The 106,521-nt window shown below is 63.5% G+C and carries 95 protein-coding genes, 1 other RNA gene and 1 pseudogene (1 of these 97 cut by a window edge); 62 read left to right on the top strand and 35 right to left on the bottom strand.

The window, feature by feature from the left end; all coding sequences use genetic code 11:
• Positions 1-201: 201 nt before the first annotated feature.
• Complete coding sequence (locus tag AK81_RS11030) at positions 202-1,113, bottom strand: LysR substrate-binding domain-containing protein (RefSeq protein WP_043198997.1); 912 nt, start codon at positions 1,111-1,113, stop codon at positions 202-204.
• Positions 1,114-1,248: 135 nt separating this feature from the next.
• Here AK81_RS11030 and ycaC (AK81_RS11025) point away from each other — a divergent pair, with 135 nt between their 5' ends.
• Complete coding sequence (gene ycaC, locus AK81_RS11025) at positions 1,249-1,878, top strand: isochorismate family cysteine hydrolase YcaC (protein ID WP_012274792.1); 630 nt, start codon at positions 1,249-1,251, stop codon at positions 1,876-1,878.
• A 179-nt stretch (positions 1,879-2,057) separates the two neighbouring features.
• Here the strand turns inward: ycaC (AK81_RS11025) and AK81_RS11020 are convergent, their stop codons facing one another.
• From AK81_RS11020 to AK81_RS11010, 3 genes are all read right to left on the bottom strand, one after another.
• Positions 2,058-2,351: a hypothetical protein gene (locus tag AK81_RS11020; protein ID WP_043198996.1), complete on the bottom strand. Its 294-nt coding sequence runs from the start codon at positions 2,349-2,351 to the stop codon at positions 2,058-2,060.
• Between the two features lie 722 nt (positions 2,352-3,073).
• Positions 3,074-4,861 (bottom strand): monovalent cation:proton antiporter-2 (CPA2) family protein, encoded by a 1,788-nt coding sequence (locus AK81_RS11015; RefSeq protein ID WP_043198995.1) that lies wholly within the window; start codon positions 4,859-4,861, stop codon positions 3,074-3,076.
• Positions 4,862-5,098: 237 nt separating this feature from the next.
• The gene (locus tag AK81_RS11010; protein ID WP_043198993.1) at positions 5,099-6,073 is read right to left on the bottom strand and encodes a GlxA family transcriptional regulator; all 975 of its coding nucleotides are present in this window, start codon (positions 6,071-6,073) and stop codon (positions 5,099-5,101) included.
• Positions 6,074-6,210: 137 nt separating this feature from the next.
• Between AK81_RS11010 and AK81_RS11005 the strand changes: the two genes are divergently transcribed.
• A complete protein-coding gene (locus tag AK81_RS11005; protein ID WP_043198992.1) occupies positions 6,211-6,573 on the top strand; it encodes a helix-turn-helix domain-containing protein in 363 nt (120 codons plus the stop codon).
• 72 nt (positions 6,574-6,645) lie between these two features.
• A complete protein-coding gene (ycaC, locus tag AK81_RS11000) occupies positions 6,646-7,272 on the top strand; it encodes an isochorismate family cysteine hydrolase YcaC (protein ID WP_043198991.1) in 627 nt (208 codons plus the stop codon).
• A gap of 115 nt (positions 7,273-7,387) precedes the next feature.
• Here the strand turns inward: ycaC (AK81_RS11000) and AK81_RS10995 are convergent, their stop codons facing one another.
• Positions 7,388-12,445, bottom strand: coding sequence for a trifunctional serine/threonine-protein kinase/ATP-binding protein/sensor histidine kinase (locus AK81_RS10995; protein ID WP_043198990.1), 5,058 nt, complete (start codon positions 12,443-12,445; stop codon positions 7,388-7,390).
• Positions 12,446-12,684: 239 nt separating this feature from the next.
• Here AK81_RS10995 and AK81_RS10990 point away from each other — a divergent pair, with 239 nt between their 5' ends.
• From AK81_RS10990 to AK81_RS10980, 3 genes are all read left to right on the top strand, one after another.
• Complete coding sequence (locus AK81_RS10990) at positions 12,685-13,677, top strand: response regulator (protein ID WP_043198989.1); 993 nt, start codon at positions 12,685-12,687, stop codon at positions 13,675-13,677.
• Positions 13,674-14,042: a response regulator transcription factor gene (locus tag AK81_RS10985; RefSeq protein WP_193393755.1), complete on the top strand. Its 369-nt coding sequence runs from the start codon at positions 13,674-13,676 to the stop codon at positions 14,040-14,042. Before AK81_RS10990 ends, AK81_RS10985 begins: the two co-directional genes overlap by 4 nt.
• A 202-nt stretch (positions 14,043-14,244) precedes the next feature.
• Entirely contained in the window at positions 14,245-14,673 is a 429-nt protein-coding gene (locus AK81_RS10980) for a DoxX family protein (RefSeq protein ID WP_050491863.1), read from the top strand.
• 136 nt (positions 14,674-14,809) lie between these two features.
• Here AK81_RS10980 and AK81_RS10975 read toward each other — a convergent pair whose 3' ends face one another.
• The gene (locus AK81_RS10975) at positions 14,810-16,300 is read right to left on the bottom strand and encodes a YifB family Mg chelatase-like AAA ATPase (protein ID WP_043198985.1); all 1,491 of its coding nucleotides are present in this window, start codon (positions 16,298-16,300) and stop codon (positions 14,810-14,812) included.
• Between the two features lie 257 nt (positions 16,301-16,557).
• On the opposite strand from AK81_RS10975, the gene AK81_RS10970 reads away from it, so the two are divergent.
• Positions 16,558-18,552, top strand: coding sequence for a DUF4034 domain-containing protein (locus tag AK81_RS10970; protein ID WP_043198983.1), 1,995 nt, complete (start codon positions 16,558-16,560; stop codon positions 18,550-18,552).
• Positions 18,553-18,670: 118 nt separating this feature from the next.
• Here the strand turns inward: AK81_RS10970 and AK81_RS10965 are convergent, their stop codons facing one another.
• Both AK81_RS10965 and AK81_RS10960 read right to left on the bottom strand, forming a co-directional pair.
• Positions 18,671-19,099 (bottom strand): TOBE domain-containing protein, encoded by a 429-nt coding sequence (locus AK81_RS10965; RefSeq protein ID WP_043198981.1) that lies wholly within the window; start codon positions 19,097-19,099, stop codon positions 18,671-18,673.
• A 24-nt stretch (positions 19,100-19,123) separates the two neighbouring features.
• Positions 19,124-19,387 (bottom strand): accessory factor UbiK family protein, encoded by a 264-nt coding sequence (locus tag AK81_RS10960; protein WP_043198979.1) that lies wholly within the window; start codon positions 19,385-19,387, stop codon positions 19,124-19,126.
• A gap of 474 nt (positions 19,388-19,861) precedes the next feature.
• Between AK81_RS10960 and glnK the strand changes: the two genes are divergently transcribed.
• The 3 genes from glnK to sutA all read left to right on the top strand — a co-directional run bounded on the left by glnK (position 19,862) and on the right by sutA (position 22,337).
• The gene (glnK, locus tag AK81_RS10955; protein WP_002555808.1) at positions 19,862-20,200 is read left to right on the top strand and encodes a P-II family nitrogen regulator; all 339 of its coding nucleotides are present in this window, start codon (positions 19,862-19,864) and stop codon (positions 20,198-20,200) included.
• Positions 20,201-20,246: 46 nt separating this feature from the next.
• Entirely contained in the window at positions 20,247-21,578 is a 1,332-nt protein-coding gene (locus AK81_RS10950; protein WP_016712640.1) for an ammonium transporter, read from the top strand.
• 429 nt (positions 21,579-22,007) lie between these two features.
• Positions 22,008-22,337 carry a transcriptional regulator SutA gene (gene sutA / locus AK81_RS10945; protein WP_043198977.1) on the top strand — a complete coding sequence of 110 codons (330 nt, stop codon included), beginning with the start codon at positions 22,008-22,010 and terminating at the stop codon, positions 22,335-22,337.
• 181 nt (positions 22,338-22,518) lie between these two features.
• On the opposite strand, the gene AK81_RS10940 is transcribed toward sutA, so the two are convergent.
• From AK81_RS10940 to lptM, 6 genes are all read right to left on the bottom strand, one after another.
• Positions 22,519-23,214 (bottom strand): HAD family hydrolase, encoded by a 696-nt coding sequence (locus tag AK81_RS10940; RefSeq protein ID WP_043198975.1) that lies wholly within the window; start codon positions 23,212-23,214, stop codon positions 22,519-22,521.
• Entirely contained in the window at positions 23,211-24,110 is a 900-nt protein-coding gene (gene xerC / locus AK81_RS10935) for a tyrosine recombinase XerC (RefSeq protein WP_043198974.1), read from the bottom strand. The genes AK81_RS10940 and xerC overlap by 4 nt, the downstream gene beginning before the upstream one ends.
• Positions 24,110-24,820 (bottom strand): DUF484 family protein, encoded by a 711-nt coding sequence (locus AK81_RS10930; RefSeq protein WP_043198972.1) that lies wholly within the window; start codon positions 24,818-24,820, stop codon positions 24,110-24,112. Before AK81_RS10930 ends, xerC begins: the two co-directional genes overlap by 1 nt.
• 170 nt (positions 24,821-24,990) lie before the next feature.
• Entirely contained in the window at positions 24,991-25,821 is an 831-nt protein-coding gene (gene dapF, locus AK81_RS10925; protein WP_016502188.1) for a diaminopimelate epimerase, read from the bottom strand.
• Between the two features lie 4 nt (positions 25,822-25,825).
• On the bottom strand, positions 25,826-27,073 hold the full coding sequence (gene lysA, locus AK81_RS10920; protein ID WP_043198970.1) for a diaminopimelate decarboxylase: 1,248 nt from the start codon (positions 27,071-27,073) through the stop codon (positions 25,826-25,828).
• A gap of 9 nt (positions 27,074-27,082) precedes the next feature.
• Positions 27,083-27,295, bottom strand: coding sequence for an LPS translocon maturation chaperone LptM (gene lptM / locus AK81_RS10915; protein ID WP_050491862.1), 213 nt, complete (start codon positions 27,293-27,295; stop codon positions 27,083-27,085).
• A gap of 190 nt (positions 27,296-27,485) precedes the next feature.
• On the opposite strand from lptM, the gene cyaY reads away from it, so the two are divergent.
• The 3 genes from cyaY to rnk all read left to right on the top strand — a co-directional run bounded on the left by cyaY (position 27,486) and on the right by rnk (position 28,598).
• On the top strand, positions 27,486-27,818 hold the full coding sequence (gene cyaY / locus AK81_RS10910) for an iron donor protein CyaY (protein ID WP_043198968.1): 333 nt from the start codon (positions 27,486-27,488) through the stop codon (positions 27,816-27,818).
• Position 27,819: 1 nt separating this feature from the next.
• Positions 27,820-28,041, top strand: coding sequence for a DUF1289 domain-containing protein (locus AK81_RS10905; RefSeq protein WP_043198966.1), 222 nt, complete (start codon positions 27,820-27,822; stop codon positions 28,039-28,041).
• Positions 28,042-28,187: 146 nt separating this feature from the next.
• The gene (gene rnk, locus AK81_RS10900; RefSeq protein ID WP_016502183.1) at positions 28,188-28,598 is read left to right on the top strand and encodes a nucleoside diphosphate kinase regulator; all 411 of its coding nucleotides are present in this window, start codon (positions 28,188-28,190) and stop codon (positions 28,596-28,598) included.
• Positions 28,599-28,715: 117 nt separating this feature from the next.
• Here rnk and AK81_RS10895 read toward each other — a convergent pair whose 3' ends face one another.
• The gene (locus tag AK81_RS10895; RefSeq protein ID WP_043198963.1) at positions 28,716-31,571 is read right to left on the bottom strand and encodes a class I adenylate cyclase; all 2,856 of its coding nucleotides are present in this window, start codon (positions 31,569-31,571) and stop codon (positions 28,716-28,718) included.
• Positions 31,572-31,738: 167 nt separating this feature from the next.
• Here AK81_RS10895 and AK81_RS10890 point away from each other — a divergent pair, with 167 nt between their 5' ends.
• The gene (locus AK81_RS10890) at positions 31,739-32,191 is read left to right on the top strand and encodes a YaiI/YqxD family protein (RefSeq protein WP_043198961.1); all 453 of its coding nucleotides are present in this window, start codon (positions 31,739-31,741) and stop codon (positions 32,189-32,191) included.
• Positions 32,192-32,344: 153 nt separating this feature from the next.
• Here the strand turns inward: AK81_RS10890 and elbB are convergent, their stop codons facing one another.
• A complete protein-coding gene (gene elbB / locus AK81_RS10885) occupies positions 32,345-33,004 on the bottom strand; it encodes an isoprenoid biosynthesis glyoxalase ElbB (protein WP_043198959.1) in 660 nt (219 codons plus the stop codon).
• Between the two features lie 112 nt (positions 33,005-33,116).
• Here elbB and AK81_RS30395 point away from each other — a divergent pair.
• Positions 33,117-33,743 (top strand): annotated as a pseudogene (locus tag AK81_RS30395) (sterol desaturase family protein); the annotation flags it as partial.
• 501 nt (positions 33,744-34,244) lie between these two features.
• Here the strand turns inward: AK81_RS30395 and AK81_RS28125 are convergent.
• The gene (locus AK81_RS28125) at positions 34,245-34,889 is read right to left on the bottom strand and encodes a DedA family protein (protein WP_081042043.1); all 645 of its coding nucleotides are present in this window, start codon (positions 34,887-34,889) and stop codon (positions 34,245-34,247) included.
• A 213-nt stretch (positions 34,890-35,102) separates the two neighbouring features.
• Between AK81_RS28125 and ppk1 the strand changes: the two genes are divergently transcribed.
• A complete protein-coding gene (ppk1, locus tag AK81_RS10870) occupies positions 35,103-37,358 on the top strand; it encodes a polyphosphate kinase 1 (protein WP_043198954.1) in 2,256 nt (751 codons plus the stop codon).
• Here the strand turns inward: ppk1 and ppx are convergent.
• A complete protein-coding gene (gene ppx / locus AK81_RS10865) occupies positions 37,345-38,847 on the bottom strand; it encodes an exopolyphosphatase (protein ID WP_043198953.1) in 1,503 nt (500 codons plus the stop codon). The genes ppk1 and ppx overlap by 14 nt on opposite strands.
• 254 nt (positions 38,848-39,101) lie before the next feature.
• On the opposite strand from ppx, the gene trxA reads away from it, so the two are divergent.
• The 5 genes from trxA to AK81_RS10840 all read left to right on the top strand — a co-directional run bounded on the left by trxA (position 39,102) and on the right by AK81_RS10840 (position 44,456).
• On the top strand, positions 39,102-39,431 hold the full coding sequence (gene trxA, locus AK81_RS10860) for a thioredoxin TrxA (protein ID WP_043198952.1): 330 nt from the start codon (positions 39,102-39,104) through the stop codon (positions 39,429-39,431).
• 229 nt (positions 39,432-39,660) lie between these two features.
• On the top strand, positions 39,661-40,920 hold the full coding sequence (gene rho, locus AK81_RS10855) for a transcription termination factor Rho (RefSeq protein ID WP_003253661.1): 1,260 nt from the start codon (positions 39,661-39,663) through the stop codon (positions 40,918-40,920).
• A gap of 204 nt (positions 40,921-41,124) precedes the next feature.
• Entirely contained in the window at positions 41,125-42,591 is a 1,467-nt protein-coding gene (ubiD, locus tag AK81_RS10850; protein ID WP_043198951.1) for a 4-hydroxy-3-polyprenylbenzoate decarboxylase, read from the top strand.
• A complete protein-coding gene (locus AK81_RS10845; RefSeq protein ID WP_043198950.1) occupies positions 42,591-43,559 on the top strand; it encodes a CDP-6-deoxy-delta-3,4-glucoseen reductase in 969 nt (322 codons plus the stop codon). The genes ubiD and AK81_RS10845 overlap by 1 nt, the downstream gene beginning before the upstream one ends.
• Positions 43,560-43,805: 246 nt before the next feature.
• The gene (locus AK81_RS10840) at positions 43,806-44,456 is read left to right on the top strand and encodes a gamma-glutamylcyclotransferase (RefSeq protein ID WP_043198948.1); all 651 of its coding nucleotides are present in this window, start codon (positions 43,806-43,808) and stop codon (positions 44,454-44,456) included.
• Positions 44,457-44,571: 115 nt separating this feature from the next.
• Here AK81_RS10840 and AK81_RS10835 read toward each other — a convergent pair whose 3' ends face one another.
• Positions 44,572-45,549: an NADPH:quinone oxidoreductase family protein gene (locus AK81_RS10835; protein ID WP_043198947.1), complete on the bottom strand. Its 978-nt coding sequence runs from the start codon at positions 45,547-45,549 to the stop codon at positions 44,572-44,574.
• A 157-nt stretch (positions 45,550-45,706) separates the two neighbouring features.
• Between AK81_RS10835 and AK81_RS10830 the strand changes: the two genes are divergently transcribed.
• On the top strand, positions 45,707-46,111 hold the full coding sequence (locus AK81_RS10830) for a flagellar basal body-associated protein FliL (RefSeq protein WP_043198946.1): 405 nt from the start codon (positions 45,707-45,709) through the stop codon (positions 46,109-46,111).
• A gap of 242 nt (positions 46,112-46,353) precedes the next feature.
• Here the strand turns inward: AK81_RS10830 and AK81_RS10825 are convergent, their stop codons facing one another.
• The 4 genes from AK81_RS10825 to AK81_RS10810 all read right to left on the bottom strand — a co-directional run bounded on the left by AK81_RS10825 (position 46,354) and on the right by AK81_RS10810 (position 51,688).
• A complete protein-coding gene (locus AK81_RS10825) occupies positions 46,354-47,466 on the bottom strand; it encodes an ABC transporter permease (RefSeq protein WP_043198944.1) in 1,113 nt (370 codons plus the stop codon).
• Position 47,467: 1 nt separating this feature from the next.
• Entirely contained in the window at positions 47,468-50,188 is a 2,721-nt protein-coding gene (rbbA, locus tag AK81_RS10820) for a ribosome-associated ATPase/putative transporter RbbA (RefSeq protein ID WP_043198941.1), read from the bottom strand.
• Positions 50,185-51,144, bottom strand: coding sequence for an HlyD family secretion protein (locus AK81_RS10815; protein ID WP_043198940.1), 960 nt, complete (start codon positions 51,142-51,144; stop codon positions 50,185-50,187). The genes rbbA and AK81_RS10815 overlap by 4 nt, the downstream gene beginning before the upstream one ends.
• A gap of 94 nt (positions 51,145-51,238) precedes the next feature.
• Positions 51,239-51,688, bottom strand: a complete 450-nt coding sequence (locus AK81_RS10810; protein WP_043198937.1) for an EVE domain-containing protein — start codon at positions 51,686-51,688, stop codon at positions 51,239-51,241.
• Positions 51,689-51,867: 179 nt separating this feature from the next.
• Here AK81_RS10810 and AK81_RS30220 point away from each other — a divergent pair, with 179 nt between their 5' ends.
• Positions 51,868-52,020, top strand: a complete 153-nt coding sequence (locus tag AK81_RS30220) for a hypothetical protein (protein ID WP_019470968.1) — start codon at positions 51,868-51,870, stop codon at positions 52,018-52,020.
• Between the two features lie 18 nt (positions 52,021-52,038).
• Here AK81_RS30220 and AK81_RS10805 read toward each other — a convergent pair whose 3' ends face one another.
• The 4 genes from AK81_RS10805 to AK81_RS10790 form a co-directional block, all read right to left on the bottom strand.
• Complete coding sequence (locus AK81_RS10805; RefSeq protein ID WP_016502165.1) at positions 52,039-52,647, bottom strand: 5-formyltetrahydrofolate cyclo-ligase; 609 nt, start codon at positions 52,645-52,647, stop codon at positions 52,039-52,041.
• Positions 52,648-52,734: 87 nt separating this feature from the next.
• Positions 52,735-52,914: non-coding RNA, 6S RNA (gene ssrS, locus AK81_RS10800), on the bottom strand.
• 17 nt (positions 52,915-52,931) lie between these two features.
• Positions 52,932-53,252 carry a cell division protein ZapA gene (locus tag AK81_RS10795; RefSeq protein WP_043198936.1) on the bottom strand — a complete coding sequence of 107 codons (321 nt, stop codon included), beginning with the start codon at positions 53,250-53,252 and terminating at the stop codon, positions 52,932-52,934.
• The gene (locus AK81_RS10790; protein WP_029886233.1) at positions 53,249-53,431 is read right to left on the bottom strand and encodes a TIGR02449 family protein; all 183 of its coding nucleotides are present in this window, start codon (positions 53,429-53,431) and stop codon (positions 53,249-53,251) included. Before AK81_RS10790 ends, AK81_RS10795 begins: the two co-directional genes overlap by 4 nt.
• 181 nt (positions 53,432-53,612) lie before the next feature.
• On the opposite strand from AK81_RS10790, the gene AK81_RS10785 reads away from it, so the two are divergent.
• The 10 genes from AK81_RS10785 (at position 53,613) to gcvP (ending at position 66,092) form a co-directional block, all read left to right on the top strand.
• Positions 53,613-54,167, top strand: a complete 555-nt coding sequence (locus AK81_RS10785; protein WP_043198934.1) for a YecA family protein — start codon at positions 53,613-53,615, stop codon at positions 54,165-54,167.
• 21 nt (positions 54,168-54,188) lie between these two features.
• Positions 54,189-55,523 carry a Xaa-Pro aminopeptidase gene (gene pepP, locus AK81_RS10780; protein ID WP_043198933.1) on the top strand — a complete coding sequence of 445 codons (1,335 nt, stop codon included), beginning with the start codon at positions 54,189-54,191 and terminating at the stop codon, positions 55,521-55,523.
• Complete coding sequence (gene ubiH / locus AK81_RS10775) at positions 55,520-56,719, top strand: 2-octaprenyl-6-methoxyphenyl hydroxylase (protein WP_043198930.1); 1,200 nt, start codon at positions 55,520-55,522, stop codon at positions 56,717-56,719. The genes pepP and ubiH overlap by 4 nt, the downstream gene beginning before the upstream one ends.
• Positions 56,716-57,198 (top strand): DUF4442 domain-containing protein, encoded by a 483-nt coding sequence (locus AK81_RS10770; protein WP_016489741.1) that lies wholly within the window; start codon positions 56,716-56,718, stop codon positions 57,196-57,198. The genes ubiH and AK81_RS10770 overlap by 4 nt, the downstream gene beginning before the upstream one ends.
• A gap of 9 nt (positions 57,199-57,207) precedes the next feature.
• Positions 57,208-58,425, top strand: a complete 1,218-nt coding sequence (locus tag AK81_RS10765; protein ID WP_193393754.1) for a 2-octaprenyl-3-methyl-6-methoxy-1,4-benzoquinol hydroxylase — start codon at positions 57,208-57,210, stop codon at positions 58,423-58,425.
• Positions 58,426-58,588: 163 nt separating this feature from the next.
• Complete coding sequence (locus AK81_RS10760; RefSeq protein WP_043198927.1) at positions 58,589-59,590, top strand: extracellular solute-binding protein; 1,002 nt, start codon at positions 58,589-58,591, stop codon at positions 59,588-59,590.
• A gap of 162 nt (positions 59,591-59,752) precedes the next feature.
• The gene (locus AK81_RS10755) at positions 59,753-61,375 is read left to right on the top strand and encodes an ABC transporter permease (protein ID WP_043198926.1); all 1,623 of its coding nucleotides are present in this window, start codon (positions 59,753-59,755) and stop codon (positions 61,373-61,375) included.
• A 132-nt stretch (positions 61,376-61,507) separates the two neighbouring features.
• Positions 61,508-62,590 (top strand): glycine cleavage system aminomethyltransferase GcvT, encoded by a 1,083-nt coding sequence (gene gcvT, locus AK81_RS10750; RefSeq protein ID WP_043198925.1) that lies wholly within the window; start codon positions 61,508-61,510, stop codon positions 62,588-62,590.
• Positions 62,591-62,641: 51 nt separating this feature from the next.
• Positions 62,642-63,025, top strand: coding sequence for a glycine cleavage system protein GcvH (gene gcvH, locus AK81_RS10745; protein ID WP_043198924.1), 384 nt, complete (start codon positions 62,642-62,644; stop codon positions 63,023-63,025).
• A 193-nt stretch (positions 63,026-63,218) separates the two neighbouring features.
• Positions 63,219-66,092 carry an aminomethyl-transferring glycine dehydrogenase gene (gene gcvP / locus AK81_RS10740; protein ID WP_043198923.1) on the top strand — a complete coding sequence of 958 codons (2,874 nt, stop codon included), beginning with the start codon at positions 63,219-63,221 and terminating at the stop codon, positions 66,090-66,092.
• A gap of 110 nt (positions 66,093-66,202) precedes the next feature.
• Here the strand turns inward: gcvP and AK81_RS10735 are convergent, their stop codons facing one another.
• From AK81_RS10735 to AK81_RS10725, 3 genes are all read right to left on the bottom strand, one after another.
• The gene (locus tag AK81_RS10735; protein ID WP_043198921.1) at positions 66,203-66,517 is read right to left on the bottom strand and encodes a DUF2388 domain-containing protein; all 315 of its coding nucleotides are present in this window, start codon (positions 66,515-66,517) and stop codon (positions 66,203-66,205) included.
• An 88-nt stretch (positions 66,518-66,605) separates the two neighbouring features.
• On the bottom strand, positions 66,606-68,279 hold the full coding sequence (locus tag AK81_RS10730) for a GspE/PulE family protein (RefSeq protein WP_043198920.1): 1,674 nt from the start codon (positions 68,277-68,279) through the stop codon (positions 66,606-66,608).
• Positions 68,280-68,495: 216 nt separating this feature from the next.
• On the bottom strand, positions 68,496-68,801 hold the full coding sequence (locus AK81_RS10725; RefSeq protein WP_043198919.1) for a hypothetical protein: 306 nt from the start codon (positions 68,799-68,801) through the stop codon (positions 68,496-68,498).
• Positions 68,802-68,927: 126 nt separating this feature from the next.
• Between AK81_RS10725 and AK81_RS10720 the strand changes: the two genes are divergently transcribed.
• The gene (locus AK81_RS10720; protein WP_043198918.1) at positions 68,928-69,398 is read left to right on the top strand and encodes an Lrp/AsnC family transcriptional regulator; all 471 of its coding nucleotides are present in this window, start codon (positions 68,928-68,930) and stop codon (positions 69,396-69,398) included.
• A gap of 102 nt (positions 69,399-69,500) precedes the next feature.
• Here the strand turns inward: AK81_RS10720 and AK81_RS10715 are convergent, their stop codons facing one another.
• A complete protein-coding gene (locus tag AK81_RS10715; protein ID WP_043198917.1) occupies positions 69,501-70,868 on the bottom strand; it encodes an inorganic triphosphatase in 1,368 nt (455 codons plus the stop codon).
• Between the two features lie 115 nt (positions 70,869-70,983).
• Here AK81_RS10715 and argE point away from each other — a divergent pair, with 115 nt between their 5' ends.
• Both argE and argA read left to right on the top strand, forming a co-directional pair.
• On the top strand, positions 70,984-72,126 hold the full coding sequence (gene argE / locus AK81_RS10710) for an acetylornithine deacetylase (protein WP_043198914.1): 1,143 nt from the start codon (positions 70,984-70,986) through the stop codon (positions 72,124-72,126).
• A gap of 124 nt (positions 72,127-72,250) precedes the next feature.
• Positions 72,251-73,549, top strand: coding sequence for an amino-acid N-acetyltransferase (gene argA, locus AK81_RS10705; protein ID WP_043198913.1), 1,299 nt, complete (start codon positions 72,251-72,253; stop codon positions 73,547-73,549).
• A gap of 149 nt (positions 73,550-73,698) precedes the next feature.
• Here argA and AK81_RS10700 read toward each other — a convergent pair whose 3' ends face one another.
• Positions 73,699-75,075 carry a glutamine synthetase family protein gene (locus AK81_RS10700; RefSeq protein ID WP_043198911.1) on the bottom strand — a complete coding sequence of 459 codons (1,377 nt, stop codon included), beginning with the start codon at positions 75,073-75,075 and terminating at the stop codon, positions 73,699-73,701.
• Positions 75,076-75,649: 574 nt separating this feature from the next.
• On the opposite strand from AK81_RS10700, the gene AK81_RS10695 reads away from it, so the two are divergent.
• The 7 genes from AK81_RS10695 (at position 75,650) to AK81_RS10665 (ending at position 84,109) form a co-directional block, all read left to right on the top strand.
• The gene (locus AK81_RS10695) at positions 75,650-77,008 is read left to right on the top strand and encodes a glutamine synthetase family protein (RefSeq protein WP_043198908.1); all 1,359 of its coding nucleotides are present in this window, start codon (positions 75,650-75,652) and stop codon (positions 77,006-77,008) included.
• Between the two features lie 48 nt (positions 77,009-77,056).
• Positions 77,057-78,418 (top strand): aspartate aminotransferase family protein, encoded by a 1,362-nt coding sequence (locus AK81_RS10690; protein ID WP_043198906.1) that lies wholly within the window; start codon positions 77,057-77,059, stop codon positions 78,416-78,418.
• Between the two features lie 330 nt (positions 78,419-78,748).
• A complete protein-coding gene (locus tag AK81_RS10685) occupies positions 78,749-79,846 on the top strand; it encodes a polyamine ABC transporter substrate-binding protein (protein WP_043198904.1) in 1,098 nt (365 codons plus the stop codon).
• A gap of 158 nt (positions 79,847-80,004) precedes the next feature.
• Positions 80,005-81,099 carry a polyamine ABC transporter substrate-binding protein gene (locus tag AK81_RS10680; protein ID WP_043198901.1) on the top strand — a complete coding sequence of 365 codons (1,095 nt, stop codon included), beginning with the start codon at positions 80,005-80,007 and terminating at the stop codon, positions 81,097-81,099.
• 60 nt (positions 81,100-81,159) lie between these two features.
• Positions 81,160-82,302, top strand: a complete 1,143-nt coding sequence (gene potA, locus AK81_RS10675) for a polyamine ABC transporter ATP-binding protein (RefSeq protein WP_043198900.1) — start codon at positions 81,160-81,162, stop codon at positions 82,300-82,302.
• On the top strand, positions 82,299-83,219 hold the full coding sequence (locus AK81_RS10670; protein WP_043198898.1) for an ABC transporter permease subunit: 921 nt from the start codon (positions 82,299-82,301) through the stop codon (positions 83,217-83,219). Before potA ends, AK81_RS10670 begins: the two co-directional genes overlap by 4 nt.
• Entirely contained in the window at positions 83,216-84,109 is an 894-nt protein-coding gene (locus tag AK81_RS10665) for an ABC transporter permease subunit (protein WP_043198896.1), read from the top strand. The genes AK81_RS10670 and AK81_RS10665 overlap by 4 nt, the downstream gene beginning before the upstream one ends.
• 493 nt (positions 84,110-84,602) lie before the next feature.
• Here AK81_RS10665 and AK81_RS10660 read toward each other — a convergent pair whose 3' ends face one another.
• Positions 84,603-85,058, bottom strand: coding sequence for an REP-associated tyrosine transposase (locus AK81_RS10660; RefSeq protein ID WP_043198895.1), 456 nt, complete (start codon positions 85,056-85,058; stop codon positions 84,603-84,605).
• 304 nt (positions 85,059-85,362) lie between these two features.
• Between AK81_RS10660 and AK81_RS10655 the strand changes: the two genes are divergently transcribed.
• From AK81_RS10655 to AK81_RS10570, 18 genes are all read left to right on the top strand, one after another.
• Positions 85,363-86,451, top strand: coding sequence for an efflux RND transporter periplasmic adaptor subunit (locus AK81_RS10655; protein WP_043198893.1), 1,089 nt, complete (start codon positions 85,363-85,365; stop codon positions 86,449-86,451).
• Positions 86,448-87,515: an efflux RND transporter periplasmic adaptor subunit gene (locus AK81_RS10650; protein ID WP_043198892.1), complete on the top strand. Its 1,068-nt coding sequence runs from the start codon at positions 86,448-86,450 to the stop codon at positions 87,513-87,515. Before AK81_RS10655 ends, AK81_RS10650 begins: the two co-directional genes overlap by 4 nt.
• Positions 87,512-90,577: an efflux RND transporter permease subunit gene (locus AK81_RS10645; protein ID WP_043198889.1), complete on the top strand. Its 3,066-nt coding sequence runs from the start codon at positions 87,512-87,514 to the stop codon at positions 90,575-90,577. The genes AK81_RS10650 and AK81_RS10645 overlap by 4 nt, the downstream gene beginning before the upstream one ends.
• Positions 90,578-90,815: 238 nt before the next feature.
• Positions 90,816-90,998, top strand: a complete 183-nt coding sequence (oscA, locus tag AK81_RS10640; protein ID WP_003248957.1) for a sulfur starvation response protein OscA — start codon at positions 90,816-90,818, stop codon at positions 90,996-90,998.
• Positions 90,999-91,046: 48 nt separating this feature from the next.
• Positions 91,047-92,054, top strand: coding sequence for a sulfate ABC transporter substrate-binding protein (locus tag AK81_RS10635; protein WP_043198888.1), 1,008 nt, complete (start codon positions 91,047-91,049; stop codon positions 92,052-92,054).
• A 199-nt stretch (positions 92,055-92,253) separates the two neighbouring features.
• Complete coding sequence (gene cysT, locus AK81_RS10630) at positions 92,254-93,072, top strand: sulfate ABC transporter permease subunit CysT (RefSeq protein WP_043198886.1); 819 nt, start codon at positions 92,254-92,256, stop codon at positions 93,070-93,072.
• Between the two features lie 11 nt (positions 93,073-93,083).
• Positions 93,084-93,956 carry a sulfate ABC transporter permease subunit CysW gene (gene cysW / locus AK81_RS10625; RefSeq protein WP_043198884.1) on the top strand — a complete coding sequence of 291 codons (873 nt, stop codon included), beginning with the start codon at positions 93,084-93,086 and terminating at the stop codon, positions 93,954-93,956.
• Between the two features lie 3 nt (positions 93,957-93,959).
• Positions 93,960-94,949 carry a sulfate/molybdate ABC transporter ATP-binding protein gene (locus AK81_RS10620; protein ID WP_016502134.1) on the top strand — a complete coding sequence of 330 codons (990 nt, stop codon included), beginning with the start codon at positions 93,960-93,962 and terminating at the stop codon, positions 94,947-94,949.
• A 382-nt stretch (positions 94,950-95,331) separates the two neighbouring features.
• Positions 95,332-96,132: an energy transducer TonB gene (locus tag AK81_RS10615; RefSeq protein WP_043198883.1), complete on the top strand. Its 801-nt coding sequence runs from the start codon at positions 95,332-95,334 to the stop codon at positions 96,130-96,132.
• 30 nt (positions 96,133-96,162) lie between these two features.
• Complete coding sequence (locus AK81_RS10610; protein WP_043198882.1) at positions 96,163-96,882, top strand: MotA/TolQ/ExbB proton channel family protein; 720 nt, start codon at positions 96,163-96,165, stop codon at positions 96,880-96,882.
• A gap of 1 nt (position 96,883) precedes the next feature.
• A complete protein-coding gene (locus AK81_RS10605) occupies positions 96,884-97,285 on the top strand; it encodes an ExbD/TolR family protein (protein WP_043198881.1) in 402 nt (133 codons plus the stop codon).
• Between the two features lie 350 nt (positions 97,286-97,635).
• Positions 97,636-98,217, top strand: coding sequence for an alpha/beta hydrolase (locus AK81_RS10600; protein ID WP_043198880.1), 582 nt, complete (start codon positions 97,636-97,638; stop codon positions 98,215-98,217).
• A 64-nt stretch (positions 98,218-98,281) separates the two neighbouring features.
• The gene (locus AK81_RS10595) at positions 98,282-99,112 is read left to right on the top strand and encodes a sigma 54-interacting transcriptional regulator (protein WP_043198878.1); all 831 of its coding nucleotides are present in this window, start codon (positions 98,282-98,284) and stop codon (positions 99,110-99,112) included.
• 175 nt (positions 99,113-99,287) lie between these two features.
• A complete protein-coding gene (locus AK81_RS10590; protein WP_043198875.1) occupies positions 99,288-100,073 on the top strand; it encodes a MetQ/NlpA family ABC transporter substrate-binding protein in 786 nt (261 codons plus the stop codon).
• A gap of 271 nt (positions 100,074-100,344) precedes the next feature.
• Positions 100,345-101,010, top strand: a complete 666-nt coding sequence (locus AK81_RS10585; RefSeq protein ID WP_043198873.1) for an amino acid ABC transporter permease — start codon at positions 100,345-100,347, stop codon at positions 101,008-101,010.
• Positions 100,991-101,650 carry an amino acid ABC transporter permease gene (locus AK81_RS10580; protein WP_043198872.1) on the top strand — a complete coding sequence of 220 codons (660 nt, stop codon included), beginning with the start codon at positions 100,991-100,993 and terminating at the stop codon, positions 101,648-101,650. Before AK81_RS10585 ends, AK81_RS10580 begins: the two co-directional genes overlap by 20 nt.
• Complete coding sequence (locus AK81_RS10575) at positions 101,647-102,420, top strand: amino acid ABC transporter ATP-binding protein (RefSeq protein WP_043198871.1); 774 nt, start codon at positions 101,647-101,649, stop codon at positions 102,418-102,420. The genes AK81_RS10580 and AK81_RS10575 overlap by 4 nt, the downstream gene beginning before the upstream one ends.
• On the top strand, positions 102,417-103,289 hold the full coding sequence (locus tag AK81_RS10570; RefSeq protein ID WP_043198869.1) for a transporter substrate-binding domain-containing protein: 873 nt from the start codon (positions 102,417-102,419) through the stop codon (positions 103,287-103,289). The genes AK81_RS10575 and AK81_RS10570 overlap by 4 nt, the downstream gene beginning before the upstream one ends.
• A 126-nt stretch (positions 103,290-103,415) precedes the next feature.
• Here the strand turns inward: AK81_RS10570 and AK81_RS10565 are convergent, their stop codons facing one another.
• Positions 103,416-105,779, bottom strand: coding sequence for a penicillin acylase family protein (locus tag AK81_RS10565; protein ID WP_043198868.1), 2,364 nt, complete (start codon positions 105,777-105,779; stop codon positions 103,416-103,418).
• 86 nt (positions 105,780-105,865) lie between these two features.
• Here AK81_RS10565 and AK81_RS10560 point away from each other — a divergent pair, with 86 nt between their 5' ends.
• Positions 105,866-106,432: a sugar O-acetyltransferase gene (locus AK81_RS10560; RefSeq protein WP_043198867.1), complete on the top strand. Its 567-nt coding sequence runs from the start codon at positions 105,866-105,868 to the stop codon at positions 106,430-106,432.
• Here the strand turns inward: AK81_RS10560 and AK81_RS10555 are convergent.
• A protein-coding gene (locus AK81_RS10555) for a DUF6436 domain-containing protein (RefSeq protein WP_043198866.1) crosses the window boundary here: on the bottom strand, positions 106,411-106,521 show its end. 459 nt of this gene lie beyond the right edge of the window; only the last 111 of its 570 coding nucleotides appear in the window; the start codon falls outside the window, past its right edge; it ends in the stop codon at positions 106,411-106,413. The two genes, AK81_RS10560 and AK81_RS10555, sit on opposite strands and share 22 nt — an antisense overlap.

The raw sequence follows: 106,521 nt of genomic DNA, 5'->3' as shown, positions 1-106,521 counted from the left end.
CTCCGGGGGGGATGATCCGGGACTGTGGGGCAAGGATAGGTCAGGGGTCTTGTAAGGGTGTGCTGGGGGGAGCTGCTTTACCTGTGCCGGCCTCTTCGCGGGCGCGCCCGCTCCCACAGGGTCAGCACCCGCCCCGAGCCCTGTGCAATACCTGTGGGAGCGGGCATGCCCGCGAAGAGGCCGGTGCAGGCAACCCAGGCATCAAGCCATGTCGCTGATGGCAAACTCCTCAGCCAGATGATCAATCAATGCCCGCACCGAGGGCAGCAACCCGCGCCGCGACGGGAAGATCGCATGCACGATGCCGCAACGCGGGTGCCACTCAGGCAGCAATTCCACCAGGCGCCCCGAAGCCAGGTCCTCGCGCACCGCCACCCGCGGCAAGTGCGCAATCCCCACCCCGGCCACCACGAAATGGCGCAGGGCAAACAGGTCGTCAGTCACCATGCGCGGTGTATGCGGGATGACGATGCTGCGGCTGTTGTCCTCACCCTGGAACAGTTCCCACTGGTACTCACGCTGGGCACTGCCCCAATGCAGGCTCGGCAGCGTGCCGAGCAGCTGCGGGTCGAAGCCCTTGGGCAGTTGCTCCAGGTAGTGCGGCTGGCCGACCAGGCACTGGGTGCTGTTGCTCAGCACCTTCATCACCATGTCGGTGTTTTCCAGCGGCGGAAAGCGCACCCGCAGGGCAATGTCGAAGCCCTCGTGCAGCAGGTCGACGCGGCGGTTCGTGCTCTCGATGAACAGCTCCACCTGGGGGTACTTGAGCATGTAGCGGGTCAGCATCGGCCCGACCCAGGAGTTGAGCAGGGTGGTCGGGCAACTGATGCGCACCAGCCCGCGTGGCTCGCTGCGGTTGCGCTCGATGATTTCCGCCGCGCCCTCGGCCTCCACGCGCATGGCCAGGCAGCGGTTGTAGTAGGCCTGGCCGATTTCGGTCAGCGAGCAGTGCCGGCTGGTGCGGTGCAGCAGGCGCACGCCCAGGCGTTCTTCAAGGTCGGCGATGCGCCGGCTGAGTTTCGACTTGGGCATGTCCAGCGCCCGCCCGGCCGGGGCGAAGCCGCCGTGCTCCACAACTTGGGTGAAGTAGTAGAGGGAGTTGAGGTCTTCCAATGATCGTTCTCCAAACGGAACGCTAAGGACGGTTTTCGCAGTCTAGTGCAGCAAAGGTGATGATTTTAATCTGTGCCCATCAACGCGAAACACCCCGGTTTGCTGAAAAATTCATAACCCTTAGGAGCACAGACCATGAGCAAATTCACCTACAACCGCCTGAACAAAGACGACGCTGCCGTACTGCTGGTCGACCACCAGGCGGGCCTGCTGTCCCTGGTGCGCGACATCGAGCCGGACAAGTTCAAGAACAACGTACTGGCCCTGGCTGACCTGGCCAAGTTCTTCAACCTGCCAACCATCCTCACCACCAGCTTCGAGCAAGGCCCCAACGGCCCGCTGGTGCCGGAACTGAAAGCGCTGTTCCCGGATGCCCCGTACATCGCCCGCCCAGGCCAGATCAACGCCTGGGACAACGAAGACTTCGTCAAGGCGGTGAAGGCCACTGGCAAGAAGCAGCTGATCATTGCCGGTGTGGTGACTGAGGTCTGCGTAGCCTTCCCGGCACTGTCGGCGCTGGAAGAAGAGTTCGACGTGTTCGTGGTGACTGATGCGTCCGGCACCTTCAACGAAATGACCCGCGATGCCGCCCATGACCGCATGAGCCAGGCAGGTGCCCAGCTGATGACCTGGTTCGGCGTGGCCTGCGAGCTGCACCGCGACTGGCGCAACGATGTTGAAGGGCTGGCTGCGCTGTGCTCCAACCACATTCCGGATTATCGGAATTTGATGACCAGCTACAACGCGTTGACTGCGGGGAAGTAATCAACCAGTAGCAGTATGCAAAAAGGCCGGCTCCCTCTGTAGGGAGCCGGCCTTTTTTGTTTGCTGTTCCGGCCTCTTCGCGGGACAAGCCCGCTCCCACAAGTACATCACAGCGCTCAGGCATTGTGACGTACCTGTGGGAGCGGGCTTGTCCCGCGAAGAGGCCGGTACAGGCGGCATCAATTCATGGGCTGTGACTCAATCCCATCCAGCAGTGCCTCAACCAGCCCTTCTGCCATTTCGAGTGAGTTTAGGTTGCTCCAGAACAGGCTTTTGCCTGTCTCATCCAGATGCTCCAGGGCTTTGTAGCCACAGTCATAGGCACCGCGCAGGTACTGGGCGACATGTACCAAGGCGTCGTGGGCGGAGACGCCTGGGTTTACGGTGAACAATGGGGGATGGCCGGCATCGCAGCGGCTGAAAGGGCGTTGTGTGGTGTTGGGGAGGGGTGGATCGGGGACGATTCTTTTCATGGCAATTCCTTCTCTCTAGGATTGAACTGCAACCACCCGTTTCCACGCAGAAGGCGGCAGTTGTGCGCGGGGTGGAAAACCGGTGAGAAGGCAAGCCGGTAGGCCAAACGGCCTCACGCGCACAACTGCCATAACGGCAGCCCTTCATCACATCCGGGTTTCCACACCCGATCGCTGAACCGACAGCGACCCGGTTAGCCTAGAGAGCAGGCCTTCCCCGGACAATCAGACGGGCGTCGACACGGTGTGTAGGATAAATCCTTGGGGGCGGCGTTAACGTAGGAAATGGTTGGCCGGGAAGTAGGACCTTGCTGAGAATCGGACGATTCTGTGGTGGTTTTTTTGGGTGCGCGTAATGGCGGCGAGGTGATCGTCAGGAGGTTGCAGGATGGCCTCCAGGTGCCAGGCGATAGGTTTTTGGCGCCTGTGAGATCGAGCGCCGCCCGCGCGGCGCTTCGCGGGACAAGCCCGCTCCCACATCTGTTTCTGGCCAATCCCTCCTGTTGGTTCACCTCTGTCCGCCTTGTTTGTTCCATTCGATGTCGAAGGCGACGCAGTAGCTTTTTATCAATCTCCAGTCATGTTCCAAGGGGGCGCGCGCCTTTGGCACAGGAATAATTGGCCCGAAACAGATGTGGGAGCGGGCTTGTCCCGCGAAGCGCCGCGCGGGCGGCGCTCGATCTCATAGGCGCCACAACCCTCAAGGCGTACGCCAAAGCCCCTCAATCCGCATCCGAATCAAACAACCGCTCCAGCTCCACCCGTGCCTCCTTGGCCGTCTGCATCACCTTGGCCCGGTCATCGCGCACTTGCCCCTGGGCCACCAGCACTTCTTCGTCATGCTGGGTAAACCGCGCAATACGGTCCGCCGCCTGTTCATCGCTCAAGCCCAACCCCACCAGCGCCCTGCGGGTCATTTCCAGGCTGGAGTAGAACGTCTCGCGAATGGGCTCGGCGCCTGCGTCCACCAATTTGTGCACATGCTGGCGGTTACGCGCCCGGGCCAACACCTTCAGGTGTGGGTACAGGCGTTTCACCCGTTCGGCGGTATGAATGGCCGCTTCAGGGTCATCGATGGTGATGATGAAATACTCCGCCTCACCCACCTTGGCGGCGTGCAGCACCTCGGGGCGCAGCGGGTCGCCGTAGAACACCGGCACCTGTTCGAACATGCGGGTCATCTCGATGGTGTCCACCGAAGTTTCCAAGGCAATGAACGGGATCTTCTGTGCCCGCAGGATGCGCGCGACGATCTGGCCCATGCGGCCCATGCCGACGATCACCACCCGCGGCGTATCAGTCTGGATCTGCTTGTACTGCTCGGGCACTTCACGCGCCGGTTGCGGGCGTTTGAGGGCGCGGGCGCAACCCAGCATCAGCAGCGGGGTAATGGCCATCGACAGGGTAATGGTCAGCAGCAGCAGGTCGTAGGTCTGGGTGTCGAACAGCCCTTGGTCCTTGCCCAGCTTGAACACCACGAAGGCGAACTCGCCACCCGCCGCCAGCACCATGCCCAGGCGCAGGGCGCTGGCGCTGTTCAGGCCACCGACCAGGCGCCCGACGCCTATCAGCAGCGCTAGCTTTACCGCCACCAGCAGCAGGGTCAGGCCCAGCACCACCAGCGGCATGTCCAGCAGCAGGCGCAGGTTGGCGCCCATGCCCACGCTGATGAAGAACAGCCCCAGCAGCAGGCCTTTGAACGGTTCGATCTGCGATTCCAGCTCGTGGCGGTATTCCGAGTCGGCCAACAGCAGGCCGGCGAGGAAGGCGCCAAGGGCCATGGAGATGCCGGCTTCTTCCATCAGCCAGGCCGTACCGATTACCACCAGCAGCGCGGTGGCGGTGGACACTTCCGGCAGGCCGGTGCGGGCCACGGTGCGGAACACCGGGCGCAGCAGGTAGCGGCCGCCGACGATCACCACGGCGATGCTGGCGAATACCTTCAGGCCGTGTTGCAGGCTGTCGCCATGGCCGGTGTCCGGGCCACTGGCGGCCAATAGCGGCACCAAGGCGATCAGCGGGATGGCGGCGATGTCCTGGAACAGCAGAATGGCGAACGCCAGGCGGCCGTGCGGGGCGTTGAGCTGCTTGCTTTCGGCCAGACTCTGCAGGCCCAGGGCGGTGGAGGACAGCGCCAGGCCCAGGCCAAGCACGATGGCTGCTGGCAGTGTCTGGCTGAAGCCGAACAGGGCAATTGCGCCGATCAGCGCGCCGGTCAGCAGCACCTGGGCGGTACCCACACCGAACACCGACTTGCGCATCAGCCACAGGCGTTTGGGTGACAGTTCCAGGCCAATGATGAACAGCAGCAGGACCACGCCCAGCTCGGAAATATGCGCCACGCTTTCGGTGTCGCGGATCAGGCCAAGCGCTTGCGGGCCGATGGCTACACCGGCCAGCAGGTAGCCAAGCACAGCGCCCAGTTGCAGGCGCTTGGCCAGGGGGACTGCGACGACTGCGGCAAGCAGAAAGATCACCGCGGTTTGCAGAAGGCTGCCTTCGTGTGGCATTGGCTCTTACTCCATGAGCTGCCGGGGCAGCGTTTGAACAGTTTGGCCGACGATTCTGGGGAATGTGGGGTTGCTAGACAATCTGCTTTCGGGGAGAAAGATTGTCCCGGAAAATGAGACAACCTGTGCCGGCCTCTTCGCGGGCGCGCCCGCTCCCACAGGTACGGCACAGCCCGTCAGGCCTGTGTTATCTCTGTGGGAGCGGGCATGCCCGCGAAGAAGGCGGCGCCGATCTAACTATTCATCGCCACCAAACTGCGCCCGATACTGCGCCGGCGTCATGCCAATGCGCTCACAGAACACCTTGCGCAAATGCCGGTCGCTGCCAAAGCCGCACTGCGCCGCCACCACTTTCAACGGCAAGTCGCTGCCTTCCAGCAGCTTGCGCGCCCGGTCGATCCGCGCATTCTGCAAATACTGCAACGGCGTTATCCCCACCTCGCGCTGGAACGTGCGGGCGAAATTACGGCTGCTCATGGCCACCAGGTCGGCCATCTTCTGCACGGTGAGTGCCTGCTCGATATGATCGACGATGTGCGCCTGTACCCGGGCAATGGGCGAATCATCACGCGGGATCGCTGCCAGCAACGGCCCGTACGGCGTTTGCCCGCCCTGGCGATGGCGGGCGACCAACAGCACCTTGGCCACTTCCAGGGCCAGCGCCTTGCCGTGGTCCTCGGCCACCACCGCCAGCGCCAGGTCGATCCCTGCGGTGATCCCGCCCGAGGTGATCAGGCAGCGGTCGATCACGTAGATCTGCTCGGTCTCGACCTTGGCCTCGGGGAACGCCTGCGCCAGGCGCTCCACGTAGTTCCAGTGGGTGGTGCAGCGGTAGCCGTCCAGCAGCCCGGCCCGGCCCAGCAGGAATACCCCGGTGCAGATGGCACCAAAGCGCCTGGCACTGCGCACTGCCTGTGGCAACCAGCGTTCCAGCGCTGGCACGGCGATGTCATACGCCCCCGGGCCGCCGGGTACCAGCAACAGGTCGACGGCTTCTGGCAAGTCTTCCAGGCGCAGGTCTGCCACCACTTTCAGCCCGCATGACCCGCGCACCGCTGTTTGCCCTTCGGCCAGGGTGAGCAGCCGGTATTGCCGCTCTTCAGGCAAAAACCGGTTGGCGATGGCAAATGCATCCATCGGGCCGACGACGTCCAGCAACAGCACGTCGTTGAACAGCACCATGGCCACGGTGCGGTGAGCGGTTACCTGCATGCTTCTTCGCTCGGTAGCTGAGTACAGCGTGCATCTTACGGTATACCGCTGCGCACAATTAAGAACAATTCAGGTTTGGCTCAGGACTTTGTCATGTGCCGGGGGCGAGACTTTCCGTATTCAACAGGAGAGTCGCCATGCACCCCGGCACGCCCCAGGAGCCGCTGCAAACCACCGGCGCACTGACGCCCGCACGCTTGCGTCAGGCCAAGGAACTGATGCTGCGCAGTTCGCTGTCGATCATCGAGATCGCTGGCGTGTGCAACCTCACCCGCAGCCATTTCTCCCGTGCCTTCAAGGTCAACACTGGCCTCTCGCCCCAGGCCTGGCGCCTGTTGGCGCGCATGGAAAAAGCCAAGCGCCTGCTCGCCACCGAGGTACCGATCACCCATGTGAGCCTGGAGTGCGGCTTTTGCGACCAGGCCCATTTCACCCGCGCCTTCAGCCGCCTGGTTGGCCAGCCGCCCAAGGCCTGGCGCCAGGCGCAGGCCATTCCTTAAGCCGAATCTATCCACCGGTATAAGCCCTTGCGGACAGTGCCGGCCCGTATTCCCAACCCAAGGAGTCACCCCATGAGCCAACCCGATTACAAGCGCTTGAACAAAGACGACGCCGTGGTCCTGCTGGTGGATCACCAGACCGGCCTGATCTCGCTGGTGCAGGACTTCTCGCCCAACGAGTTCAAGAACAACGTGCTGGCCCTGGGTGACCTGGCCAAGTTCTTCGGCCTGCCGACCATTCTCACCACCAGCTTCGAACAAGGCCCGAACGGCCCGCTGGTGCCCGAGCTGAAAGAGATGTTCCCGGACGCGCCGTACATTGCCCGCCCAGGCCAGATCAACGCCTGGGACAACGAAGATTTCGTCAAGGCCATCAAGGCGACCGGCCGCAAGCAGCTGATCATCGCCGGTGTGGTGACCGATGTGTGCGTGGCTTTCCCGACCTTGTCGGCACTGGCTGAAGGCTTTGAAGTGTTCGTGGTGACCGATGCTTCGGGTACCTTCAACGAGACGGTGCAACAGGCGGCGTGGGTGCGCATGACCCAGGCGGGCGCGCAGATGATGAACTGGTTCTCGGTGGCCTGTGAGCTGCACCGCGACTGGCGCAATGACATCGAAGGGTTGGGTAACCTGCTGTCGCAGCGCATTCCTAACTACCGCAACTTGATGAACAGCTATTCGGCGTTGACCTCGCGTTGATGTAAACCTGTACCGGCCTCTTCGCGGGCACGCCCGCTCCCACAGGGATACCTCAGCCCCAAAGCCAATGAGGTCCCTGTGGGAGCGGGCGTGCCCGCGAAGAGGCCGGTACAGGCTAAGCAGGGTTCACAGGCAGAGTGAAGCGAATCCGACATCCACCCAACTCAGACACCAGCGCCTGCAACTGCCCGCCATGGGCCTGCACCACCGAACTGCAGATCGCCAGCCCCATCCCCATGCCACCGCTCTTGGTGGTGTAGAACGCCCCGAACACCTGCTCCCGTTCCTCGGGTGCGATCCCTGGCCCGTTATCGTCCACACAGATCTCCACCCCGTTCCCCACCACCGTCGACGCAATCCGCAGCACGCCATCACTGCGATACCCCGCCAGCGCCTCCAGGCCATTGGTGATCAGGTTGAACACCAACTGCTGCAACTGCACCGGGTCGGCCATTACGCTCACCCCCGCTTGCAAGCGTGTCTGCACGTCCACCGTGCCCTTGGCGGCATCGGCCGAAGTCAGACGCACCACCTCGCGGATCAGCTCGTCCAGCTTCACGGCCTTGAGCTGCATCGGCGACTGCTTGGCCAGCGAGCGCAGTGCACGCACGATGTTGGCGGCACGCTCGCTGTCGTTGCGGATGTCCTCCAGGCCGGCAATCGCCTCTTCCAGGTCGGGCTTGGCGCGCTTCAGCCAGCGCAGGCTGGCGGCGGCGTTGGAGGTGATGCCCAGCAGCGGCTGGCTGATCTCGTGGGCGATGGACGCCGACAGCTCGTTCATCACCTGCAGGTGCGCACTGCGCGCCAGTTCCGCCCGTGAGCGGCGCAGTTCGGCTTCCATCTGCGCGCGGCTCTGGTTGTCTTCGGCCAGGCGTGTGTAGAACTTGGCGGTCTGCAGCGAAACCGCCGCCTGCGAGGCGAGGATTTCCAGCATGGCCAGGCGCTGGCTGCCGAACAGGTTGGGTACCAGGCGGTTTTCCAGGTACACCAGGCCGATCAACACGCCCTGGATCACCAGCGGCAGGCACAGCACCGACCGTGCGTTGCGCGCTTGCAGCTCCTGGCGGAAGGCCTCGGGGCAATCGCTTCGGGCATCGTTGAGCACCAGCGGTTTGCGCGTGCGCATGGTGGTGTTGATGATCGACAGCGGTGCCTGGGTCATGAACTTCTGGCAGTTGTCCATGCTGACGTGCAACCCGGCATCGTCGATGTAGGCGAGGGCGGCCATCTGGAATTCGGCACCGCTGACGATCAGCAGCGCGCCGTGGTCGGCGCCGGAATGCTGGGTCAGGTGGCCCATCAGGGTTTCGATCAGGCCTTCGAGCAGCACTTCCTCGGACAGCGCGCGCGCGGCTTCGATACCGGCTTCCAGGTCGAGCTTGGCCTGGTGGGTGGCGCGGTAGGTTTCCTGGATGGGCTGGGTGCGCAGGAACGGGTGCAAGGTCTCCAGCTGGTGCACCTTGCCTGTTGCACCCCAGATATGAAAGCAGTCGCGGGCGATGCGCAGGTGCAGGTTGGCGCCGGAAATCAGGCCGCTGGGGATGCATACCTCGGCCAGCTGTTCATGGGCCAGGGCCTGCTCGTGGATGAAGCCGGCTGCGGTGGCGGCGATCTGCGCCTGGTCGAAGCAACGGATGGCGGCCAGGCCGTCACCTTCAAGCTTGGCAATGACGCCTTCAATCAGCAGCAGCTTGTTGCGGAAGGTCGCCGGGTTGAAGCCGGCCCAGCGACTGAAGCGCTCACGCAAGCCCCGCAGCTCGCTCAGCTTGTCGGCCAGGCTGGCGGGCGCCTCCGGGCTGCCCAGGGCCAGGCCGTGGAACAGGTGGTAGTCGGCGAGGTTGATATGCGCAGGCGCCGCCCAGGCGTTGTCACCGGCCTTGGCCAGGTGGCGCATGGCGTGTGGGATATTGCCAAGGTAGAAGGCGGACATGCCCGTGAACAGGTGCCGGAAGAACAGCGTGGTCGCTGAGTTGACCGGCGTGGTCGAGGCCACGCAGGCCACGCAGGCTGCGCCGCTCAGGTTCGCGACGAAGGCTTGCTGGGCCTGCAGGATCTGTTCGATATCGCTGTAGCCGCACCGGCGAACGGTGGCCAGGCCCTGTTGCACTTCCTGTGCTACGTCCGGCAGATAGCGGCCCATGAACAACGAGTCGGAGACCAGATGGTTGTGGGCATAGCAGCCCATCGCCAGGTCGCCGCTCAGGCGCGCCGAGTCGACCGCTTCCAGCGCGGTGCGGCGGGCGAACTCCATCGGCGAGGTCCAGGCGCTGACCTGGTCCAGGGCCAGCAGCGCGCTGGTCAGGTCAACCTCGAAACCGTGCCGCTCGACCAGCTTCAGCGCAGCCAGGCAATAGGCATGGCCGTCGTGGTAGGCGCCGAAACGCTCGGCGATCATCACCCCGAACCAGGCCAGGCCGTAAGTGCTGCCTGGGGCAACGCCATGCAGCAGCGACAACTCCATGAGCTTGGCCAGGTGCAGGAAACCGAGGTCGTCCTGCAGGAAGAACGATGACGACAGCGTGGCCAGCAGGCCGATCGCCACCGCCACTTGCTCCGAGTCGGTACGTGGCAGCGACTCCAGGCAGTGGCGGCCCTTTTGTTCGATCATGGCCAGCACACGGGCATGGCTGGCTTCTACCTGTTGCCGGTCGACGCCGCGTGCCAGGCGGATACCCAGCAGTTCCAGGCCTGACAAGGCGCTGTCGATGGCCGCCTGATAGTCGCTTTGCAAGGTGAACAGACGGGCCTGCAACTGGCACAGCCGCGCCCGATCCAGCGCCGAACGTGCGCGCTGGCGGCACTCGCTGAGCTGGGCCTCGGCCGCAGCCATGCGCGACAGTTGCATGTCGCACTCCGCTGCCATGCAGGCGATGGCAAAGCCATGCGTGGCGCGGCTTTCCAGCGTGCTGCCGTGGTGCAGCAGCTGTTCGGCCGTGTGCAGGTAACCCGCAGCCTGTGCAAAGGCGCCGCTGTCGCGCGCGCGCAATGCCGCTTCACGTAAAAGCTGCAGGAACACTTCGCAGTCATCCGCTGCAAACCCGCGTGGGCTGGCGCGTTGCAGTTGATGGGCAACCTCGAAAAGCACGTCGTGTAAATGCTCTGGCCAGGTTTGCAGCATGGCCTGGGCAATGCGCGCATGCAGCGATTCGCGCTCGCGCACGGGCGTCAGTTGATAAGCCGCTTCCATCACCCGGTCATGGGCAAAGCCCAGGCCTTTCTGGCTCGGCAGCAGGAAGCCCGCGCCAATCAAGGCCTGCAACGGTTCACCCGGCGCTTGTGCAAGGACCCGGTGGAGCAAGCTTTCATCGCATCGGCTGCCTGCTGCGCTGACGATGCGCAGTACGTCGCGCTGGGGCGCGGGCAGGCGCACCAGGCGGTGGACCATCAGGTCGGCGACATTGTCGGAATAGCGGTGCCGGGCCACGGCCTGCAGGCACCACGACCAGCGCATGGCCTGGGTGTCGAAGGTGAACAACTGGTCCTCGACCATGGCCCTGAGGATCTGGTTGATGAAAAACGGATTGCCGGCGGTCTTGTCGTGCACCAGTTCGGCCAGTTGCAAGGTCTGGTCGGGGCCGACGTGGTAGCGTTCGCTGATCAACTCGGCCACCGCGCCAACGGCCAGCGGGCGCAGGTTCAGGGTGGTGCTGCGCACGGCTGCGGACAGGGCGGGTGGTGCACTGCTGGCTTGTACGTCAGTGCGCCGGGCAAAGATCAGCAACAGGTTTTCGGGCGCCTGTGCGAGCAGCTGTCCCAGCAACTGCTGCGTGGCGTCGTCGGCCCACTGCATGTCATCGAGAAACAGCACCAGTGGCTGGCCTGGGCGGCTGAACACCTGCAGGAATTCAACGATCGCCCGTAACTCCTTCTGCAGCGCGAGGCGCGTGGGTTTTGCTGGCAGCGCGGGCAACGGGCCGAGGATCAATTGCAGGTCAGGCGCCAGCTTGCCCAGCAACCGGCCGTGGCCTTTGATGCGGCGCAAGATCTCGCGGCGTAGCGTGTCGAGGTCATGGCTGTTCTTTGCCAGCAGCTGGTTGGTCAACGCGCCGAGGATCTCCACCCAAGGCGCATAGGGTACGGCCTGGCCCAGGCTGTTGCACTTGCCGATGGCCCAGTAGCCGTGGGCATTGCTCTTCAGCGCTGCCTCGACCAGGCTCGACTTGCCCATGCCGGCGGCACCGTTGATGAACAGCGCATGGGGTGTGCTATCGCGGCGCAGGCCCTTGAGCATCAGGGCGATGGCCTTTTGCTCTGCGCTGCGGCCATACAGGCGCGTGCGGTTGGGCGCGACCGGGTCGGCGCAACCGGGGGTGAAAGCTGCCATGGTCTTGCTGCTGGCCCATTGCCGCTGGCAGTGGGCGAGGTCTACTGCCAGGGCGCGTGCGCTCTGGTATCGGGCGTCCGGTTCTTTGGCCAGGGCCTTGGCCAGGATCCGGCTCAGCGGTTGCGGCACGTTGCTGTCCACTTCGCAGGCTGCCCTTGGCTGCACGCCGGCATGCAGCTGGCGCCAGTGTTGGGTATCGCGCCCGGCCAGCGGCAGCTCGCCCAGCAGCAGTTGGTAAAGGATTGCGCCCAGGGCATAGATGTCGCTACGCCGGTCGCTGCTGCTGCCGTGCGGGCAAACCTGCTCCGGCGCCAGGTAGGACCAGTTGCCGAGCGGTGTGCCCTGTTCGCCGATCAGCTGTGCCGGGCCTGCGCGAAAGCAGCCCAGGCGCACCCGCTGGTTGCCTTGCAGGCACACATGCTCGGGCTGGAGGGCGCCATGCAGCACGTTGCGTTCGTGGGCCAGGGCCAGGGCCGTGGCGGCGTTCACCGCGATATCGAGAAATGGCGCCAGGGCCGCCGGGCCTTCGATCAGCAGGTCGGCGATGGAGTAGCCGGCCGGGTAAACCAGCAGCGGGCCTTCGGCTGAGCGCACGAACGCCGAGGGGACTACCGCCCACTGCGGGTCCAGCTGCAGTTGGTAGTCACGCTCCAGGCGCTGGCAGGCGGCGGGTGCTTCGAGGGGAGCGCGCGCAGCGATCCAGGACTGGCCGGTGACGGCGTCGCGCAGGCGGAAGTAGCTGAGCTCGCCTTCCTGGCCCAGCGGTGTGATATGGCACCGGTTCAGCCAGCCCTCGTCGATCGACTGGTCAAAATCGATGGGCCTGTGAGCGAGGCGTTCATCAAGCATCTGGCACCCCTGGCAGCGACATCCTGACGCGCGAGTATACGCAGCGAGCCCAGTACGGATGCGGCTTGCAGCCCGCTTGGCAGGAACGGGCACGCTGTTGTCCGTTATCGTACCCTGAGGGCCGACCGGCACTTGTATAGTGCTTGGGCCAACCTATCCCTCAGGATAATTGTCTCAATGTGTGCGTCGGCCTAGGCTGCCCGGGGCGGCGCAAACGCCCGTGCCCGTGCGAGGAAGCCATGATCCGATTAGGCAATGCCCAGGTTTCGCTGGAGCGGCGAGAAGTGTTTCTCGACGGTAAGCCGATGCTGCTGGGCGGGCGCGCATTCGAGGTGTTGGCCACGCTGATCAAGGCCAAGGGCCGGGTGGTCGGCAAGGACGAGCTGTTCAGCCAGGTGTGGGCCGGCACGGTGGTCGAGGACAACAACCTGCAGGTGCAGGTGTCGTTGCTGCGCAAGGCCTTTGGCGACCGCGGGCTGATCCAGACCGTGCCGCGCCGGGGCTACCGCCTGGCCGCCGAAATCAGCTTCGATGTCCCTTCCCATGGGCTGGGCCAATCGCCGCTGTGTGCCGGGGCCGACAACCTTGAACCGTTGGATGACAGCACTCACGTGCCGGTGCTGGTGGTGGACGACGACCCGTCGGTACGCACGGCGCTGGGCCGCCTGCTGCGCTCGCAGGATATCCCGCATCATCTGTTTGCCAGTGCCGAGGCGCTGTTCGACGCCCGCCTGGAAACCCCCTATGCCTGCCTCCTGTTGGACATGCACCTGTCCGATACCACCGGGCTTGAGGTGCAAGATGCGCTCCGCCGGCTGGCGCTCCCCTGGCCAATCGTGTTCATGACGGGCTTCGGCACAATCCCGATGACGGTGCAGGCCATGCGGGCCGGTGCTGTGGAGTTCCTGACCAAGCCTTTTGACGAAGACCAGTTGCTGACGCTGCTGCAGGCCGTGCGGCGCAGGGCCGTGGCCGATGGGCGTAAATGGCGCCACGCGCGGCAGGTCGAGGAAAAGTACCAGCGCCTGACCCCGCGTGAGCGCGAGGTTTTCTCGCTGGTGGTCGATGGCTTGTCGCACAAGCAGATCGCCAGGCAGATCGGCACCAGTGAAGTGACAACCAAGGTGCACAAGAAGAACATCATGAACAAGATGCAGTCCCGCTCGCTGGTCGAACTGGTGGCCATGCACACCGTTATCGGGGCACGACCTGAGGGCCTGGGCGGCGCATGAACAGATGGGTGTGCATCGTCGACGACGATGCTTCGGTGCGCAAGAGCCTGGCCAACCTGCTGCGTTCGGCCGGGTTCGAGACCTTGTCGTTTGCTGCGGGGGATGTGTTCCTGGGGTCGGAGCTGGCGCGGCAGGCCGGTTGTGTGTTGCTCGACCTGAAAATGCCGGGGATGAGCGGGCTGGACGTGCAGCGTGAGCTGGCGCGGCTGGAGTGGCGGTTGCCGGTGGTCTGCATGTCGGCGCATTGGGATGATGGCGCGGTGCACTCGGCGATGAGCCTTGGGGCGCTGGCCTGCCTGGGCAAGCCTTTTTCTGAAGAGGTGTTGCTGAGGGTGGTTGAAGAGGCATTGGCTGGCGGGCAGTGATGTGCTGCCTTTGCCGGCCCTTTCGCGGGCACGCCCGCTCCCACAGGTACGGCACTGGCCTCAAGAACTGTGCAATACCTGTGGGAGCGGGCGTGCCCGCGAAGAGGCCAGTAGCCTTAACCTCCATCTCAGCACACTTGCGCAATCAATCACCGGGGAATCGGGCAATGCTCCCGTGGTAATCGTTTAGCGAGCCCTTGCCATGCCCCGCCTGAAAACCTTCCTCGCCCCCCAATCCCTAACCCTGACCGCCACCGGCCTGCTGTTCATGCGGGTAATGGCCGCCTTGCTGCTGCTCTTCATCCACGGCCTGCCCAAGCTGCTGAACTGGAGCGGGGAGTTGCAGCGTATCGAAGACCCATTCGGCCTGGGCGCACCGCTGACCCTGGGTCTGGCGGTTTTTGCCGAGGTGGTTTGCCCGCTGTTGCTGCTGCTTGGGATCGCTGCACGCCTGGCTTGCCTGCCGGTGCTGGCGGTGTTGCTGGTGGCCCTGCTGGTAGTGCATCCGGACTGGACGCTGGAGCAGGGGCAATTTGCCTGGTTGCTGGTGGCGCTTTATGGCGGGTTGGCATTGACCGGGCCTGGGGCGTATTCGGTTTCCGGTATGTTCTGGCGAAATCGGGTTGCCTGATGGATTTTGGGGCCGCTTTGCGGCCCTTTCGCGACACAAGGCCGCTCCTACAGGTGATCGCAATGCTCTGTGGCATCGCGATTCGTTGTAGGAGCGGCCTTGTGTCGCGAAAGGGCTGCAAAGCAGCCCCGGCAATCTAACTGCTCCCCGGCCGGTACTGCAGGGCCTCGGCCAGATGCGGCCGGCCAATCGCCTCGCAACCCTCCAGGTCCGCCAGTGTGCGTGCCACTTTCAATAACCGGTGCGCCGCCCGCAACGACAAGGTCAACCGCTCGCAGGCCCCCTCCAGCCACGCCTGGTCCACCGCTGCCAGCCCGCAATGGCGACGCAGCCCTTCAAGGTCGAGAAACGCATTCACACACCCTTGGCGGCGCTGCTGTACCTCGCGCGCCTGCGCCACCCTGGCGGCCACATCGGCACTGGTCTCACCACAGGGCTGGTTGTTAAGCGTGGTGCTTTCGCGGGCCACGGTCAGGTGCAGGTCGATGCGGTCCAGCAGCGGCCCGGACAACTTGTTGCGGTAACGCGCGATCTGCTCGGTGCTGCAGCGGCAGCGGCCAGTCGGGTCGCCCAGATAGCCGCAAGGGCACGGGTTCATCGCCGCCACCAGCTGGAAGCGCGCCGGAAAACGCACCTTGTCGCGGGCCCGGGCAATCACGATTTCGCCCGACTCCAGCGGCTCGCGCAGCACTTCCAGCACGCGGCGCTCGAACTCTGGCAGCTCATCGAGAAACAGCACGCCATGGTGGGCGAGGGTGATTTCGCCCGGTTGCGGCCGGCTGCTGCCACCGACCAATGCCGGGCCGGATGCGGAGTGGTGGGGGTGGCGAAACGGTCGCTGCGGCCAGCTGTTAAGCGGTGCGTGCCCGCTGACCGACTGGATGGCCGCCACTTCCAGCGCCTCGTGCTCGTCCAGCGGTGGCAGCAGCCCGGGCAGGCGGCTGGCGAGCAAGGTCTTGCCGGTGCCGGGTGGCCCGGTGAACAACAGGTTGTGCGCCCCAGCCGCCGCCAGCATCAAGGCGCGCTTGGCCGCCAGCTGGCCCTGCACCTCGCTCAGGTCGGGGTAGGGGCGTTGCTGCAGGATCAAGCCGTTGGCCGCGTACGGCGGCAGCGGCACCTGGCCGTTCAGGTGGGCGACCAGCTCCAGCAGGTGTCCCACGGCATACACCACCAGCCCGCCGGCCAGGCTGGCTTCCTCGGCGTTCTCCCGCGGCACCACCAGCGCCCGGCCCGCCTCGCGTGCCGCCAGGGCCGCCGGCAGCACGCCTTGCACTGCACGCAATTTGCCAGACAACGCCAGTTCGCCCAGGCACTCGACCTCGGCGAGGCTGGCTGCTGGCACCTGGCCGTCGGCGGCAAGGATGCCCAGCGCAATGGCCAGGTCGTAGCGCCCGCCATCCTTGGGCAGGTCGGCGGGGGCCAGGCTCTGGGTAATGCGCCGCTGCGGGTAGTTCAGCCCGGAGTTGACGATGGCACTGCGTACCCGGTCCTTGCTTTCCTTGACTGTGGTTTCTGGCAGGCCGACCAGGGTGAGATGGGGCAGGCCGTTAGCCAGGTGGGTTTCTACACTGACCGCTGGTGCCTGCACACCTACCTGGGCGCGGCTGTGGACGAGGGCTAGGGACATGGACGCTCCGTTGTCGCTGGAAAAGGCCGCTTCATGCGGCTGGGCCAAGAATAGCCAGCGGGACCAAGGCGGGCGCAAGAAGTGTGCGTCGTGGTTTTTCAGGGCAGGGTTTTTCCCTGCGTTTTCATAAAATCTGGCAAAAAATGGATCCAATAATCTTTGCGCAGGTGACCGCCATGGCTTAGTGTTGTTGGGTAAATGCCGTTGCCATGGGATGGCACCGCGTCTTCTTTCAAATGGACTTGAGGTATTGCGCCGTGCAAACGCTCACCCGCACGCGCCAGATCATCCGCGAACTGGTGCAGGCCAATTCATTCATAGAACTCACCCGGTTTTTCGACAACCTCGAGGCGCAATGGCGCCAAGCCCCGCCCGGCGAGTGTCCGGCTTACCTGGCGGCCATCGAAGGGCACATGCTGGTTGATCTGGAAAACCAGGGTGACCGGGCCCTGAGCCAAGTGGTCAAGGCCTGGATTGACGCCTGCCCCAAGGCTTACCACCCACAGGTGGTAATGGGCATGCACTGCTTCCACCGGGCCTGCCAGGTGCAGGGTGCTGGCCAACGCAACGCTGCACGCTTGCTGGCCGTCGAGCAAATATGCGAAACCGCGACCGCGCACCTGCTGCGTGCAATGGACCGCTGCGCTCAACCTGTGGCAGCGGCCATTGGCATGCTGCGTATCAGTGCGCAGCTGCGCGAGCCTGGCTGGTTGATCGAACTGTTTCAGGGGCAGCCCGCGCGCTACAGGCCCAGTGCCCATGCCGATGTGGAGGTGCAGGAAGCCGCGGCGCCCTTGCTGGTCAAGCACGGGCTGCTGCCCCTGGTCGAGCTGCCCCAAGCGTTGCCGGCGTGCCTGAGCAGGCGGGTCGACCACGAAAACGAAGCACCACGCTATTACTGGTTGCGCCATGCGCTGGTGGCCCGCCCCGGTTGCTTCGAAGCGATCCAGGCCCTTGCCGTTTACCTGCTGCCCCGTTGGGGCGCCAGCTTCGACGCGCTAGAGCTGTTGGCCAGTGGACCGTTGTGCGAGACGTGGGACGAAGCGTTGCGCAATGCGTTGCGCTGGATGGCCGTGGAGGAACAGCTGAAGTTGCCGCATGCTGAACAGTTGCAGGCCGTCGCCGATTGGCAGCAGCTATTCGATGCCTGGTTGCAACGCCCGCTAAGGCCCAGGGAAAGTGCCGTCGTGCTGGCTTGGCGAGGCGCGCTGCGCAGCAGTGCCTTGCAAGACCATGCCGCCGGTATGCGCGATTTCGCCGCGAGCCTGGCGTGCAACGCCGATCACGGTGCCATCCCTGCCATGGGCGAGCCGTTTCGCTGCCTGGTCGGGCTGATACTGTGCGATGGCATGGCAGATGAGCAACAACTGTTGCGCAGCGCCATCGTGCGCCTGTGTGAAGGCCGCTCGCATGCTGGCGCCTGTGCAATGCGTGCTGCCGGGCATCGCTTCGGCCTGTGGGGGCTGCCACGTTCGGCCGAGCAGGCAAGGCTATGGTCGCAGGTGGCGGTGACGCGCCAGCGCGCGGGCCAGGCGCCAGGCTTTGAAGTGCTCGCTGTGGCGCGGCTGTTGTGGGCTGCCAACCGGCATGAGGTGGCCTGTTACCTGTATGAGCGCTGTGCCGAGCTGAGCCTGCCGGGTGCAGCCCTTGGTCTGTACGAGCTGCACAGCGGCGGCCTGGGCAACTCTCCGACGCACTATCTGGATGACGAGGCAGCTGAGTATTGGTTGCTGCGTGCGGTGGAGGCGGGCAGCAGGCAGGCTAAATACAACCTCGCCTGCCTGCGCATGGATGGCGATGAGGACCTGAATGAGCGAAGTGCCATGCTGGCTGTCAGGCGCCTGCTGGTCGATGCGTTGGGTAATCCGCAGACCAATGCCCGCGCGCGCTTGCACCTGGGAATGCTGTTGCGCCAGTTTGGCGAAGCGCAGGAGCGGGCCGAGGCGGTCGCCTACCTGTCGAGCCTGGTCGAGCACCCGGACGCCTGGATTGCCGGGCGCGCCAGCGCCGAACTGGGGTTGGCCTGGATGCAGGGGCGCGGCACCCGCAAGCAGAGCCGTTTTGCCGCCATCGAATGGGCCAACCGTGCGGCCGCCTTGCAGCCTGGGGATTCGGCCATCGAAGACATCCAGGCCGAGATCCTCAACTCGCACAACCGGGTGAAGACCCTGGTTACGCAGTGTGGTGCGACCCTGTTTCGCGGCACCTTGCATGCCAGCGAGTTGCCGCCGAAACAGCTCTGCGCGAGCTAGCAGGCTTGCTCGAATCCCTGTGGGAGCGGGCAAGCCCGCGAAGCAGGCAATGCGGTGGATGGCACCGGCTGCGCCGGTGTTCGCGGGCATGCCCGCTCCCACAGGTCTACCTTCAAGCTCAGGGCTTGGCGCCGAGGATGATGTGCGAAGCCTTGATCAGCGCAGTGGCCTTCACACCCGGTGCCAGGCCCAGCTCCTGCACGGCTTCGCGGGTCACGATGGCAAACACCTCGGTGCCGCCGGCCAGCTTCAGCACCACTTCGGCATTCACTGCACCATCACCCACCCGCACCACTTCACCTTCCAGTGCGTTACGGGCCGACAGCCTGTAGCCGGCGGCGTCAGTCAGCAGCACCACCCACGGCGCCTTGACCAGCGCCACGGCGTCTTTGCCGACGTTGATGCTGAGGTTATGCAGGCTGGCCATGGTGACCACCGCTACCAGTTTTTCGCCGCCAGCCAGGGTCAGCTCGACTTCGGCATTGACCGCACCGGGCTGAACGTTGGTGACTTTGCCTTCGAAAACATTGCGTGCGCTGACTTTCATGGGAAACGCTCCGTGTATGGGTTGTTATTCCTGCGCGTCGGGTGCCATGCGTGCTTCCAGTTCGGCTACTTGTTTTTCCAAGGCCTCAAGGCGTGCGCGGGTGCGCGCCAGCACGACCATCTGGCTGTCGAATTCGTCACGGCTGACCAGGTCCAGCTTGCTGAAAGCACCTTGCATCAGCACCTTGAACTGGCTTTCCAGTTCTGCACGGGGCTGGGCGGTATCGCTGCTGAACAGGCGCGAGGCCTGGTCGCTCAGGGCATCGAGAAGGGCTTTGGGCGCAAGCATGGGGCTGTCCACTGAAACTGAGAAATGGCCGGCAGTGTAGCACGCACAAACCTGACGCTTGGGTGCACATCGGCCCTTGTGGGAGCGGGCAGGCCCGCGAAGAACCCAGCGCGGTGGATGGCACCGGCTGTGCCGGTGTTCGCGGGCATGCCCGCTCCCACAGTTCTCGATCGGTTGCACGTTTTTCGCGCAATGCGCCCTGCCGGCGCGCACCGAAACTGTGCATGTTTTCCATGCTGGCGACTGGCCAATCCCGACTGTTTCACATAACTCGCTGTTTTCCGGTGATTTGCCGGAACTGGCAAGGTTTCTGCAAAGACCTGTACGAGCCATGCACTGATGCAGTTCTTTGTGACCAAGCAGTGCGCACGCGGAGCCGGATGCCGACGACGCGTTACAAAGCCAACCGCTGCGCTTAGACTTGAGACGGGTTTGTTTTCCTGGGGCAAGTCCACCAAATCGGGAGAGAGTTTCATGAAGCTAGTCACAGCCATCATCAAGCCGTTCAAGCTGGACGACGTGCGCGAGTCGCTGTCGGAAATCGGCGTGCAGGGCATCACTGTTACTGAAGTCAAAGGCTTCGGCCGGCAGAAGGGCCACACCGAGCTGTATCGCGGTGCTGAATATGTGGTCGATTTTCTGCCCAAGGTGAAGATCGATGTTGCCATCGATGACAAGGACCTTGATCGGGTAATCGAAGCCATCACCAAGGCAGCCAACACCGGCAAGATCGGTGACGGCAAGATTTTCGTGGTGAATCTGGAGCAGGCGATCCGCATCCGTACCGGCGAAACCGATACCGACGCGATCTAAGCAGCAAAAAAGCCTCACCAAACCCAACGCCCCAGGAGAAAACAACATGACTCTGCGTAAGATCGCAGGGCTAGGAGCCCTTTTGTCCCTCGTAATGCCCGGGCTCGCCCTGGCAGAGGAAGCTGCCCCAGCGCTGAACTCCGGCGACACCGCCTGGATGCTGACTGCAACGGCGCTGGTGCTGTTCATGACTATCCCGGGCCTGGCCCTGTTCTATGGCGGTATGGTGCGTTCCAAGAACGTGCTGTCGGTGATGATGCAGTGCTTTGCTATCACCGGCCTGATGAGCATTCTCTGGGTCGTCTACGGCTACAGCATGGCCTTCGATACCACCGGTATGGAAAAGGGCGTGCTCAACTTCAATTCCTTCGTCGGCGGCTTCTCCAAGGCCTTCCTCAGCGGCGTCACGCCCGAGAACCTGACGTCTGCCACCGCACTGTTCCCTGAAGCGGTATTCATCACCTTCCAGATGACCTTCGCCATCATCACCCCGGCACTGATCGTGGGTGCCTTCGCCGAGCGCATGAAGTTCTCTGCGATGCTGGTGTTCATGGGCATCTGGTTCACCCTGGTGTATGCGCCGATCGCGCACATGGTGTGGAGCGGTGACGGTGCACTGATGTGGGACTGGGGCGTACTAGACTTCGCTGGCGGCACTGTGGTGCACATCAACGCCGGTATCGCAGGCCTGGTCTGCTGCCTGGTACTGGGCAAGCGCAAGGGCTACCCGACCACCCCGATGGCCCCGCACAACCTGGGCTACACCCTGATGGGCGCCGCCATGCTGTGGATCGGCTGGTTCGGCTTCAACGCAGGCTCCGCCGCTGCCGCCAACGGCACCGCTGGCATGGCCATGCTGGTCACCCAGATCGCCACCGCAGCTGCTGCGCTGGGCTGGATGTTCGCCGAGTGGATCGGTCACGGCAAACCCAGCGCCCTGGGCATCGCGTCGGGTGTGGTTGCCGGCCTGGTTGCCATTACCCCGGCGGCAGGCACCGTGGGCCCGATGGGCGCCCTGGTGATCGGCCTGGCTTCGGGTGTGATCTGCTACTTCTGCGCCACCACCCTCAAGCGCAAGCTCGGCTATGACGATTCGCTGGATGCCTTCGGTGTGCACGGTATCGGCGGCATCATCGGTGCCATCCTCACCGGTGTGTTCGCAGCCCCGGCCCTGGGCGGCTTCGGCACCGTCACCGACATCGGCATGCAGGTCTGGATCCAGGCCAAAGGCGTGATTTTCACCGTGGTCTACACCGCCATCGTCACCTACGTGATCCTCAAGGTGCTGGATGTGGTGATGGGCCTGCGGGTCAACGAAGAAGAAGAGTCGGTCGGCCTCGACCTGGCTCAGCACAACGAACGCGGCTACAACCTGTAACTGCGACGCGGTAAAAACTTGCCCGGCTTGCCGGGCATTTTTTTGCCAGATTTTCAGTATTTCGCGCTCGGCAAACGGTTTATTCGACACGTTCGCGACGTAGGTAAAAAACTTACAAGTCGTAGGGCGTTTATGGAGCTTTGCTTTTTCCACGGGCGCGCTAGAATGCGCGCCGAGGGGTGTTTGACGCGTAGTCCACACACTTCCCCAGCCTTTGCTAGGCTTGCCAATAGCGTGTGGCCAGCAGGGGCTATTGGATTTGTCAGGCCCTGCCAGGAGCAGGGCCTGCTGGGTGCCGCCTCCCATCAGGAGCGCCGACCCAAGGGCAGTGGCCTAACCCACGGCCAGTTGAATTTTCACCGGTGGCTGCCGGTCTACGGCTGCACTGGTCTATAACTAACCTGCTTTTCGCAAGTCATGAGGTAGAACATGAGCGACGATGATCTGGAAAACGACGACCTCGAAGTAGGCGATGAAGACGAGGGCGATGAAGGCCTCGAAGCGGCGGCTGACGATGGCGCCGAAGACGCTGGCGATGACGACAGCAGCCCGGCACCCGCTGCCAAGGGCAAATCCAAGGCCGCCGTCTCGGTAGACGAGATGCCGAGCATGGAAGCCAAGCAGAAAGAGCGTGATGCACTGGCCAAGGCGATGGAAGACTTCCTTTCTCGCGGTGGCAAGGTGCAGGAAGTCGAGGCCAACGTGGTCGCCGACCCGCCCAAGAAGCCGGACAACAAGTACGGCAGCCGCCCTATCTGAGTGGCTGAACGCAAAAAAGCCCGCCGTCGCTGCGGGCTTTTTTGTGCCTGTCAGATTTGTGCTGCCTGTGCCGGCCTCTTCGCGGGTGAACCCGCTCCCACAGGATCTCTACAGGCCGCGGGGTGCGCGCGATCCCTGTGGGAGCGGGTTTACCCGCGAATGGGCCGCAACGCGGCCCCTGTCAGCGCCAGCGCGCGAGGATGTCGGGCAGCTGCGACAGGCGCTGGATCTCGGCATCCGGTGCCTGCTCACCCGTCCAGGCCTTGCCCTGGGGGTTGAACCACACCGCGCGTAGCCCGGCGCGCTGGGCGCCTGCGATGTCATCGCCGGGGTGATCGCCAATGTGCACCGCGGCGCTGGCGTGCGCCTCGCCGCGGCGCAGGGCTTCCAGGAACGGTGCCGGATCCGGCTTGCCGATGCCGAGGTCTTCGGCGCACAGGGCAAAGCGGAAGTAGTCTGCCAGCCCCAGCCGGCTCACATCGGCATTGCCGTTGGTGACCACGCCCAGGGTGTAGTGATGGCGCAAGATCTCCAGCACCGGCTGCACCTCGGGGAAGATCTCCACCTGGTGGCGAGCGTGCAGGAACACTTCAAAGCCTTCGTTGGCCAGCGCCTGCGCTTGCTTCTCGCTGTAGCCCACCTCTTCCAGGGCATGGAACAGCACCCGTCGGCGCAGGGCGCTGATGCGGTGTTTGAGGCCGGGCTCGGCCTGTACCAGGCGCTCGCGGATGGCAAACAGGTGCTCCACCGGCACGCCGCCCAGGATCGGGGCGTTGGCTTCGAGCCAGTCGCGCAGCACGACTTCTGCGCTGGCAATGACCGGTGCGGTGTCCCACAGGGTGTCGTCGAGGTCGAACGTGATCAGCTTGATGCTCATGAGTCTGTGCCTTTGCTGCGTTTGGCCCGAGGGTGGGCGCTGTCGTACACCGCGGCCAGGTGCTGGAAGTCCAGGTGGGTGTAGATCTGCGTGGTGCTGATGTCGGCATGGCCGAGCATCTCCTGCACCGCACGCAGGTCCTGGGACGATTCCAGCACATGGCTGGCGAAGGAATGGCGAAGCATGTGCGGGTGCAGGTGCTGGCCCAGCTCGCGCTCACCCGCCTTCTTCACCCGCTGCTGCACAGCCCGTGGTGTGATGCGGTTGCCCTGGCGGGTGATGAACACAGCGCGGTCACGCGGGTTGCCGATGCCGCGCAGGCGGTACCAGGCCTGTAGCGCCTCGCGGGCCTTGCGGCCAACCGGCAGAACGCGGGCCTTGCCACCCTTGCCCAGCACCTGCACCAGGCCGGCGGCGAGGTCGATGTGATCGAGGTCGAGGTTGGTCAGTTCTGACAGGCGCAGGCCCGAGGAGTAGAACAGTTCAAGGATTGCCTGGTCACGGCGGGCGATGAAGTCGTCGTCGACGCCGCCATCTAGCAGCTGCAGGGCGCGGTCGGTGTCCAGCACCTTGGGCAGCCGGCGCTCACCCTTGGGCGCGCTCAGGCCGGTGGCCGGGTCGTGCTGGCAAAGGCCTTCGCGGTTGAGGTAGCGGTACAAGCCGCGCACTGCCGAAAGCAGCCGGGCCAGGCTGCGCGAGGACTGGCCATGGTGGTGCAGGCGCGCGATCAGCTGGCGCAGCTGCTGGATCTGCAGCGCCTGCCAACCGTCAATACCGTGTTCCTTGCAGTAGGCGATGACCTTGTTCAGGTCGCGACGGTAGCCCACCAATGTGTGCTCCGACACCTGGCGCTCGTTGCGCAGGTGTGCGCAATAAGCCTCCAGCTGGCGTTCCATCAGCGTACCGAGCGCAGGGTCTGGGTTACGCGCGGTACAACGCGGCCGAGCACTTCGGCGATGTAGCCGAGGAACAGGGTACCGACGCTGCTCTTGTAGTGCTGCGGATCGCGACTGCCGATCGCCAGCACCCCGTGCAGCCCCTGGTATTCGAGGGTGGCCACGGCGCTGGAGCCTACTTCCCGGCGCTGTTCCTCACCGAACAGGAAGGCCAGCTCATGCTCACGCAGGTTGCCACTGACCGTCTTGCCGCTGCCCAGCAGGGCACCGATGGCCTGTTGCGCCTCGGCGTTGCTGACCCAGCGCCCGACCGGGGCGACGTTGTCGCCGAACAGGATGAGGCTGACGAAGGGCACCTGGAATTCCTGGCGCAGGCTGTCTTCGACCGCCATCACCACTTCTTCCAGGGTGCCGGCATCGAGCAGGTCGAGGATCAGCCGTCGGGTCTTGTCGAACAGCCGATCGTTGTCGCGGGCCACGTCCATCAATTGCGACAGGCGATGGCGCATCTCGATGTTGCGGTCGCGCAGCAGCTTGAGCTGGCGTTCCACCAGCGACACGCTGTCGCCTCGCTGATGCGGAATGCGCTGTTCGATCAGCAACTCGTCGTGCTCGGCGAAGAAGGTGGGGTGGGCGCGCAGGTAGGCGACCACCGCTTCGTCATCAAGCTCGGCGGACTGCTGGGGTACAACCTGGGGCTGATCTTTCATGGCGGTTACTCGCTTAGGCTCTGTACGAAAAGCCTTGATACTCGGTGATGCTGCGTTGAAAACAGCCTCGGAATGCTCATTTACAACCCGTAAAGTCGAGCGCGACTCCGACCGTTCCTCGGCTGTTTTCGCCTTGCCTGACCTTCGTCTCAAGACTTTTCATACAGACCCTAGAGACGAACCTGTCCTTCGTAGACGCGTACGGCCGGGCCGGTCATCAACACGGGCTTGCCGGGGCCGGCCCATTCGATGTGCAGGCGGCCACCGGGCAGGTCGAGGGACACCGGGGAATCCATCCAGCCTTGGCTGATCGCGGCCACGGCCGCGGCGCAAGCGCCGGTGCCGCAGGCCTGGGTTTCGCCCGCGCCGCGCTCCCACACGCGCAGGTTGGCGCGGTGGCGGTCGATGACCTGGAGGAAGCCGGCATTCACCCGCTGCGGGAAACGTGGGTGGTTTTCGATCTTCGGGCCCAGCTCATGCACGGGGGCAGTATGCACGTCGTCGACGCGCAGCACGGCATGCGGGTTACCCATGGACACGGCGGCAATCGAATGCAGCTGGCCGTCGACTTCCAGTGGGTAGTTCAGCGCCTGCTCGTCAGCGACGAAGGGGATTTCGGCAGGGATGAAGCGCGGTGGGCCCATGTCGACACTCACCTGGCCATCGTTCTGCACGTCCAGCACGATGATGCCGCTTTTGGTTTCGACGCGGATGCGCTTTTTCGCGGTCAGGCGCTTGTCCAGCACGAAGCGGGCGAAGCAGCGCGCACCGTTGCCGCACTGCTCCACTTCGGAGCCGTCGGCGTTGAAGATGCGGTAGCGGAAGTCCACTTCCGGGTTGTTCGGCGCCTCGACGATCAGCAACTGGTCGAAGCCGATGCCGGTATGGCGGTCACCCCATTGCTTGGCGTGCTTGGGCTGGATATGCGCGTGCTGGCTGACCAGGTCGAGGACCATGAAGTCGTTGCCCAGGCCATGCATCTTGGTAAAACGCAGCAGCATGGGCTTACTCCGGCAGCAGGCTTTCGCCAGCGTACAGTTCGGCGATGGTCTCGCGGCGGCGTACTTCGAACGCCTGGTCGCCGTCGACCAGGATTTCAGCGCAACGGCCACGGGTGTTGTAGTTGGAACTCATGACAAAACCATAGGCCCCCGCGGACTGCACGGCCAGCAGGTCGCCTTCGGCCAGGTTCAGCACACGGTCCTTGCCGAGGAAGTCGCCGGTCTCGCAGATCGGGCCGACCAGGTCGTAGGCACGGCCTTCGCCTTCGCGTGGGATGACCGCGCTGACACCCATCCAGGCCTGGTAAAGGGCCGGGCGAATCAGGTCGTTCATCGCCGCATCGATGATGGCGAAGTCCTTGTGTTCGGTGTGCTTGAGGTATTCCACGCGGGTCAGCAGCACCCCGGCGTTGGCCACGATGTAGCGGCCCGGCTCGAACACCAGGGCCAGGTCGCGCTTGCCTACGCGCTCGCGAATAGCCTTGATGTAGTCGGCCACCAGGGGTGGCTCTTCGTCGCGGTAGCGCACGCCAACGCCGCCACCCAGGTCCAGATGGCGCAGGTGGATGCCGCAGTCGGCGAGGCGATCGACCAGGTCCAGCAGGCGGTCGAGGGCATCGAGGAACGGCTCGACGGTGGTCAGCTGCGAGCCGATGTGGCAGTCGACGCCAACCACGTCCAGGTTCGGCAGCTGCGCGGCACGCACGTACATGGCCTCGGCGTCGGCGATGGCGATGCCGAACTTGTTTTCTTTCAGGCCCGTGGAGATGTACGGGTGGGTGCCGGCGTCAACGTCCGGGTTGACCCGCAGCGACACCGGGGCAACCTTGCCCATTTCGGCGGCCACGACTTGCAGGCGCTCCAGTTCGTCGGTGGATTCGACGTTGAAGCAGTGCACACCCACTTCCAGGGCGCGGCGCATGTCTTCGCGGGTTTTGCCAACGCCGGAGAACACCACGCGGTCGGCGCGCCCGCCAGCGGCCAGCACGCGCTCCAGCTCACCGCCGGAGACAATGTCGAAGCCTGCGCCCAGGCGCGCCAGCACGTTCAGCACGCCAAGGTTGGAGTTGGCCTTGACCGCGAAGCACACCAGGTGCTCGGTGCCTTGCAGGGCGTCGGCGTAGCTGCGGTACTGGGCCTCGATGTGGGCGCGCGAGTACACGTAGGTGGGGGTGCCGAAACGTTCGGCGACGGCCGACAGGGCCACCCCTTCCGCGAACAGCTCACCGTCGCGGTAGTTGAAAGCGTTCATCTGGTTTCCTTACTGCGCAGGCGACTGCTCGGGCTCGGACTGCAGCTCGGGCTGCTGTACTGGCGCGGGGGCCGGCTTGGCTTTTGGCTGGTGCTGGTGCGACTTGTGCGCTTTGCCGTTATCGCCGTCTTCAGGCAGATACAGCGGGCCTTTCTGGCCGCAGGCCGAAACGAGGCAGGCAACAGCGACCAGCGCCGCGAAGGAGGAAATCAGGCGCTTCATGGGTGAAATCCTTAGAAAAATGCAGTATTGCGCCCGAGTATACCGAGCGACCGGCGGCTTGCCTATGCAAGGGCCGGTCCGCCGGGCGGGCTATTCTTACCGCCTTCAATGGCTAATCTTTGCATTCGGCGCCAAGCGCCCGTATCTTGCCCGGCTTGCCTGTGACGCAGCTAATTTCGAGGTTCCTGCAATGAGTTTGAGTGAAGCGCGTTTCCATGATCTGGTCGACGCGACCCAACAGGCCCTGGAAGACCTGTTCGACGAGAGCGGCATGGACCTGGACATGGAGAACTCTGCCGGTGTCCTGACCATCAAGTTCGAAAACGGCAGCCAGCTGATCTTCAGCCGCCAGGAGCCGCTGCGCCAGTTGTGGCTGGCTGACAAGTCCGGCGGTTTCCACTTTGACTACGACGTAGAGAGCAAGAAGTGGATCTGCGAGAAGAGCGAAGAGCTGCTCGGCGAGATGCTTGAACGCATTGTCTGGGAGCGCGCTGGCGAGAAGCTGGACTTCGACGAGATCTGAGATGAGTGAGCAGCCGCGGCCGCCCAAGCCGCTTTACAGCAACGTCAGCCCCGCCGTGCCGTCGCCGTGCATCAGCGTTTGTCGGCTGGACGAACAGCGGGTGTGCACCGGCTGCCAGCGGCATGTGGAGCACATTCGCGAATGGCGTTCCGCCGATGACGAACGGCGTCGGCAGATCTGCCGCGAGGCCCAGGCCCTGCGCGACCAGGCTAAGGCACACTGAGAGCAGGGGCTTGAGTATTTGCCCGGCTGTGGTAGTGTCGAGTTCTGCGTCGGTGACGCCAAAGCATTCACAAACCCCGCCCTTGGGCGGGGTTTTGCTTTATCTGCCCGACGAAAATCGCCTGTTCAAAGGAGTCTGACTGGATCATGAGCACCAAGCCTTCCCTCATCCTCACCCGATTGGACGTACAGCGTCTGGAGCGTCTTATCGACAGCCTCGACGAGAGTACGCCGGGTGTGCTCGCCCTGCAGGACGAGCTGGACCGCGCCGAGCAGGTGGTCGGTCACGAGGACGTGCCAGCGGGCGTGGTGACCATGAACTCGCGCGTGCACTGCCGTGAGGAAGCCAGCGGCAAGGACTACCACCTGACGTTGGTGTATCCGAAGGATGCCGGGCCGGAAGGCAATGTCTCGGTCCTGGCGCCGATCGGCTGCGCCCTGCTGGGGCTGTCGGTGGGCGAGCAGATCGACTGGCCGGCACCGGGGGGCAAGACCCTCAAGCTGAAGCTGCTGGAAGTCGAGTACCAACCGGAAGCGGCGGGCGATTACGACCTGTAAGACCCAAGGGGGCCGCTTTGCGGCCCATCGCGACACAAGGCCGCTCCTACAAGGGATCGCATTCCCCTGTAGGAGCGGCCTTGTGTCGCGATGGGGTGCAAAGCACCCCCCGGCAATTCAGGCGCCTTCCGCCAAAACCTGGTCCAACCCCTCATTCAAAGCCTGCTCCAACACCCGCTTGTAGCTCAGGTACACCTGCGTCGCCCCCAGCCGGTCATCCAGCAACTCCGACAAATCCAGGTCGGTGATGTAGCACCGGTACTGTCCGGCACCGCGCCGTTGCCCGATGATCTGCCTGGCCACCACCGCATACAGGTGTTCACCATGTTCCAGCTCGGAAAACTCTAGCTGGTCGCAGTACAACGTCACATGCGCCGCACCCGCCACACCGGCCTGGATGATGGCCTGCACCTCATAGTAAGGCTGGTAGCTGCCTTCGACCGGGGCCAGGCGCGGCTCGATGCTACGCGCCTTGCCAGTGCCGGAAGGCAACAGTTGCGCGTAGTGGATATCCAGTGAGGCGGCGCGCTGGGTATCCAGCGGCAGCCGGGCATCACGGCGCATCACCACCGAACGCAGGAACCGCTGCAGCGGGAGCAGCAGGTGGGCTTCGTCATGCAGGGGCAGGCGCTGCTGCCACAGGGCATTGTATTCATCCAGCACATACAACTCGGCCCAGCCACCCTGCAGGCGGTAGAACACCTGGATGCAAGCCGGACGGCCCTGCTCCAGCACCAGGCGCAGGTCGTGGTCGAGCAGGGCGTTGCTATCCAGGTACAGCGGGCTGTAGGCGCTACGCTCCTCGCCCAGGTGGCCCAGCAGCGCCTCGTGCTCGGCCAGGGAGGCCAGGCCGACATGCCCGGCCAACAGCTCCAGCACATGGGTGTGTTGGGCCACCTGTAGCAGGTAGCGGTGGTTCAAGCCTTGGTCCAGCAGCAGCTGCACCGTGTCGAAAATTTCCTCCACGCGCTGGCTGATGGCCTGCGCGCGGCTCTGGCAAAAGCAGCGCACCCGCACCCGTGGCCGGTGGCCGCGCAGCACCGGGCTGTTAAGGAAGTCGCGCAGGCAGCGCACCAGCGCGTGCTCACCGTCGTAGCGTTGAACCAGCACTTCGTTCCAGCTGTTCAGGGTGACCTGGTCCAGGGTCAGCACCAGGTTTTCGCGCTTGCCTGCGTAGCTCAACGAGTCGGTACGCTCGGTGGTCATCAGGATGTTCAGGTCGCGGTGATGGCGCAGCGGGTCGATGGCGACATTGACCAGCAACAGCACCTCGTCGGCAACGCTGGGCTGCAGCAGGCGCACTTCGCTGACAATCGGCAAGGGCAGGGGAATGCTTTGCTGCAGGCACCCCATCAGGTTGAACAGCTCGAACTCACTGAGGTCGCTGGCGCCCGGGTGCAGCGCCAGGCGTGTGCTGCTGTCGATCACGCCATTGCGGTGGGCCCAGGTCAGCAGTTCAAGCAGCTCGCGGCAGCGCTTTATCGGGCTGAAGTGCTCCACCTCATGGGTGCTCAGGTTGCCGCTGTACAGCTCCCAGTGATGGCTGCCGGGCTCCTTGCGGTTGGGCGCCTGGACCAGGGTCAGGGTACCTTCGGCAAGGTCCGGGGCGATGCCGGGGTTGATCACCTCGACCTTGCCGGCGCGGCGCTCGAAGGCCGCATACAGGCGCCGGCCCAGCACATTGAGGTCGCGCTGGTCGGCGCGGCTGCTGGCGTTCTGGGTGCTGGCGAACTGGCTGAGGAAGCGGTAGCTATGGTTCAGCTCGGCCACCAGTTCGCGGCGCTCGACAGCGACTTGCTGCACTTTCCATTGGCTGCGGCTGTCCAGCAGGGCCAGCTGACGCTCATCCCAGCCCCACTCGTCTGCCAGGCGCTGCAACAGCCGGCGTTGCCAGCCATTGGCGCGGCCCTGGTCGCTGAGCTTCTTGTTCACCTTAAGGTACAGGCTGCGCCTTACCAGCTCCAGGCGTGCGGCCTCGCCACGTTGCAGCAGGTACCGTTCGATGCGTCGGTACACCATCACATACGGGTCCAGCTCGTCGAGGTCGAGCTGGTTGGCAAACACCGCCTGCTTGTAGTCCAGGCTCAGGCAGCGCACGGCGGGGTGTTCGCTGGCGTAGGCCTCGGTCAGCAGCAGCTTTAGTAGCGACTTGTAGGGCGAATCGATGCCCTTGAACAGTTGCCACAGGCCGGCACCGACGAACTCGCCGGGCGGAATGTGCGCCAGGTTGCCGAGGTCGAGGGCGTCCTGGCTGCGGATGAAGCGCTTGGTCAGCAGGGTCTGGGTGTAGGCGTGGTAATTGTGCTCCTGGTAGACGGGTACCAGCCACCACAGGGGTGTGCGCCCTGCCAGCCATAGCGTGGTGCGGTAGAACTCGTCCAGCAGCAGGTAATGCTGGGTGGTGCCGCAGTCGTCGGAGCCCAGTTGGCCGTCGCGCTGGCCCTGGGCAAAGCCTTGCGTGTCGATCAGGAAGAAGTGCGCCTCGGCGCCCAGGCTTGCCGCCCAGTCCTCCAGCAATTGGCACTTGCGGCGCAGCTCTTCCAGCTGTTGAGCGTGCAAGCCGGGCGCATGGCACACCCACAGGTCCATGTCGCTGTGCTCGGCCTGGGCCAGCGAGCCCAGGCTACCCATCAGGAACAGCCCGTGGATCGGGCGCGGTGGGTTGCCATGGCGGGCCTTGTAGCTGAACGAGCGGGCCAGGCGCTGGGCCTCGACCACCAGCTCGGCGCCTGGCTCGTAGCCCGATACGCCCGCAGGCGTGCTACCCGAGACGTAGCCCGGCAACAGCGGGTGGTTCACGTGAAACAGCAGCGGCAGCAGCGTCAGTACCTGTTGCTGGCGTGTCGACAGGCCTTCCATTGCCCGCTGCAGTCGCCCCTGGTTCAGCTGCAGGAAACGCGCACGCAATGTCGCCAGGACTTTGCGGTCGATGCCTTCGTCCAGGTCAGGGCGGATTTCGTGAGGGTGGTTCATTGCGCGCTCGGGCAGGCCAGTGAAGCTGTGGCGAGTTTAGCCTGAGTGGCAGGGTCGGATAAGCGCTAATTGGAATTTTTGGCGCCATTTTCCCAGCGCGCACCTGCTCCAGCTTTCGCTGCGCTTCAGGCATGATGGGTGCACTGATTTCATGTAGAGAATTTCTGATGCGTGTATGGATCGATGCCGACGCCTGCCCCAAGGCGGCCAAGGATCTGATCGTCAAGTTCGCCCTCAAGCGCAAGTTCGAAGTGGTGATGGTGGCGGGCCAGGCCGTGGCCAAACCGGCGTTCGCGATCGTGCGCCTGATCGTGGTGCCCAGCGGCATGGACGCAGCCGACGACTACCTGGTCGAGCACGCCGTGCCGGGCGAGCTGGTGATCTGCAGTGATGTGCCGCTGGCTGACCGCCTGGTGAAAAAGGGCGTGGCAGTGCTGGACCCGCGCGGGCGCGAATTCGACGAGCGCAACATGGGTGACCGACTGGCGGCGCGCAACCTGTTTACCGACCTGCGCGAGCAGGGCCAGGTGGGGGGAGGGCAGGGGGCGTATGGCGAGCGCGAAAAGCAGGCGTTTGCCAATGCGCTGGACCGGATCATTGCCCGGCTGTCCAAGCCCTGAAGGCTGACGCGGTCCCTGTAGGAGCGGCCTTGTGTCGCGATCGGGCCGCAAAGCGGCCCCAGGATTTCAGCTTCGCCGCATAAATTGCCGGGGCCGCTTCGCAGCCCGATCGCGACACAAGGCCGCTCCTACACAGAGCGCTCGTGACGTAACTTACTCGTGTGTAAGTTCCAGCACCCGGTCCACCAGCTTGTAGATCCCGCCCGCCGCCTCGCTGATCGACTTGGCCTCCATGTAGGCCGGGGTCGTCACCAGCTTGCGCTGGGTGTCTTCGACAATATCGTGCACGTCGCACGCTTCATGGGTGCCGCCCATCTTCTCGACAGCCGCCGCAGTACCGGCGTCGCTACCGATGGTGCAGACCACGCCCGGCCCGTAGATCTTCGCGGCCAGTGCCGGTGAGATGCAGATCAGGCCAACCGGCTTGCAGGCGTCGGCAAAGGCTTCGGCCAGGGCCAGCACGTCCGGGTTGACGGTGCAGTTGGCGCCTTCCACGGCGAAGTTGGACAGGTTTTTCGCCGCCCCGAAACCGCCCGGCACGATCAGCGCATCGAAGTCTTCTGCCTTGGCTTCGCGGATGTCCTTGACCTCGCCGCGGGCAATGCGCGCCGACTCCACCAGCACATTGCGCGACTCGGGCATTTCTTCGCCGGTCAGGTGGTTGATGACATGCATCTGCGCAATGTTCGGCGCGAAGCACTGCACCTGCGCACCGCGCTGGTCGAGGCGCAGCAGGGTGATCACGCTTTCGTGGATTTCGGCGCCGTCATACACGCCACAGCCGGAAAGAATCACCGCTACTTTTTTTGTCATGCTCATTACTCCAGTGTCGAGGCGCTAAATGTCCTCTAGTTTGGCAGATGTCGCCATAGGGGTTGCCGCAGGCGCGGCCTAATCTTGATGGATACCGCCTGAGGCCGTACCCATGGACCTGATACTGCTGGCCGTGCCGTTCTTCTTCGTGCTGATCGCCGTGGAGCTGGTGGCCGACCGTGTGCGTGGCCAGCGCAACTTTACCCTGGCCGACTCGATCAACAGCCTGAGCACCGGCGTGCTGTCGACCAGCACCGGCTTGCTGACCAAAGGCGCAGGGCTGCTGACCTATGCCCTGGCGTTCGAGCACCTGGCGCTGTTGCGCCTGCCGCCCGAGGCCTGGTGGGTATGGTTGCTGGCCTTCGTCCTTTACGACTTCTGCTACTACTGGCTGCACCGTCTGGGGCATGAACGCAATGTGCTGTGGGCCGCGCATTCGGTGCATCACCAAAGCGAGGAATACAACCTCACCACCGCGTTGCGCCAGACCAGTAGCGGGTTCATCTTCTCGTGGATCTTCTACCTGCCGCTGGCGCTGCTGGGCGTGCCGCCACTGGTATTCATCACCGTGGCTTCGCTCAACCTGCTGTACCAGTTCTGGGTGCATACCCGGCACATCCCCAAGCTTGGCTGGCTTGAGTGGGTGTTGATCACGCCATCCAACCATCGCGTCCACCATGCGCAAAACCCTGCTTACTTGGATCGCAATTATGGCGGCGTGTTCATTCTCTGGGACCGCCTGTTCGGCACCTTCAAAGAGGAAGACCCGGCCGAGCCGGTGGTGTTCGGGGTAACCACGCCGCTGGCCAGCTGGAACCCGCTGTGGGCCAACCTGCAGTTCTATGCCCAGCTCTGGCATGACGCCCGGCACACCGCCAGCCTGTGGGACAAGCTGCGCATCTGGTTCATGCCCACCGGCTGGCGCCCCGCCGATGTGGCTGCGCGCTACCCGCAGGCCAAGCAGGACCTGGCGCTGTTTCGCAAGTTCGAGATAGCCCTGGGCCGCCCGCAACAAGCCTACGTGGCGACGCAGTTCGTGGTTTATGTGGCCTTGGGCAGCTACCTGATGGACGTAGCCGAACGCGTGCCTGCCGCCGCGCTGGTGCTCGGCTGGTCGCTGATGGCGTTTGGGCTGTTCGTACTGGGCGGGTTGCTGGAGAACCGGCCCTGGGCTGCGCGCCTGGAACTGGCGCGGCTGGTGATGAATGCGCCGGCGCTGTACCTGGCCGGCGCACTGGGCCTAGCGGTGGTCGCGCCGCTGGCCTGGTTCCTGCTCGTGGTCTACAGCCTTCTCAGCTTCTGGGGCCTGGGCCTGGTTCGCCGCCTTGCGCTCCGCGCGCAAGGTGCGGAAGCGCCGGCGCAGCCACAACAGGACGCCCAGCCCCAGCAGGCCACCAAGTACCCATAGTTCGTAACGCTTCACGTTGCCCAGCAGGCCTTCGAGGATGGCGCCGAAGTGGTACGCGGCCGCGCCCAGGGCGATTGCCCAGATGGCCGCGCCAATACCATTGAGCAGCAGGTAGCGGCGCGGCGGGTAGCCCGACAGGCCAATGGCCACCGGCATGACCGTACGCAGGCCATAGACAAAGCGGAAGCTCAGCACCCAGATGTCGGGGTGGCGGCGGATGTGGTCCAGCGCCCGGTCACCCATTGCTTGCCAGCGCGGTTTGCGCGCCAGGATCCTGCGCCCGTGGCGGCGGCCCATGAAGTACCAAAGCTGGTCGCCGGCGTAGCTGCCCAAGAACGCCACCAGGCACACCAGCTTGATGTCCATGTACCCACGGAACGCAAGGAAACCCGCAAGTACCAGGATGGTCTCGCCTTCGAAGAAGGTGCCTAGAAAAAGGGCAAAGTAGCCGAAATCCTGCAGGAATTGTTGAAGCATTTTCTGAGGTGCTGGCGAAATGAACGCGCAGCCTACCCCTTCGCGCGCATTCGTGAAAGTGTCCAAATGTGTCTCGACGTGAACAATTCCTACACAGACAATGCCAGAGGCCACGCGCCATGGCTTGCCCTGGTGTGTAACACAGGCGTCATAATGGGCGCTTATCTTGCCGCTCAATTGATGATAGGGCGTTAACGTCCTCAGGAACGCCAGATGAATAATGAAGTGCTCACCCCTGTCGCGATCAAGGATGCCCAGGAGCTCCCGGAAGAGCTGGTGCAGACCCCGCCAGACCTGCCGCCGGCGCCCGAACCCGAGCCCGTAGAGGAGCAGGTGGCCGAGCCTGTGGCCGCGGCGCCCGCGCCTGCGCCGGCCCCGGCAATCGCCGTGCCTGGTCTGGACGACAGCAGCCTGTACATTCATCGCGAACTCTCGCAGCTGCAGTTCAACATCCGCGTGCTGGAACAGGCCCTGGACGAGAACTACCCACTGCTCGAACGCCTCAAATTCCTGTTGATCTTCTCCAGCAACCTGGACGAGTTCTTCGAGATCCGCGTCGCTGGCCTGAAGAAGCAGATCAACTTCGCCCGTGAACAGGCCGGTGCCGACGGCCTGCAGCCGCACCAGGCGCTGGCGCGCATCAGCGAGCTGGTGCACATCGAGGTAGAGCGCCAGTACGCGATCCTCAACGACGTGCTGCTGCCGGAGCTGGAAAAACACCAGATCCGCTTCATCCGCCGCCGTTACTGGACGCCCAAGCTCAAGACCTGGGTGCGCCGCTATTTCCGCGACGAAATCGCCCCGATCATCACCCCGATCGGCCTCGACCCGACTCACCCGTTCCCGCTGCTGGTGAACAAGAGCCTCAACTTCATCGTCGAGCTGGAGGGGGTCGACGCCTTCGGCCGCGACTCGGGCCTGGCGATCATCCCGGCCCCGCGCCTGCTGCCGCGGGTCATCCGCGTGCCTGAGGAGGTAGGCGGCCCGGGTGCCAACCACGTGTTCCTGTCGTCGATGATCCACGCGCACGCCGACGACCTGTTCCAGGGCATGAAGGTGAAGGGCTGCTACCAGTTCCGCCTGACCCGTAACGCCGACCTGGCGTTGGACTCCGAAGAAGTCGACGACCTCGCCCGCGCCCTGCGCGGCGAGCTGTTCTCGCGCCGTTACGGCGACGCCGTGCGCCTGGAAGTGGCCGACACCTGCCCGAAACACCTGTCGGACTACTTGTTGAAGCAGTTCAGCCTCAGCGAAAGCGAGCTGTACCAGGTCAATGGCCCGGTCAACCTCACCCGCCTGTTCAGCATTACCGGCCTGGACAGTCACCCGGAGCTTCAGTACACGCCGTTCACCCCGGCGATCCCCAAGCTGCTGGTGAACGCCGACAACATTTTCAGCGTGATCAGCAAGCAGGACATCCTGCTGATGCACCCGTTCGAGTCCTTCACCCCGGTGGTCGACTTGCTGCGACAGGCCGCCAAGGACCCGCACGTGCTTGCCGTGCGCCAGACGCTTTACCGTTCCGGGGCCAACTCGGAAATTGTCGATGCTCTGGTGGACGCGGCGCGTAACGGCAAGGAGGTCACCGCGGTGATCGAATTGCGCGCGCGCTTCGACGAAGAGTCCAACCTGCAGATGGCCAGCCGCCTGCAAGCGGCCGGTGCGGTGGTGATCTACGGTGTGGTCGGCTTCAAGACCCACGCCAAGATGATGTTGATCCTGCGCCGCGAGCAGGGCGAGATCGTGCGCTATGCGCACCTGGGTACCGGTAACTACCACGCCGGCAACGCCCGCCTGTACACCGACTACAGCCTGCTGACCTCTGACGACGCCCTCACCGAAGACGTCGGCAAGCTGTTCAGCCAGTTGATCGGCATGGGCAAGACGCTGCGCATGAAAAAGTTGCTGCACGCGCCGTTCACCCTGAAAAAGGGCATGCTCGACATGATCGCGCGCGAAACCCAGTTCGCCCTCGAAGGCAAGCCGGCGCACATCATTGCCAAGTTCAACTCGCTGACCGATGCCAAGGTCATCAAGGCGCTGTACAAGGCCAGCCAGTCGGGTGTGAAAATCGACCTGGTGGTGCGTGGCATGTGCTGTCTGCGCCCAGGCATCCCGGGGGTTTCACACAATATCCAGGTGCGCTCGATCATCGGCCGCTTCCTTGAGCACACGCGGGTGTTCTACTTCCTCAATGGCGGCGAAGAGCAGATCTACCTGTCCAGTGCCGACTGGATGGAGCGCAACCTCGACAAGCGCGTCGAGACTTGCTTCCCGGTGGAAGGCAAGAAGCTGTTGCTGCGGGTGAAGAAGGAGCTGGAAAGCTACCTGACCGACAACACCCACGCCTGGACCTTGCAGCCAGACGGGCGCTACGTGCGTATCACCCCGACCGGCAACCAGAACCCGCGCAGTGCCCAGGCGACCCTGCTGGAGCGCCTGAGCAACCCGGTCCTCAACGTACGCTGAGGACGAAGCCGACCCGGGCCAGCCACTCCGCCTCGTTGGCGAAGTCGGCCTGGGTCAGCTGGTTCTGTTCCAGCCAGCCTTCAGGGAAGGCCACATCCAGGCTGTTGTCCCCGGCTTTGAGGCTCACTTTTGGCATCTGCTGGGTGCCGCGAATGTGGTGGAACAAGATAGCGAAGCGCAGCAGTACGCACAGGCGGATCAGCTGTACGCCTTCATCGCCGAACTCGGCGAACTTGTCCTTGGGGATGTTGCGGCGATGGCCGCGCACCAGCAAGGCCATCATCTGCTGGTCCTCGCGGGAGAAGCCCGAGAGGTCGGAGTGCTCGATCAGGTAGGCGCCGTGCTTGTGATAATGATAGTGGGCGATATCCAGGCCTACTTCGTGCACTTTTGCCGCCCATCCCAGCAGATCGCGCCAGTTTCCATCTTTTAGCTGCCATGCGTCGGCCACCTGGTCGAACGCGTGCAGTGCCTTGCGCTCGACGCGCGCTGCCTGGCCCTGGTCCACGTGGTAACGCTCCATCAACGAGTTGAGGGTGCGTTCGCGCACGTCTTCGTGGTGGTGGCGGCCGAGCAGGTCGAACAGCACACCTTCGCGCAGCGCGCCGTCACAGTGGTCCATGCGCTGCAGTTCCAGCGCGTCGAAAATCGCTTCGAGAATGGCCATGCCCGCCGGGAAGATGGTGCGGCGGTCCGGCTTGATGCCGTCGAAGTCGATCTTGTCGACTTCACCCAGCTTGAACAACTTGCGCTTGACCCAGGCCAGGCCCTCGGCGTTGACCTCGCCATTGCCCAGGCCGCCGGCCTTGATGGCCGCGCCGATGGCGCGGATGGTGCCAGACGAGCCGATGGCCTCGTCCCAGGTCAGGCGATGCAGGGCATGCTCGATGCTCATCAGCTCCAGGCGCGCGGCCGTGTAGGCCTGGGCGTAGCGGGCCGGGGTGATCTTGCCGTCGCGGAAGTAGCGCTGGGTGAAGCTGACGCAGCCCATCTGCAGGCTTTCGCGCAGCAGCGGCTCGAAGCGCTGGCCGATGATGAACTCGGTACTGCCGCCGCCAATGTCGGCCACCAGGCGTTTGCCGGGGGTGTCGGCCAGGGTGTGCGAAACGCCCAGGTAGATCAGGCGCGCCTCTTCACGGCCGGAGATGACCTCCACCGGGTGGCCGAGGATGGCTTCGGCGCGCTGGATGAATTCGTTACGGTTGCGCGCTTCGCGCAAGGCGTTGGTACCGACGATACGCACGGAGCCTGCGGGCATGCCGTTGATCAGCTGAGAAAAGCGCTTGAGGCAATCCAGGCCTCGTTCCATTGCCTCTTCACTGAGTTTGCGGTCTTCGTCGATGCCGGCGGCAAGCTGAACCTTCTCGCCGAGCCGCTCGAGGATGCGGATTTCGGTATGGTGGGCCTTGGCCACGACCATGTGAAAACTGTTGGAGCCAAGGTCGATGGCGGCGATCAGGGACAGGTTCTTCGCGATGGTATGCGGCATGATCTGGTTGTTCTCGGTCGTTAACCCGGCAATCGTGCCACGATAGCAGGCTGGCGCCAACGCGTGACACGCAGCCGATGTGCTGGCCTTGATGCAAGGCAATGTGCCATTCGATTCTATGACGGCTGTATGACAGTTTCGATTCGCGGGGTCTTGCACAACTATAGTTACACTCAATCGTGCGTGGCTTCCTGTAGGCGGCGGGTGCGGCTATGATGGGCAACGTTTTTTTGCTTACGACCCTGGAGATATCCATGAGCAGCGATCTGATCAAACATGTCACCGACGCCACCTTCGAGGCCGAAGTCCTGAAAGCCCAAGGCCCGGTGCTGGTCGACTACTGGGCTGAATGGTGCGGCCCATGCAAGATGATCGCGCCAGTGCTGGACGACATCGCTTCCACCTACGATGGCAAGCTGACCGTCGCCAAGCTGAACATCGACGAAAACCAGGAAACCCCAGCCAAGCACGGCGTGCGTGGTATCCCGACGCTGATGCTGTTCAAGAACGGCAACGTCGAAGCCACCAAGGTTGGCGCTCTGTCCAAGTCGCAGCTGGCCGCGTTCCTCGACGCCCACCTGTGATGTGAAAAAAAGCCCCGCAAATGCGGGGTTTTTCTTTTTCAGAGCACTAGACGCAGAAAAAAGCAAGTGTTACATTCGGCCTCGCACTGCTTTTCCAGTGCCCTCTACGTGCCGTCGCCGAAGCATCCCTAATTCGAATCAGTACGCGATCCTGTCGCCATCTAGCGGCGCGGCCTCATTAAGCCAGAAGCTTAATTCTCCCTTCTTACATGATTACGTCACTCCCCTTATGAACCTGACTGAACTCAAGCAAAAGCCGATTACCGATCTTTTGGAAATGGCCGAACAGATGGGCATCGAGAACATGGCCCGTTCGCGCAAACAGGACGTGATCTTCGCCCTGCTGAAGAAGCACGCGAAGAGCGGCGAAGAGATTTCGGGTGACGGCGTGCTGGAGATTCTCCAGGATGGTTTCGGTTTCCTGCGCTCGGCTGATGCGTCCTACCTGGCCGGCCCGGACGATATCTACGTCTCGCCCAGCCAGATCCGCCGTTTCAACCTGCGTACCGGCGACACCATCGTCGGTAAGATCCGCCCGCCGAAGGAAGGAGAGCGTTACTTCGCCCTGCTGAAGGTTGATACCATCAACTTCGACCGTCCGGAAAACGCGAAGAACAAGATCCTGTTCGAAAACCTGACGCCGCTGTTCCCGAACAAGCGCCTGAAGATGGAAGCCGGTAACGGCTCCACCGAAGACCTGACCGGTCGCGTGATCGACCTGTGCGCCCCGATCGGCAAAGGCCAGCGTGGCCTGATCGTCGCCCCGCCAAAAGCGGGCAAGACCATCATGCTGCAGAACATCGCGGCCAACATCACCCGTAACAACCCCGAGTGCCACTTGATCGTCCTGCTGATCGACGAGCGCCCGGAAGAAGTGACCGAAATGCAGCGCACCGTGCGCGGCGAAGTAGTTGCTTCCACCTTCGACGAGCCGCCAACCCGCCACGTGCAGGTTGCCGAAATGGTGATCGAGAAGGCCAAGCGCCTGGTCGAGCACAAGAAGGACGTGGTCATCCTGCTGGACTCCATCACCCGTCTGGCGCGTGCCTACAACACCGTGATCCCGAGCTCCGGCAAGGTGCTGACCGGTGGTGTCGACGCCCACGCCCTGGAGAAGCCAAAGCGCTTCTTCGGCGCCGCGCGTAACATCGAAGAAGGCGGTTCGCTGACCATCATCGCCACCGCGCTGGTCGAAACCGGCTCGAAGATGGACGAAGTGATCTACGAAGAGTTCAAGGGCACCGGCAACATGGAGCTGCCGCTGGACCGCCGCATCGCTGAAAAGCGTGTGTTCCCGGCCATCAACATCAACCGTTCCGGTACCCGCCGCGAAGAGCTGCTGACCGCCGACGACGAACTGCAGCGCATGTGGATCCTGCGCAAGCTGCTGCACCCGATGGACGAAATCGCCGCCATCGAGTTCCTGGTCGACAAGCTCAAGCAGACCAAGACCAACGACGAGTTCTTCTTGTCGATGAAGCGCAAGTAAGCTTCCCGACCAGGCAGTAATTGGGGCCGCTTCGCGCCCCTTCGCGGGCACGCCCGCTCCCACAGGTTCAGTGCGATCCTTGTGGGAGCGGGCGTGCCCGCGAAGGGCTGCGAAGCGGCCCCAATGCATTTTTGCCCCCAAACAATGCCCGAACGGCGCTACACTCTGCACCCCCGACCGATACGGCCAACACGAGGCTCATGCATGCAGTATCGCGACTTGCGCGACTTCATCCGTGGCCTGGAGCAGCGCGGCGAACTCAAGCGCATCCAGGTTCCGATCTCCCCTGTCCTGGAAATGACCGAGGTGTGCGACCGCACCCTGCGTGCCAAAGGCCCGGCGTTGCTGTTCGAAAAGCCCACCGGCTTCGATATTCCGGTGCTTGGTAACCTGTTCGGCACGCCAGAGCGCGTGGCCATGGGCATGGGCGCCGAGTCGGTCGAAGAACTGCGCGAAATCGGCAAGCTGCTGGCCTTCCTCAAGGAGCCAGAGCCTCCGAAGGGCCTGAAGGACGCCTGGTCCAAGCTGCCGATCTTCAAGAAGGTCGTGTCGATGGCGCCGAAGGTGGTCAAGGACGCGGTGTGCCAGGAAGTGGTGGTCGAGGGTGACGATGTCGACCTCGGCGCACTGCCGATCCAGCACTGCTGGCCAGGCGACGTGGCGCCGCTGATCACCTGGGGCCTTACCGTTACCCGCGGCCCGAACAAGGACCGCCAGAACCTGGGCATCTACCGCCAGCAGGTCATCGGCCGCAACAAGGTCATCATGCGCTGGCTGAGCCACCGTGGCGGCGCCCTCGACTACCGTGAGTGGTGCGAGAAGCACCCCGGTCAGCCGTTCCCGGTCGCCGTGGCCCTGGGTGCGGACCCGGCGACCATCCTCGGCGCCGTGACCCCGGTGCCGGACACCCTTTCCGAATATGCCTTCGCCGGCCTGCTGCGCGGCAATCGCACCGAGCTGGTCAAGTGCCGTGGCAGCAACCTGCAGGTACCGGCCACCGCCGAGATCATCCTGGAAGGCGTGATCCACCCGGGCGAAATGGCTCCGGAAGGCCCGTATGGCGACCACACCGGCTACTACAACGAAGTGGACAGCTTCCCCGTGTTCACCGTCGAGCGCATCACCCACCGGCACAAGCCGATCTACCACAGTACCTACACCGGCCGCCCGCCAGATGAGCCGGCGATTCTCGGTGTGGCACTGAACGAAGTGTTCGTGCCGATCCTGCAGAAGCAGTTCCCGGAAATCACCGACTTCTACCTGCCGCCGGAAGGCTGCTCGTACCGCATGGCGGTGGTGACCATGAAAAAGCAGTACCCCGGCCATGCCAAGCGCGTGATGCTAGGTGTGTGGTCGTTTCTGCGACAGTTCATGTACACCAAGTTCGTTATTGTCACCGATGACGATATCAACGCCCGTGACTGGAACGATGTGATCTGGGCCATCACCACGCGCATGGACCCCAAGCGTGATACGGTAATGATCGACAACACGCCGATCGACTACCTGGACTTCGCGTCGCCGGTATCGGGGCTGGGGTCGAAGATGGGCCTGGACGCCACGCACAAGTGGCCGGGCGAGACTACACGCGAATGGGGACGGGTCATCGTCAAGGACGAAGCCGTCACCCGCCGTATCGATGAGCTGTGGGATCAGTTGGGAATAGATTGATGCAGGTAACGTTGCAGCCGTCCGGGGCGGTGCTGGCGCTCGAACCCGGGGAACGGATCCTGGATGGAGCGCGGCGGTTGGGCTATGACTGCCCGAATAGCTGCCGCAATGGCAATTGCCATGTCTGCGCCGCGTTGTTGGTCGAAGGCCGGGTACGCCAGGACGGCGAAGTCCGCGACCATGGCGAGCTGTTTACCTGCATTGCCGAACCGCTGGAGGACTGTGTGTTGCTCTGGGATGGTGTGCTCGCCTTGGGCGAGCTGCCGGTGCGCAAGCTGGCGTGCAGCGTCAGTGAATGCGTCGACGTTGGTGGCGACGTCTGGCGGGTGCGTTTGCGCGCGCCGGCCGGCAAGCTACCGCGCTATCACGCCGGGCAGTACCTGATGATCGAGCGTGAGGGCGGCAAACAGGCCGCGTTCTCGCTGGCCTCCGCACCCCACGCCGGGCGTGAGCTGGAGCTGCACGTACTGGCGCGTGAGCCCAGTGCATTGCAACTGATCGACCAACTGAAGCGTGATGGCTTGGCACGCATCGAAATGCCGTTTGGCGACACCCACCTGGCCGAGCTGCCTGACGGGCCGCTGGTGCTGATTGCCGCCGGCACCGGCATGGGCCAGATGCACAGCCTGCTCGAGCATTGCCGCGCCAACGGCTTCAAGCACCCGGTACACCTGTATTGGGGCGTGCGCCGGCCCGAAGACTTCTACCAGATCGAGCACTGGGACGAATGGCAGCAGCTGCCCAACCTGTTCCTGCACCAGGTCGTCAGCGACCTGTGCGGCTGGGAGGGCCGCTGCGGCATGCTGCATGAAGCGGTCTGCGAAGACATCGCCGACCTCAATACCGTGCATGTGTATGCCAGCGGTTCACCGAACATGATCTATGCCACCCTCGACGCCCTGGTCGAAGCCGGCATGGATGCACACCGCATGCGTGCGGATGTGTTTGCCTACGCGCCACGCGGTTAATAACCGAAGTTTGAACGAGTGGGTATAAGGCGGTAATTTTTACCGCCTTGGCTAATAACTTTCTGAGTTGCCGACACAGTACTTCCCAGTCGTCGGAACCGCGCATGAAACTCTGCCGCGAGGGCTTGAGTATTCCTGCAATTCTGGCCTATGGTTACTGCAAGGGCCCTTGCTACAGAGGCTTGTGGCCTTATCACAATCGAATCTCGCTACATCCGTAGTTCATAGGGATAATGGCGGCAGCTTATGTCGGCACTTGAAAGTATGTCTTGGGAAGTTTCATACCCTCCGGCACTCGACTTCGGTCAGCAACATACTCGCGACCAGTTGTTCAACTCCATGAAGACGACCATGTCTCGGCATCAGGGCGGGCCCGTGTGGCTGTTCGCTTATGGCTCCTTGATCTGGCGCCCGGAGTGCAGTTCGGTGGAGCGCCAGCGCGCGCGGGTGCATGGTTATCACCGGGGCTTGTACCTGTGGTCGCATGAACACCGTGGCACACCGGAAACCCCTGGGCTGGTGTTCGGCCTGGACCGTGGTGGCTCCTGCAGCGGCTTTGCCTATCGACTGGATGAAAGCAGCCTGGATGACTCGCTGATGGCCCTGTGGCAGCGGGAGATGCCGTACCCGGCCTACCGGCCGCACTGGCTTAGCTGCCGGCTGAGCGATGGCAGCAAGGTGCAGGCCTTGGGCTTTGTGCTGGAGCGCCATTTGCCGTGCTATGCCGGGAACCTGCCGGACACGCTGCTCAGCCAGATCCTGGCCAGTGCCAAGGGGCGCTATGGCACCACGCGGGACTATGTCGAGCAGACCTTGAATGCATTGCGCAGCCACCAGATGCCGGATCGCAACCTTGAGGCGCGGTTCAGGCGGTGCCACAACCTGCGTGAAGTCTGAGTTTTTGGGGCCGCTGTGCGGCCCATCGCGACACAAGGCCGCTCCTACAAGGGAACGCAAATCCCTGTAGGAGCGGCCTTGTGTCGCGATAGGGCTGCAAAGCAGCCCCGAATTATCAATGCATCTGCACGACCAACTTACCCACAGCCTGCCGCTGCCCCATCTTCTCGATGGCAGCCCCGGCCTCGGCCAGTGGATAAGTCTGCGACACCAGCGGTTTCACCTTGCCCTCGGCATGCCAGGCAAACAGCTGCTTGAAGTTTGCCGCATTGTCTTCCGGCTGGCGCTGGGCAAATGCTCCCCAGAACACCCCCAGCACCGCGGCGCCCTTGAGCAGCACCAGGTTGGTCGCCAGCTGTGGAATGCTGCCGCTGGCAAAGCCCACCACCAGCAGCCGGCCATTCCAGGCCAGCCCGCGCACGGCCTGTTCGAACAGCTCGCCACCCACTGGGTCGTAAATGACGTCCACGCCCTGGCCACCGGTCAGGCGCTTGATTTCTTCGCGCAGGCTGGCCTTGCTGTAGTCGATCAGCTCATCTGCCCCGGCCGCCTTGGCCACGGCCAGTTTCTCGGCACTGCTGGCCGCTGCGATCACCCGCGCGCCCATGGCCTTGCCAATCTCCACCGCCGCCAGCCCGACCCCACCGGAGGCGCCCAGCACCAGCAATGTCTCGCCTGCTTGCAACTGCCCGCGCTGACGCAAGGCGTGCATCGACGTGCCGTAGGTCATGCCAAACGCCGCAGCAGTGGTGAAGTCCATGCTCGCCGGGATCGGCAGCACGTTGTAGAACGGCACCGCCACCTGCTCGGCGAACGCACCCCAGCCGGTGAGTGCCATGACCCGGTCGCCGACCTTGAACGCGCCGGCTTTTTCCCCGACCGCGGCCACCACGCCCGCAGCTTCGCCGCCGGGTGAGAACGGCAGCGGTGGCTGGAACTGGTATTTGCCTTCGATGATCAGGGTGTCGGGGAAATTGACACCGGCGGCCTGCACATCCAGCAGGATCTCGTTTTTCTTGGGCTGCGGGCTGGCCACGTCTTCCAGTACCAGATCGCGCGCCGGACCCAGGGTCTTGCACAACACAGCTTTCATCGGGGCTATTCCTTTGCGGGTAGTGGCCGATAAGTGTAGGAGGGCCGCTTGCCGGGTCAACGAGCATGGCCCGCCCTGATGGGCCGGCATAAGCCCGGGCTTGGGTTTGAGCGGCGTGCTGGGTAAGCTGGCGCCAACTGTATTGAGGAGCGAATTCTTGAAAGCGTGGATCTTGATGGTACTGGCGCTGCTGCTGCCAGCTGCGGCCATGGCCGAGGAAGCCAAGGAAGGGGCGCCCAAGGTCGCCTACATCAGCCTGAGCCCGCCCTTTGTCGGCAACTATGCCCTCGACGGCGGCCCGCGGCTGCGTGTGTACAAGGCCGACGTGGCCCTGCGCGTGACCGGTGACGAAGCGGCCAAGGCGGTGAAGCACCACGAACCGCTGATCCGCAATCAGCTGGTGGCCCTGTTCACCCAGCAGACCGTGGACAGCATGAGCAACGTCGAAGCCAAGGAACACCTTCGCCAAGAGGCGCTGAAGCAGGTGCAGCAGGTGCTGGAGGCGGAAGAGGGCAAGCCGATCGTCGAGGACCTGCTGTTCAACAACCTGATCGTGCAGTGAGCTGAAACCTTATGAGGCCCATCTCTGCTGCAGTTGTCGGTGGTGTGCTCGATGCGCAATAATCGCTCTGTTCCCGTGAGGGACTTGCGAGACTCTGTGGATCCTGGGTCAACCAGCTATTACAGAGCCGGGCAGGTATATGGCGATGACAAGCCCACCTGTCTGTGATTAGGGCGCCGAAAGGCGCCCTTTGTCTTTGTGCCAGTTTTCCAATTGCCTGAGCAGAAAAATCTCGTACGCCCTCAAGACGCCAGGCTACGGCGAAACCGCGCCAGCGCAACGCTGAAGAACACCAGCCCGATCAGCGCCAGCGCCAGGATATCCGGCCACACCACCGCCCACCCGGCATCCCGGAACAGGATCGCGGTACCCAGGCTGACGAAGTGCGTCGACGGTGATCCCTGCATCACCCATTGCAACCACTGCGGCATGCTGTCCAGCGGTGTGCTGCCGCCTGACAACAGCAGCATCGGGATGATCACCGGGATGGCCAGCAGGCCGAACTGCGGTGTCGAGCGTGCCAGGGTGGCGAGGAAGATGCCCAGCGCGGTGCTGGCGAACAGGTACAGCGCAGTCACGGCCAGGAACAGCCCCATCGAGCCGGACAGTGGCACGCCCAGTGCGCCTTTCACCACCACCACCAGCGAAACCCAGGTGCAGACCACCACCACCAGCGCGTTGCTGCCGATCTTCGCCAGCATGATTTCCAGTGCGGTGAGCGGCAACACCAGCAGGTGGTCGAGGGTGCCATGCTCACGCTCGCGCAGCAGCGCGGTGCCGGTGAGGATGATCGCCAGGATGGTGATGTTGTTGACGATCTGGATCACCGCCAGGAACCAGCCCCCCTCAAGGTTCGGGTTGAACAGCGCCTTGGGGTTGATCAGCACCGGGCTTTGCACGTTGCCACGCTGGCTGTAGTCGAGCAATTCTCGCTCGAAGATGCGGCCGATGTAGCCGGCGCCCATGAACGCCTGGCTCATGGCCGTGGCGTCGACATTGATCTGCAACTCTGGCGAGCGCCCGGCCAGCAAGTCGCTCTGGAAGTTCACCGGCACATTGATCACAAACGTGTACTGGCCACTGTCCATGGCCTGGTCCAGGTGATCCGGGGCCAGCGCCACGGCGGGCTGGAACTCGGGCGGTTGCAGGGCTTCGGTCAGCTTGCGTGACAGCTGGCTGTGGTCTTCGTCCACCACCGCGACGCTGGCGTTGTGCACGCCAATCACCGAGCCGGCTGCCGGCATGTAGATCGCCACGCTGAAGGCATACAGCAGGAACAGCAGCAGCACGCTGTCATGGCGCAGGCTGGTCAGTTCTTTCAGGCCCAGGCGCAGGGTGTGGTTCAGGCGCGACATGTCAGGCCTCCTGCTTCTTCAGCATGGCCAGGCTCAGGCCGGTAAACGCAGCAAAGAAGCCCAGCAGGATCAGGCACTGCGGCCAAAGTTCGCGCAGCCCCAGCGCCTTGGTGAAGGTGCCGACCGCGATATCGAGGAAGTAGCCCGCCGGGAACAGTTGGCCCATCACCGCCGCTGCGCCGTCCAGCGACGAGCGTGGCACGATCAGCCCGGAAAACTGGATGGTCGGCAGGCTGGTGATGATCATGGTGCCCAGAATGGCCGCGATCTGGGTGCGGGTGAAGGCAGAGATCAGCAGGCCCAGGCTGGTGGTGGCCAGCAGGTAGGCCACACCACCGCAAGCCAGGGCCAGCACACTGCCCTTGAGCGGCACGGCGAACAGCCAGCGGTTCATTGCCACCAGCAGCGCCAGGTTGACCAGGCTCACGGCCAGGTAAGGCATCTGCTTGCCAAGCAGGAACTCCAGGCGGGTGAGGGGCGTGGCGTAGAAGTTGGTGATGGAGCCGAGTTCTTTCTCGCGGACAATGCCCAGCGCGGTGAGCATGGCGGGGATGAAGGCCAGGATCAGCGCCATCACGCCCGGGCCGATGGCATTCACGCTGACCACGTCCTGGTTGTAGCGAAAACGCGTTTCCAGGCGCACCAGGTCCTGGCGTGGCTGCGGCTGTGGGCTGGCCTTTGCCAGTTGCTCAAGGTTGGCCTGGTGCACGGCTTCCACGTAGTTGCGGCTGGTTTCTGCACGGAACGGCATGCCGCCGTCCAGCCAGGCTGCCACCACCGGTTGGCGCCCGGCGTACAGGTCGCGGCCAAAGCCGGGCGGAATCTCCAGCGCCAGTTTGATTTCCGAGCGCTGCAGGCGCTGGTGCATCTCGCGGCTGTCACCAATCGGCGCCTGTTCGGCAAAATAGCGTGATCCACGGAACGCTTCGAGGTAGGCCCGGCTTTGCGGGCTCTGGTCCTGGTCGTGCACGGCGAAGGCAAGGTTTTCCACATCCAGCGAAATGCCGTAGCCGAAGATCACCATCATGAACAGCGCGCCCAGCAGGGCGAAGGCCAGGCGCACCTTGTCGCGCAGCAGTTCTTTACCCTCACGGCTGGCCACCGCCAGCAGGCGACGCAGGCTGAAGCCTTGGCGCAGTGGTGGGGTGGCCGTGGCTGCTTGCTCCAGCACGGCGTTATCCGTGGCTTGCGGCGCGGGCTCCTGGGCTTGCTCCAGGCAGCGCACGAACGCGTCCTCCAGGGTGTCGCCCTGGTATTGGCGCTGCAAGGCATCCGGTGTGTCGCAAGCCAGCACCCGCCCGGCATGCATCAACGAGATGCGGTCGCAGCGCTGGGCTTCGTTCATGAAATGGGTGGAGAGGAAAATGGTCACGCCCTGTTCGCGTGACAATTCTACCAACAGGCGCCAGAAGTCATCGCGGGCGGCCGGGTCGACGCCGGAGGTTGGTTCATCGAGAATCAACACTTCCGGGCGATGAAGCACCGCTACCGCCAATGACAGGCGCTGGCGAAGGCCAAGGGGCAGGGCGCCGGAAGGTTGATCAGCGATAGCGGCGAGGTCGAAGCGCTCGATCAGCTCATCGATGCGCTGGGTGCTCTCGGCCTTGGGCAGGTCGAACAGGCGGGCATGCAAGGCCAGGTTCTGCCGGGTGCTGAGCTCGCCATACAGCGAGAAGCTTTGCGACATGAAACCCACCCGCTTGCGTGTGGCCAGGTCACTGGCGTCCACCGGGCGCCCCAGCAGGCTGGCGCTGCCCTCGCTGGCCGGCATCAGGCCGGTGAGCACTTTCATGGTGGTGGTCTTGCCGCAGCCGTTGGAACCGAGAAAACCGAAGATCTCGCCGCGACCAATGGCGAAGCTGACCTTGTTTACCGCCGTGAAGTCGCCAAAACGCAGGGTCAGGTCGTGGGCCTCGATGGCGACCGGGCCGTCCGTGGTCGGGCGCGGCGGGATGCGCAAAGGTTGATGCTGCGCCTTGCCCGCGCCCTGGTAGTGGGTGAAGGCGTCGTCCAGCTTGCCGCTGGGGGTGACTGCGGCCAGTTCGTGGCTGGGGCCTGCGGCCAGCAGGCGGCCGCCATCGAGCATCAGGCAATGCTCGAATTGTTCGGCCTCTTCCATGTAGGCGGTCGCCACCAGCAGGGTCAGTTGCGGGCGCTGTGCGCGAACCTGTTCGACCAGCTCCCAGAAGCGCCGCCGCGACAGCGGGTCGACGCCGGTGGTGGGTTCGTCGAGGATCAGCAGGTCCGGCTCGTGGATCAGCGCGCAGCACAGGCCCAGCTTCTGCTTCATGCCACCCGACAGCTTGCCGGCCGGGCGCTCGGCAAAGCGTTGCAGGTCGGTGGCCTGCAGCAGGTTGGCCATGCGCTGTTCGCACTCGCGGCGGCCCAGGCCGAACAGGGTGGCGAAAAAGCGGATGTTCTCGCTGATCGACAGTTCCGGGTACAGGTTGTTGCCCAGCCCCTGCGGCATGAACGCCACTTTCGGGTACAGCGCCGCGCGATGACGGCGCTGGCGGATCGAGCCACCCAGCACCTGCAGCTCGCCCTGTTGCAGGCGTTTGACGCCGGCGATCAACCCCAGCAGTGTCGATTTGCCGGCGCCGTCAGGGCCGATCAGCGCGCAGCGGGTGCCCGCAGGTAAGTTGAAGCCGAGGGTGTGCAGGGCCACCAGGTCGCCGTAGCGGTGGCTGATGCCCTCGGCCAGCAGTGCCGGGGCGTTCATTGCAGGTTGGCCGGCCAGTCGACCTCAGCCGTGCGCACATAGCCGGCGCCTGGCATGCCCGGTTTGGCCTGCGGCGCGGCGCCTGGGTCGGTCAGGCGCAGCTTGACCCGGAACACCAGCTTTTGCCGCTCGTCGCGGGTTTCTACCTGTTTGGGGGTGAACTGGGCCTTGGCTGCGACAAAGGCCACCTTGGCCGGCAAGGCGCGCTCGGGCAAGGCGTCGAGCACGATGCGCGCCTGGTCACCTACGGTCAGCTGGCCGCTGGTGGAGGCCGGCAGGTACAGGTTCATGTACTGGTCGCTGGGGTCGATCAGCATCAGCACGCGGCCGCCGGCACCCAGCACTTCACCGGGCTCGGCCAGGCGCAGCTGGATAATGCCGTTGATCGGCGCACGCAGGCTGCTGTCGTCGATTTCGCTGGTGAGCTGGGCCACCTGGGCTTCGGCTGCGCCGATAGCGGCCTTGATCGCTGCCAGCTGGGCGCGGGCGGCGACCACAGCGGCGTTGGCAGTGTCAAAGCGTGCCTGTTGCTGGTCGAGCAACTGCTGGCTGGCGTATTTGCGCTGGAAGATTTCGCGCACGCGCTTGAGATCCTGGCTGGCCAGCAGCAATTCACTTTGGCGCAGCTGCACGCTGGCCTGGGCAGCGGCGTAGTTTTCCCGGGCACGCAGCACTTCGGCCTCGGCCTGGCTGCGCTGGGCTTCCATGGTGCGGGTGTCGATACGCGCCAGCAACTGGCCGCGGGTGACCTTGTCACCTTCGTCGACCAGCACTTCGGCCAGGCGGCCGGGGACTTTACTGGCGATCTGTACTTCGGTGGCTTCGAGGCGGCCGTTGCCCATGCTCAGGCCTTCGGGCAACTGGTCGTGGAGCGACTTCCAGTACCCCAGCCCTCCGGCTGCAGCCAGCAGGGCGATCAGCGCGGTGGCGAAGATTCTGGGGGCGTATCGGTTCATCGTTCTGCATCCTTGCGCTCATGCACACCACATCATGGCGCGGGGCCATTCGTGGCGTGTTGATATCGGTCAAACCCTTGACCTTAGCCACTTTTCAACGCAGCGCGACAATCACCGCCCATTGTTCGGGTGTCACCGGCATCACCGACAGGCGGCTGCCCTTCTGCACCAGCGGCAGCTCGGCCAGGCCGGACTGCTGCTTCAGCCTGCCCAGTTCCAGCACCCGTGGCAGGGTTTGCACATGGGCCACATCTACCGCACTCCACGGGTTCTTGTCGGCCGTGGCCTTGGCATCGTAGTAGTGGCTTTGTGGGTCCAGCGCGGTAGGGTCTGGGTACGCCGCGCGGGTGATTCTGGCAATACCGGCGATGCCCGGTTGCGGGCAGCTGGAGTGATAGAAGAAAAATTCGTCACCCACATTCATGGCCCGCAGGAAATTACGCGCCTGGTAGTTGCGCACGCCGTCCCAGCGCGCTTCGCCCAGGCGGCCGAGGGCTTCGATGGAGAGCTCGTCGGGCTCGGATTTCATCAGCCAGTAGGCCATGGATGCTGCTCCTGAAAAGGTTTGAAATAACCTGTTGCACGAAACCGACAGCCGGTTGGCGTCAAGGTTTGCGTGCGGACGCAGGTTGTCGGAAAATGCGCCCCGTTTAAAGCGCGATGCGCTGGCGATACCCAAAAAATCGCCAAGCACTGAACAGTTTGCCTGGGGGGCAATCTTCAATGAATCAACGCAAAAAGCCGGATCTGCTGTGGATCCTGGTGTTCATTTTTGGCCTGGGTGTGGTCACTACCGGTTATGCGCAGGGTTTGTGGGAGCGCAAGCTGGACAACGCCTACCAGATGCCGGTCGACGCCAGCCAGCCACAACGTTGATGCCCCTGCTGGCGCCGCTCAACGCGGTGCCAGGTACCAGCCACGGTCCGAGACCGTCCCCTGCAGCGGTACATCCCAACTGGCCTGCGCCAGCCGCTCGACCTTCTGGCATTCGTGCGCCAGCCCCAACAGCAATGGTTTTTTCCAGGTTTGCCGACGCGCCTGGTAGGCCAGGCTGCGATCGTAGAAGCCGCCACCCATGCCCAGGCGCCCGCCCACTTCGTCAAAACCGACCAGCGGTAGCAGGATCAGGTCCAGCGCCCAGACCGGCCGCTGGCGCTTGCGATCAGTAACCGGCTCTGGGATACGGAAACGGTTGGGCTTTAGCTTTTCGCCCTGCTCGAACCGCTGGAACACCATGCGCGTGCGCGGCCAGGCGTGCAGCACCGGCAGGTAGGTGCGTTTGCCGCGACGCTGGGCTTCACGCAGTAGCAGGCAGGGGTCGATTTCGCCGTCGTTGGGCAAGTACAGGGCAATGTGCCGGGCGCGGCGGAACAATGGGTGTTGCGCCAGCTGGCGGTACAGGCCGAGGGTGGCCTTGCGTTGCTGGGCAGGGGTAAGGGCGCGGCGGGCATTGCGAAGCAGGCGACGGAGCTGGGGGCGGGTGAGCGGCGCGGTGTCGGTCATGGCACGGGCTATCTCAGATGTACTGGCCAACCTCTAGAGGGTTGGCCAAAACGAATTGCCCGCCGCAGTGGGCGGGCAAGAGAATTCAGGCTCCCCGATCAGACCGCTGTCGGTGTAGCCCTTGAACCCGAAAGTTCAAGGTGGAGATTGCAGGGGGCGTTAAGGCTTTCCGTCGGGCGGACATGCACACCGGCCCCAGCGTGCAACCCCCGTGGTTGTGCGTATCGGCTCAGGGACATAACCGACTGGCGCATCCACCAGGGAGTGGCGCCAGTATACCAATCTCAACCGATTTTGGTATCCGTGTCGTCGGACAAAGCCTTATCTACCCGATCCAGCAGGTCGCGCACCTGTTCGCGGTTGGTGCCGCTGGCCGGGGCATCGGTGCGGTCTTCCTGGCGATGCAGCATTTCGTGGGTAATGTTCAATGCCGCCATGACCGCGATGCGGTCGGCACCAATCACCTTGCCGCTGCTGCGGATCTCGCGCATCTTGCCGTCCAGGTAGCGCGCGGCGCTGACCAGGTTGCTGCGCTCTTCCGGCGGGCAGATGATCGAGTATTCCTTGTCGAGGATCTGCACGGTGACGCTATTGCTTGAACTCATGAGTCTTGCTCCAGAGCCTTGAGGCGTAAGATCATCGACTCGACCTTGCGCTTGGCGATCTCGTTCTTTTCGATGAGGTGGGCGCGCTCTTCGCGCCAGGATTTTTCCTGAGCTACTAGGAGTGCATTTTGCCGTTTTAGTTGCTCGACGCGTTCGATCAGCAACTCGAATCGGCTCATCAGTGCCTGAAGGTCGTTCTCTTGCGTGGGTTGCACTCGATTCGCTCCGTCGTTGAGTCACCTGACGATGATGCCTCTCCCTGAGCGGCGACGGCCAGTGCCGATGGTCTTGGCGCGCCTGCCGGTGCTAGGATACAAGGTCTCCATTCTAGTCATTGCGCCGTCTGGCGCCTAGCTGCCCATGCCCAATACTCAATCGCCTTATATCGCCTTCGCCATGCTGCTCTCGAGCAATGGTCATCCTGTCACCCCGGCCGAACTGCACGGCCTGCTGATCGGCCGCAGCTGCGCCGGCGCCGGCTTCGACGCCGATGCCTGGCTGGCCGATGCCGCCCAGTTGCTGGAAAACGAGCCCGGTGACACCGTGCGCAACGCCCTGATCGGCCTGCAGGAAATGGTCAAGGGTGAGCTCACCAGCGACGACATGGCCATCGTCCTGCTGCTGCCTTCCGACGACGCCGCCCTCAGCGACCGCGCCACCGCGCTGGGCCAGTGGTGCCAAGGCTTCATTACCGGTTTCGGCCTGAATGCCGGCGGTAAGGACCTGTCCGACGAAGCCAAGGATGTGCTGCAGGACCTGGTGGCCATTTCCCAGGTACAGGAAGCCCTCGAAGAGTCCGAAGACGGCGAGAGCGACTACATGGAAGTCATGGAATACCTGCGCGTGGCGCCTCTGCTGCTGTTCTCCGAGCTGGCCAAGCCGGCCGCACCCGCGCCCAAGCCATCGCTGCACTGATCAACCGGGGGTAGTCTGCCCATGAGCCACATTCCCAAGGGCGAGTATGCCCGTCGGCGCAAGGCGCTGATGGCGCAGATGGTCCCCAACAGCATCGCCATCCTGCCCGCCGCCGCCGTTGCCATCCGCAACCGCGACGTCGAGCACGTGTACCGCCAGGACAGCGACTTTCAGTACCTCAGCGGCTTTCCGGAGCCTGAGGCGGTCATTGCACTTATCCCGGGGCGTGAACATGGCGAGTACGTGCTGTTCTGCCGTGAACGCAACCCGGAGCGCGAGCTGTGGGACGGGCTGCGGGCCGGCCAGGAAGGCGCGGTGCGCGATTTTGGCGCCGACGATGCCTTCCCCATCACCGACATCGACGAAATCCTGCCGGGCCTGATCGAAGGCCGCGAGCGGGTGTACAGCGCAATGGGCAGCAACCCCGAGTTCGACCGGCGGCTGATGGACTGGATCAACGTGATCCGCTCCAAGGCCCGCCTGGGCGCGCAGCCGCCGAACGAGTTCGTTGCGCTGGATCATCTGTTGCACGACATGCGCCTGTATAAATCGGCAGCGGAAGTGAAGGTGATGCGTGCCGCCGCGGCCATCTCGGCGCGGGCGCACGTGCGGGCCATGCAGGCCTGCCGGGCCGGGCTGCACGAATACAGCCTGGAAGCCGAACTGGATTACGAGTTCCGCAAGGGCGGCGCGAAGATGCCGGCCTACGGCTCGATTGTCGCGGCCGGGCGCAATGGCTGCATCCTGCACTATCAGCAGAACGACGCCCCGCTCAAGGATGGCGACCTGGTGCTGATCGACGCCGGTTGCGAAATAGACTGCTACGCCAGCGACATCACCCGCACCTTCCCGGTCAGCGGGCGTTTTTCACCCGAGCAGAAGGCCATCTACGAGCTGGTGCTCAAGGCCCAGGCCGCGGCGTTTGCCGAAATCGCCCCGGGCAAGCACTGGAACCACGCCCATGAGGCGACCGTGAAGGTGATTACCGAAGGCCTGGTGGAACTGGGCCTGCTCACCGGCGAGGTGCAGGCGCTGATCGACAGCGAGGCCTACCGCGCTTTCTACATGCACCGTGCCGGGCATTGGCTGGGCATGGATGTGCACGACGTGGGCGAGTACAAAGTGGGTGGCGAATGGCGGGTGCTGGAGCCCGGGATGGCGCTGACCGTCGAGCCGGGCATCTACATAGGCGCCGACAATCAGGCCGTGGCCAAGAAATGGCGCGGCATTGGTGTAAGGATCGAGGACGACGTTGTGGTGACCAGGCAAGGTTGTGAAATCCTGACTTCGGGCGTGCCGCGCACGGTTGCCGAGATCGAGGCGCTGATGCAGGCCGCCCGCAAGGACGCGGCATGAACCGCGTGAACCTGGCGATTATTGGCGGTGGCCTGGTGGGCGCTAGCCTTGCGCTGACCCTGCAGGCCGGGGCCAAGGCACGCGGCTGGAAGATCCTGCTGATCGAGCCGTTCGCCCCCGGCGACAGCTTCCAGCCCAGCTACGATGCGCGCTCTTCGGCGTTGTCGTTCGGCACCCAGCAGATCTACCAGCAGCAGGGCCTGTGGCAGGCCATCGGCCGCCGTGCCGAGCCGATCCGGCAAATTCACGTGTCCGACCGTGGCCGTTTCGGCGCCACCCGCCTGGATGCCCAGGAAGAGGGCGTACCGGCGCTGGGCTACGTGGTGGAAAACGCCTGGCTGGGCCAATGCCTGTGGCAAGGGCTGGACAGCGATGTGGTGAGCTGGCGCTGCCCGGCGGAAGTCACCTCGATGCAGGCCATCGAAGGCGGTTACCGCCTGCGGTTGAATGACGACACCCAGCTGGAATGCGACCTGGCGGTACTGGCCGACGGTGGCCGGTCCGGCCTGCGCGAGCAGTTGGGCATTCACGTGCGCCACACGCCGTACCAGCAGAGCGCGTTGATCGCCAATATCACCCCGGGTGAGGCCCACGGCGGCCAGGCGTTCGAGCGCTTCACCGAAGAAGGCCCCATGGCCCTGCTGCCGTTGCCGGATAACCGCTGTGCGCTGGTGTGGACCCGCCAGGGCATGGATGCGCGGCGCCTGGCCGACATCGACGAGCGCAGCTTCCTGCGCGAGCTGCAAGGCGTGTTTGGTTATCGCCTGGGCGCGTTGCGCCAGGTCGGCGCACGGCACCTTTACCCCTTGTCGCTGATCGAGGCTCAGGAGCAGGTGCGCCCGCACCTGGTGGTGCTGGGCAATGCCGCGCACAGCCTGCACCCCATTGCCGGCCAAGGCTTCAACCTGTCGCTGCGCGATGTGCAGTCGTTGGCCGAGGCGTTGCTGGCCGGCCCGCAGCAGCCTGGCGACCTGGCGACGCTGCAGGCTTACGCCCAGCGCCAGCGTCTGGACCAGGCCATGACCATCGGCTTTTCCGACCAGGTCACCCGGTTGTTCGGCAGCAACCAGCCGTTGCTGGCTGCCGGGCGTAACCTCGGCCTGCTCGGGCTCGACCTGCTGCCGCCGGCCAAAAGCTGGTTCGCCCGCCAGGCCATGGGCCTGGGCACCCGCCCCGATCCGCGGGGGCAGGCATGAGCAACCCGCGTAAACTGGCACGTCGAGCGCGCATGTTGCGCTGGATGCTGAACCTCTACCCGCCGTACCTGGGGGCGGGCATCCGCGTGCAGTCCATCAGCCCCGACCTGCGCAGCGTCAAGGTGGCGATGAAGCTGACCCGCTGGAACCGCAACTATGTCGGTACCCAGTTCGGTGGCAGCCTCTATTCGATGGTCGACCCGTTCTACATGTTGCTGCTGATCGAGCAGTTGGGCCGCGACTATATCGTCTGGGACAAGGCCGCCAGCATCGATTTCATCTCGCCGGGCAAGGGCCCGGTGTACGCCGAATTCCACGTCGATGACGCGCTGCTGGACGACATCCGCCAGCAGACCGCCACCGGCAAGAAGTGCCTGCCGCGTTTGCAGGTCGATATCCGCGATGGCGCCGGCGAGCTGGTGGCGCGGGTCGATAAAACCCTATACGTGCGGCTCAAGCCGCAAGCGAGGCTGGCGTAAGGCATGGAAATGCGCGCAGATCTGTTGATTGTCGGTGCCGGTATGGTCGGCAGCGCACTGGCCCTGGCGTTGCGCCACAGTGGCTTGCAAATCCTCTTGCTCGATGGCGGCCCGCTGACGGTCAAGCCCTTCGACGCTCAGGCACCTTTCGAACCACGTGTGAGCGCGTTGTCGGCGGCCAGCCAGCGCATCCTCGAGCGCCTCGGCGCGTGGGACGGCATCGCCCAGCGGCGTGCCACGCCGTATTCCGACATGCATGTGTGGGATGGCAGCGGCACCGGGCAGATTCACTTCTCGGCCGCCAGCGTGCATGCCCAGGTACTTGGCCATATCGTCGAGAACCGGGTGGTGCAGGATGGCCTGCTGGAGCGCCTGCACGACAGCGACATCGGCCTGTTGCCCAACGCGCGGCTGGAGCAGTTGCGTCGCTCGGGTGACGAATGGTTGCTGACCCTGGCGGATGGCCGGCAACTGCGCGCACCGCTGGTGATCGCAGCCGATGGCGCCAACTCGGCGGTACGCCGCCTGGCTGGCTGCGAAACCCGCGAATGGGATTACCTGCACCACGCCATCGTCACCAGCGTGCGCTGCAGTGCCGGGCACCAGGGCACGGCCTGGCAGCGCTTCACCGATGAGGGGCCGCTGGCGTTTCTGCCGTTGACCCGCGATGGCCAGCAGGATTGGTGCTCGATTGTGTGGTCGACTACCCCGGAACACGCCGAGCAATTGATGGCGCTGGATGAAGCTGCCTTCCTGCAGGCCTTGGAGCGGGCCTTCGAGGGGCGCCTGGGTGACGTGCTGCAGGCTGACCCGCGGGTGTGCGTGCCGCTGCGCCAGCGCCACGCCAAGCGCTATGTGGACGAAGGCCTGGCCTTGATCGGCGATGCTGCACACACCATCCACCCGCTGGCGGGGCAGGGTGTGAACCTGGGCTTCCTCGATGCTGCGGTGCTGGCCGAGGTGTTGGTCAATGCCTGTGAACGTGGTGAGCGGCTGGCGGATGTGAAGGTGCTGAGCCGTTACGAGCGGCGGCGCATGCCGCACAACCTGGCGCTGATGGCGGCAATGGAGGGCTTTGAGCGGTTGTTCCAGGCCAACCCGCTGCCGTTGCGCTGGTTGCGTAACAGCGGGTTGAAACTGGTGGAGCAGATGCCGGAGGCCAAGGCGGTGTTTGTGCGCCAGGCTTTGGGTTTGAGTGGTGACCTGCCGGATCTGGCCAAGGCTTGAGCGTGTCGGGGCCGCTTTGCGGCCCATCGCGACACAAGGCCGCTCCTACAGGGACCGCGTTGGAATAGGGGCTCTGCAACATCCGGTAACTGCTAGGTAGATGAGCCAGAAAATGGGATTCACTACCATTTGCACCTCTCATACGATCCGAGGAGTGCTTCACATGTTGCCACGCAAGCCCCTACTGGCCGCTCTGGCCCTGACCCTGTTCGGCGGCACCGCCCAAGCGGCGGACGAAGTGGTGGTGTACTCCTCGCGCATCGACGAGCTGATCAAGCCGGTGTTCGATGCCTATACCGCCAAGACCGGGGTCAAGATCAAGTTCATCACCGACAAGGAAGCCCCGCTGATGCAACGCATCAAGGCCGAGGGCGACAACGGCGTAGCCGACCTGCTGCTGACCGTCGATGCCGGCAACCTGTGGCAAGCCGAGCAGATGGGCATCCTGCAGCCGATCAAGTCCGACATCATCGACCAGAACATCCCGCCGCAGTACCGCGCCTCGTCCCATGACTGGACCGGCCTGAGCCTGCGCGCCCGCACCATCATCTACTCCAACGAGCGGGTCAAACCCGAGGAGTTGAGCACCTACGAGGCCCTGGCCGACAAACAGTGGGAAGGCCGCCTGTGCCTGCGCACGGCGAAGAAGGTGTACAACCAGTCGCTCACCGCCACCCTGATCGAGAACCATGGCGAGGCGAAGACCGAGCAAATCGTCAAAGGCTGGGTCAACAACCTGTCCACCGACGTGTTCTCCGACGACAACGCGGTGATCCAGGCCATCGAGGCCGGCCAATGCGACGTGGGCGTGGTCAACACCTACTACTACGGCCGCCTGCACAAGCAGAACCCGAACCTGCCGGTGAAGATCTTCTGGCCCAACCAGGGGGATCGTGGCGTGCACGTGAACCTGTCGGGCATTGGCCTGACCAAGCATGCACCTCACCCGGAAGCGGCGAAAAAGCTGGTGGAATGGATGACCGGGGAAGAGGCGCAGAAGCTGTTCGCCGACATCAACCAGGAGTTCCCGGCCAACCCGAAGGTAAAACCTTCTGAGGAAGTGGCGGCGTGGGGCAGCTTCAAGGCTGACAGCATTCCGGTGGAAATTGCCGGCAAGCGCCAGGCTGAAGCCATCCGCTTGATGGATCGCGCTGGCTACAACTAAGCGCCAGGCCTTATCCTCCTTGGGCCTGCCAGGGCCCTTTCGCGGGCACGCCCGCTCCCACAGGATCTGCACTGCCCTTGAAGGTTGTGCGACCCCTGTGGGAGCGGGCATGCCCGCGAACGACCGCAAAGCGGTCGCTAATCAGCCACAGAGACATACAACTTGCCCCACACCCCCCAACGCCGCTGGTACCTCCCGGTCTCCCTGATCGCCGCCCTGGTGCTGCTGCCCCTGAGCGTCCTGCTGTTGTCCTGGCAGTCGATCGATATGCAGATCTGGTCGCACCTGCTCGACACCCAGATGAGCCGCCTGTTGGGCAATACCCTGACGCTGGTGGTGGGCGTAGGTATCGGCGTCACCGTACTGGGCGTCAGCCTCGCCTGGCTTACCAGCCTCTGCGAGTTCCCCGGCCGGCGCTGGCTGGACTGGGCGCTGATGCTGCCGTTCGCCATCCCGGCCTACGTGCTGGCGTTCGTCTTCGTCGGCCTGCTGGACTTCGCCGGCCCGGTGCAAAGCGCCCTGCGCGAAGTGTTCGGGCCGATGCGCCTGCCGCGGGTGCGCTCCACCGGCGGGGTGATCATCGTGCTGGTGCTGGTGTTCTACCCCTACGTCTACCTGCTGGCGCGCACGGCTTTCCTGGCCCAAGGCAAGGGCCTGATGGAAGCGGCGCGGGTGCTAGGGCTATCGCCCCTGCAAGCGTTCTGGCGCGTGGCCCTGCCCATGGCGCGGCCGGCCATCGGCGCCGGCATTGCCTTGGCCTTGATGGAAACCCTGGCCGACTTCGGTGCGGTGGCCGTGTTCAATTTCGACACCTTCACCACCGCCATCTACAAGACCTGGTACGGCTTCTTCAGCCTGTCCAGTGCGGCCCAGCTGGCCAGCCTGTTGTTGCTGGCCGTGATGCTGGTGCTGTACGGCGAGCGCCGAGCCCGGGGTGCCAGCCGCAGCGGCAACGAGCGGCCGCGGGCGCAGGCGTTGTACCACCTGCGTGGGGTGAAGGCGTTGCTGGCCAGTGGCTGGTGCCTGCTGGTGTTTGCCTGCGCCTTCGTCATCCCGTTGCTGCAGCTGCTGGTGTGGTTCTGGCAACGCGGCCGGCATGACCTTGACGAGCGCTATGTCGGCCTGGTGCTGCACACCCTTTACCTGGGCAGCATGGCGGCATTGGTCACGGTGAGCGTGGCACTGGTGCTGGCCTTTGCCCGGCGCCAGGCGCCGACGGGTGGTATCCGCGCCGGGGTCGGCCTGGCCAACCTGGGCTATGCCTTGCCCGGCTCGGTGCTGGCAGTGTCGATCATGCTGGCCTTCAGTTACCTCGATAACCACTTGGTCATCCCGCTGTCCAGCTGGCTGGGCGGGGCAGGCAAGCCGTTGCTGCTGGGCAGCCTTGCGGCCTTGCTGCTGGCCTACCTGGTGCGCTTCATCGCCGTGGCCTACGGGCCGCTGGAAAGCAGCCTGGAGCGTATACGCCCTTCATTGCCCGAGGCCTCCCGCAGCCTGGGCGTGGGTGGGCCAAGATTGTTTTTCAAGGTGTATCTGCCGCTGCTGGTGCCCGGCGCCCTCAGCGCTGCCCTGCTGGTGTTCGTCGACGTGCTCAAGGAGATGCCGGCCACCTTGCTGATGCGACCGTTCGGCTGGGACACCTTGGCGGTACGGGTGTTTGAGATGACCAGTGAGGGCGAATGGGCACGTGCCTCGCTGCCCGCATTGACGCTGGTGCTGGTGGGCCTGCTGCCGGTCATCGGCCTGATCCGCCGTTCGGCACATCGACCCGGTCACAGTCACTGAGGTCACTGAGGGTGCCAGCCCGCGCCCTTGCGGCTACAATGCGCGGCATTCGCGCGACGGGTCCTTACAACAAGAGCTGACGACCAACGTCATCGACCGCCGCCGCTTCGCCACGCCCGGAAGGAGAAACCCATGGGACAGCGCACGCTTTTGTATGACCTGCACCTGGCGCTTGGCGCCAAAACGGTCGATTTCGGCGGCTGGGACATGCCCCTGCACTATGGCTCGCAGGTCGAGGAGCACCACCAGGTGCGCAGCGATTGCGGGGTTTTCGATGTTTCCCACATGACCGTGGTCGATGTCGATGGCAGCGACGCCACCGCCTGGTTGCAACGCCTGCTGGCCAACGACGTGTCCCGCCTCGACGAAACCGGCAAGGCGCTGTACAGCCCGCTGCTCCAGGAGCAGGGCGGGGTGATTGACGACTTGATCGTCTACCGCACGGAAAACGGCTACCGCCTGGTTACCAACGCCGCCACACGGGCAAAAGTGCTCGATTGGCTGCAACAGCAGCGGGCCGGTTTTGCCGTGGACTTCCAGGTCCGCCCCGACCTGGCCATTCTCGCCATCCAGGGCCCGCGTGCCCGCGAAAAGGTGGCAGCCCTGCTCAGCCCCGCGCGCGCAGCGCTGATTCGCGAACTGCGCCCGTTCGAAGGCGTCGCCGAGGGTGACTGGTTCATTGCCCGCACCGGGTATACCGGTGAAGACGGCCTGGAAATCATCTTCCCGGGCGATCAGGCGGTGGCATTCTTCAACGACCTGGTCGGCGCCGGCATCGCCCCCAGTGGCCTTGGCGCCCGCGACACCCTGCGCCTGGAAGCCGGCATGAACCTGTACGGCCAGGACATCGACGAAGCCCACACCCCACTCACGTCCAACCTGGGCTGGAGCATCGCATGGGAGCCGGCCGAGCGCGACTTCATTGGCCGCGCCGGCCTGCTGGCAGAAATCGAACAGGGTGTGCAGGAAAAACTGGTCGGCCTGGTGCTGGAAGAGCGCGGCGTGCTGCGTGCCCATCAGGTGGTGCGCGTGGCCGGGATTGGCGAAGGGGAGATCACCAGTGGTAGTTTCTCTCCTACGCTGAGCAAGTCAATTGCCCTTGCGCGCGTACCCATGGCTACCGGTGACCGGGCCGAAGTGGAAATCCGCGGCAAATGGTACCCGGTGCGGGTGGTCAAGCCGACCTTCGTGCGCCACGGCAAAATCCTGATCTGAACATTTTTTAACCGGCGGGCGTACCGCTGAGCCAATCGAGGAATTCAAGACATGAGCAATATCCCCGCCGACCTGCGTTTTGCCGAAAGCCACGAGTGGGCTCGCCTGGAAGCCGACGGTAGCGTAACCGTGGGTATCAGCGACCACGCCCAGGAAGCTTTGGGTGACGTGGTGTTCGTCGAGCTGGCCGAAGTCGGCAAGGTATTCGCCGCTGGCGACGCTGCCGGTGTGGTCGAGTCGGTCAAGGCCGCTTCCGACATCTACGCCCCGATCGGTGGCGAAGTGATCGCGGTCAACGAAGAACTGGCCGACAGCCCGGAGCAGCTCAACGAAGAACCTTACGGTGCATGGATCTTCAAACTGAAGCCAAGCAACCCGGCCGAGCTGGACAAGCTGCTGGATGCTGCTGGCTACGCTGCCGCTATCGGCGAGTAAAACCGCGTCGTCTGCTTCGCGGGCACGCCCGCTCCCACAGGGATAGCGCGTGCCTCGGGCCTGTGATTATCTGTGGGAGCGGGCGTGCCCGCGAAGAGGCCGGTGCTGGTAAAGCAAGATTCCCCGCAGAATCGGCAATCCTTCCTAGACTTATAAGTCTCCATGAGACCTGGTCTAGGAAGAGAGCGTCGTCATGTCCCAGTCGCCATCCCTGCATCAACTGCAAGAGCTCAACCCTTTCCTGCGTCGCCACCTGGGCCCCGATGCCGCAGAGCAGCAGGCCATGCTCAACGTGTTGGGTGTTGCCAGCCGCAACGAGCTGATCGAGCAGACCGTACCGCCAGACATCCGCCTCAATCGCCCCCTCGACCTGCCCGCGGCGCTGGACGAGCAGGCCGCCCTGGCCAAACTCGCCGGTTACGCCGAGCAGAACCAGGTCTGGACCAGCCTCATCGGCATGGGCTACCACGGCACCATCACCCCCACGGTGATCCTGCGCAACGTGCTGGAAAACCCCGGCTGGTACACCGCCTATACGCCGTATCAACCTGAAATTGCCCAGGGCCGGCTGGAGGCGCTGCTGAACTTCCAGCAAATGGTCATCGACCTCACCGGGCTGGCGCTGGCCAATGCCTCGCTGCTCGATGAAGCCACCGCCGCCGCCGAGGCCATGGCGCTGGCCAAGCGGATGGCGCGCAACAAGAGCAACGCCTTCTTTGCCGACGAGCATTGCCACCCGCAGACCCTGTCGGTGTTGAAGACCCGCGCCGAGGGCTTTGGCTTCGAACTGATCGTCGACGCTGTGGATAACCTTGGCAAACACGCAGTGTTCGGCGCGTTGCTGCAATACCCCGACACCCACGGCGAGCTGCGCGACCTGCGCCCGCTGATCGACCATCTGCACAGCCAGCAGGCGCTGGCCTGCGTGGCTGCCGACCTGCTGAGCCTGGTGGTGCTCGCGCCCCCCGGCGAGCTGGGCGCCGATGTGGTACTGGGCTCGACCCAGCGTTTCGGCGTGCCGATGGGCTACGGTGGCCCTCACGCGGCTTACTTCGCCTGCCGCGACGACTACAAGCGTGCCATGCCGGGGCGCATCATTGGCGTGTCGCGCGATGCCCGTGGCAACACGGCGCTACGCATGGCCCTGCAAACCCGCGAGCAGCATATCCGCCGCGAGAAGGCTAACTCCAACATCTGCACGGCCCAGGTGCTGTTGGCCAACATTGCCGGCTTCTACGCGGTGTACCACGGCCCCGAAGGCCTGCAGCGCATCGCCCAGCGCGTGCACCGGCTGACCTTCATCCTGGCGGCTGGCCTGGAAGCCAAAGGCATCCAGCGGCTCAACCAGCATTTCTTCGACACCCTCACCCTGGATGTCGGCGGCGCCCAGGCGGCCATCATCGAAAGCGCCGAAGCCGCGCACATCAACTTGCGCATTCTTGGCCGCGGGCACCTGGGCGTGAGCCTGGACGAAACCTGTAACGAGCGCACGGTGTTGCGCCTGCTCGACATCTTCCTCGGTGTGGACCACGGCCTGGAGATCGCTGCCCTCGATCAGTTGGCCCTGCCCGAAGGCATTCCTGCCGGCCTGGTGAGGCGCACGCCGTTTCTCGCGCACCCGGTGTTCAACCTGCACCACAGCGAAACCGAGATGCTGCGCTACCTCAAGCAGCTGGAGAACAAGGACCTGGCCCTGAACCAGTCGATGATCCCGCTGGGTTCGTGCACCATGAAGCTCAACGCCACCAGTGAGATGATCCCCATCACCTGGCCCGGTTTTGCCCAGATGCACCCCTTTGCCCCGGCGGCCCAGGCCACGGGCTACAAGGCGATGATCGACGAACTGGAACGCTGGCTGTGCGCAATTACCGGCTTCGACGCCATCTGCATGCAGCCCAACTCCGGTGCCCAGGGCGAGTACGCAGGCCTGATGGCCATCACCCGCTACCATCGCAGCCGCCACCAGCCGCAGCGCACGCTGTGCCTGATTCCGTCGTCGGCCCACGGCACCAACCCGGCGTCGGCGCAAATGGCGGGCATGGAGGTGGTGATCGTCGATTGCGACGACCACGGCAACGTCGACCTGGCTGACCTCAAGGCCAAGGCCCACGCGGCCGGGGAGCGCTTGTCTTGCCTGATGGTCACGTACCCGTCCACCCACGGGGTGTACGAAGAGGGCATTCGCGAAATCTGCGAGGTGGTCCATCAGCACGGCGGCCAGGTGTACATGGATGGCGCCAACCTCAATGCCCAGGTGGGCCTGACGCGTCCGGCCGACATTGGTGCCGATGTCTCGCACATGAACCTGCACAAGACCTTCTGCATCCCCCACGGCGGTGGCGGCCCGGGCATGGGGCCGATCGGCATCCGCGCGCACCTCACGCCGTTCGTTGCCAGCCACCCGGTGGTGCCGGTGCCGGGCCTGGACCCGAACAACAGCGCGGTCAGCGCTGCGCCCTGGGGCAGCGCGAGCATCCTGCCGATCAGCTGGATGTACATTGCCATGATGGGGCCACAGTTGGCCGATGCCAGCGAGGTGGCGATCCTATCGGCCAACTACCTGGCCAGCCAGCTGGGCGGGGCCTTCCCGGTGCTCTATCGCGGGCGCAACCAGCGGGTGGCGCATGAGTGCATCCTCGACCTGCGGCCGCTGAAGGCACTGACTGGCATCAGCGAGGAGGACGTGGCCAAGCGCCTGATGGACTATGGCTTTCACGCCCCGACCATGTCTTTCCCGGTGCCGGGCACACTGATGGTGGAACCGACCGAAAGTGAGTCGAAGGCCGAGCTGGACCGGTTCGTCGAGGCGATGCTGGCGATTCGTGCAGAGATTGGCGAGGTGCAGGAGGGCAACTGGCCGGCGGAGAACAACCCGCTGAAGCATGCGCCGCATACCCTGGCTGATGTACTGGGGGTGTGGGACAGACCCTATAGCCTGGAGCAGGCGGTGGCGCCCAGCGCTCACGTGCGCCAGCACAAGTACTGGCCGGCGGTGAACCGGGTCGACAACGTGTATGGGGACAGGAACCTGTTCTGTTCGTGTGTGCCGGTGGAGGCGTATCGCTGAGGTCGGTGCTGGATGCTTCGCGGGCTTGCCCGCTCCCACAGAAATTGCACAAGATTCAGCGTTGTGCGGTCCCTGTGGGAGCGGGCAGGCCCGCGAAGCAGGCGACGCGGTTACTCGGCTACTGCATTCTTGGCCAGGATGGCATTGGCCAGCTCCATGTCGGAAGCCTGCATCCCTGGGTTCTCTGCCCGCGCCTGGCGCATGGCCGCTTCCAGGAACGGCCCGCGGATCGCGCCTTCGCTGGCGACGAAGCTGCTGGCGTCATCCTGCGCGGCCACAACCAGTTTGTGATCGTGCGAGGTCAGGTAGCTCGATGCCGTGGTAGCACCGGAAGTCATCACGTTACGCCAGAAGGTATCGGCCATGGCCGAGCCGATAGGCAGCGAAAGCAACGCAGCAGCGGCGATGGCGGTTTTGAGACGCATGTTGAAACACCTCGAAGGGTGAGGGTTGAAGATGCGCCGTTGGATCTTCCCGGGCAAGGCAAGTTCCTTGAATACAAAGCACTTTTCGTCAGCTGCAGACGCGCAGTACTTCTGCCGCACGGGTCTGCCCACGTGCCACTTTCGCCTCGCCACAACGGCGCAGGTCAATCAAGCCATCGGCCAGCGCCTGATGCCGTAAACGGGTCAGGTCGGCGTTCGGGCCAATCATTGCACGCAGGCTTTCGCTGGGCTGCAGCAGTTCGAACAAACCCGTGCGCCCATGAAAGCCGGTGCCACGGCAGGTTCGGCAGGTCGCTGATGCATTCGCCCCACAGTCCGAGCACACAGTGCGTACCAGGCGCTGGGCCATGACACCGACCAGTGTGGCCTTTATCAGATAGTCGGCCACACCCAGTTCTTGCAGGCGGGTGATCGCGGCGCAGGCGTCGTTGGTATGCAGGGTCGACAGTACCAGGTGCCCGGTCAGGGCTGCCTGCACCGCCACCAAGGCCGTTTCGCGGTCGCGGATTTCGCCGATCATGATGATGTCCGGGTCCTGGCGCAGCATGGCCCGCACGGCGCTGGCAAAACCCAGGTCCAGCGCGGGCTGGACTTGCAGCTGGTTGAAGGCGGGCTCCAGGCGCTCGATCGGGTCTTCGATGGTGCACAGGTTGACCTGCGGCGTGGCCAGCAGCTTGAGGCTGGCGTACAGCGTGCTGGTCTTGCCTGAACCGGTGGGGCCGGTGACCAGGATGATGCCCTGGCGCTGACGCAGCAGGCCTTGCCACTGGGCCAGCTGTGGCCCCTCCAGACCGAGGCGGTCGAAGCCTTCGTGCAGTTGACGTGGGTTGAACAGGCGCAGTACCAGCTTTTCGCCGAACGGGGTCGGCAGGGTCGACAGCCGTAGCTCCACTTCGCTGCCCCCTGGTAGCCGGCTTTGCAGGCGGCCGTCCTGCGGGCGGCGCTTTTCTGCAACGTCCATGCGGCCCAGGTGTTTCAGGCGGCTGATCAGCGCCAGGGTGACCCCGGCGGGGAAGGCATAGACGGTGTGCAGCAGGCCATCGATGCGGTAGCGCAACTGCCCCTGTTCGCGCCGGGGTTCCAAGTGGATATCGCTGGCGCGCTGATCAATGGCGTATTGCAGCAGCCAGTCGACGATATGCACGATGTGCGCGTCGTCGGCGCTGGCCTCGGCCTGGCGCTTGCCCAGTTCCAGCCACTGTTCAAGTTCGCCCAGGCTGGCCGATTGCTGATGCTGCGCGCCCTTTACCGACTGGGCCAGGCGGTGAAACGACTGCCCTGACTGGCGGATCTGCATTGGGCTGGCCAGCACGCGGCGGATAGGCCGGCCCAGGCTGCGGGCCAGGTCAGCCTGCCAGTCGTCCTGGTAGGGCTGGGCACTGGCGACGGTGATGCCAGAGGGGTCGTCGGCGACGATGAGGATGCCATGGCGCTGGGCGAAAGCGGGGGACACCAGGCCCGCGACCTGGGGCAGGTCGAGTTGCATGGGGTCGATACGCAGGTAGGGCTGGCCGACCTTGCCGGCCAGCCATTGGCAGAGGTGGTCCAGGTCCAGCAGTTGGCCGGGTTGCCGGCGGTCTTCCAGGTTGCAGGCGGCGATTTGTTCGAGCGGGTGGCCGGTGGCGTGGGCGGCGGCGTGTTCGAGTACTTGCAGGGTGTCGGTGGCGTGCAGGTGCCGGTCGGTGAGCAGGGCCTGGAGCACGCGCTTCAGGTCGAGTGCCGGGTTGTCGGAGGTGTGCATGGTTGGCGTCCGTGCCTGATGGGGGAGTGCTGATCAAGGCTAGCCGGGCGGTGGAAGGGCATCGGAGGTGAAGGGTTTCGGGATTTTGCTGTGCATGTGCCGGCCTCTTCGCGGGCTCGCCCGCTCCCACAGGAACACCACAGGATTTGAGGTCGGTGGAAATCCTGTGGGAGCGGGCGAGCCCGCGAAAAGGCCGGCACAGGTAAAGCAGAGGGCTCAGACCACCGCCAGAGCCACCCGCTGTGCATTGCTCAGGCTCACCTCACCCACACACACCAGGTTACGCAGTTTCTGCGCAATCACCTCGGCCCGGTGCCAGCTCAGGCCGCCGATACCGACTTCGATATCCAGCCAGTCATCCTGTTGGCTGACGTGCACGCTGTGCGGGGTCAGGAACTGCAGGGCAAACAGGTTGAGCACGCGGCACAGGCTGTCGGGCTCGGCTTCGGCCTGCAGGCGATAGTGCACGGTGCTGTGGGCGTTGCTGGCGGCCCAGGCGTCGGTACGGGGCTGTGCGTTCATGCTGGTCTCCGCGAATGTGGGAGAAATTCTTGCACGTTAGCGGCGGCATTTTTTCGCTATGATTTGATCATTTCGCTGTGTTGGCGAATTGATTGATTCAGATTTTGGCTTTCAGGAGATTGAATAATGCACAGCGAGCTGGACGCTTACGACCGCCGTATTCTTGAACTGCTGCAAGAGGACGCTTCGCTGTCCAGCGCGCAGATCGCCGAGCGCGTGGGGCTGTCGCAATCGCCGTGCTGGCGGCGCATTCAGCGCTTGAAGGAAGAGGGGGTGATTCGCGGGCAGGTGACTTTGCTGGACCGCAAGAAGGTCGGCCTGAACACGCAAATTTTCGCCGAGGTGAAGCTCAATGCTCACGGGCGCTCCAACTTTACCGAATTCACCGAGGCGATCCGCGGGTTTCCGGAGGTGCTGGAGTGTTATGTGCTGATGGGGTCGGTAGACTTTCTACTGCGCATCGTCACGTCGGACATCGAAGCTTACGAGCGCTTTTTCTTCGAAAAGCTGTCGAACGTGCCGGGCATCCAGGAAGTGAATTCGATTGTGGCGCTGTCGGAGATCAAGTCCACCACCAGCCTGCCACTTTCGCGCTGAGGCTATTCGCGGGCATGCCCGCTCCCACAGGTTGGGCGCCAAGCCTGAGGCCTGCGCTGTACCTGTGGGAGCGGGCGAGCCCGCGAAGAATGCAACGCGGTCTCAAGCCTTGAGCAGGTGCTTCCAGCCGCGGCTCTGGTCAACAGCCCGAGCCTGTTCGATACGGGCTTCCAGCACTTCATCGCTGATCGGCAGTTCGGCCAGTTCGTGCAGCTTCTTCAGGTCGCCATACAGGCGGTCCATCTGCGGCGCTTCCAGCACCTGGCGGGCATGGTGCAGCCAGGCCAGCAGCTGCTCGATACGTGGCAGCTGCTCGGCCAGGTCTTCCGGGCGCTGGGTGTACAGCGGCAGCTTCAGTGCACGGCCTTCTTCGCCCAGCAGGTGTGCCAGCCAGCTGGCCAGCTGCGCCTTGCCCTGGCGTTCGCCACGGCCTTTGCGCTCCACGGTCCAGGCACGGGCCAGCAGCCAGCGCGAGGTTTCCAGCGAGAACTGGCCCCAGCGCACGTCTTCCAGTTCTTCGGCGAACTGCTCGGGGGCGGCGCGGCGGATGTCTTCGTCATCGTTGCCGGCCTGCACCAGCGGGCGCCAGTCTTCCAGCAGGGCGTCGAGGCTGGTGCGCAGGTCACGGGTGCTGGCACGCGGCGCGGCCTGGCCCAGGCTGGCGGTGAGGGCGCGCAGTTCGCTCAGGCACTCGACCCAGTCCTGCAGCAGGCGCCAGTGGCCGTTGTGACGGTACTGCTCGGCCAGGCGCTGGCTGCTGCCCAGCAGTTGCCAGGCCAATGCGGCGTAGGCGTCGTCCAGGGCCATCTCGGCTTCCAGCTCGGTGTGCGGCAGGCCCAGCTCGTAGCTGTCCGGCTCCAGCAGGCGGTAGCCACGCTCGGCCTTGCTGATGTCGCAGGGCATCAGCGGCAGGCTGGCGGCCAGCTCGGCGGCCAGCTCCAGCAGTGCTTGCGGGTCACCTTCGCGCAGTTCCAGCTCCAGCTCGCAGATTTCTTCCTTGCGCTTGCCGGCGATCACGAAGCCTTGGTCCAGCGCGGCCTCGATAACCACTTTGCTCTTGCCGCGGCCCCAGGCGATTTCGGCGTATTCACGGCTGAAGTCGGTGGTGAACAGCGGCTTGATGGTTTTCTTGTCCAGGCCTGCCAGTTGCTCGGGCCAGCAGGTGGCGTCCAGCTTCTTCAGGTCGAGCTTGGCCTTGTCCAGGTTCCATTCGTACTCGTTGCGCTCGGACAGGCCGGCCACGCTGGTGCCGCGGCACTTGAGGGTCTGGATCACGGCGTCGCCATCGCGGCGCAGGCGCAGGGCGACACGGGCGGCGGACAGCTCACGCTCGGGGGTGTCGAAGTACTGGTTGAGCAGTTCACGGGTCTGCCAACCGGACTTGTTGCGCTTTTTCAGCAGAGGGTGCTCGCGCAGGGCGGCAAGGGTCTCGCGGCTGGCGCGGAGCTTCAGTTCGGTTTCTTTGTGCATCACAGACTCGAAAGAGGGGCGTGGTTGGCGGAGAGTCTACAGCAGTCAGCCGCCAACGGTTTATTCCAGACGGCGGATAGCCCTATGATGGGCAACGCTTCCGAGGAGTATGTGCATGCCGTTGCCGACGCTGAAAGACCAGTTTGCCGCCTTGATCGCCGCGCCTTCGGTCAGTTGCACCCAGCCTGCGCTGGACCAGTCCAACCGCCAGGTCATTGACCTGCTGGCGGGGTGGCTGGGCGACCTGGGGTTTGCATGCGACATCCAGCAGGTCACGCCGGGCAAGTTCAACCTGCTGGCCAGCCGTGGCAGCGGCCCGGGTGGCCTGGTGCTGGCCGGGCACAGCGACACCGTCCCTTATGACGAACAACTGTGGGCCAGCGACCCGCTGAAGCTGACCGAGGTCGATGGCCGCTGGGTCGGCCTGGGCAGTTGCGACATGAAGGGCTTTTTTGCCCTGGTCATCGAAGCGGTCATCCCGCTGTTGGAGCACGACTTCAAGCAGCCGCTGCTGATTCTCGCCACCTGCGACGAAGAAAGCTCCATGTCCGGTGCCCGCGCCCTGGCCGAGGCTGGCCAGCCGCTGGGCCGTGCGGCGGTAATCGGCGAGCCTACCGGGCTGCGGCCGATCCGCATGCACAAGGGCATTCTCATGGACCGCATCGACATCCTCGGGCGCAGCGGCCATTCGTCGGACCCAAGCCTGGGCCGCAGCGCCATGGAGGCCATGCATGCGGTAATGGGCGAGCTGATGGGCCTGCGCCAGCAATGGCAGCAGACCTACCGCAACCCACAGTTCACCGTGCCGACCCCGACCCTGAACTTTGGCTGCATCCATGGCGGTGACAACCCCAACCGCATTTGCGGCCAGTGTGCGCTTGAATTCGACCTGCGGCCGTTGCCGGGCATGGATGTAGAACAGCTGCGCGCAGCCATTCGCGAGAAGCTGGTGCCCGTGGCCGAGCGCCATGATGTGCGCATCGACTACGCACCCCTGTTCCCGGAGGTGCCGCCGTTCGAGCAGGCTGCCGATGCCGAACTGGTGCAAGTGGCGGAACGCCTGACCGGCCATCGCGCCGAAGCGGTGGCGTTCGGCACCGAAGCGCCTTATCTTCAGCAGCTGGGCTGCCAGACCATCGTGCTGGGCCCTGGCGACATCGCCTGTGCCCACCAGCCCGGCGAATACCTTGAAATGTCACGAATCGAGCCTACCGTGCGTCTATTGCGTGACCTGATCCGGCACTATTGCCTGCACTAAACGTCAATCGAGTTGATTCGTTCCTGCCTAGAGGAGACCGCGCGTGACCGCAAGCCTGTTCCGACGATGATCTTGAACGCCCCTTGTATCGCCGTTCTCCGTCCACTTATCCACAGGCCCTGTCATGCCCGACTACGTCAACTGGCTGCGTCATGCCTCCCCGTACATCAATGCCCATCGCGACTGCACCTTCGTGGTCATGCTCCCTGGCGATGGGGTGGAACACCCTAATTTCGGCAACATCGTCCACGACCTGGTGTTGCTGCACAGCCTTGGCGTGCGCCTGGTGCTGGTGCATGGCTCGCGCCCGCAGATCGAAAGCCGCCTGGCCGATCGCGGGCTGACCCCCCACTACCACCATGGCCTGCGTATCACCGATGCCGCCACCCTGGACTGCGTGATCGATGCCGTTGGCGCCTTGCGCCTGGCCATCGAGGCGCGCCTGTCGATGGACATTGCCGCTTCGCCGATGCAGGGCTCGCGCCTGCGCGTGGCGTCGGGCAACCTGGTCACCGCGCGGCCGATCGGCGTGCTCGAAGGGGTGGACTACCACCACACCGGTGAAGTGCGCCGGGTCGACCGCAAGGGCATCAGCCGCCTGCTCGACGAGCGTTCCATCGTGCTGTTGTCGCCGCTGGGTTACTCGCCCACCGGCGAAATCTTCAACCTGGCCTGCGAAGACGTGGCTACTCGTGCCGCCATCGAACTGGGGGCCGACAAGTTGCTGCTGTTCGGTGCCGAGCCGGGCCTGCTGGATGCGGACGGCAAGCTGGTGCGGGAACTGCGCCCGCAGCAGGTTGCCCCGCACCTGCAGCGCCTGGGCAGCGACTACCAGGGCGAGCTGCTGGACGCCGCTGCCGAGGCCTGCAAGGGCGGCGTGGCACGCAGCCACATTGTCAGTTATGCCGAAGACGGCGCGCTGCTGACCGAGCTGTTCACCCGTGGCGGTGGCGGTACGCTGGTGTCGCAGGAGCAGTTCGAAGTGGTGCGCGAAGCGACCATCGAGGACGTTGGCGGCTTGCTGGAGCTGATCAGCCCGCTGGAAGAGCAGGGCATCCTGGTGCGCCGCTCGCGTGAAGTGCTGGAGCGTGAGATCGAGCAGTTCAGCGTGGTCGAGCGCGAGGGCATGATCATCGCCTGTGCGGCGCTGTATCCGATTGCCGATTCCGAAGCCGGGGAGCTGGCGTGCCTGGCGGTGAACCCGGAGTATCGCCACGGTGGGCGTGGGGATGAATTGCTGGAGCGTATCGAGAGCCGGGCGCGGCAGATGGGGTTGAATACCCTGTTCGTGCTGACGACGCGTACGGCGCACTGGTTCCGCGAGCGCGGGTTTGCACCTAGCGGCGTGGAGCGGCTGCCATCGGCGCGGGCTTCGCTGTACAACTACCAGCGCAACTCCAAGATTTTCGAGAAGTCCTTGTAGGCCTGTACCGGCCTCTTCGCGGGCTCGCCCGCTCCCACAGGGTGATCTCCAGGCCTGAAGCCTGTGGTGTACCTGTGGGAGCGGGCATGCCCGCGAAGCAGGCGACACCGATCACAAACAAAAACGCCGCCCTTGAGGGCGGCGTTTTTTTACACGGTGTGCAGGTACCAGTTGTACTCGAGGTCGGAGATCGAATGCTCGAACTCCTCCAGCTCGCTTTCCTTGCACGCGACAAAGATGTCGATGTACTTCGGATCGATGTACTTGTTGAGGATCTCGCTGTCGTCCAGCTCGCGCAGGGCATCGCGCAGGTTGTTCGGCAGGCTTTGCTCCAGCTGTTCGTACGAGTTGCCTTCGATCGGTTTGCCCGGCTCGATCTTGTTGGTCAGGCCATGGTGCACGCCAGCCAGCACGGCCGCCATCATCAGGTACGGGTTGGCATCGGCGCCGGCTACCCGGTGCTCGAGGCGCACGGCATCGGCAGAGCCTGTTGGCACCCGCAGCGCTACGGTGCGGTTGTCCAGGCCCCAGCTTGGCGCGTTCGGTACATAGAACTGCGCGCCAAAGCGGCGGTACGAGTTGACGTTCGGGCAAAGGAACGCCATGGACGCGGGCAGGGTCTCGAGCACACCGCCGACAGCGTGACGTAGCGCGGCGTTCTGCTCGGGATCCTCGCTGGTGAAGATGTTGTTGCCATCTTTGTCCAGCACGGAAATGTGTACATGCAGGCCGTTGCCTGCCTGGCCCGGGTAGGGCTTGGCCATGAAGGTGGTGTCCATTTCATGGTCGTAGGCGATGTTCTTGATCAACCGCTTGAGCAGTACCGCGTAGTCGCAGGCCTTGAGCGGGTCGGGCACGTGGTGCAGGTTGACTTCGAACTGCGCCGGGGCGCTTTCCTTGACGATGGCGTCAGCCGGGATGCCTTGTTCTTTCGCGCCTTCAAGGATGTCCTGCAGGCAGTCGGCATATTCGTCGAGGTCGTCGATCAGGTACACCTGGGTCGACTGCGGGCGTTTGCCCGAAATTGGCGAGCGCGGCGGCTGTGGGCGGCCGTTCACGTTCTCCTGGTCGATCAGGTAGAACTCCAGCTCGAATGCAGCGCAGATGGTAAGGCCCAGTTCGTCGAACTTGCTCACTACCTGACGCAGTACTTCACGAGGGTCGGCGAAGAACGGCTCGCCTTCGATCTCGTGCATGGTCATCAGCAGTTGGGCAGTGGGGCGCTTTTGCCACGGCTCATTACAGAGCGTGTCGGGGATCGGGTAGCAGATGCGGTCAGCATCGCCGATGTCCAGGCCAAGCCCGGTGCTTTCGACGGTGGAACCGTTGATGTCCAGGGCGAAGAGGGAGGCCGGCAGGTTGATGCCTTTCTCGTAAACCTTGTGGAGGCTGGTGCGCTCAATGCGCTTGCCACGCACCACACCATTCATATCTGCAATCAGAAGGTCAACGTAGAGAACCTCAGGATGTTCCTTAAGGAACGCGTTCGCTTCGTTAAGCTGAACGGCACGCGGGGGTACCGACATGATGCAACACCTTTGTTGTTAAAAATATCAATCAAGGGGGGCTTGCAGGACCAGTCAATCGAAAAGCCATACTGATGTCAAGCCAACCCAATGATGCCCTGAAATGGCACATCTACGGCAGATTTGCTGCATATCGGGGCGTGCCATTATCCGCTATTTCACGTGTGAAGGGCTATCTCAAGCGTGCCGTCTTTTATTTTTTACGCGGGTGTTGTGTAAAAAAATGAACAAGGCTAAGCTCGGTCACAACCCAGAACACAATAATACGAGGGTCACATGGTCCGCTTGCCGCGACCTGAAAGCACTGCCTGCGCAGTGCCAACGGGTACCTCTGTCGTTTTTGCAAGCTTCGTCAATGGCGTGGTCGCCCTGGCCGCAATAATTGACGTTTGGCGCTTCCGGGCCCGCCCTCGTAGCGGCTTACCGCCCTTCGCTTCGTCTTCCTGCCCTTCGAACTCATTATGGACACACTCGTTTTCAGTGTATCCACTGCGGCGCTGCGCGGGGGTTTTTGCTTTAGCAATCTACTCCATCCAGAATCAATGCGCGGCCCACCTTACCTCCTGAGGTATTTATGAGTAACAACCTCGACCAGCTCACCGATTGGTTGAAAGAGCACAAGATCACCGAAGTCGAATGCATGATCAGTGACCTGACCGGCATTACGCGCGGCAAGATTTCGCCCACCAACAAATTCATCGCCGAAAAAGGCATGCGCCTGCCCGAGAGCGTGCTGCTGCAGACCGTGACCGGCGACTATGTCGATGACGACATCTATTACGAACTGCTCGACCCGGCCGACATCGACATGATCTGCCGGCCCGACGAGAATGCCGTGTTCCTTGTACCGTGGGCCATCGAGCCGACTGCACAGGTGATCCACGACACCTACGACAAGAAGGGCAACCCGGTCGAGCTGTCGCCACGCAACGTCTTGAAGAAAGTCCTCCAGCTTTACGCAGACAAGGGCTGGCAGCCGATTGTCGCGCCCGAGATGGAGTTCTACCTGACCAAGCGCAGCGAAGACCCGGACTTCCCGTTGCAGCCCCCCGTAGGCCGTTCGGGCCGCCCGGAAACCGGCCGCCAGTCGTTCTCGATCGAAGCCGCCAACGAATTCGACCCGCTGTTCGAAGACGTCTACGACTGGTGCGAACTGCAGCAGCTGGACCTGGACACGCTGATCCACGAAGACGGCACGGCGCAGATGGAAATCAACTTCCGTCACGGCGACGCCCTGCACCTGGCCGACCAGATCCTGGTGTTCAAGCGCACCATGCGCGAGGCGGCGCTCAAGCACAACGTGGCTGCCACCTTCATGGCCAAGCCGATGACCGGCGAGCCGGGCAGTGCCATGCACCTGCACCAGAGCGTGGTCGACGTGGCCACCGGCAAGAACATCTTCAGCAATGAAGACGGCAGCATGAGCGAGCTGTTCCTCCACCACATCGGTGGCCTGCAGAAGTTCATCCCCGAGGCGCTGCCGCTGTTCGCCCCCAACGTCAACTCGTTCCGCCGCTTCCTGCCCGACACGTCGGCGCCGGTGAACGTGGAGTGGGGCGAAGAAAACCGCACCGTCGGCCTGCGCGTACCGGATGCCGGCCCGCAAAGCCGCCGGGTCGAGAACCGCCTGCCGGGTGCCGACGCCAACCCGTACCTGGCCATTGCTGCCAGCCTGCTGTGTGGCTACATCGGCATGGTCGAAGGCATTCAGGCCAGCGCGCCGGTACAGGGCCGTGGCTACGAACGCCGCAACCTGCGCTTGCCGCTGACCATTGAAGACGCCCTGGAGCGCATGGAAAACAGCCGTGCGCTGGTGCAGTACCTGGGCAAGAAGTTCATCACCGGCTACGTCGCAACCAAGCGCGCCGAGCACGAAAACTTCAAGCGTGTCATCAGTTCCTGGGAGCGTGAGTTCCTGCTGTTCGCTGTCTGATAAACCCTGGGGCCGCTGGAGCGCGGCTGTCGAACAACGGAGAAGCACATGAGCACCAACAACCCGCAAACCCGTGAATGGCAAACCCTGAGCGGGGAGCACCATCTCGCACCTTTCAGTGACTACAAGCAACTGAAAGAGAAGGGGCCGCGCATCATCACCAAGGCCCAAGGGGTGCATTTGTGGGACAGCGAGGGGCACAAGATCCTCGACGGCATGGCGGGCCTGTGGTGCGTGGCGGTCGGTTACGGCCGTGAAGAGCTGGTGCAGGCGGCAGAAAAGCAGATGCGCGAGCTGCCGTACTACAACCTGTTCTTCCAGACGGCCCACCCGCCTGCACTGGAACTGGCCAAGGCCATTACCGATGTGGCGCCCGAGGGCATGACCCATGTGTTCTTCACCGGCTCCGGCTCCGAAGGCAACGACACCGTGCTGCGCATGGTGCGCCACTACTGGGCGCTGAAGGGCAAGCCGCACAAGCAGACCATCATCGGCCGTATCAACGGCTACCACGGCTCCACCTTCGCCGGTGCCTGCCTGGGCGGCATGAGCGGCATGCACGAGCAGGGCGGCCTGCCGATCCCGGGCATCGTGCATATCCCGCAGCCTTACTGGTTCGGCGAAGGCGGTGACATGACCCCGGATGCGTTCGGTGTATGGGCGGCCGAGCAGCTGGAGCAGAAAATTCTCGAAGTCGGCGAAGACAACGTCGCCGCCTTCATCGCCGAGCCTATCCAGGGCGCCGGCGGCGTGATCATCCCACCGGACACCTACTGGCCGAAGGTGAAGGAGATTCTCGCCAAGTACGACATCCTGTTCGTTGCCGACGAAGTCATCTGTGGTTTCGGCCGTACCGGGGAGTGGTTCGGCTCTGACTACTACGACCTCAAACCCGACCTGATGACCATCGCCAAAGGCCTGACCTCCGGTTACATCCCCATGGGCGGTGTGATCGTGCGTGACACAGTGGCCAAGGTGATCAGCGAAGGCGGTGACTTCAACCACGGCTTCACCTATTCGGGCCACCCGGTAGCGGCCGCGGTGGGCCTGGAAAACCTGCGCATCCTGCGCGACGAGAAAATTGTCGAGAAGGCGCGCACTGAAGCGGCACCGTATTTGCAAAAGCGTTTGCGTGAGCTGCAGGACCACCCGCTGGTGGGTGAAGTACGCGGCCTTGGCATGCTTGGCGCGATCGAGCTGGTCAAGGACAAGGCCACCCGCAGCCGTTACGAGGGCAAGGGCGTGGGCATGATCTGCCGCACCTTCTGCTTCGAAAACGGCCTGATCATGCGTGCGGTGGGGGACACCATGATCATCGCGCCGCCGCTGGTCATCAGCCACGCGGAGATCGACGAACTGGTGGAAAAGGCCCGCAAATGCCTCGACCTGACCTTGGAGGCGATCAACTGATCACCTGCTAGGCTGGAGAGGCCTGAATGACTGTTTTGAATACTCAATTTCGGCACAAGGTTTTACTGAGCGGCGTTGGCACTTCTCGCCGTAGCTGGCTACGACTCGTCGTGCCGCCTTGCCCAGTAAATCCTTGCACTCGAACTTGAATATTCAAAACAGCCACTCAGGCCTCTTTGATGTGACATTAAGTCGTTACAAGGCTCTGCTTACCTTGAAACAGAGCCTTGTAACTTGCCAGACTAGCGACTGTTTCAGTCGCCGCGCGCTCTGCACCGTAGGTCCTGGCTGCTGAACAGATGGCTAAATAAAAATTCTGGAGCATGACGCATGAATAAAATGGGCAAGACGTTGCTGGCCGCAGCCCTGATGGGTGCCATGGCTACTGCTGCACAGGCTGACGACAAGGTGTTGAACGTCTACAACTGGTCGGACTACATCGCGCCGGACACCATCGCCAAGTTCGAGAAGCAGACCGGTATCAAGGTCAAGTACGACGTATTCGACAGCAACGAAACCCTTGAAGCCAAGCTGCTGGCAGGCAAGTCGGGCTACGACATCGTGGTGCCGTCCAACAACTTCCTGGCCAAACAGATCAAGGCGGGTGTGTACCAGGAACTGGACCGTTCCAAGCTGCCGAACTGGAAAAACCTCGACCCGGACCTGCTCAAAGCCGTTGGCGATGCCAGCGACAAGGACAACCAGCACGCCTTCCCGTACATGTGGGGCTCGATCGGCATCGGCTACAACCCGGAGAAGGTCAAGGCCGCGCTGGGCGTGGACAAGATCGACTCGTGGGATGTCGTGTTCAAGCCTGAGAACATCGCCAAGCTCAAAAGCTGCGGTGTGAGCTTCCTCGATGCACCAACCGAAATGCTGCCGGCCGCGCTGCACTACCTGGGCCTGCCGAGCAACAGCACCAAGAAAGAAGACCTGAAAGCCGCCGAGGACCTGTTCCTCAAGATTCGTCCTTCGATCACCTACTTCCACTCGTCCAAGTACATCGGCGACATGGCCAACGGCAACATCTGCGTGGCTGTCGGTTACTCGGGTGACCTGGAGCAGTCCAAGGCCCGCGCCCACGAAGCCGGCGACAAGGTCAAAGTGGACTACGTCATTCCGAAAGAAGGCGCCGGTACTTTCTACGACATGGTCGCCATCCCGAAAGATGCCGAGCACAAGGATGAGGCCTACCAGTTCATGAACTTCCTGCTGCAGCCGGAAATCATGGCCGAGATCACCAACGCCGTGCGCTTCCCGAACGGCAACCAGGCTGCCACTGCGCTGGTGGACAAAGACATCAGCGGTGACCCGAGCATCTACCCGCCTGCCGAAGTGAAGAAGCAGCTGTACGCGATCGCTGCGCCTGACGCTTCTGTGCAGCGTGTGATCACCCGCAGCTGGACCAAGATCAAGTCGGGCAAATAAGCCCGATGCGACACCTCTGGGCCGGGCTTTTCCGGCCCGGAGCCAGTGAAAGGCAATTGATGATTGCGGCATCGAAGCTGCGAAGGTAAGTTGCGCGCCGGTTTTGCGTGTGCGGCAGCATTGTCGCTACCCAGGCACTGATTGTGAGGAGCACCCACTTGTCTATTTCTGTATTCCGCAAGGCCTTGATGGCCGGTGCGGGCCTGACGCTGGCATGCAGCGTCCAAGCGGCGCCTACGGTGCACTTTTACAACTGGTCCGACTATATCGGCCCGACCACACTCGCGGACTTCGAGAAAGCAACGGGCATCAAGCCCGTGCAGGACGTGTTCGACTCCAACGAAACCCTGGAAGGCAAGCTGCTGGCCGGTAACACCGGCTATGACGTGGTAGTGCCGTCCAACCATTTCCTCGGCAAGCAGATCAAGGCGGGCGCGTTCCAGAAGCTCGACAAGAACCTGCTGCCCAATTATGCCAACCTGGACCCGGCGTTGATGAAGCGCCTGGAAAAGAACGACCCGGGCAACCAGTACGCCGTGCCTTACCTCTGGGGCACCAACGGTATCGGTTACAACGTCGACAAGGTGAAGGCCGCGCTGGGCGTGGACACCATCGACTCCTGGGCCGTGCTGTTCGAACCCGAGAACATGAAGAAGCTCTCCAAGTGCGGCGTGGCCTTCCTCGACTCGGCGGACGAAATGCTGCCGGCGGTGCTCAACTACATGGGGCTCAACCCCAACAGCACCGACCCCAAGGATTATGCAAAAGCCGAGCAGAAGCTGCTGGCCGTGCGCCCGTACGTGACCTACTTCCATTCGTCCAAGTACATCACCGACCTGGCCAACGGCGACATCTGCGTCGCGGCAGGCTTCTCGGGCGATATCTTCCAGGCCAAGGCCCGCGCTGAAGAAGCGAAAAAGGGCGTGAACCTGGCCTACGCCATTCCCAAGGAAGGCGGCAACCTCTGGTTCGATGTGCTGGCGATCCCCGCGGACGCCAAGAACGTCAAAGAGGCGCATGCCTTCATCAACTATTTGCTGAAGCCTGAGGTTATCGCCCAGGTCAGTGATTACGTCGGTTACGCCAACCCGAACCCCAAGGCTGGCGACCTGATGGACCAGGCCGTGAGGACTGACGCTGCGGTTTACCCACCGCAGGAAGTGCTGGACAAGATGTTCGTGAATTCAGAGTTGCCACCCAAGGTGCAACGTTTGATGACCCGTAGCTGGACCAAGGTCAAGTCGGGCAAGTAACAATCCAGGCCCGCCGCCCAAGCAGGGGCGGGCACACAAATCTTGTTGGGAGTTTCACTCATGGCAGTTGCCTCCGGTGCCTATAAGAAAGCCCTCGAGGGTGGCCAGCAACCCAAGCAGGTGCTGGTCAAAATCGACCGGGTCACGAAGAAGTTCGACGAAACCATCGCCGTAGACGATGTGTCACTGGAAATCCGCAAGGGCGAGATCTTCGCCCTGCTGGGTGGCTCCGGTTCCGGCAAATCGACCCTGCTGCGCATGCTGGCCGGCTTCGAGCGCCCTACCGAAGGGCGGATCCTGCTCGACGGCGTCGACATCACCGACATGCCGCCCTACGAGCGGCCGATCAACATGATGTTCCAGTCCTACGCGCTGTTCCCGCACATGACCGTGGCGCAGAACATCGCCTTCGGCCTGCAGCAGGACAAGCTGCCAAAGGCTGACATCGACGCCCGCGTGGCCGAGATGCTCAAGCTGGTGCACATGACCCAGTACGCCAAGCGTAAACCGCACCAGCTGTCCGGTGGCCAGCGTCAGCGCGTGGCCCTGGCCCGCTCTCTGGCCAAGCGCCCCAAGCTGCTGCTGCTCGACGAGCCGATGGGTGCGCTGGACAAGAAACTGCGTTCGCAGATGCAGCTGGAGCTGGTGGAGATCATCGAGCGCGTGGGCGTGACCTGCGTGATGGTGACCCACGACCAGGAAGAGGCCATGACCATGGCCCAGCGTATCGCCATCATGCACCTGGGCTGGATCGCCCAGATCGGCTCGCCTGTGGATATCTACGAAACGCCGACCAGCCGCCTGGTGTGCGAGTTCATCGGCAACGTCAACCTGTTCGAAGGTGAAGTGGTCGACGACGCCGAAGGCCACGCGATCATTGCCAGCCCGGAGCTGGAGCGCAAGATCTACGTCGGCCACGGCATCACCACTTCGGTGGAAGACAAGCACATCACCTACGCCCTGCGCCCGGAGAAGATGCTGGTCACTACCCAGCAGCCGACCTGCGAGCACAACTGGTCGCGCGGCAAGGTCCACGACATCGCCTACCTGGGCGGCCACTCGGTGTTCTACGTCGAGCTGCCGAGCGGCAAGGTGGTGCAGTCGTTCGTCGCCAACGCCGAGCGCCAGGGCACCCGCCCGACCTGGGGCGATGAAGTGTACGTATGGTGGGAAGACGACAGCGGCGTGGTACTGCGGTCATGAAACTGCGCAAGCTCAAGCGAGCCTTCCAGCGCCTGACCCCGAAGGGGCGGCACGTGGTGATCGGCGTGCCGTTCATCTGGCTGTTCCTGTTCTTCATGCTGCCGTTCTTCATCGTGCTGAAGATCAGCTTCGCCGAAGCCGACGTGGCGATCCCGCCGTATACCGAGATCTACAGCTACGTCGAAGACAAGATCCAGCTGGTGCTGAACCTGGCCAACTATGGCTTGTTGACCGAGGATGAGCTGTACCTCTCGGCTTACCTGGGCTCGCTGAAGATGGCTTTCATCAGCACCCTGCTGTGCCTGCTGATCGGCTTCCCGATGGCCTACGCCATTGCCAACGCCAAGAAGGAGACCCAGACCGTCCTGCTGCTGCTGATCATGATGCCGACCTGGACCGCGATCCTGATTCGCGTCTACGCCTGGATGGGCATCCTCAGCAACAACGGGCTGCTCAACGGGTTCCTGCTGTGGACCGGGTTGATCGACCAGCCGCTGCAAATCCTCAACACCAACCTGGCGGTGTACATCGGCGTGGTCTATTCGTACCTGCCGTTCATGATCCTGCCGCTGTTCGCCAACCTGGTGAAGCATGACCAGAGCCTGCTGGAAGCGGCATCGGACCTGGGTTCGAGCACCTTCAACAGCTTCTGGAAAATCACCGTGCCGCTGTCGAAAAACGGCATCATCGCCGGCTGCATGCTGGTGTTCATCCCGGTGGTGGGCGAGTTCGTGATCCCTGAACTGCTCGGCGGCCCGGAAACCCTGATGATCGGCAAGGTGCTGTGGCAAGAGTTCTTCAACAACCGTGACTGGCCGGTGGCATCTGCGCTTGCCGTAGTGATGCTGGCGATCCTGATTGTGCCGATCCTGCTGTTCAACCGCAGCCAGGCCAAAGAAATGGAGGGTCGCGCATGAAACGCTTCAGTTTCTCCAAGCTGATGCTGGTGCTCGGCTTGCTGTTCATCTACCTGCCGATGCTGATCCTGGTGATCTACTCGTTCAACGCCTCCAAGCTGGTGACGGTGTGGGGTGGCTGGTCGATCAAGTGGTACGTCGGCCTGCTCGACAACACCCAGCTGATGGGTTCGGTGATGCGCTCGCTGGAAATCGCCTGCTACACGGCGGTGGCAGCGGTGGCGCTGGGTACCCTGGCGGCCTTCGTGCTGACCCGGGTTACCCGCTTCAAGGGCCGCACGCTGTTCGGTGGCCTGGTCACCGCGCCGCTGGTAATGCCTGAAGTGATTACCGGTCTGTCGCTGTTGCTGCTGTTCGTGGCCATGGCGCAGATGATCGGCTGGCCGCAGGAGCGCGGCATCGTCACCATCTGGATCGCCCACACCACGTTCTGTGCGGCGTATGTGGCGGTGGTTGTATCGGCGCGGCTGCGTGAGCTGGACCTGTCGATCGAGGAAGCGGCGATGGACCTGGGTGCCAAGCCGTGGAAGGTGTTCTTCCTGATCACCATCCCGATGATCGCGCCGTCGCTGGCGGCGGGCGCCATGATGTCGTTCGCGCTGTCGCTGGACGACCTGGTGCTGGCAAGCTTCGTGTCCGGCCCGGGCTCGACCACCTTGCCGATGGAAGTGTTCTCGGCAGTGCGTCTGGGCGTGAAGCCAGAGATCAACGCCGTGGCCAGCCTGATCCTGCTGTCGGTGTCGCTGGTGACCTTCTTCGTCTGGTACTTCAGCCGCCGCAGCGAAGAGCGTCGTCGCAAGGCGATTCAGCAGGCCATCGAGGAAGGCGCAGCGGCCAACGCTTCGCAGCCGCAGGTCAAGCGCCCGGCTCAGGTAGCGGCGTCCGCCTGACCCGGCCTATTCGCGGGCTTGCCCGCTCCCACAGGGACATCACAGCCTTCAGGCTTGTGGTGAGCCTTGTGGGACAGGGGCATCACAGCTTTCAGATTTGTGTTGAGCCCTGTGGGACAGGGACATCACAGCCTTCAAGCTTGTGTTGAGCCCTGTGGGACAGGGACATCACAGCCTTCAAGCTTGTGGTGAGCCTTGTGGGACAGGGGCATCACAGCTTTCAAGCTTGTGGTGGGCCCTGTGGAACATCGGCATCACAGCCTTCAGGTTTGTGTTGGGCCCTGTGGGACAGGGACATCACAGCCTTTTAGCTTGTGGTGAGCCCTGTGGGACAGGGGCATCACAGCTTTCAAGCTTGTGGTGGGCCTTGTGGGGCAGGGACATCACACCTTTCAAGCTTTTGGTGGGTCCTGTGGGACAGGGACATTACAGTCTTCAGGCTTGTGATGATCCCTGTGGGAGCGGGCAAGCCCGCGAAGGCCCCAGCACCGATTCAAAGCCATACTGCATCCCAGTGTGGATAGTCCCGGACACTTCTGACCAATCCAGCCCTCAACGGATTGGCAACAATGTACCGGGCTACATGCACCACATTCTCCTCCCTTCGCAGCGCATGGTCCTGGTAACCCGGTTGCCATATCCGTTTGTGCCTGACACCTGCCTTGCGCAACGCGATGGCTGTGCGTGATTTGAACTTGCGCATCAGTGTTCCCAATGTCACTCCCTTCAGCTCGATCAGCCAATGCAAGTGGTCCGGCATTACTACCCAGGCCAGGGAATGGCAGTCTTGAATGTCATTTGAGATCCGTAGGTGCTTGATCACCAGGCGAGCAAGGTGGAAGTCACAGAAAAGCGGCTGTCGTTGATGCGTGATAGTGGTCAGCATGTAGAGCCTGCCTGGCTCCGAAAGGCGCCCACGGCGCAGTCGGTGGGATTCAGCTAATGGCATTGTGATCTTCCTTGAAATTGATCGGCCATCTGAAAGGTAGTGGCTGAAACGGGATTTCCGGGTGGCTGATGGTTTCTGGATATGAATGAAGCATTTAGGTGGCTGTACCGGCCCTTTCGCGGGCACGCCCGCTCCCACAGGAGAAGCGTCGGCCTTGAGACCTGTTGGAGCGGGCATGCCCGCGAAAGGGCCCGCGCAGGCGCTGAAAATGCCTGAGTGATCTCCATCAGTGATGTTTACCGAACCCTGAACTACGCTGACAGTCGCATCTCACAAATCATTTGTGCGCAAGCTAGGAGCCTGCATGAGGGTGACGCGTCCACTGTTGCTGGCAAGCCTGGGCTTGCTGTCCATGCTCACCGGCTGTAGCAAGGAAGAGGTCCCCGAGACGCTGCCTCGGGTGGGTGTGCAACAGGTCCAGTCCACCGATTTCGCTGCCAGGGTCACCCTGACCGGCGATGTGCAGGCGCGGGTGCAGACCGATCTGTCGTTCCGTGTTGGCGGCAAGATCATTTCGCGCAGTGTGGACGTGGGCGATCACGTCAAGGCCAACCAGGTGCTGGCCCGGCTGGACCCGAAAGACCTGCAGAACAACGTCGACTCGGCAAAGGCCGAGGTGTTCGCCGCGCAGGCGCGGGTTACCCAGACCAGCGCCGCCTTCGTGCGCCAGCAAAAACTGTTGCCCAAGGGCTACACCAGCCAGAGCGAATACGATTCCGCCGAAGCCGCGCTGCGCAGCAACCAGAGCGCGCTCAAGGCCGCCCAGGCGCAACTGGCAAACGCCAAAGAACAACTCAGCTACACCGCACTGGTCTCCGAGGCCGCCGGAGTGATCACCGAGCGCCAGGCCGAAGTCGGCCAGGTGGTGCAGGCGACCATGCCGATTTTCAGCCTGGCCACTGACGGCGACCGTGATGCGGTGTTCAACGTCTACGAATCACTGCTGGTGGCGCCACCCAGCGATGCAGGGGTGATCGTCAGCCTGCTGGACGACCCCAAAGTCCAGGCGCAGGGTTTCGTGCGCGAAATCACCCCCACGGTGTCGGCGCAAAGCGGCACGGTGCAGGTCAAGGTAGGCCTGAAAGACGTGCCAGCGGGTATGCAACTGGGCGCACCGGTGACCGCCACCACCAATGCCCAGGGCCGGCCCAGCATCGAGCTGCCGTGGTCGGCGCTGACCAAGGCCCTGCATGACCCTGCCGTTTGGGTGGTGGGCGAGGGCGACAAGGTGGAATTGCGCAAAGTCGAAGTCAGCCGTTACCTCACCGGCAAGATCGTGGTTGCCAGCGGCTTGAAGGGCGGCGAAACCGTGGTGGTCAATGGCGGCCAGCTGCTGCACCCCGGCATGCAGGTGCAGAAGGTCGATGCCAAGGCCCAAGGGGGTGAGCTATGAAGCGCCTGCTGCTGATGCTTTCGGCCGGCGTACTGCTGGCCGGCTGCAGTAGCGAAGAAGAAGCACCAGAGCCGATTCGGCCGGTGCTGTCGGTCAAGGTCGAACCCCAGGTGGAGTCGCAACTGGGCCGCTTCGCCGGCAGTATCCAGGCGCGTTTCGAAAGCACCCTGGGTTTTCGGGTTTCCGGGCGCATTGCCCGACGCTGGCTGGACGTGGGCGCCCAGGTGAAGGCGGGTGACACCCTGGCCACCCTCGACCCAACCGACCAGCAGAACCAGCTGCGCGCCGCCGAAGGCGATCTTGCCAAGGTGCAGGCACAGTGGATCAACGCCCAGGCCGATGCCCGTCGCCAGCAACAGCTGTATGACCGCGGCGTTGGCGCCCAGGCCCAGCTGGATATCGCCCAGACCAACCTGAAAACCACCAGTGCGGCGCTGGAGCAGGCGCGCTCTGCGCTCAGCCAGGCCCGCGACCAGCTCGACTACAGCACCCTGCGCACCGACCACGCCGCCGTGATTACCGCCTGGCAGGCCGAAGCCGGGCAAACCGTCACGGCCGGCCAGGCCGTGGTGACGCTGGCCCGTCCGGATGTGAAGGAAGCAGTGATCGACCTGCCGATCAACCTGGCCGAACAACTGAACAATGGCCTGACCTTCACCGTCGCCTCACAGCTCGACCCCACCATCAACACCACCGCCACGCTACGCGAACTGGAACCTCAGGCCGACGCCACCACCCGCACCCGCCGTGCACGCCTGACCTTGGCCGGCACGCCTGCGGCCTTTCACCTGGGCACCGCCATCAGCGTGACCTTGAGTTCGCAAGTCACGCCCCGCAGCGAACTGCCCCGCAGTGCCTTGCTCGAACGCGACGGCAAGACCCAGGTGTGGGTGATCGATACGCAGCAGAAGACCGTGGCAACCCGGGACGTGGCGCTCATCGAACGTACCGCTGACAGCATCGTGCTGACGTCGGGCGTGCAGCCCGGTGAGCGCGTCGTTACCGCAGGTGTGAACAGCCTGAAGCCTGGCCAGAAGGTCACCTTCGACGAGGATGCGCAATGAAAGGAAGCTTCAACCTCTCCGAATGGGCGCTCAAGCACCAGTCATTCGTGTGGTATCTGATGTTCGTTGGCCTGCTGATGGGGATTTTTTCGTACTTCAACCTCGGGCGTGAGGAAGACCCGTCATTCACCATCAAAACAATGGTCATCCAGACCCGCTGGCCAGGTGCGACCCAGGACGAAACCCTGTACCAGGTCACCGACCGGATCGAGAAGAAGCTCGAGGAGCTGGACTCCCTCGACTACACCAAAAGCTACACCCGCCCCGGTGAATCCACGGTCTACGTGTACCTGCGCGACACCACCAAGGCCAAGGACATCCCGGACATCTGGTATCAGGTACGCAAGAAGATCCAGGATATTCGCGGCCAGTTCCCCTCGGGCATCCAGGGGCCGGCCTTCAACGACGAGTTCGGCGACGTGTTCGGCTCGATCTATGCGTTTACCGCAGACGGCCTGACCCTTCGCCAGCTGCGCGACTATGTGGAGCAGGCGCGTGCCGAAGTGCGCGAAGTGCCCAACATCGGCAAGATCGAGCTGGTCGGCACCCAGGACGAAGTGCTGTACCTGAACTTCTCCACCCGCAAGCTGGCCGCCCTGGGTATCGACCAGCGTCAGGTAATGCAGGCCCTGCAATCGCAGAACGCGGTGACCCCGGCCGGGGTGATCGAGGCCGGCCCGGAGCGCATCTCGGTGCGTACCACCGGGCAGTTCGCTTCGGAAAAAGACCTGCAAACCGTCAACCTGAAAATCAACGACCGCTTCTTCCGCCTGGCCGATATCGCCGATATCGAGCGCGGTTACGTCGATCCACCCTCACCGATGTTCCGCTACAACGGCCAGACCGCACTGGGCCTGGCCATCGGCATGAAGGCGGGTGGCAATATCCAGGTGTTCGGCGCGGCGCTGAAGAAGCGTATGGACCAGGTGGTCGCCGACCTGCCGGTGGGGGTCGGGGTGCATACCGTTTCGGACCAGTCCGTGGTGGTCAAGCAAGCGGTCGGCGGCTTTACCAGTGCGCTGTTCGAGGCCGTGGTGATCGTGTTGGCGGTAAGTTTCGTCAGCCTTGGCGTGCGCGCCGGCCTGGTGGTGGCTTGCTCGATCCCGCTGGTGCTGGCCATGGTGTTTGTGTTCATGGAGTACAGCGGCATCACCATGCAGCGGATTTCGCTGGGAGCGCTGATTATTGCGCTCGGCCTGCTGGTGGACGATGCAATGATTACCGTGGAGGTGATGGTCACACGGCTGGAAATGGGCGAGAGCAAGGAGCAGGCGGCCACCTTTGCCTACACCTCTACGGCGTTCCCGATGCTGACCGGCACCCTGGTAACGGTGGCCGGTTTCGTGCCCATCGGCCTGAACGCAAGTTCTGCGGGCGAGTACACCTATACCCTGTTCGCGGTAATCGCCGTGGCACTGATCGTGTCCTGGGTGGTGGCGGTGTTCTTCGCCCCGGTGCTGGGTGTACACATCCTCAAGGCCGACAAGCTCAAGGCACACGAGGCCGAGCCCGGACGGGTCGGGCGGGCATTCGAGGGCGGGTTGCTGTGGTGCATGCGCAACCGCTGGTTGACCATCATCGGCACCGTGCTGCTGTTCGCCCTGGCGATTTTCTGCATGCGCTTCGTGCAGAACCAGTTCTTCCCGTCTTCGGACCGCCCGGAAATTCTCGTCGACCTCAACCTGCCGCAAAACGCCTCGATCGAGGAAACGCGCAAGGTAGTCGACCGCCTGGAGGCGAAGATCAAGGACGACCCGGACCTGGTGCGCTGGAGCACCTACATCGGCCAGGGTGCTATCCGCTTCTACCTGCCTTTGGACCAGCAACTGCAGAACCCGTACTACGCCCAGTTGGTGATCGTCAGCAAAGGCTTCGAAGAGCGTCAGGGCATGATCGATCGGCTGCAGAAGCTGCTGCATGAAGAGTTCGTCGGCATCGGTACCAACGTGCAATCGCTGGAGATGGGCCCGCCGGTGGGCCGGCCGATCCAGTACCGGGTCAGTGGCGCCAATATCGACCAGGTGCGCAAGCACGCCATCGAGCTGGCGACCTTGCTGGACCAGAACGAGCACATTGGCGAGATGATCTACGACTGGAACGAGCCGGGCAAAGTGTTGCGCGTGGAAATTGCCCAGGACAAGGCACGCCAGCTGGGGCTGTCGTCCGAAGATGTGGCCAATGTGATGAACAGCATCGTCAGCGGTGTGCAGATCACCCAGGTCAATGACAACATTTACCTGGTCAATGTGGTTGCGCGGGCTGAGGACAGCGAGCGGGGTTCGCCTGATACCCTGCAGAACCTGCAGATACTCACCCCGAGCGGCACTTCGATCCCGCTGTTGTCGTTCGCCACCGTGCGCTACGAGCTGGAGCAACCGCTGGTATGGCGCCGTGACCGCAAGCCGACCATCACCATCAAGGCGTCGGTCAATGGCGAGATCCAGCCCACCGACCTGGTGGCGCAGCTCAAGCCGAAGATCGACGAATTCGCCAGCCAGTTGCCGGTCGGTTACGAAGTGGCCACGGGCGGTACGGTGGAGGAGAGCAGCAAGGCCCAAGGCCCGATTGCCAAGGTCATTCCGCTGATGCTGTTCCTCATGGCGACCTTCCTGATGATCCAGCTGCACAGCGTGCAGAAGCTGTTCCTGGTGGTCAGCGTGGCGCCGCTGGGGCTGATTGGCGTGGTGCTGGCGCTGGTGCCGACGGGCACGCCGATGGGCTTCGTGGCGATTCTTGGTATCCTGGCGCTGGCGGGCATCATCATTCGTAACTCGGTGATCCTGGTGACCCAGATCGACGAGTTCGAGGCGCAGGGCTTCACGCCATGGGATGCGGTGCTGGAGGCCACCAACCATCGGCGGCGGCCGATCCTGCTGACTGCGGCGGCGGCCAGCCTGGGCATGATCCCGATTGCCCGCGAGGTGTTCTGGGGGCCGATGGCTTACGCCATGATTGGCGGGATCATCGTTGCGACCCTGCTGACGCTGCTGTTCCTGCCGGCGCTGTATGTGGCCTGGTACAAAATCCGCGAGCCTGAAAACACTACCAAAACCCAGCACTGATCCCTGTGGGAGCGGGCATGCCCGCGAATGCGATGGTGGATTCACCGCCGTATTCGCGGGCACGCCCGCTCCCACAGAGGCATTTTGTCGCCTGCAAAACCACTGTTTATTTTTGGTTATATAAACATTCTTAAACAGTATTTTTAAGAATAACTCCGCCTCACTACTATTGCCCTCAAGCCAGGCGCAAATCCCCTTCAAACCTCTGCCCGGCACCCTCACTCCAAGGAGAACGAGCATGAGTGCATCTCTGCGTAGCATCGACGGTCAGGACGAAGCCACCATTCTGCGTGAAATCCAGAGCGCCTTGCGCGACCTGCGGTTTGGTGCGGTGGAGATCACTGTGCACAACGCTCAGGTCGTACAGATCGAGCGCAAGGAGAAGTTCCGCCTGCAACAGCCCGGCAACAAGCCCGGCTGATCGCGCCTCACATCCAAAATTAGAAAAATGCCAATCGGGAGCTTCACCATGTCCATTCGCCGTTATGCGCTTGCCGCTCTGGCCAGTGCTGTTTTTGCCGGTTCCGCCATCGCCAAGGACTACGAACTGCTGAACGTGTCCTACGACCCGACCCGCGAGCTGTACCAGCAGTACAACGCCGAGTTCATCAAGCACTGGCAGCAGGCCCACCCGGGCGACAAGGTGAAGATCCAGCAATCCCATGGTGGCTCGGGCAAGCAGGCCCGTGCGGTGATCGACGGCCTGCGCGCCGACGTGGTGACCCTGGCCCTGGCCGGCGACATCGACGAAGTGGCCAAGCTCGGCAAGACTCTGCCGGACAACTGGCAGACCCGCCTGCCGGACGCCAGCACCCCGTACACCTCGACCATCGTGTTCCTGGTGCGCAAGGGCAACCCGAAAGGCATCAAGGACTGGGGCGACCTGGTCAAGAATGACGTGTCGGTCATTACCCCCAACCCGAAAACCTCTGGCGGTGCGCGCTGGAACTTCCTGGCGGCCTGGGCCTATGGCCTGAAGACCGGTGGTAGCGAGGACAAGGCCAAGGCCTACGTGCAGGAGCTGTTCAAGCACGTACCAGTGCTGGATACCGGCGCCCGTGGCTCGACCATCACCTTCGTCAACAACGGCCAGGGCGACGTGTTGCTGGCCTGGGAAAACGAAGCCTTCCTGGCGCTGAAAGAAGACGGGGGTGCCGACAAGTTCGACATCGTCGTGCCGTCGCTGTCGATTTTGGCCGAACCGCCAGTGGCGGTGGTGGACAAGAACGCCGAGAAGAAGGGCAATACCGACATTGCCACCGAATACCTCAAGCACCTGTACAGCCCGGCCGGGCAGAAAATTGCCGCCGAGAACTTCTACCGCCCGCGTGACGAGAAGGTCGCTGCCGAATTCGGCAAGCAATTCCCGAAACTGGACCTGGTAACCATCGACAAGGACTTCGGTGGCTGGAAAACTGCACAACCCAAATTCTTCAATGATGGCGGTGTGTTCGACCAGATCTATCAGGCACAGTAAGGGCCAAGGAAAAGCGGGGCCGCTTTGCGGCCCATCGCAGGCAAGCCAGCTCCCACAGGATTACCACAGGCCCCAGGGTCACGCGATCCCTGTGGGAGCTGGCTTGCCTGCGATGGGCTGCATGGCAGCCCCAGGATTTCAGAAGCTAGCACCAGCCCGGGATTGATTCCGGGCTTCGTGCGTTCAACCAGGGATACTTATGTCGCGTCGTATTTCCCCCGTCATACCCGGCTTCGGGCTGACGCTGGGCTACACCTTGGTGTACCTCAGCCTGATCGTGCTGATACCGCTGGCAGCCATGTTCATTCATGCCTCGCAGCTGACCTGGGAGCAGTTCTGGAACATCATCAGTGCGCCGCGGGTGATCGCCGCGCTCAAGCTGAGTTTCGGCACCGCCCTGTTCGCCGCCATCATCAATGGGGTGATCGGCACCCTGCTGGCCTGGGTGCTGGTGCGCTACACCTTCCCGGGGCGCAAGATCATCGACGCGATGATCGACCTGCCGTTCGCCCTGCCTACCGCCGTTGCCGGTATCGCCCTGACTGCCCTGTACGCGCCTGCGGGCTGGGTCGGCCAGTTCGCCGCCGACCTGGGCTTCAAGATCGCCTACACCCCGTTGGGCATCACCCTGGCGCTGACCTTCGTCACCCTGCCGTTTGTGGTGCGCACGGTGCAGCCGGTACTGGCCGACATCCCGCGTGAAGTGGAAGAGGCCGCCGCCTGCCTGGGCGCCAAGCCGCTGCAGGTGTTCCGCCATGTGCTGGCGCCGGCCCTGCTGCCGGCCTGGCTCACCGGTTTTGCCCTGGCCTTCGCCCGCGGCGTAGGCGAGTATGGATCGGTGATCTTCATCGCCGGCAACATGCCGATGAAGACCGAGATCCTGCCGCTGCTGATCATGGTCAAGCTCGACCAGTACGACTACACCGGCGCGACTGCCATCGGCGTGCTGATGCTGGTGGTTTCCTTCATCCTGCTGCTGCTGATCAACCTGCTGCAGCGCCGCATCGAAACCCCTTGAAGGAGGCCGGCATGTCCAGTTCATCCCTGAGTGCAAGCGCCGCCGCCAACGCAGCCCGCCGTAGCAGTGCTACCTCGCGGCGCATTCTGATCGGCCTTGGCTGGCTGGTGTTCGCCCTGTTCCTGTTGCTGCCGCTGGTGATCGTGGTGTCGCAGGCGCTGAAGAACGGTTTTGGCACCTTCTTCGAGGCGATCTTCGAGCCTGATGCCTTGTCGGCGCTGAGGCTGACCCTGCTCGCCGTGGCCATTTCGGTACCGCTGAACCTGGTGTTTGGTGTCAGCGCCGCCTGGTGCGTGAGCAAGTACAACTTCCGTGGCAAAAGTATCCTGGTCACCCTGATCGACCTGCCGTTCTCGGTTTCGCCGGTCATCGCCGGCCTGGTCTACGTGCTTATGTTCGGCGCGCAGGGCCTGTTCGGGCCTTGGCTGCAGGACCATGACATCCAGATCGTCTTCGCCCTGCCGGGCATTGTCCTGGCGACCATCTTCGTCACCGTGCCGTTCGTGGCCCGCGAGCTGATCCCGCTGATGCAGGAGCAGGGCACGCAAGAAGAGGAGGCCGCGCGCCTGCTCGGTGCCAATGGCTGGCAGATGTTCTGGCACGTGACCTTGCCCAACATCAAATGGGGCCTGATCTATGGCGTGGTGCTGTGTACTGCACGGGCCATGGGCGAGTTTGGTGCGGTGTCGGTGGTGTCGGGCCACATTCGTGGCGTGACCAACACCTTGCCGCTGCACGTAGAGATCCTCTACAACGAGTACAACCACGTCGCGGCCTTCAGCGTGGCCAGCCTGTTGCTGATCCTGGCGCTCTTCATCCTGCTGCTCAAGCAGTGGAGCGAGAACCGTATTAACCGCCTGCGCCACAGCGCCGCGGAGGAATGATTCATGTCGATCGAAGTTCGTAATGTCAGCAAGCGCTTCAACAGCTTCCAGGCCCTGAACAACATCAACCTGGACATCAACAGCGGCGAGCTGGTGGCGCTGCTGGGCCCGTCCGGCTGCGGCAAGACCACCCTGCTGCGCATCATCGCCGGCCTGGAAACCCCGGACCAGGGCAACATCGTGTTCCATGGCGAGGATGTGTCCGGCCACGACGTGCGTGATCGCAACGTCGGTTTTGTGTTCCAGCACTACGCGTTGTTCCGCCACATGAGCGTGTTCGACAACGTCGCCTTCGGCCTGCGCATGAAGCCCAAGGGCGAGCGCCCGAGCGAGAGCAAGATTGCCGAGAAAGTGCACGAGCTGCTGAACATGGTGCAGCTGGACTGGTTGTCCGACCGCTACCCGGAGCAGCTGTCTGGCGGCCAGCGTCAGCGTATCGCCCTGGCCCGCGCCCTGGCCGTGGAGCCCAAGGTGCTGCTGCTGGACGAGCCGTTCGGTGCGCTGGATGCCAAGGTGCGCAAGGAGCTGCGCCGCTGGCTGGCGCGGCTGCACGAGGACATCAACCTGACGTCGGTGTTCGTTACCCACGACCAGGAAGAGGCCATGGAAGTGGCTGACCGCATCGTGGTGATGAACAAGGGCGTGATCGAGCAGATCGGCTCGCCGGGCGAGGTGTACGAAAAGCCGGCCAACGATTTCGTCTACCACTTCCTGGGCGATTCCAACCGCCTGGCGGTGAGCGAAGGGCACCATGTGCTGTTCCGCCCGCACGAAGTGTCGCTGTCGCGGCATGAGACCGAAGGGCACCATGCTGCCGAGGTGCGGGATATCCGGCCGTTGGGCGCTACCACGCGGGTGACCTTGAAGGTGGAAGGGCAGAGCGAGCTGATCGAGGCCGAGGTGGTCAAGGACCATGACAGCCTGACCGGGTTGGCGCGGGGGGAGACGTTGTTCTTCCGGCCGAAGGTTTGGCAGAAGGTGGCGGATATCTGATCTGCCCTTGATGATGAGAAGCCCGGGCTTGGTCCCGGGCTTTTTTATGCTGTCGGATTGCCGGGGCTGCTCTGCAGCCCATCGCGACGCAAGGCCGCTCCCACAATGGCCTGCAATCTCCTGTGGGAGCGGCCTTGCGTCGCGATCGAGGGCGCAGCCCTCGCGGCAATCTCATGCCTTACGCGAATATTTTGCATGCCCACAATGCATAGCCTTTAGCCATGAAAGCCACAGCCCTCGCAATCCGTGGCTTTCACGCTACCCCTCAAAAACATTATTCAATTAAGTTCTAACCATAATTTTAAACATTACTTTAAGAGATAAGCCTCTGGCCCCGATGATTCAGCCACACACCTGAATCGAGACCCCAGGAGTTTGATCAATGGGTAATGTCCAGTCGGCCGTCAGGGCCTACGACCAGCCATGGCGCCCGGCCCCGGGTGACCTGGTCGAGCTTGGACGCACGCTTCGCCTCCCGCTTGGCCAGCTGCGCCTGCAACGCACGCCCGTCAGCGGGCTCAAGCGCCGCGACAAGCTGGTGTTGGGCCTGCTGGTGCTGGTGCTGCATGGCGCTGCGGCGTACTGGGTCAGCCAGGCGCCAACACCTGAACTGCCAGTAGTGCCGCCACAGGTGCCGCCCATGACCATCGAGTTCGCAGCGCCAGCGCCGCCCGTGGTCGAGCCACCGCCACCCGCGCCCGCACCGCCTGTGGTCGAGCCACCACCGCCGCCACCGGTAGTCGACGAGCTGGCTGCCAAGCCGAAACCCAAGCCAAAGCCCGTGCCTAAGCCTGTGGTCAAGCAAGCGCCCAAGCCACAGCCCAAGCCGGTCGAAGCACCACCGCCAGCGCCGGTGGCCGCCCCCGCACCGCCTGCGCCAGCGCCACCCGCACCGGCTCCGATAACTCCGGCATCGGCCAACGCCGCGTACCTGAAGAACCCGGCACCGGAATACCCGCAAATGGCCCAGCGCCGTGGCTGGGAAGGCTCCGTGCTGCTGCGCGTAGAGGTGCTGCCAAGCGGCAAGCCCGGGCAGATCCAGGTACAGAAAAGCAGCGGCCGTGATGCCCTTGACGCCGCCGCGCTGGCCGCGGTCAAGCGCTGGAGCTTCGTGCCCGCCAAGCAGGGCGATGTGGCCCAGACCGGCTGGGTCAGCGTGCCGATCGATTTCAAGCTTCGCTAACTATTTCGCAGAACACAGGAAGACACCATCATGAGCCTGCTGGCATCCCCCCTTGAATCCGTTGAAAGCGCAGTCATCTGGCTGCTGGTCGGTTTCTCTGTCGTCACCTGGGGCTTGGCCCTGGTCAAGGTTGCGCAGTTCGTGCGCCTGAAAAACCAGGACAAACGCTTCCACAAGCAGTTCTGGGCTGCCTCCAGCCTGGACTCGGCTGCCGAACTCAGCCATGAGCTGCCCGGCCCGGCGGCCCGCGTTGCCCAGTCCGGCTATGCCGCGATTGCCGTTGGCGATACCCAGGCCAATGACCTGAGCCACGCCATCAACCACCAGGACCGCCTGGAGCGTGCCCTGCGTCAGCAGATCGTGCGTGAGCGCCGCTCGCTGGAAACCGGCCTGGCGGTGGTTGCCAGTATCGGCAGCACCTCGCCCTTCATCGGCCTGTTCGGCACCGTGTGGGGCATCATGGAAGCGCTCAAGGGCATCAGTGCGGCCGGCTCCGCCAGCCTGGAAACCGTCGCCGGGCCCATCGGTGCGGCACTGGTGGCCACCGGTGTGGGTATCGCCGTCGCGGTGCCTGCGGTGCTGGTCTACAACTACTTCCTGCGTCGCCTCAAGCTGACCGCTGCCGACCTCGACGACTTCGCCCACGACTTCTACAGCCTGGCGCAGAAGAGTGCCTTCCGTGTGCTGGTGCACCCTGCTGTGCAAAAAGCCCAGCCTGGTTTCACCCAACCCGTGAAGGAGGCGTCCTGATATGGCCTTTTCGACCCAGGACAGCGACGAAGTCCTCAGTGAAATCAACGTCACGCCTTTGGTAGACGTCATGCTGGTGCTGTTGGTGGTGTTCATCGTTACCGCGCCGCTGCTGACCAACGCCATCCCCATCAACCTGCCCAAGACCGAGGCCGTGGCCCCGGTGGAGCAGAAGGACCCGCTGGTGGTCAGCATCGACGGTGAAGGCAAGCTGTTCATCAACAAGGACCAGATCCAGCCCGACCTGCTGGAAACCAACCTCAAGGCTGCCAAGGACAAGGACAAGGACGTGCGCGTGCAGCTGCAGGCCGATGACGGCGTGAACTACGGCGAAGTGGCGCGGGCCATGGCAGCCATCGAACGTGCGGGGATCAGCAAGCTGGCGGTGATAACCGCGCGCTGACTTTTCCAAACCTCTTCAGGCAAGTGACTCTCGCAAGTGCGTTGGGGCCATATCTCTTGGCAGGGGTTGGCCCTCTTTTTTTTGGGCTATTCGCAGTCCTCTGTAGGAGCGGCCTTGTGTCGCGATGGGCCGCAAAGCGGCCCCAAAACCTGCACCCCGGATATTCCTGACAGACCGCATTCGCTGGCTTTGGGGCTGCTTCGCGGCCCATCGCGACACAAGGCCGCTCCTACAGGGATCGCGCATAGCCAAATATTTTGGTTATTAATAAATAGCTTCTTATTCCTTTACGAATATAACTCCCTCCCTATACTGGTCTCCAAGCACGCAAACTTACTGGAGGCGTCCCCATGCGCAATGAGTCGATTCGTTACCTGATTGTGCCGGGCTGGCAAGGATCGCCAGACAACCATTGGCAAAGTCACTGGCAGCGCACCCTGCCCAACAGTGCGCGGGTCGAGCAGCACGACTGGCTTACCCCGCAACGCCAGGACTGGGTGCAGGCGCTGGAGCAGGCGATTGCCGCCGAGCGCTCGCCGGTGATCCTGATTGCCCACAGCCTTGGCTGCGTCACCGTCGCCCATTGGGCCGCACAGGCCAGCCCCGCATTGCGGCGGCGGGTGCGTGGTGCACTGCTGGTGGCGCCGGCAGACGTCGAACGGCCGACCTGCGCGCCGGCCCTGCGCAACTTTGCGCCGATTCCGACCGAAGCCTTGCCGTTCCCCAGCCAGGTCGTCAGCTCGGACAACGACCCGGCCGTGAGCGTGCCGCGGGCGCTGTACCTGGCCCAGGCCTGGGGTGCCGAAGCGGGGTTGCTGAGCAATGCCGGGCACATCAACGTCAAGTCCGGCCATGAGCGCTGGGAACAAGGCTTCGCCTACTTGTATCGCTTGCAGAGCCGGGTCGAGCAGCGCGCACTGCGTCGCGCCTGATAGCCCATACCGTTTTCCGTTTACCTGACGCCCGGCCAATGAAGGCCTGGGGCGGGAGTTCGTCATGACGTTTCAAAACCCGTTTGGCCAGCCACTGCTGACCTTCCCCGAGCTGGACAAGAGCCCGCTGAGCATCCGTGCCAAGGCCCTGGTGTTCATCGACCCGCGTTCGCAGCAGTTGCGCGAAGACCTCGAGCGCCTGGCGCCGCAACCTTTGCCGGTGCTGATCCGTGGCGAAACCGGCACCGGCAAGGAGCTGCTGGCTAGGCAGATCCACCGTGCCAGCGACCGTGGAGGGCTGTTCGTGTCGGTCAACTGCGCGGCCATCAGCCCCACTTACGCCGATGCCGAGCTGTTCGGCTATAGCGCCGGCAGCCATGGCGGTACGGCCAGTAGCCGCGCCGGCTGGTTCGGTTCGGCCAACGGCGGCACGCTGTACCTGGACGAAATTGCCGACTTGCCGCTGGCCATCCAGGGCAAGCTGCTGGCGGCCCTGGAAAACCGCGAGGTCACCCGGGTGGGCGCACAGCAGCCACAGCCGGTGGATGTGCGCCTGGTCGCCGCCACCAGCATCGACCTGGCGCGGGTGGTACGTGCGGGGCGCTTCAACGAGCGCCTGTACCAGTACTTGCGCGAGGGCGCGCTGGAACTGCCGCCGCTGCGCGAGCGCCCGGGCGATATCCTGCCGCTGGCGGAGTACTTCGTGGGCATCTACAGCGTGCGCCTGCAGCGGCCTGTGCCGTTGGTAAGCGAGGCGGCGCAGCAGGTGCTGGAAGCGCATTTCTGGCCTGGCAATACCCGCGAACTGGAGAACGTCATCCACTTTGCCTTGCTGGTGAATGACGGCGAAGAGATCCAGCCAGAAGACCTCGACTTGCTCAACACCGCACGCTAGACATCGCTCATAAGCAAAGTGGCTGGTGGCAGTTTGTTTTTGGAATAAGCAGCTAAGTAAAAGATATTGTTACGGAATAAAAAATCTAGGTATTGTCCGCCTCATGCCCGCTGGTGAACCGGTTGGGCAACCGATTCGCCATCGCCGATGGCCCAGATTCAGAACAAGGACCACCATGAAGAAGACCCTGCTGACCACCGCCCTGGCCGCCGCCCTGTCGTTCTCTGGCCTGGCCGCCGCCGCCGAAAAACTGGTGGTTGCCGCTACCCCGGTACCGCACGCCGAAATCCTTGAGCTGATCAAGCCGACCTTGGCCAAAGAGGGCGTGGACCTGCAGATCAAGGTCTTCACCGACTACGTGCAGCCGAACGTGCAGGTGGACCAGAAGCGTCTGGACGCCAACTACTTCCAGACCCTGCCCTACCTGAAGAGCTTCAACGAAGGTAAAGGCACCCACCTGGAAACGGTCATTGGCGTACACGTCGAACCCTTCGGTGGCTACTCCAAGAAGATCAAGAACCTGTCGGAGCTGAAGGACGGCGCCACGGTTGCCATCCCTAACGAAGGCAGCAACAGCGGCCGCGCCCTGATCCTGCTGCAGAATGCTGGCCTGATTAAGCTGAAAGACCCGAAGAATGCCCTGGCCACCCCGAAGGACATCGCCGAGAACCCGAAGAACCTGAAGTTCAAGGAGCTTGAGTCGGCCATGCTGGCGCGTGTACTGGACCAGGTCGACCTGGACATGATCAACACCAACTACGCCCTGGAAGCCGGCCTGAACCCGGCCAAGGATGCACTGGTGATCGAAGGCGCCGACTCGCCATATGTGAACTTCCTGGTTGCCCGCCCGGACAACAAGAACAGCGAAGCCATCCAGAAACTGGCCAAGGCCCTGACCAGCCCGGAAGTGAAAGAATTCATCGCCAAGAAGTACCAAGGTGCTGTGCTGCCGGCGTTCTGATGCGCTTGCAGTGACAGGAAAAACGCCGGCGCATTTGTGCCGGCGTTTTTGTATCTGGCCGCAGGTACCTGTGGGAGCGGGCGTGCCCGCGAACACCGGCAGAGCCGGTGCCATCCACCGCGGCGCCTGCTTCGCGGGCACGCCCGCTCCCACAGGGTCCTACTCGCCAACCGGTGATATGTATATTCATTAATGTTATTTATTAAAAAGTTTTTAGATCATTAGAGTCTAGTTATTGTGCCCCCGCGCACCCTGCAGACTTGCTCTACCCATGACCCTCGACATCGCATTCATCCTCAGCACGCTACCCGCCTTTCTCAAGGCCGTGGGCGTGACCTTGCAGGTAGGCCTGATCGCCATCGCCACCTCGCTGCTGGTCGCCTTGGTCAATGCCACCCTGCTGGTACTACGCACGCCCTACCTGTGGCGCCTGGTCAAAGCGTACGTGGAGCTGGCCCGCAACACGCCGCTGCTTATCCAGCTGTTCTTCGTCTACTTCGCCTTGCCCAGCCTGGGCCTGAAGATTTCCGGTTTTTCCGCCGCGATCATCACCATGACCTTTATGGGCGGTGCCTACCTCACCGAAGTGTTGCGGGCCGGCATCGAGGCCGTGCCGCGTGCCCAGCTTGAGTCCGGGCGTTCCATCGGCCTGTCCGAGGGGCAACTGCTGCGCCATGTGGTGCTGCCCCAGGCCGGTATCCTCAGCCTGCCGGCACTGTTCGCCAATTTCATCTTCCTGCTCAAGGAAACCACCGTGGTGTCGGCGGTGGCCGTGCCGGAAATCCTCTACACCACCAAGAACTACATCGCGCTGTACTACAAAACCTACGAAATGCTCACCGTGCTGACCCTGCTCTGCGTGCTGCTGTTCCTGCCGCTGTCGTTGCTGCTGCGCTATGTGGAAAGGAGACTGCAACATGGCCAGTTCGGGATTTGACCTGTTGCTGCAGGCGTTGCCGCAGCTGGCCGGCGGCGCCGCGCAGACCTTGGCCATCTCGGCGCTGGGCATCCTGTTCGCGACGCTGGGTGGCGTGCTGTACGGCGTGCTGGCAACCCTGGGCAACCGTGCCTTGAACATCGCCTTGCAGGTGTACCTGGAGCTGTTCCGCGCCATCCCGGTGCTGGTCTGGCTGTACCTGGTGTTCTTTGGCCTGCCGATCTTCTTTGCGCTGAGCATCCCCAGCTTCTGGTGCGCGGTGCTGGTACTGGCCCTGTGGGGCGCCAGCGAGGTGGGCGAGGTGGTCCGCGGTGCACTGGCTTCGCTGCCGCGGGGCCAGCGCGAGGCCGGGTTGTCGATCGGCCTGGCCGGCTGGCAGCTGTATGGCTACGTGCTGCTGCCACAGGCACTCAAGCGCATGACCCCACCGACCATCAATATCTACACGCGGATCATCAAGACCAGCTCGCTGTCAGTGCTGATCGGCGTGGTCGAGGTGATCAAGGCCGGCCAGCAAATCATCGAACGCACCTATGAATCGGTGCTGATCTACGGCGCCTTGTTCCTGTTCTTCTTCATCGTCTGTTATCCGCTGTCCGCCGCTTCGCGCGTGCTGGAACGCCGCTGGGCACACTCATGAGCGCATTGATCGAATTCCAGGGTTTCAACAAGTTTTTTGGCGAGCACCAGGTGCTCAAGGACGTCGACCTCAAGGTGACGGCCGGCGAAGTGGTGGTCATCCTCGGCCCCAGCGGTTGCGGCAAGAGCACGCTGCTGCGCTGTCTCAACGGCCTGGAGCAGGCCCACAGCGGCCACCTGCGCCTGGCCGGGCAAGAGCTGCTGGCCCCGCGCACCGACTGGCGCGACGTTCGTCAGCGGGTGGGCATGGTGTTTCAGAGCTATCACCTGTTCGGCCACATGAGCGTGATCGACAACCTGCTGCTCGGCCCGCTCAAGGTGCAAAAACGCGAACGTGCCGAAGCGCAGGCCCAGGCCGAGGCGCTGCTGGCGCGGGTCGGCCTGCTGGACAAGCGCGACGCCTTCCCCCGGCAATTGTCCGGGGGCCAGCAACAGCGCATCGCCATCGTGCGCTCGCTGTGCATGAACCCCGAGGTGATGCTGTTCGACGAGGTTACCGCCGCCCTCGACCCGGAAATGGTCAAGGAGGTGCTGCAGGTGATCCAGGGCCTGGCCCGCGACGGCATGACTTTGCTCATCGTTACCCACGAAATGGCCTTCGCTCGCGCGGTGGCCGACCGCATCGTGTTCATGGAGGCCGGCAGGATCCTTGAACAGGGCGACCCCGAGAGCTTCTTCACCCGACCGCAGACCGCACGCGCGCAGCAGTTCCTGGAGAAATTCTCCTTCGTAGAAAGCCTGCCTAAGAAACTGCACAAGGAACTGTCATGAAAACTGCCAACCTCACCAAACTGCTGGCGCCGTTGTTCGGCCTGGCCCTGCTGGCCGGCTGCAACAAGGCTGAAGAGCCACCCAAGCCGGCAGCGGCATCGCCAGCCACCAGCTACCTGGAAACCATCAAGGCCCGCGACAAGCTGATTGTCGGGGTGTTCACCGACAAGCCGCCGTTCGGCTTCGTCGATGAGAAGGGCCGCTATGTGGGCTTTGACACCGACATTGGCCGGCGCCTGGCCAAGGACCTGCTGGGTGATGAAAACAAGGTCGAGTTCGTTGCCGTGGAACCGGCCAGCCGTATTCCGTTCCTGCAGAGCGACAAGGTAGACCTGATCCTCGCCAACATGACCGTAACCCCGGAGCGCAAGGAAGCGGTGGACTTCACCAACCCCAACCTGCGCGTTGCCGTGCAGGCCATCGTGGCGGACGGCAGCCCGGTGCAGAAGCTCGACGACCTGGCCGACAAGACCATCATCGTCACCACCGGCACCACGGCCGATATCTGGCTGACCAAAAATCACCCAGACTGGAAACTGCTCAAGTTCGAGAAGAACAGCGAATCGCTGCAAGCCCTGGCCACCGGCCGTGGCGATGCCTATGCCCAGGACAACCTGATCCTGTTCAGCTGGGCCAAGCAGAACCCGGGCTTCCGCGTGCTGCCTGAGTTGCTGGGTGAAGAAGCACCGATTGCGCCAGCGGTGAAGAAGGGCAATACCGAACTGCGTGACTGGGTGAACGCCGAGCTGGCCAAGCTTGGGGAAGAGAAGTTCTTGCTGAAGCTGTATGACCAGTATGTGCGCAAGGAACTGAGCGATGACACCAAGCCGGAAAGCGTGATCGTCGAAGGGGGCAAGTGGCAGGGCTGACCATGTAAACGGGGCCGCTTTGCGGCCCAATCGCGACACAAGGCCGCTCCCACAAGGTCCTGCATACACCGGCCAATGTGGGAGCGGCCTTGTGTCGCGATTGGGCTGCAAAGCAGCCCCCCTCGGTTATCTGGCGGGCACTAATCTCAGCGTACTCCGCGCCGGAATCACCCCCATCTGTGCCCGCTGGTACTGCCCCTGCACATACCCCTCGGCCTGGTCCGCATAATGTCTGTCGAACGGCACGCCACTCTGCCCGACCGGGTTGATGGTCAGTGCCTGCCCGGCATCGGCAAAGTCGATCAGGCGCCGCGTCGACGGCCCATAGGTCACCGGCCAGGGCGCCGGGCCGATCTTCGCCGAGAGGTTGTTCGGCACTTCATGGGTCCCTGGTGCAGCGAACGGCCCGACGTTGAACAGCAGGTTAAGCGGCTTTTTCACCCCCAGCGGGTGGTTGTGGGTGAGGGTATGCGCCTTGCCCCATTGCCAGCTGGCCGGGTCGCTGCCCAGGGTGTCGCGCAGGTGCTTCAAGCTGTGCTGCCAGGCCTGGCGCACGATGGCCGTACGGTCGGTACGCAGGTTGCCGCCGCGGGTGTTCCACCAGGGTGAGTCGGCGTCCGCCGCCAGGCGCGGCAAGGCGGCATCGATGGCGCGGGTGTTGATCAGCACCGGGAACCACGTGTCGCCCAGTTCGTCATGCAGGGCAGAAAATGCCAGTTCGTAGAGGAACTGGTTGAACAGCGTGGCGCTGGTCGAGTCCAGCGGGTAGTCGCCGCGCCAGGCAGCCAGTTGCTCGACCAGTTCCTTCTCTTCGTCACCTTCGGCCACGCTGCGCAGCGTTGCCAGCAGCGGGGCAAGGGTGCGCGGGCCATGGTCGCTGGCGGTGTCCAGCTGCAGTGCCTGGCTGTTCTGCGTGTCCCATTTCACCTCAGGGTTGGCCAGCTGGCGGTCGAGCTGGCGGCCACGGTCGGGCAGGTTGTAGTAGCCCGGTACCGGCACCACTGCCGGGGGCTGATAGTTGGCCGAGACGATATAGCCGCGCGCCGGGTTCTCCTGCTGCGGGTTGACGTTGAAGGGGTAGAAACCGAGCTTGTCGGCCTGCACGCTGGCGCCGTCGAGGATGAACGCGGGGTCGACGCCGTCGGGGCGGATCGGCAGCTTTGCCGCCGCCCACCAGCCGATATCGCCACGGGCATTGGCCCAGACAAAATTCAGCCCCGGCGCGTGAACCTTGGCAGCGGCTTCGCGCATCTTGCCCAGGGTGTCGGCACGGTTGAGCTGGTAGAAACCTTCGAGGATCGGGTTTTCGGTTTCCAGAAACGCCCACCACATGGCGATTGGCGTAGGCCCGGCCGTGGCGCCCAGCACGTCGTTGACGATCGGGCCATGGGGCGAGCGGCGCAGGCTGAGGGTGACCGGCGTTTCGCCTTTCACCGCGATCTGCTGTTCGGTCTTTTCCAGCGCCTGCCATTTGCCATCGACCATGACCTGGTTGGCGTCGGCCGGGTTGGTGCGTTCGGCGATCAGGTCGACGTCGTCGTTCTGGAACATGGTCAGGCTCCAGCCGAAGTCGCGGTTGTGGCCCAGCAAGGCGAACGGGTTGAGCGCCTGGAAGTAGCCATACAGGTTGAAGCCGGGCGCCGACAGTTCGGCCTCGTACCACACTGCCGGCACCGCGAAGCCGATATGCGGGTCGCCGGCCAGCAGCGGCTTGCCGCTGCGGGTATGGCTGCCGGCCACCGCCCAGGCGTTACTGCCTTCGAACTGCGGAATACCAGCGTCACCCAGTGCTTCATGGCTGAGCCGGGCGAGGGCTTCCAGGTTTTTCCAGTCGGCAGCGGCCAGCGGCGTGCCCAGCGCGCCTTCGGGCTGCCAGCCGAGGTCGAAGATGCGCAGGTATTCGGGGCCCAGCTGGTCGCGGATGTAGGTGAGTGCGGGCTCGGTACGAAACGCTGCGGCGAAGCTGTAGGCCAGGTAGCCTGCGATGCTGAGGGTGTCCTCGGCGGTGAACGGGCGCGGGGTGATGCCGAGCAGGTCGAACTCCATGGGCTTGGGGTGGCTGGCCTGCCAGCTGTTGACCCCGTCGAGGTAGGCTTGCAGGGCCTGCCAGGCAGGTGACTGCGGGTCCTGACGCTTGGCCATCAACGCGGCCTGCTCGCGAATGCGCAGGCTGCGGAACAGGGTGTCGGTGGGCAGCAGCTTGTCGCCCAGCACCTCGGCCAGCTCACCCCGGGCCAGGCGGCGCAGGATCTCCATCTGGAACAGCCGGTCCTGGGCATGCACGTAGCCCAGTGCACGGTACAGGTCCGGCTCGCTCTGCGCCTGCAGGTGCGGCACGCCACGGGCGTCGTAGCGCACGCTGACCTGCGCTTGCAGGCCGGCAACGGCCACCTCGCCGTCGCGCTGCGGCAGCTTGCCCTGCACGTACCAGTAACCGGCACCGGTGGCCACGGCAACGACCACGGCTAACAGGGTCAGGCTGCGCTTCATGCAGACTCCTTGTGCGTTCAAGCGAAAAATATGGTCCGATCATCGGCGGATTCGCGAACAGAGCATAGCCCCCGGAAGGAGTTTCCATGTCCCTCAGCGAAAAACAGAAAATGCTTGCCGGCCAGCTCTACCATGCTGGTTGCCCCGAACTACAGGCCGAGCAGATCGCCAACAAGCACTGGATGCACACCTACAACACCAGTGCCGAACTGCTCAACGACGCACGCCACGGGCTGCTGCTGGAGCACTTCGGCCAGGTTGGCGAAGGTGCGGTGATTCGCCCGCCGTTCTATTGCGACTACGGCTACAACATCAGCGTCGGCCGCAATACCTTCATGAACTTCAACTGCGTGATCCTTGACGTGGTACAGGTGCGCATCGGCGACGACTGCCAGATCGGCCCCAATGTGCAGATCTACACCGCCGATCACCCGCTCGACCCAGAAGTACGGCGCAGCGGGTTGGAGAGTGGGCGCCCGGTGACCATCGGCAACAACGTGTGGATCGGCGGTGCGGCGATCATCCTGCCGGGGGTGACCATTGGCGACAACGCCGTGGTGGGTGCCGGCAGTGTGGTGACCCGGGATGTACCGGCGGGGGCGACGGTGGTGGGTAACCCGGCGCGGGTGCGTCAGCCCGCCCAAGGGCAGTAGCAGCCCACCGCCAGGGTATTGGAGGCGCTGACCTGGCGGCCGTCGAGCAAGGCCTTGAGGATTGGCTCGATGAAGCTGTTGCTGGCGTT

Source organism: Pseudomonas putida W15Oct28 (assembly GCF_000708715.2).
GTDB lineage: Bacteria > Pseudomonadota > Gammaproteobacteria > Pseudomonadales > Pseudomonadaceae > Aquipseudomonas > Aquipseudomonas putida_R.
Note: the sequence above shows the minus strand (reverse complement) of the source record. Positions and strands in the feature narration are given on the sequence as shown.

Coding starts and splice junctions, on each gene's coding strand:
- cyaY (WP_043198968.1), top strand. CDS start 27,486: ATGAGTTTGAGTGAAGCGCGTTTCCATGATCTGGTCGACGCGACCCAA.
- AK81_RS11015 (WP_043198995.1), bottom strand. CDS start 4,861: ATGCCACACGAAGGCAGCCTTCTGCAAACCGCGGTGATCTTTCTGCTT.
- AK81_RS10985 (WP_193393755.1), top strand. CDS start 13,674: ATGAACAGATGGGTGTGCATCGTCGACGACGATGCTTCGGTGCGCAAG.
- glnK (WP_002555808.1), top strand. CDS start 19,862: ATGAAGCTAGTCACAGCCATCATCAAGCCGTTCAAGCTGGACGACGTG.
- AK81_RS10965 (WP_043198981.1), bottom strand. CDS start 19,099: ATGAAAGTCAGCGCACGCAATGTTTTCGAAGGCAAAGTCACCAACGTT.
- rbbA (WP_043198941.1), bottom strand. CDS start 50,188: ATGAACGCCCCGGCACTGCTGGCCGAGGGCATCAGCCACCGCTACGGC.
- argE (WP_043198914.1), top strand. CDS start 70,984: ATGCCGTTGCCGACGCTGAAAGACCAGTTTGCCGCCTTGATCGCCGCG.
- AK81_RS28125 (WP_081042043.1), bottom strand. CDS start 34,889: ATGCTTCAACAATTCCTGCAGGATTTCGGCTACTTTGCCCTTTTTCTA.
- dapF (WP_016502188.1), bottom strand. CDS start 25,821: ATGCTGCTGCGTTTTACCAAGATGCATGGCCTGGGCAACGACTTCATG.
- AK81_RS10650 (WP_043198892.1), top strand. CDS start 86,448: ATGAAGCGCCTGCTGCTGATGCTTTCGGCCGGCGTACTGCTGGCCGGC.
- elbB (WP_043198959.1), bottom strand. CDS start 33,004: ATGACAAAAAAAGTAGCGGTGATTCTTTCCGGCTGTGGCGTGTATGAC.
- lptM (WP_050491862.1), bottom strand. CDS start 27,295: ATGAAGCGCCTGATTTCCTCCTTCGCGGCGCTGGTCGCTGTTGCCTGC.
- AK81_RS11005 (WP_043198992.1), top strand. CDS start 6,211: ATGCACCCCGGCACGCCCCAGGAGCCGCTGCAAACCACCGGCGCACTG.
- AK81_RS10590 (WP_043198875.1), top strand. CDS start 99,288: ATGAAGAAGACCCTGCTGACCACCGCCCTGGCCGCCGCCCTGTCGTTC.
- potA (WP_043198900.1), top strand. CDS start 81,160: ATGGCAGTTGCCTCCGGTGCCTATAAGAAAGCCCTCGAGGGTGGCCAG.
- ubiH (WP_043198930.1), top strand. CDS start 55,520: ATGAACCGCGTGAACCTGGCGATTATTGGCGGTGGCCTGGTGGGCGCT.
- argA (WP_043198913.1), top strand. CDS start 72,251: ATGCCCGACTACGTCAACTGGCTGCGTCATGCCTCCCCGTACATCAAT.
- gcvT (WP_043198925.1), top strand. CDS start 61,508: ATGGGACAGCGCACGCTTTTGTATGACCTGCACCTGGCGCTTGGCGCC.
- AK81_RS30220 (WP_019470968.1), top strand. CDS start 51,868: ATGAATCAACGCAAAAAGCCGGATCTGCTGTGGATCCTGGTGTTCATT.
- AK81_RS11010 (WP_043198993.1), bottom strand. CDS start 6,073: ATGCAGGTAACCGCTCACCGCACCGTGGCCATGGTGCTGTTCAACGAC.
- AK81_RS10730 (WP_043198920.1), bottom strand. CDS start 68,279: ATGCACACCTCCGACAACCCGGCACTCGACCTGAAGCGCGTGCTCCAG.
- AK81_RS10570 (WP_043198869.1), top strand. CDS start 102,417: ATGAAAACTGCCAACCTCACCAAACTGCTGGCGCCGTTGTTCGGCCTG.
- AK81_RS10760 (WP_043198927.1), top strand. CDS start 58,589: ATGTTGCCACGCAAGCCCCTACTGGCCGCTCTGGCCCTGACCCTGTTC.
- AK81_RS10665 (WP_043198896.1), top strand. CDS start 83,216: ATGAAACGCTTCAGTTTCTCCAAGCTGATGCTGGTGCTCGGCTTGCTG.
- AK81_RS10595 (WP_043198878.1), top strand. CDS start 98,282: ATGACGTTTCAAAACCCGTTTGGCCAGCCACTGCTGACCTTCCCCGAG.
- AK81_RS10610 (WP_043198882.1), top strand. CDS start 96,163: ATGAGCCTGCTGGCATCCCCCCTTGAATCCGTTGAAAGCGCAGTCATC.
- AK81_RS10845 (WP_043198950.1), top strand. CDS start 42,591: ATGCAGGTAACGTTGCAGCCGTCCGGGGCGGTGCTGGCGCTCGAACCC.
- AK81_RS10690 (WP_043198906.1), top strand. CDS start 77,057: ATGAGCACCAACAACCCGCAAACCCGTGAATGGCAAACCCTGAGCGGG.
- AK81_RS10700 (WP_043198911.1), bottom strand. CDS start 75,075: ATGTCGGTACCCCCGCGTGCCGTTCAGCTTAACGAAGCGAACGCGTTC.
- AK81_RS10995 (WP_043198990.1), bottom strand. CDS start 12,445: ATGCTTGATGAACGCCTCGCTCACAGGCCCATCGATTTTGACCAGTCG.
- AK81_RS10620 (WP_016502134.1), top strand. CDS start 93,960: ATGTCGATCGAAGTTCGTAATGTCAGCAAGCGCTTCAACAGCTTCCAG.
- AK81_RS10725 (WP_043198919.1), bottom strand. CDS start 68,801: ATGAACGCACAGCCCCGTACCGACGCCTGGGCCGCCAGCAACGCCCAC.
- AK81_RS10575 (WP_043198871.1), top strand. CDS start 101,647: ATGAGCGCATTGATCGAATTCCAGGGTTTCAACAAGTTTTTTGGCGAG.
- ubiD (WP_043198951.1), top strand. CDS start 41,125: ATGCAGTATCGCGACTTGCGCGACTTCATCCGTGGCCTGGAGCAGCGC.
- AK81_RS10950 (WP_016712640.1), top strand. CDS start 20,247: ATGACTCTGCGTAAGATCGCAGGGCTAGGAGCCCTTTTGTCCCTCGTA.
- AK81_RS10825 (WP_043198944.1), bottom strand. CDS start 47,466: ATGTCGCGCCTGAACCACACCCTGCGCCTGGGCCTGAAAGAACTGACC.
- cysT (WP_043198886.1), top strand. CDS start 92,254: ATGTCGCGTCGTATTTCCCCCGTCATACCCGGCTTCGGGCTGACGCTG.
- AK81_RS11020 (WP_043198996.1), bottom strand. CDS start 2,351: ATGAAAAGAATCGTCCCCGATCCACCCCTCCCCAACACCACACAACGC.
- AK81_RS10735 (WP_043198921.1), bottom strand. CDS start 66,517: ATGCGTCTCAAAACCGCCATCGCCGCTGCTGCGTTGCTTTCGCTGCCT.
- AK81_RS10715 (WP_043198917.1), bottom strand. CDS start 70,868: ATGCACAAAGAAACCGAACTGAAGCTCCGCGCCAGCCGCGAGACCCTT.
- xerC (WP_043198974.1), bottom strand. CDS start 24,110: ATGGAACGCCAGCTGGAGGCTTATTGCGCACACCTGCGCAACGAGCGC.
- AK81_RS10940 (WP_043198975.1), bottom strand. CDS start 23,214: ATGAGCATCAAGCTGATCACGTTCGACCTCGACGACACCCTGTGGGAC.
- ycaC (WP_012274792.1), top strand. CDS start 1,249: ATGAGCAAATTCACCTACAACCGCCTGAACAAAGACGACGCTGCCGTA.
- AK81_RS10890 (WP_043198961.1), top strand. CDS start 31,739: ATGCGTGTATGGATCGATGCCGACGCCTGCCCCAAGGCGGCCAAGGAT.
- rho (WP_003253661.1), top strand. CDS start 39,661: ATGAACCTGACTGAACTCAAGCAAAAGCCGATTACCGATCTTTTGGAA.
- AK81_RS10960 (WP_043198979.1), bottom strand. CDS start 19,387: ATGCTTGCGCCCAAAGCCCTTCTCGATGCCCTGAGCGACCAGGCCTCG.
- rnk (WP_016502183.1), top strand. CDS start 28,188: ATGAGCACCAAGCCTTCCCTCATCCTCACCCGATTGGACGTACAGCGT.
- AK81_RS10765 (WP_193393754.1), top strand. CDS start 57,208: ATGCGCGCAGATCTGTTGATTGTCGGTGCCGGTATGGTCGGCAGCGCA.
- AK81_RS10695 (WP_043198908.1), top strand. CDS start 75,650: ATGAGTAACAACCTCGACCAGCTCACCGATTGGTTGAAAGAGCACAAG.
- AK81_RS10565 (WP_043198868.1), bottom strand. CDS start 105,779: ATGAAGCGCAGCCTGACCCTGTTAGCCGTGGTCGTTGCCGTGGCCACC.
- AK81_RS10975 (WP_043198985.1), bottom strand. CDS start 16,300: ATGTCCCTAGCCCTCGTCCACAGCCGCGCCCAGGTAGGTGTGCAGGCA.
- AK81_RS10835 (WP_043198947.1), bottom strand. CDS start 45,549: ATGAAAGCTGTGTTGTGCAAGACCCTGGGTCCGGCGCGCGATCTGGTA.
- AK81_RS10685 (WP_043198904.1), top strand. CDS start 78,749: ATGAATAAAATGGGCAAGACGTTGCTGGCCGCAGCCCTGATGGGTGCC.
- AK81_RS10805 (WP_016502165.1), bottom strand. CDS start 52,647: ATGACCGACACCGCGCCGCTCACCCGCCCCCAGCTCCGTCGCCTGCTT.
- gcvP (WP_043198923.1), top strand. CDS start 63,219: ATGTCCCAGTCGCCATCCCTGCATCAACTGCAAGAGCTCAACCCTTTC.
- AK81_RS10560 (WP_043198867.1), top strand. CDS start 105,866: ATGTCCCTCAGCGAAAAACAGAAAATGCTTGCCGGCCAGCTCTACCAT.
- AK81_RS10905 (WP_043198966.1), top strand. CDS start 27,820: ATGAGTGAGCAGCCGCGGCCGCCCAAGCCGCTTTACAGCAACGTCAGC.
- AK81_RS10795 (WP_043198936.1), bottom strand. CDS start 53,252: ATGAGTTCAAGCAATAGCGTCACCGTGCAGATCCTCGACAAGGAATAC.
- AK81_RS10635 (WP_043198888.1), top strand. CDS start 91,047: ATGTCCATTCGCCGTTATGCGCTTGCCGCTCTGGCCAGTGCTGTTTTT.
- cysW (WP_043198884.1), top strand. CDS start 93,084: ATGTCCAGTTCATCCCTGAGTGCAAGCGCCGCCGCCAACGCAGCCCGC.
- AK81_RS10990 (WP_043198989.1), top strand. CDS start 12,685: ATGATCCGATTAGGCAATGCCCAGGTTTCGCTGGAGCGGCGAGAAGTG.
- AK81_RS10720 (WP_043198918.1), top strand. CDS start 68,928: ATGCACAGCGAGCTGGACGCTTACGACCGCCGTATTCTTGAACTGCTG.
- AK81_RS10580 (WP_043198872.1), top strand. CDS start 100,991: ATGGCCAGTTCGGGATTTGACCTGTTGCTGCAGGCGTTGCCGCAGCTG.
- trxA (WP_043198952.1), top strand. CDS start 39,102: ATGAGCAGCGATCTGATCAAACATGTCACCGACGCCACCTTCGAGGCC.
- AK81_RS10585 (WP_043198873.1), top strand. CDS start 100,345: ATGACCCTCGACATCGCATTCATCCTCAGCACGCTACCCGCCTTTCTC.
- AK81_RS10930 (WP_043198972.1), bottom strand. CDS start 24,820: ATGAAAGATCAGCCCCAGGTTGTACCCCAGCAGTCCGCCGAGCTTGAT.
- AK81_RS10980 (WP_050491863.1), top strand. CDS start 14,245: ATGCCCCGCCTGAAAACCTTCCTCGCCCCCCAATCCCTAACCCTGACC.
- AK81_RS10600 (WP_043198880.1), top strand. CDS start 97,636: ATGCGCAATGAGTCGATTCGTTACCTGATTGTGCCGGGCTGGCAAGGA.
- gcvH (WP_043198924.1), top strand. CDS start 62,642: ATGAGCAATATCCCCGCCGACCTGCGTTTTGCCGAAAGCCACGAGTGG.
- AK81_RS10655 (WP_043198893.1), top strand. CDS start 85,363: ATGAGGGTGACGCGTCCACTGTTGCTGGCAAGCCTGGGCTTGCTGTCC.
- ppx (WP_043198953.1), bottom strand. CDS start 38,847: ATGCCGCATACCATCGCGAAGAACCTGTCCCTGATCGCCGCCATCGAC.
- sutA (WP_043198977.1), top strand. CDS start 22,008: ATGAGCGACGATGATCTGGAAAACGACGACCTCGAAGTAGGCGATGAA.
- AK81_RS10785 (WP_043198934.1), top strand. CDS start 53,613: ATGCCCAATACTCAATCGCCTTATATCGCCTTCGCCATGCTGCTCTCG.
- AK81_RS10895 (WP_043198963.1), bottom strand. CDS start 31,571: ATGAACCACCCTCACGAAATCCGCCCTGACCTGGACGAAGGCATCGAC.
- AK81_RS10645 (WP_043198889.1), top strand. CDS start 87,512: ATGAAAGGAAGCTTCAACCTCTCCGAATGGGCGCTCAAGCACCAGTCA.
- ppk1 (WP_043198954.1), top strand. CDS start 35,103: ATGAATAATGAAGTGCTCACCCCTGTCGCGATCAAGGATGCCCAGGAG.
- pepP (WP_043198933.1), top strand. CDS start 54,189: ATGAGCCACATTCCCAAGGGCGAGTATGCCCGTCGGCGCAAGGCGCTG.
- AK81_RS10815 (WP_043198940.1), bottom strand. CDS start 51,144: ATGAACCGATACGCCCCCAGAATCTTCGCCACCGCGCTGATCGCCCTG.
- oscA (WP_003248957.1), top strand. CDS start 90,816: ATGAGTGCATCTCTGCGTAGCATCGACGGTCAGGACGAAGCCACCATT.
- AK81_RS10790 (WP_029886233.1), bottom strand. CDS start 53,431: ATGAGCCGATTCGAGTTGCTGATCGAACGCGTCGAGCAACTAAAACGG.
- AK81_RS10615 (WP_043198883.1), top strand. CDS start 95,332: ATGGGTAATGTCCAGTCGGCCGTCAGGGCCTACGACCAGCCATGGCGC.
- AK81_RS10770 (WP_016489741.1), top strand. CDS start 56,716: ATGAGCAACCCGCGTAAACTGGCACGTCGAGCGCGCATGTTGCGCTGG.
- lysA (WP_043198970.1), bottom strand. CDS start 27,073: ATGAACGCTTTCAACTACCGCGACGGTGAGCTGTTCGCGGAAGGGGTG.
- AK81_RS10660 (WP_043198895.1), bottom strand. CDS start 85,058: ATGCCATTAGCTGAATCCCACCGACTGCGCCGTGGGCGCCTTTCGGAG.
- ycaC (WP_043198991.1), top strand. CDS start 6,646: ATGAGCCAACCCGATTACAAGCGCTTGAACAAAGACGACGCCGTGGTC.
- AK81_RS10670 (WP_043198898.1), top strand. CDS start 82,299: ATGAAACTGCGCAAGCTCAAGCGAGCCTTCCAGCGCCTGACCCCGAAG.
- AK81_RS10810 (WP_043198937.1), bottom strand. CDS start 51,688: ATGGCCTACTGGCTGATGAAATCCGAGCCCGACGAGCTCTCCATCGAA.
- AK81_RS10840 (WP_043198948.1), top strand. CDS start 43,806: ATGTCGGCACTTGAAAGTATGTCTTGGGAAGTTTCATACCCTCCGGCA.
- AK81_RS10605 (WP_043198881.1), top strand. CDS start 96,884: ATGGCCTTTTCGACCCAGGACAGCGACGAAGTCCTCAGTGAAATCAAC.